The sequence below is a fragment of the Kitasatospora sp. NPDC023118 genome, assembly GCF_055560875.1.
Map to the genome: position 1 here is coordinate 156687 of NZ_JBVHHW010000011.1, position 91733 is coordinate 248419.

The following is a 91733-nucleotide window of genomic DNA, read 5'->3' on the forward strand; positions in this document are numbered from 1 at the left end:
GCTCCGCGCCCAGCCGCCGGGCCGCCTCCAGGTACGGGTCCGGGAACGGCTTGGTGCGCGGCACCTCGTCCCCGCCGATGGCGAAGGCGAAGCGCTCGGCGCCCAGCGAGCGCAGCACGATGTCGATCACGTGCCGGTGCGAGGCGGACACCAGGGCGGCCGGGACGCCGTGCGCGGCGAGGGTGTTGAGCAGCCGCTCGGCCCCCGGCATGAGCGGCACGCCGCCGGCCAGCAGGTCGACGAAGCGCTGGTTGACCAGCACGCCCAGGTCGGTCGGGGCGATGTCCACCCCGGTCCGGGCGACCAGGTAGTCCATCACCCGGGTCATCGGGCCGCCGACCACGTGGGCCCGGTCCCGCTCGTCCAGCTGGTGGCCCAGCTCGGCGAAGAGCGTGACCTCGGCCTGCCACCAGAAGTCCTCGGTGTCCACCAGCGTGCCGTCCATGTCCAGCAGCACCGCCTGCAGGCCGCGGCCGTCCCCGTGGTCGAGCGCCAGGGCGGCGGTGGAGCTGGTGGTCATGGCCGGTCCTTCCGTCGGTACCCCGCGGAGCGTCCCTGGACGTCCTTCGGGGATGGCACAGGCCGGCCCGCTGGTGAGCGGACCGGCCCGTTCAGGATCATCAAGGATACGCCCGGTTCGTCGGAAAAGAGCGAACGGAGAAGGACGTGTGGATTACCGCGCGTTGAAGTACTTCGCCTCCGGGTGGTGGATCACGATCGCGTCGGTGGACTGCTCCGGGTGCAGCTGGAACTCCTCGGAGAGCACCACGCCGATCCGCTCGGGCTTCAGCAGCTCGGCGATCTTGGCGCGGTCCTCCAGCTCGGGGCAAGCCCCGTAGCCGAGCGAGAAGCGGGCGCCCCGGTACTTGAGCGCGAACATGTCCTTGACGTCCTGCGGGTCCTCGCCGGAGAAGCCCAGCTCGAAGCGGACCCGGGCGTGCCAGAACTCGGCCAGCGCCTCGGCCAGCTGCACCGAGAGGCCGTGCAGCTCCAGGTAGTCGCGGTAGGAGTTCCCGGCGAACAGCTCGTTGGCCGCCTCCGAGATCCGGTTGCCCATGGTGACCACCTGCAGGCCGACCACGTCCCGCACGCCGGACTCCTCCGGGCGGAAGAAGTCCGCCAGGCAGAGCCGGCGTCCGCGGCGCTGGCGCGGGAAGGTGAAGCGGGTGCGCTCGGTGCCGTCCTCGTGGAAGACGATCAGGTCGTCGCCCTTGGAGTTGGCCGGGTAGTAGCCGTAGACCACGGCCGCCTCCAGCCAGCCCTCGGTCTGCAGCCGGTCCAGCCAGGCCCGCAGCCGCGGCCGGCCCTCGGTCTCCACCAGCTCCTCGTACGACGGCCCCTCACCGGTGCGGGCGGCCTTCAGACCCCACTGGCCCTTGAACAGCGCGTCCTCGTCCAGCCAGGAGGCGTAGTCGGCGAACGGGATGCCCTTGACGATCCGGTCGCCCCAGAACGGCGGGGTGGGCACGGTGTTGTCCACGGCCACGTCCGAGCGGATCTGGCCGAGGTTGACCTCGGGCTCCGGCTCCTCCACCTCGACCCGGGCGTGCCGGCGCTGCTTGAGCTCCGGCAGGGTCGCGCCGGGCACGCCGCGCTTGACCGCGATCAGCGCGTCCATCAGCCGCAAGCCCTCGAAGGCGTCCCGGGCGTAGCGGACCTCGCCCTCGTAGATCTCGTGCAGGTCCTGCTCGACGTAGGCGCGGGTGAGGGCGGCGCCGCCGAGGATCACCGGGTAGGAGGAGGCCAGCTTGCGCTGGTTCAGCTCCTCCAGGTTCTCCTTCATGATCACGGTGGACTTCACCAGCAGGCCGGACATGCCGATCACGTCCGCGTTGTGCTCCCGCGCGGCGTCCAGGATCGCCGAAACCGGCTGCTTGATGCCCAGGTTGACGACGTTGTAGCCGTTGTTGGACAGGATGATGTCGACCAGGTTCTTGCCGATGTCGTGGACGTCGCCCTTGACGGTGGCCAGCACGATGGTGCCCTTGCCCTCGCTGTCGGACTTCTCCATGTGCGGCTCCAGGTGGGCCACCGCGGTCTTCATCACCTCGGCGGACTGGAGCACGAACGGCAGCTGCATCTGACCGGAGCCGAAGAGCTCGCCGACCACCTTCATGCCGGCCAGCAGGGTCTCGTTGATGATCTCCAGCGCCGGGCGCCCGGTCAGCGCCTCGTCGAGGTCGGCCTCCAGACCGTTTCGCTCACCGTCGATGATCCGGCGCTGCAGCCGCTCCTCCAGCGGGAGCGCGGCCAGCTCCTCGGCCTTGGAGGCCTTGACCGAGGCGGTGGAGACGTTCTCGAACAGCTCCAGCAGCCGCTGCAGCGGGTCGTAGCCGTCCCGGCGGCGGTCGTAGACCAGGTCGAGGGCGGCCTCGCGCTGGTCCTCGGGGATCCGGGAGATCGGCAGGATCTTGGAGGCGTGGACGATCGCCGAGTCCAGGCCGGCCTCCACGCACTCGTGCAGGAAGACCGAGTTGAGCACCACGCGGGCGGCCGGGTTGAGGCCGAAGGAGATGTTGGACAGGCCGAGGGTGGTCTGCACGTTCGGGTGGCGGCGCTTGAGCTCGCGGATCGCCTCGATGGTCTCGATGCCGTCCCGGCGGGACTCCTCCTGGCCGGTGGCCAGGGTGAAGGTGAGGCAGTCGACCAGGATCGAGCCCTCGTCGATGCCGTAGTCGGCGGTGAGCTCGGCGATCAGCCGCTCGGCGATCTCCACCTTCTTGTCGGCGGTACGGGCCTGGCCCTGCTCGTCGATGGTCAGCGCGATCAGGCCGGCGCCGTGCTCGCGGGCCAGCGAGGCGATCCTGCCGAAGCGCGAGTCGGGGGCGTTGCCGTCCTCGTAGTTGACCGAGTTGAGAACCGCGCGGCCGCCGAGCGCCTCCAGGCCGGCCCGCAGCACGGGCGGCTCGGTGGAGTCCAGCACGATCGGCAGAGTGGAGGCGGTGGCCAGCCGGCCGGCGATCTCCTTCATGTCGGCGACGCCGTCGCGGCCGACGTAGTCCACGCACAGGTCCAGCAGGTGGGAGCCGTCCCGGATCTGGTCGCGGGCGATCTCCACGCAGGCCTGCCAGTCGCCGGCCAGCATCGACTCGCGGAACTTCTTCGAGCCGTTGGCGTTGGTGCGCTCGCCGATCGCCAGGTAGGAGGTGTCCTGGCGGAACGGCACCGCCTGGTAGAGCGAGGCGGCCGAGGGCTCCGGCCGCGGCTCGCGCGGGGCGATCGGCCGCCCCTGGACCCGCTCGACCACCTGGCGCAGGTGCTCGGGGGTGGTGCCGCAGCAGCCGCCGACCAGCGAGAGGCCGTACTCACGGGTGAACACGTCGTGCGCCTCGGCCAGTTCGGCCGGGGAGAGCGGGTAGTGGGCGCCGTCCTTGCCGAGCACCGGCAGGCCCGCGTTCGGCATGCAGGACAGACCGATCCGGGCGTTCTTGGCCAGGTAGCGCAGGTGCTCGCTCATCTCGGCCGGGCCGGTGGCGCAGTTCAGGCCGATGTGGTCGACGCCGAGCGGCTCCAGCGCGGTGAGCGCGGCGCCGATCTCGGAGCCGAGCAGCATGGTGCCGGTGGTCTCGACGGTCACCTGGACCAGCACCGGCAGGTCGAGTCCGGCCTCGGCCAGGGCGCGCTTGGAGCCGAGGATCGCGGCCTTGGTCTGCAGCAGGTCCTGGCTGGTCTCCACCAGCAGGGCGTCCGCGCCGCCGGCGATCAGGCCGGCCGCGTTCTGCTGGAAGCCGTCGCGCAGCGTCCCGTACGCGGCGTGGCCGAGGGTGGGCAGCTTGGTGCCGGGGCCGATCGAGCCGAGCACCCAGCGGGTGCGGCCGTCGGCGGCGTGGGCGTCGGCCACCTCGCGGGCGATCCGGGCACCGGCCTCGGACAGCTCGAAGATGCGGTCGGCGATCTCGTACTCGCCCAGCGCGGCGAAGTTGGCGCCGAAGGTGTTGGTCTCGACGCAGTCCACGCCCACCCCGAAGTAGGCCTCGTGGACGGAGCGGACGATGTCGGGGCGGGTGATGTTCAGGACCTCGTTGCAGCCTTCGAGGTTCTGGAAGTCCTCCAGCGTCGGGTCCTGTGCCTGGAGCATGGTGCCCATCGCACCGTCGGCGACCACCACCCGGGTGGCGAGTGCTTCACGCAGCGCGTTCGCGCGGCTCTGCTGAGTGATGGACGGTTCGGCTGCAGTGGCCATGGGGCTTCTCCCTGGTGCGACGGCTGTCGGCTTTGCGAGCCCGCTTGGTCGGGCCCGCACGTCGCCAGGGTATCCGGCCGTCGGCCGGACCTGCGGGCCCATTCCGTATCCTGAGCGCTCGACTCAAGGGGGGATCAAGCGCGTGACCAGGTTCCGGACCACGACGAGACGCATCGGCCGGGCCCTGGCGGCCCCGCCGCGGGCACTGCGCGACCGGTGGAGGGGCTGGTCGCGGTGGCGCCGGGCCCTGCTCGCGCTGGGGCTGGCGGTGGCGGTACCGGTCGCCGCCCTCGGCTCGGTGTTCGTCGCGATCCGACTGCACTACACGGGTGAACCGTCCGCCGAGGCCCGCACCCGCGGCCGGGACGCCGTCTGGCTCGGCCACGCCTGGGTGGACGGCCGCAAGACCGAGGCGGACGTCGAGGCGCTGGCCCGGCAGCTGGCCGGCACCGGCGTGCGCGACCTGTACGTGCACACCGGCCCGCTGGAGCACGACGGCTCGCTGCCGGCCTCCGTCCACCCCAAGGCCCGCTGGTTCACCGAGACCACCCACCGGGTGCTGCCCGGCGTCCGGCTGCAGGGCTGGCTGGGCGACGAGGTCAAGCCGGAGAAGGACGCCCTGGATCTGGACGACGCGCCGACCCGGGACCGGATCACCGCCTCGGCGGGCCAGGTGCTGGACCAGGGCTTCGACGGCGTGCACTTCGACATGGAGCCGATCCGCCCCGGCACGGCCGGCTGGCCGGCCCTGCTCGACCAGGTCCACCCGGTGACGGCGGCGCGCGGCGCCAAGCTCTCGGTGGCGGCCCCGCAGATCGACCCGGTCCCCGGCCTGCACACCGCCGGGATCCTGCTCACCGACCACGGCAAGTGGTGGGACCAGGCGTACTTCCGGGAGACCGCCCGCCGGGTCGACCAGATCGCGGTGATGACCTACGACACCTCGATGCCGACCGAGCCGCTGTTCGGCGGCTACGTCGCGCTGCAGACCGAGCTGGCACTGGAGGCCACCCCGTCCGACGTCGACCTGCTGATGGGCCTGCCGTTCTTCTGGGACGACAGGTGGGGCCACCGGGGTGACGCGGAGACCGTCCCGGCGGCGGTCCGGGGCGTCCGGCTGGGCCTGGGCCGCCAGGACCCGAAGCGGGCCGCCTTCGGCGTCGCGCTGTACGTGGACTTCGCCTCGACGCCGGAGAACTGGGCGGCGTACCGCAGCGGCTGGGTGGACGTCTCCCCCCGGCCCTACGCGTAGTCCTACGCGCTTCTACGCCGCCATCCGGTGAGCCAGGGCGCCCAGGTAGCGGTGGACGGTGGCGTCCTCACCGGTCAGGTAGTGCGCGACGGCGCGGTACGCGGGCGTTCGGACCTCGCCGCGCTCGGTGACGGTCAGCGAGCAGCCCGGCCCGGCCGGGGTCAGCACGTACGTCCAGGTGCCGCCGTAGGGCAGGTCCGGGTCGGCGATGCCGGTCACCAGGCGGTGCGGGGCCTCACTGTCCACCACCTCGTAGGTGGTGTGCCCGTGCCGGTCGTACTCGCGCCAGCGCGGGCGGCCGCCGGCTCCGGCGGGCAGCCGCTCGACGCGGGTGAGGCCCGGGCGCCAGGCGGGGTAGAGGTCGATGTCGGTCAGCACGTCCCAGACCGCGCCGGGCGCCTGGGCCAGCTCCAGGCCGCCCTCGGCGACGTGCTCGGCCGGCAGCCGGCGCCCGGCCCGGTCCGCCGCCAGCAGCGCGGCCCCGGCCAGCGCCGCCGCACCCGCGCCGATCCACAGCCATCGGTTCATCGGTCCGGCCCCTTCCGCACGGCCCCCTCCTCCTCATCATCGCGCCGCCGCGCCCGGCGGGCACTCCGTCACACCGCGTCGCAGGTCGGGCACCGTCCGTCCGGATTCCACGAGCTGACGACCCGTCAGCCCGCGCCGTCCGGATATCGGCTGGATCGCGGCCGCCCGCTCCCCCAGACTGTCCCGGTGCCCGGCCGCCATGCGCATCAAAGCCCGTAGGCTGGGCAGGTAGGGACCATGGAGCGAGGCGTTCCATGGGAGACGAGAGGTTCGACAGGCGGCAGCCGGCCCGTCGGCGCCCCGGCAGGCCAGCCGGGCGGTGCCGGTCCGACCGCCGACCGGAGGGAGACGCTGGGTGATCGAGCTGGAAGATGTTCCCGAATTGATCGACCCGGTGATGGTCTGCGCCTTCGAGGGGTGGAACGACGCGGGCGACGCCGCCTCCGCGGCTCTGGCACATCTGGACGAGACCTGGGACGGCAAGGTGTTCGCCGCCCTGGACGCGGAGGACTACTACGACTTCCAGGTCAACCGGCCCACGATCTGGCTGGACGCCGGCATCCGCCGGATCACCTGGCCGACCACCCGGCTGTCGGTGATCCGGGTGACCGAACCGACCACCCGGGACGTGGTGCTGGTCCGCGGCATCGAGCCGAGCATGCGTTGGCGCTCGTTCTGCAACGAGTTGCTCGGCTTCGCGCACGAGCTGGGCGTCGAGCTGGTGGTGATCCTGGGCGCGCTGCTCGGTGACACCCCGCACAGCCGCCCGGTCCCGGTCAGCGCAGTCACCTCCGACCCGGAGCTGGCCCGCCGACTGGACCTGGAGGAGAGCCGGTACGAGGGCCCGACCGGGATCGTCGGGGTGCTCCAGGAGGCCTGCACGCACGCCGGGGTGCCGGCCGTGACGCTCTGGGCGGCGGTGCCGCACTACGTCGCGCAGCCGCCCAACCCCAAGGCCACCCTGGCGCTGATCAACAAGCTGGAGGACCTGCTGGACCTTCGCATCCCGCCGGGCGAGCTCGGCGAGGACGCCCGGGCCTGGCAGCTGGGCGTGGACCAGCTGGCCTCGGAGGACAGCGAGGTCGCGGAGTACGTCCAGCAGCTGGAGGAGGCGCAGGACACCGCCGAGCTTCCGGAGGCCTCCGGGGACGCCATCGCCCGCGAGTTCGAGCGCTACCTGCGCCGCCGGGAGAACGTCGGGCCGACCGGCGAGAAGCCGGTGGCCGGGCACGCGACGGCCGAGCGGCCGACCGAACCGGAGGCGCCGGGCCCGACCCGGGAGAGCCCGGACGGGGCCGAGGAGGAGTAGCCCTGCTCGCAGCCGAGGAGGAGCAGCCCTCCCGGGCGGGCGGGAACGCCGAAGGGGCGTCAGGACACCTGGTCCTGACGCCCCTTCGTCGTCGTCAGAGCGCGACGCCCAGCAGGGCGTCCACGGTGCGGGTCACCAGGCCGGGCGCGCCGGTGTCGGTGCCGCCCTCGCTCTCCTGCTGCGCGGCCCAGCGGTCCACCGCGGCCAGCGCGGCGGGCGCGTCCAGGTCGTTCGCGAGCGCGGTACGGACCTCGGCGAGCAGCTGCTCGGCCGACGGGCCGTCCGGGCGGGAGACCGCGGCGCGCCAGCGGGCGAGGCGCTCCACGGCCTCGTCCAGGGTGTCCTTGGTCCACTCCCAGTCCGCGCGGTAGTGGTGCGAGAGCAGCGCCAGGCGGATCGCCGCCGGGTCGACACCCTCGCGGCGCAGGGTGGAGACGAAGACCAGGTTGCCGCGGGACTTGGACATCTTCTTGCCGTCCAGGGCGACCATGCCGGCGTGCACGTACGCCTTGGCGTACGGGTGGGAGCCGGTGGCGACCTGGGCGTGCGAGGCGCCCATCTCGTGGTGCGGGAAGGACAGGTCGCTGCCGCCGCCCTGGATGTCGAAGGTCATGCCCAGGTACTTCAGCGCGATCGCCACGCACTCGATGTGCCAGCCGGGGCGGCCGTGGCCGAGCTCGGTGTCCCAGGCGGGCTCGCCCGGGCGGGCGGCCAGCCAGAGCAGGGCGTCGAGCGGGTCGCGCTTGCCGGGGCGGTCCGGGTCGCCGCCGCGCTCGGCGAAGACCGGGCGCATGGCCTCCCGGGTGAGGCCGGAGACCTCGCCGAAGTGGGGGTCGGAGTCGACCGAGTAGTAGATGTCCTCGTCGACCTTGTAGGCGGCACCGGAGGCCAGCAGCTTCTGGACGATCGGGACGATCCACGGGATCGACTCGACGGCGCCGACGTAGTGCGCCGGGGGGAGCAGCCGCAGGGCGGTCATGTCCTCGCGGAACAGGGCCGTCTCGCGCTCGGCCAGGGCCACCCAGTCCTGGCCGGTCTCGACCGCGCGCTGGAGCAGCGGGTCGTCGACGTCGGTCACGTTCTGGATGTACAGGACGTCGTGGCCGGCGTCCTTCCAGACGCGCTGCACCAGGTCGAACGCGTTGTAGGTGGCGGCGTGGCCCATGTGGGTCGCGTCGTAGGGAGTGATGCCGCAGACGTAGATCCGGGCGGTGCCGTCCTGCGGCACGACCTCCCGGACCGCGCCCGCTGCGGTGTCGTGGATACGAAGGGGGAGCCCCTGACCAGGCAGGGCGGGAACCTCGGAGGCGGGCCAGGCATGCATGGGATCGACTTTAACCTTGAGAACATTTGAAAGCCTAACCAGTAACAAAGATCGACTGGATTCGCTTCCTGTCGTTGCCTGTGCATGCGCTGACTGATAATGCACGCTTCGGATCGGGCGCGGGTGACCGCCCCGTCGGCCCTGCCGCCGGCCGGGACCCGTGACGTTACGGATCGTCCGGCGCGACCGCGATGGACATGATCCGGGGATCATGGCGATTTCCGTCGACCCGGGCCCGGAACTCCCCCGGCGTCATCCCGGTCTCCCGGCGGAAGAAGCGGCAGAAGTACGCTGGATCCGCGAAGCCCGCCCCCCTGGGCCGCCTGACGAACAGTCAAGTCGGTGCGGGCCAAAAACCGTTTGGCCTCCAGGGTCCGCTGTCGGCGGATCAGCCCACCCCGGTTCCGGCCGGTGGCCTGCTTGACCAGGGCCTGCAAGTGCCCTGGGGCGACGCCGAGTTCCTGGGCGGTGGAGGCCACCGAGTGGGCACCCCACCCTGCCGGGCGCTCAAGGAGGCGAAGGCTGCGGCCAGTTCGGCCGGCCGCCGGGGGCGCAGGCGCGCAGCGCACGGCCCAGACCACCGGCGGGTAGATCCGCTACGACGGCGCTACGGACGGCCCGGCAGTCGACACTACACGGGCGGCCAGGGTATCGCGGGCCAGTCCCGGGAGGGCAGCGGGTGCGTGCCGGAGCTGCGCAGCCCGGCCACCCGGGTTCGGGTGGCGTCCAGCTCGGCGGCGGTCAGGTGCGGGGCGAGGCGCTCGGCCAGCTCGCCGTCCAACTGCTCGGCCAGCCGGGCCAGCACCTCCAGCGCCTCGGCGGGCAGCGGGTCGCCCGCCCAGCCCCAGAGCAGGGTGCGCAGCTTGCCCTCGGTGCTGAAGGTGACGCCGTGGTCGATGCCGTACACCCGGCCGTCCGCGGCGGGGATCAGGTGGCCGCCCTTGCGGTCGGCGTTGTTGAGCACCGCGTCCAGCACGGCCATCCGGCGCAGCCGCCGGTCGTCGTGGTGCACCAGCAGCGCCAGCCGGCCGTCCTCGACCTCGGCCCGGACGATCGGCAGCCAGCCCTCCTGCGGGCCGTCCGGGTCCTGCAGCGCCAGCAGCGGTTCGGCCTGCGGATCCGGCTCGACCCACAGCTGCACCATGCCGGGCCCGTGCGGCCCCTCGCGCAGCACGGTGGGCGGGATCAGCGCCCAGCCGGTCGCGGCGGACAGCTCGTACGCGGCGACCTCGCGGCCGGCCAGCGTGCCGTCCGGGAAGTCCCAGAGCGGGCGCTCGCCGGCCACCGGCTTGTAGACGGCCTGCGCGCTCAGCGAGCCGTGCTCGACCGTGCAGTACAGCGCGGCGTTGGAGGCCTCGGTGAGGCGGCCGTGCACGGCCAGTTCGCCCTGGCGCAGCAGCGCCAGGGCGGTGGGCACGTCGGCGGCGAGGGCGGCGGCGGCCGCCGGGTCGGCCTGCGGCGGGGTCTCGGTGTTCAGCGCCGATAGCCGTTCGCGCGCGGGCACAGGTGGCCCTCCGGGTCCAGCGGCAGGTTGCAGAACGGGCAGGGCCTGCGGCCGGCCGCGACCAGGTCCAGGGCGCGCTTGGCGAAGACCCGGGCCATCGCGCCGGACAGCCGCACCCGCAGCATGTCCGGGCCGTTCTCGTCGTCCCGGAAGACCGCCTCCTCGCCCTCCTCCTCGTCCTCCTCGACCAGCGCCTGCGCCTCGACCACCAGACAGGCGTCCACGCTGTCCCAGGCCAGGGCCATGGTGCCGACCCGGAACTCCTGCTCCAGCGGCAGGTCCAGCGGAGCGGTGTCGAGCAGGTCCTTGGGCGCGGTGGCCGGAATCGAGGCGTCGCCGCCACTGCGCCGCAGCGCCTCGTCGAGGACCTCCTCGATCCGCTCGGCGAGCGCGGCGACCTGGGTCTTCTCCAGCAGCACGCTGGTGATCCGGCCCCGGGCGCTGGCCTGCAGGTAGAACGCCCGGGCGCCGGGCTGGCCGACGGTGCCGGCCACGAACCGTTCGGGCTGGTCGTAGAAGAAGACCTGACGGGGCACGCTCTCGCTCCGGATCGTGTCGGTCGGTGCGGATCCGCCATGGGGGATCGCGGGGTTGTCGGACTGGGCAGGTGGTCAGACGGGTCGGTCACTCATCAGTCACCCTACGACCTCCGGGCCCCGGCCGGGGAGCCGAGCGGGAGGCCGGGGCGGGGTGGCACCCGCGGGTTCGGGCGGCGCCGTCGCTGGTGGGACGCCGTTCGGGCGTCCGGGCGGGCCGCCGCTCAGGCCGTGCCGCCGACCACCGCGTCGCCGGCCGGGGTGGCCGGTGCGGCGTGGGGCTTCGGGGCCAGCGAGGACAGGTCGCCGGTGTCGCCCGTCCTCAGTACGAAGGGGCGCTGCGGGGTGTACCGGATCGCGGTGACCGAGCAGGGCTCGACGCTGATCCGCTGAAAGTGGTCCAGGTGCAGGCCGAGCGCGTCGGCCACCACCGCCTTGATCACGTCCCCGTGCGAGCAGGCGATCCAGACCGCGTCCTCGCCGTGCTCGGCGGCGATCTTCGCGTTCCACTCGCGGACCGCGCCGACCGTGCGGTGGCTCAGCTCGCGCAGCGACTCGCCACCGGGGAAGGCCGCGGCGGCGGCGTGGTCCTGCACGGTGCGCCAGAGCGGCTCCTTGGCCAGCTCGGCCAGCGGACGGCCGGTCCACTCGCCGTAGTGGCACTCCCCCAGCCGGTCGTCCTCGGCCGGCGGGGCCAGCTCGGGCCGGGCGGCCAGCAGCGGCTCCAGGGTCTGCCGACAGCGCTCCAGCGGGCTGCTGACGGCCTGCGCCAGCGGGATCCCGGCCAGCCGCCCGGCGAGCGCGGCGGCCTGCGCGCGCCCGGTGTCGTCCAGGTCCACGCCGGGCGTCCAACCGGCCAGGATTCCGGCGGTGTTCGCGGTCGAGCGGCCGTGGCGGACGAGCAACAGGGTGGGCATGGGGCTTAGCCTACGGCCTCCGGACGCCGTCCGTGGGGCCCGGTCGCACACCCCGAGAAGGCGACGCGGCACGGCTGGTTGCCGTGCCGCCCGACCCCGTCGACCGTTACGCCAGGCCGGCCCGCTCCAGCGCCTCGACGCCGGTGCGCAGCGCCCGGACCCGCTCGTCCAGGGTGAAGCCGGACGGCGCCAGGGTGAGCGTGGTGACGCCCGCGTCGGCGTAGGCCTGCATCCGGTCCGCGATCCGGGCGGTGTCGCCGACCAGCGAGGTGGCGTCGATCAGGTCGTGCGGGACGGCGGCCGCGGCGCCCGCGTAGTCCTTGGCCAGGTACTTCTCCTGGATCTCGTCGGCCTCCTGCTCGTAGCCCATCCGCCGGGCGAGCTGGTTGTAGAAGTTCTTCTCCTTGCTGCCCATGCCACCGATGTAGAGCGCGGCGTAGGAGCGCTGGGAGTCGACGCCGGCCTTGATGTCCTCGCCGACCGCGATGGTGACGGTCGGGCAGAGGTCGAAGCCGTCCAGGGACTTGCCGGCCTTGGCGCGCCCGGCCTTCAGCGGGTCCAGGGAGAGCGCGGCGTGCTCGGGGGCGAAGAAGATGCCGAGCCAGCCGTCGGCGATCTCGCCGGTCTGCTCCAGGTTCTTCGGGCCGATCGCGGCGATGTACAGCGGGATGTGCTCGCGCACCGGGTGCACGGTGAGCTTGATCGGCTTGCCCGGGCCGCCCGGCAGCGGCAGGGTCCAGTGCGCGCCCTCGTGCACCAGGCGCTCGCGGGACATCGCCTTGCGGATGATCTCCACGTACTCGCGGGTGCGGGCGAGCGGCTTGTCGAACTTCACGCCGTACCAGCCCTCCGAGACCTGCGGGCCGGAGACGCCGAGGCCGAGGCGGAAGCGGCCGCCGGAGAGGGTGTCCAGGGTCGCGGCGGTCATCGCGCTCATGGCCGGGGTCCGGGCCGGGATCTGGAAGATGGCCGAGCCGACGTCGATCCGCTCGGTCTTCGCGGCGACGAAACTCAGCACCGTCGCGGCGTCCGAGCCGTACGCCTCCGCGGCCCAGCAGACCGAGTAGCCGAGCCGGTCCGCCTCCTGGGCCACCGCGATGTTGTCGGCGTCCATGCCGAGTCCCCAGTAGCCGAGGTTGATGCCGAGTCGCATGTGCCGAACCTTCCAGTCGGTTGGCTTGGTGGCCAGTCGGGTGAGATCGAGGCGAGCGTAACCGCGCGCTCGCGGGACATGCTACTGACGGGTAGCGGTGGCCTGGGTCACATCCGCGGTGTTGATCGTTCTGCGGGTCTACCCCCCTGCCCGCACACCGGCCGCTACGCTCAGCCGACGTGGGGAGTGCTCTCCCCACCTGCGCGTTTACAGGGCTTCCGGGGCTCCCGGGGCCATCGGCCAGTGGAGGGCCCGTCCGATGGAAATGCGTCACCTCGGCCGTACCGGCCTACAGGTCTCCCGCCTCGGCCTCGGCACCATGACCTGGGGCCGCGACACCGACGAGCACGAGGCCGCCGAGCAGCTCAAGGAGTTCGTCGACGCGGGCGGCAACCTCGTCGACACCGCCGACGTGTACGCGGACGGCGGGGCCGAGTACCTGATCTCCCGTCTCACCGACAGCCTGGTCCCCCGCCCCGAACTCGTCATCGCCACCAAGGCCGGCAGCGTCCCCGAGTCCACCCGCCGCTTCGACGGCTCCCGCGGCCACCTGCTCGCCGCCCTGGACGCCTCGCTGCGCCGGCTCGGCACCGACTACGTCGACCTGTGGCAGGTGCACGCCTTCGACCCGATGACCCCGGTCGAGGAGACCCTCAGCGCCCTCGACATCGCCGTCTCCACCGGCCGCGCCCGCTACGTCGGGGTCTGCGACTTCAGCGGCTGGCAGCTCGGCAAGGCCGCCACCTGGCAGCGCGCCCACCACGGGCGGGTGCCGCTGGCCGGGGCGCAGCTGGAGTACTCGCTGCTGCAGCGCGGCCTCGAACGGGAGGCGCTGCCCGCCGCGCTGGACGCCGGGGTCGGGGTCCTGGCCGGCTCGCCGCTCGGGCGCGGGGTGCTCACCGGCAAATACCGGCACGGCGTCCCGCAGGACTCGCGCGGCGGCTCGGCGTTCCTGTCCGGGTTCGTCCAGCCGTACCTCGGGGAGCGCTCGCGGCGGATCGTGGACGCCGTCGCCACCGCCGCCGACGGGCTGGCCAGCAGCCCGCTCGCGGTCGCGCTGGCCTGGGTCCGGGACCGCCCCGGGGTGGCGAGCGCGCTGGTCGGGGCACGGACGGTGGCACAGCTGCAGGCGGCACTGTCAGTGGAGGCGCTTACGCTTCCGGGTGAGATCCGCGGCGCGCTGGACGACATCTCGTCCCCGGTGCACCGCTACCCGGACCAGGGGTGGACCGAGCTGTGACCACCGGACCGGGTCGTCGAGCAGAACGTGCAGTGGAGTGACCTTTGGAGCGGACGACGATGAGTGACACGGGGAACGGCGCTCCGGAGGAGACCTCGGCCTCGCCGGCCGACAAGGCGGCGGCGATCGCGGAGCTGGCGGAGCGGATCCGCAGCATCGGGCCGCAGGCTTCGGGGGCGGGGGCTTCCGGGTCGGGGGCTTCCCCGGCTTCCGGGGCTTCCCCGGCTTCGAGGCCCGCGCCGGCTTCGGCGGCCTCGGAGGCTCCGGAGGCCACCGGCGGGGGCGCCCCGGCCGCTCCGGCCGTCCCGACCGCGGTGGAGCCCGACGGGCCGCGCGGCGACGCGCTCCAGGAAGCCGCCCGGGTCCTGACCTCCGGCGGCGCCCCGGCCGAGCTGGCGGCCGCCGCCGTGGCCGAGTTCGGCGACGGCGCCGCCGAGCGGCTGCGCACGGACCCGTGGGCGGTGCTGGGCCTGCCCGGCGTCCGGCCCGAACACGCGGACGGCTTCGCCCGCGAGCTGCTCGGCCCGAAGGCCGAGCCGGGCGACCCGCGCCGCGCCCAGGCGTTGGTGCTGTGGCTGCTGGAGCAGGCGGCGCTGCGCGGGCACTCGGCGCTGGAGCTGGCCGAGGTGACGGTCGGGCTCGACCGGCTCCGGATGCCGGACCCTGCCGCCGCGATCCAGGCCGCCGTCGCGGACGGACGGGTGCTGCCCTTCCAGGAGGAGCTGAGCGGACCCGAGGCACTCGCGGCGGGCGGCGAGGACGACGAGGCGCCGACCCGGACGCTGCTCGCGCTGGAGCGGCTGGCGATGGCGGAGGACAGCCTCGCCGAGGGGCTGCTGCAGCTGATGGCCACCTTCGTGCCGGGCGAGGACGTCGAGGCACAGGACGCCCAGGCAGAGGACGCCCAGGCCGCGGAGGTTCAGGCCGCGGAGGTTCAGGCCGCGGACGCCGAAGCCGAGGAGGCCGGAGCGCGGAAGGGCGAGGTGGAGGCCGCCGCCGATACGGCTTCGGCGGACACCGAGGCTCCCGCCGAGTCCGCCCCGGCCGCCCCCGGCCCCACCGCCTGGGCCGCGGCCGCCGAAGCCGCGCCGTCCTCCTCGGCCACCGCCCTGATCGAGGCCGTCGCCGACAGCGCGCTGGTACTGCACACCGGCGGCGAGGCCGCCCGCGCCGAGCCCGCCGCGCTGCTCGCCGCCGCCCGGGGGCTCGGGCTGCGGGCCTGGGCCGCCACCTGGACCGACCAGGGCCGGGAGTCCTTCGCCGCGCTCGCCGGCGCGGACACCGCGGTGACCACCCTCGCCGAGCTGCTGTCCGGTGCGGCCGGCCCCGGCCGCTCCCCCGACGGCTCGCTCGCCCTGGACCTCCTGGTGGTCCTGGACGCGCCGCTGCTGGACGTCGAACTGGCCGCCACCCTGCTGGAGTCGCTGGCCGACGGCACCCGGCTGGTGCTCAGCGGCGACCCGGGCCAGCTCTGGTCGGCCGGCCCCGGCCGGTTCTTCGCCGACCTGCTGGCCGCCAAGGTCTGCCCGGCGATCGCCTCCCGCACCCCGGACTTCGGCCCGATCGGCGAGCTGGTCTCCGGTGTCGGCATCGGCGAGCTGCAGCCGGTCGAAGCACCGGACAAGGAGGTGGTCATCCTGACCGCCAAGGACGGCGGCGAGGCCGTCCACCGCGCCGTCCAGCTGCTCACCGACTCCATCCCGCGCGCGCTCGGCATCCCCGCCGAGCAGGTCGTGCTGCTCACCCCCGGCCACGGCGGCCCGGCCGGTACGCGTTCGCTGAACGCCGCCGCCAAGGCCCGGCTGAACCCCGGCCCCGGGCGCTTCGGCGGTTTCGACCCGGGTGACCGGGTGGTGGAGTCCCCCGCGCCCGGGATCACCCGCCCGGCCCGGGTGCTGGACGGCGACGCCACCGGACTGCACCTGGAGTACCCGGACGGCTCGCGCCGGACCGTCCCGCCCGCGCAGGCCGGTCGGCTGCGGCACGGCTGGGCGCTGACGGTCCACCAGGCGCTCGGCCGCCGCTGGCCCGGGGCCGTGGTGGTGCTCCCGGAGGACGCCGGACCGGCGCTCACCCGGCAGTGGGTCTACACCGCCTTCGGGCGCGGCGAGCGGCACCTGTCGGTCGTGCACGCGGCGGGCCCGGCGCTCGCCCAGGCCGTCGCCGAGCGCCCGGCGCAGCCGCGCACCACCCGGCTGCGGGCGATCCTGGCGGAGAACGCGGCGTCGGCGTACTGATCAACCGACGTGCGAAGGGCGGGCCCGGTGCTCCCGGGCCCGCCCTTCAGGTCTTCACGCGTACGGGACCGCGTCAGTCCTCGAGGTCCTCGTCGTCGTAGACCTCGCTCACGTCGAACCGGCAGATCAGCAGCTGCGGGTCGGCGTGCTCGAAGGGCTCCGGCAGCCACTCCCCCGGCTCGGTGGGTTCGGCCGCCGCGACCCAGAGCGTCGAGTCCGCCTCCTCCAGGCCGAACTCCTCGCTGCGGGCGGCGATCTCGTCCGGCTCGTACTCACCGAACAGCACGCCGATCGCGGCGTTCACCCCGCCCGCCCCGCCCGGGGTCAGCGTCTCGTCGAGCCGCTCGGCCTGGGCGCGCAGCCGCTTGGGGTCGACCACGTGGTAGTCGCGGCGGATCAGCACGCTGATCGCCTCGGGCTGTTCCGGGCCGTGGTAGCCGCCCGGTCCCTCGTCCCCGGGGATCTCGAAGGGGGTGACCTCGTCGTAGACCTCGTACAGGAGTTGGTCGTAGGCGATGGCCGCCGTCGCGAGCTGCTCGTAAGCGGCGGGCACGGCGGGATCATCAGCTGCGTTGGGGCTTGACACCGCTTCCAGATGACGGTCGATGGCGGCCTTGACCGCCTCAGCGGCGGCGCGTACCTCGGCAATGGTGGGCTGCGCGGCATCAGACATGGTGCAGACGCTATCTCCCCTCGGTGTCGCTACGCACAGCGGTTGTCACCTACACCCGCGATTTCACCGCAACTTCCCCCCTGATGTCCGATCCGGTCCCTTCTGTCCCCCGCCGGACCGGCGCGGGTCGGGCGCAGAGGGCGCGCGGCCGGCCCGGCGGGGCCGTTCGGGTGCCGCTTCGCGCGCCGGTATCGGGGTATCCACTCCACAGGAGCAACAGGACTGATGCACTGTCAGCCGAGCGCCCGGGCCGCAGGCCGTCGAACCGCCGCTTCCGCACGGGAGGTCGGCCGGAAATACCCGGGCCGAGTGTCCGGGGCAGGCCGTAGGCTTGCGTGCAGATGATCCCCAGGAGGAGCGTTTTGACCCCACCGAAGCCGGTCCGGCAGCCGGAGTACGAGTACCAGTCGCTGCGCATGCCGCGCGGCACCACGCGCAACGCGGCGCGCCAACTGCTCACCGAGCACGCCGAGTACGGGCACTGGGAGCTCGACCGGCTGAGACTGTTCCCCGACGGCAGCCGGACGGTCCGGCTGAAGCGGCGGATCATCCGGCAGGTCCGGAGCTGGTGACGGGCGAGGTCTCCCGCCCTGCCAGGTCCGCGGAGGGTTCACGCCGAGCATTCACGCACCTGCGGCCGCCCGTTCATCGGGCGGCCGCAGGTGTTTCGTTCCGTCTACCGCTGTAGCCCAGCGGTCGGGGCGCTCAGCGGGCGCCGGCGCGGGCGCGGCGGTAGAGCACGCCGCCGCCGAGCAGCAGCGCGAGCCCCGCGGCGCCGAGCACCTCGACGCCGCCGGCACCGGTGGAGGCCAGCTGGCTGCCCGCGGCGGCGCTCTGCGCGACGGGGGCGGCCGGGGCCGGGACGGCCTGGGTGCCGGTGTTGCTGCTCACCGGGGCGACGGCCGGGGTGCTGCTGGCGGACGAGCCGCCACCCCGCCCGCCGCCCGAGCTGGTCCCGCCGCCGGTCGACGGCGGAGTGGAGGGGGTGGAGGGGGTGCTGCCCTCGGGGGGGCAGTCGTCGGTCGGCTTCGGGGCGGGCTGCGCCACGTTGCCGCAGGAGTTGCCGAAGGCCGGGTTGCCGACGCCGGCCACGTTCACCGAGTTGCCGCAGGCGTTGACCGGGACGTGCACCGGGGCCTGGACGCTGTTGCCGGAGATCACCCCGGGCGAGTTGGCTGCGGCACCGCTGGCGGAGGCACCCGAGGCGGAGGGGCCCCGGCTGCCGCCGGTGCTGGAGCTGTCACCACCACCGGGCTGACCGGTCTGGCCGGGCTGCGGTGCCGCGTGGCGAACGGTGCTGACGTTGGCGCAGCGGTTGCCGAACGACGGATTCAGCGCGCCGATCACGGCGACGGTGTTGCCGCAGGCGTTGATCGGCACCTCGACCGGCACCTGCACCGAGTTCCCCGAGGCGACGCCCGGCGAGCCCGCCGCACCTCCCTGCGCCTCGGCGCCCGCGTAGGCGTAGCCGGCTGTCGAGGCCAGCACGCTGCCGGTGGCCACGGCGGTGAGGATCCCCTTCTTGGCTACATTCCTCATGTTTTCCCCTGACGTATCGAGACGGCGTGGCGACCTTGACGTGCACCTTATAAAAGTCGGAATTTCCGTATATCCGGAAATCACGCAAGGTCTTCGACTGCATAGGCTTAACGAGAGGCAAACGGCAAGGTTGGGCCAAACGAACAGGCTTCACCCGAACGAGCGATCACAGCCCCAATCCGTTGCCAAGCCGCCCGACCGGGCACGCGTCGGGCACCCGCTGGGCACCCGAAGGCCCCCGGTACGGCGCGTCCGCCGTCCGGGGGCCGGAGTGAGTCGGCTCAACGGGCCTCAGCGGCCCGGAGGTTGACTCAGAAGTTGGCGCAGTGGTTGCCGAACGACGGGTTCAGCACGCCGATCACACTGACGGTGTTGCCGCACACGTTCACCGGGACGTGGACCGGAATCTGGACCTGGTTGCCCGCGACGACGCCCGGGGAGCCCACGGCCGTACCCTCGGCACTGGCACCGCCGTGAGCGGACGCCACACCGGCGGCGGCGAGCACCAGGCCACCGGTGGCGGCGGCGACGGCGGCGATCTTCTTGACCTTCATCATTCCTCCTGTACGGACAACGCAACCCGTTCGGCGGGCTGCACAGGAATGAACGACGCTGCGGCAAACGGGGTACGGAACGGATTTGCCATTCACTCGCAACGGTGAGCTTCGCACAGACAAGCGGTGAGGAATTACCTAGGAGAACCGTTTCTGTTGATCTCCCTCAACCCATCCCACAATCATGCGCTCGGACAATGCTGTCGGCCCGCCCCCGGCACTCCGGGAGCGGACCGGCCCAGTCGCCTGATCAGCAGGCGTCGATGAAGCGGTCCAGCACCCGGACGCCGAACTTCAGCCCGTCCACCGGCACCCGCTCGTCCACGCCGTGGAACATCCCGGCGAAGTCCAGCTCCGGCGGCAGCTGCAGCGGCGCGAAGCCGAAGCAGCGGATGCCGAGGTCCTGGAAGGACTTGGCGTCCGTACCGCCCGACAGGCAGTACGGCACCGCGCGGGCGATCGGGTCCTCCGCGCGCAGGGCGGCCTGCATCGCCTCGACCAGCGAGCCGTCGAAGCCGGTCTCGATCGCCCGGTCCGTGTGCAGGCTCTCCCGCTTCACACGCGGACCGAGCACGCTGTCCAGCTCGGCCAGGAACTCCTCCTCGTAGCCGGGCAGGAAGCGCCCGTCCACATGCGCGGTGGCCTGACCGGGGATCACGTTCACCTTGTAGCCGGCACCGAGCATGGTCGGCTGGGCGGTGTTGCGCAGCGTGGTGCCGATCATCTTGGCGATACCGCCGAGGACGCGCAGCGTCTCGTCCATGTTCTCCGGGTCCAGCTCGACCCCGAGGGCGTCGGACAGCTCGTCCAGGAAGGCCCGGACGGTCTTGGTGATCCGCAGCGGGAACTTGTGCCGGCCGAGCCGGGCGACCGCCTCGCACAGCTCGGTGATCGCGTTGTCGTCGTTCTCCATCGAGCCGTGCCCGGCCCGGCCCTCGACCGTCAGGCGCATCCAGTGCATGCCCTTCTCGGCCGTCTCCACCAGGTACAGCCGCACCTGGTCGTTGACCGTGAAGGAGAAGCCGCCGACCTCGCCGATGCCCTCGGTCACGCCCTCGAACAGCTCCGGGTGCTTGTCCACCAGGAAGCGCGCACCGTAGGTGCCGCCCGCCTCCTCGTCGGCGAGGAAGGCCAGCACGATGTCGCGCGGGGGCTTGCGGCCGGTGCGCAGCCGGTCGCGGATGACCGCGAGGGTCATCGCGTCCATGTCCTTCATGTCGACCGCGCCGCGGCCCCAGACGCAGCCGTCCGCGATCTCGCCGCCGAAGGGGTCGTACGTCCAGTCCGCGGCGTTGGCCGGCACCACGTCGGTGTGGCCGTGGATCAGCAGGCCGGGACGGGACCGGTCCTCGCCCTCGATCCGGACCATGGTCGAGGCCCGCCCCTTGGCCGACTCGAAGATCTGCGGCTCGATCCCGAACTCGGCGAGCTGCTCGGCCACGTACTCGGCCGCCTTGCGCTCCCCCGGCCCGGACCCGTCCCCGTAGTTGCTGGTGTCGATCCGGATCAGATCGCGACAGATCTCGGCGACCTCCGACTCAGCCGTCACCTTCGGCGCCGCCGACTCGCTCCGCTCGCTCACGGTCACTCCTCGTCTTGGGCCCGCACCGACGCACCAGCGCGCCACCCCCAGGACCTGCACCCGGGCCGTACGAGCACGTCCGCCCATCCTCCCCCAGCCCTCGATCCCGATCCACCCCCCGCAGGGCCCCGAAACCCCCTGGTCACGCCACCGCCACACACCGGCCCTTGCTCCCGCCACCGGCCCCGCTCCCCCGCCCGGAGCCGTTTTGGGAGCCCAAGCCGATCTTTGCTACAGTTACATCTGTCAGCGCGACGGACGAGAGATCGGAAGCCGCGAGGACGACACCCGGTCCGGGTGGCGGAATGGCAGACGCGCTAGCTTGAGGTGCTAGTGCCCTTTATCGGGCGTGGGGGTTCAAGTCCCCCCTCGGACACAGATCAAATCCCCACGGGAGCTCGAAAGAGACCCGTGGGGATTTGTCGTTTCGAGCGCTGGGTGAGGCGAACGCTGGGTGCCAGGTCGGGCCTCCACGCGGATTTCGGCTTTCGCCGGGTCATACGTCAGATGAAGCCCCAGGCTCCGGTAGATGGCGCTCTTCTCTGCCGGTTCGGCGTCTGCAATGAGGCCGGCGAGCTGTGAGCACTGGCGCACCAGGGCAGCGATCTCGTCGATGGTCGGCTGCGCGTCGGTGAACATCGCAGTGCGGACTCGGGCTTCGGCGGCGGCTTGACGGGCCTGGGTCTCGGCCATCCAGCCGGCGACGATCTTGGGGTCTGCGCCGGCTTCGAGAGCGGCACGGTGGGTGGCGAGTTTGGCCGCACAGTCGGTGATCTCCTCGCGGGCGCGCCCGGCAAGAGCCAGGTCTCGGCAGGAGTCACCGGGCACGGCGTTGGCCATGGCTTCGATGGTGGCAGAGAGCCGGTGCGGGGCGAAGACGGTGCCGATCCACCGGTCGAGCGGCGCGATGATCCAGGACTCGCGGAGGTAGACGTTGCGGGGGTGCTGGACGTGGTTGGCCAGTCCGTACTCGGTGGGGAAGCGGCAGCGGTAGTAGGCGTCCTCGCGGGAGTGCTGGCCCTGCATCCGCCGCTCGCAGATTCCGCAGTGCAGGGCGCCACGGAGCAAGTACGGGTGGCGGGTGCGGTGCTGGACGTGGGCTGTTCCGGTCCCGGCTCGGGCGGCGAAAACGTCCTGGACCTGGGCGAAGGTCTCGTCGTCGACCAGCGGCTGGTGAACGATCTTGTCGGAGACGATCCACTTGTCCCGAGTGTTCCACCGCAGGGTGGTGGCGTAGCCGAGGGTGACGTCCTCGATATCAATGAGGGTCTCGTCCTTGCGCTGCTTGTTCCAGACCTGGTGACCCGTGTAGCGCGGGTTGGTGAGGATGACCCGGACCGCCTGCTTGGACCAGGCGATGCCGCTGCGGTGAGAGTTGCGGGCCGGGTCGTGGGCGGAGGGGCAGGGGATTCCGTCGGAGGTGAGCCCTTCGGCGATCGAGAAGATCCCCAGGCCCAGGAGGTATTCCCGGTAGATGCGCTGCACGACGGGCGCGGTGGTGGGGTCGGGGTCGAGTCCACGCAGCATGCGGCCGTCGGCAGCCTTGGCGGGGTTGGGGTGCGGGCCGAGGTCGACGAGGCGGTAGCCGTACGGGGGGCGTCCGCCGAGGAAGCGGCCCTCATGCCGGGCCTGTGCACCCATGGAGGAACGGACGCGGACGCGAATGCGGTTGCGCTCACCCTTGGACATGCCGCCGAAGACCGACATGATCAGGTCATGGGCCTCGTTGTCCGGATCGATCGGCCCGCCCACCTCGGGGACCCACAACTGCACGCCGTAGTGGGTGAACAGCGGGAAAGTGTTACCGAACTGGTTGCCGTAGAAGGCCCGTTGCGGCTCACCGATGACGACGGCGTCGAAGCCTCGGTCGGGGTCGGCGAGGGCTGCCAGCAGGCTGGCGGACTGGGGTCGGCGCTTCCAGGGCAGGGAGCGGCTGTGGCCGACGTCGAAGTACTCGGCGGTGATCCGACCGCCAGTGGGTTCGATGAGGTTCCTGGCCCGGGTGAGCTGCCAAGCGCGGGAGGCTTCCGGGTCCTGCTGGTCTTCGGTTGACACCCGCCCACAGAAGGCGAACCTGAGTCCGTCCCTCGGCAGTCGGCGGACCGGGACTGCTCGGGCAAGGCCGAGCTTCCACCGGGGGACGGGAATGCAGTCAGACGGGTTCTCCATCAACGCGGGTGCTCCTTCGCGGGTCGTCGCTACCGTGGCACGCCACCGCTCGCCAGGGGATTGCTGCTGCGGCGTGCGCGTCCATCCGTAACTCGGACGAGGGAGGAGATCCAGCGTGTCGAGAAGCGGGTCCGGCCGGCATCGCGAAGGGCGGTGCGTGCTCGGCGGCGTACCGGCGGAGCAGACGGAGAAGTAGCGCGGCAGCCTCGGGTGTGAGCGATGGCCCGTCGGCAGGCAGCAGCACTCTCAGGTTCGGCGGCTTCTCAGAGGGCCGGTCGTGTCGCTCGGGTTGAGTCATACATGCACACCTTGGTCTGATCGAGGAGCGGTCGCTGCATGGGCCCGCCAAGAGGCCTCCGGGCCGCCAGACCTCAGCCTGGTCACGCGGGGAAGCCAGTTCGGTCCGCCACACGGGGCGCGACGGGCCGGGCAACCCGGCCCGTCGATGACGTCCAGGATGGTTACGCAGGCTGCCAGTGAGCCGCGTCCGGCCAATCCTCACGGCGCGTCATCTGTGCCTTCTCCTTGCGGAAGACGAGGACGTCTTCGTGGACGATCAGGTGCATCGGCACCCCGGCCTCGCGGGCGGCGCGGATGTTCTTGAGCTGGAAGAAGGACGGGCGGGCCACCAGCTGTCCGTCGCGGACGCCGGCGAGGAGGGCGACGCAGCGCTCGACGGGGGTGAGGCCTGCGGCCTGGCCGGCGGCGATGACGGCGGCGGGCAGGTCGACGAGTTCGCCGTGGTGGCGCCAAGGGCGGGCGGTGACGGCGACGTACGCGCCGTTGGCAAGCAGCGGCAGGCAGCTGGTGAGGATAGTGGTGAACGCATCCAGGAGATCGTCGGTGGCGGCGTGGGCGAGGTTGGCGGGGTTGTTGCCGTAGGTGCCGTCGAACTTGGCGATTCCGGGCTGGCCGCTCTCTCGGCTGGAGACGACCTGGCCGTGCAGGGAGGCACCGTAGGGCGGCGAGGTGAGCAGGAGCTGCACCCGGCCGTACTGGTCGGGGCCGAGGAGGGCATGGGTACGACGGGCGTCGCCGGTCTTGACGCGGGCGTGGCCAACGGCACCCTGGGCGCGGGCGTGGTTGAGGTTTCCGCGGGCGACGGCGGCCCAGCGGGCTTCGAGTTCGACGCCGAGGCCGTTTCGGCCGAGGTGCACGGCCTCAACGAGGGTGGTACCGATGCCGCACATCGGGTCGAGGACGAGCTGGCCGGGGGCGGTGTAGGTGGCGACGGCATGGGCGGCGATGGCCGGGAGCATCTTGGCGGGGTGGGCGGCGGAGGCGGGGCTGTAGCGGCCACGGCGCTGGTTGCGGGCGTCCTTCTGTGCGGTGACCCAGACCGAGGTGGGCAGCTGAGCCAGCGTCACCGCGCCGGGCACGGCGGACGGGGACTGGGGCGGGGTGACGGCGGGCTTCGTGTCGGGGCTGGTGGTCATACGGGCACTCCTCGTGGGCTTCGGGCGGGCGGCGGGCTGGCCGGTTTTCACGGCTTGGTGAAGACCAGGAGGTCGCTGTGGATCAGGGCGTGGCGGCCCGATCCGGGCCGGGGGTGGTGGCAGGCGCAGCCCGGGCGATGCTGCGTGACGGGTGCCAAGGGCACGAGGCTGGCCTCGTCGGCGGTGGCTTCGACGGCGGCGATGTGCTGTAGGTAGACGAGGCCTGCGGCACGGGCGTGGGCGACGACGTGGCCGGCGGTCTCCTGGCCGATGGTCTGCCGCGTGCAGATGACGAGGACGCCGTCCGGCCGGAGTGCGCGCGTGCAGGTCTCGGCGAGTGCGGTGAGCTGTACGGGGGTGGCGGAGTCGTGGGGTGCGGCGATCGCGAGGCGGGCGCGCCCCTGATGGCTGTCCGCCCTGTCCGAGGGATGCCCCGGGGTGCCGCGTCGAAGAACGGCGAGGGACGCCACGGCTGGGGTGCTGTGCAGGGTGTCGTAGGCGAGGTTCGCGCTCTGGTGGCTGGGGGCGAGGGCGCGGACCCTTCGGCCTGCCTGGATGGCGGCGACGAGGGCGGCAGCGTTGCCGACATCGGGGATGAAGACCAGATCGCCGCGGGCTGAGAAGGCCACGACGATCTGCCTGGCCAGGCCGGACGGGATCCGCTGGGCACACGCCGCGTTGGCGGGGTTCTCGCAGGTCGGGCAGCAGCCGACGGGCGGTTCGGTGAGCCAGACCGACAGCGGAACGGCCTTGTTCGCGTTGCTGGAGGTGATCTTGGGCTGCTGGGAGTTGGTGGCAGCTTCAGGTGCGGGATGGTTCATGGGTCTCGGCCTGATGGCCGCCGCAGAACGCTGACATCCAGAGAAACGCGGCAGAGGGCGGCTTTCTAACGCCCGCCCGAGCTTTTCGGTGACCTGGCGCTTCCCGGCATTGAGTCCGTCTCCCTGCCGCAAGCGTCTTGGGAAGAGGCCTGGAGAGATTTCTTTGAGGAATTTCCTGGGGCGTCCCCTCGGGGCTTTCGACGCGGTCACGAACAGCGTTTTCGCAGGTCACCGCAGTAATGGAGGTGAGGCGGAGGCCTGTCGCCTCCGCCTCTCCTCCATCCGAGCTCCGGGCTGGCGCCTTGCCGTCTCTGGACCGTCTGGAGATCTGCTCCGGAGCGGCTCCACGGGCCTTGGCGCACTCGGTCCACTCGGCGATCACCGCCGACGACAACGGACCGAAGGAGCACCAGCATGAACTTCCGTACGATCTCGGACCGGCCGGTCGAGCCGTTGCAGCTCGTCGAGCTGGAGATGCAGCGCCTGGTGGAGCGGCCGGTGCCGCTGGCCTTGTACGTCGGCGACCTGGGCGAGGGCCTGTCGGACAGCTGGCTGGACATGGCAGCGCTGCGGGCGCTGCTGCTGCACCCGTCCGTCGGGTTCCAGGCGCGCGGGGCGGTGTGGGTGCGGCTGCTGCACCTGACCCGCGCCGGCGGTCAGGCCGGTGAGGACTGGCGGGTGGCGACGTGCGCGATGGCCCTGCCGGGGCTGTGGCGGATCGCCGGCCGGATGCGCCGGGAGGTGCCGGAGCTGGCGGTGGAGGTGCAGCAGGTGATGCTGGCCGGGTTCTGGGAGGCTCTCATCTCGCTGCGGGAGCGGGCGCACGCAATGACGGCGCCGGGCACGATCCCGGCTTCCCTGTGCTGGGCTGCGGACCGGGCAGCGCGCACGTTCCGGAACCAGGAGTCGGGCCACAGCCGCAGGACGGCTGAGCTTGGCGAGCAGGAGACGCAGCAGGCCTCTGCTCCGAATCCGGAGGCCGTGCTGGAGCTGGCGGTCGGCCAGGGTGTGCTGTCGCAGGACGCGGCTGAGTTGATCGCCCGCACCCGTCTGGAGGGCATGCCGGTCCGGGTGCTGGCCGAGCAGCGGGGGTGCACGCCGGAGTCGCTGGGGATGAAGCGGCGCCGGGCGGAGGTGAAGCTCGCCGAGGCCATCCGCAGCGGCAGGCTCGACTGCACGGCCACGGTCGATCTGATGACCGAGCGTTAGAAAACGCCAGTTGATGGCGTTTTGACCAGGTGAGAAGGGGATGCGGCCCCGCCAGTCCACAGGCGGGGCCGGCATCCGTCAGTCCCGAGGACTCCGCCGCAGACGCTGACACCGCTGCCACCCGCCACCCGACCCGCGAGGGGAGGTGACGGCCTGATGGAGCCCCCGGCCAGGTGCCCGACCGACCGCATCCCCTCTCTCCGCGGCCCAGCCGATTCTCCTTTCTGCCCGATGTTCGTACCCATGCGGGAGTCCCCGTGTCCGCTCGTCCGCCCCAACCGCGCCGTCCACCCGCCTCGCCCTACGCTCTGCCCGCCGTACTCGCCCTCGTCGCGCTGCTGGTGATCCTGGTCGCCGGATCAGCCTTCGCCGAACCGCCGGCCAAGCCACCAACGCTCGACCAGGTGCTCGGCAACATCACCACGTGGATCACCGGGATCATCGCGGCGGTCGCCACCACCTTCCTGACCATCGGGGGCCTGCGATATCTGCTGGCCGGAGGCGATCCGGGTGAGGTCCAGAAGGCGAAGACTGCCCTGCAGTCCGCCGGGATCGGCTACATGATCGCCATCCTGGCCCCGGTGATCCTCGACATCCTCAAGGGCCTGGTCGGGGCGACGTGACATCGCTTCAGACACCGGGCTGGCGGTGGTGGCCATGGATCGGGATGTCCGTCGCCACAATCGGGATGCTCGCTGTCGTCCTGGTCATTTCGCCGCAGGCGCACGCCGACCCGAGTCCCGCTCCCGGCACCGGGCCGTCCGCGCCTTCTCCCTCGCCGCCGAAGGCGGACCCGGAGACGTCGGGCCAGGACGCCGGTCTCATGCCTTCTCCCCCGGCCAAGGCGCCGCCTCGGCCGATGCCGACACCGGCTCCGTCGCCAGGGCCCTCGCCCACGCCTCCGCCCGAGCACGGCAGCGGGGACGGGGAATCGGTGTCGTTCTGGGACATCCCTGGCCAGATCCGCCAGGCGATCACGCACTGGCTGGCCGACCTGATCCGGCCGTTCGTCACCCCGCTGATCAACTCCCTGGTCCGAGCCCTGCTCACCACGCCAAACCCGGCCGAGCAACCAAGGGTGCGCGAGCTGTGGGAGACCATGCGGCTGATCTCGCTCAGCGTGTACGGACTGTTCGTCCTCGCCGCCGGGATCACCACCATGACCCACGGCAGTGTCCAGCAGCGCTGGGGAGCGCAGGACCTCATCCCCCGACTGCTGCTGGGCATCGCTGCCTCAAACCTGTCACTGACGATCTGCTCCACCACCCTCAGCGTGGCGAACGCGGTCGCGGCGGCCATCTTCGGCGAAGGCGTCACAGCCGAGGACCTCGCAGGCACCCTCATCGGGCTGCTCCTCGCCCAGATCTCTTCTCCGGCCGCGCCGCTGTACATGCTGGTGTTCACACTCGCCGTCGCCGTACTCGGCTCAGCGCTGCTGATCACCGCCCTGGTGCGCACCGCCGCCACGATTGTGCTGACGGTCGCGGCCCCATTGATGCTCGCCTGCCACGCGCACCCGCTCAGCGACGGCATCGCCCGGCTGTGGTGGCGTGCCTACCTTGGCTGCCTCGGCACCGAGATCGCGCAGGCGATCGTCTTCCTCGTCTGCGTCAAGGCCCTCCTGGACCCGGGCAACTATGGGCTCGTCCCCGTCCCGGACTCCGCCGCGCTGATCAACCTGATGCTGCTGTGCTGCACGCTCTACCTCCTGATCAAGATCCCCAGTTGGATCCGTCGCATCGTCGCCACGCCGGCGCGAACGGTCACGGGCGGAGGCGGTCTGAGGATCGGGGGCCTGCGTACGGTGCGCAAGATCGCTCTTGGCGCCCTCGGGATGCCCATGGGTCCGTACGCGTTCGGCGCCCAGCTCGCCGGCAAGCTCCGGACTGCTCGAAGCGCCACCAGGACAGCCTCTTCCACGGCCCGCAGCGTCCCCCGCACGGGCCGCTCCCGGACAGGAGGCCCGGGCGGAGGCCCGGCCGGAGGACGGCCGCCCGACGGTCCGACGGGACCCACCGGTCCTCGTCGCCCTGGCGGACCGGGAGGTGGACCTCCCGGGGCAGGACCTGGTGGTCGCACCGCCGGACATGCCCCGGGCGGGGGCGCTCCTTCGTCGCCAGGATCGGGCTCCGGGCCCTCTACTCCCGGCTCCTCGCCGACCGGCGGAGCCAGCGGCGGCTCGGGCTCGGTCCCTCAGTACCAGTGGGGCACCCCGTACAAGACGGCCTCCCGCCCGCCGAACACCGCGCAGTCCGGCACGACAGGGGCCGCGATCGGGCCAGCTCAGGGCCCCCAGGCGCCTGGCAGCGGGACCGGCGGAACGGGTGGGGGCAGCGCGCCAAAGGGACCAGGCGGTTCGCACGGCAAACCGTCCGGCCCTTCACCCAGTACTCCGCCGCCGGGCCCCAGCGCCCCGCCACCCACTCACCGGTCCTCGTCGGCGGCCAACCTGCGGCCCGCCCGAGCCGATCTCCCGCCGCCGATCCCCCGCCCGGCACCGCTTCGCCCACCGCTCGACGACAACGGCGGCAGCGGCCGCCGCCCGGGAAGGAGCTGAACCTCAAGAGTGAGCAAGTACTCCCGTGACGAGAGCGATTGGCCCTGGCTCGTCAAGATCCCTGCCGACGTGGACAGAAAGGACACCGTCCTCGGCCCGCTCACCGCGCGCCAGGCCCTTCAGCTGGCCACAGTCGCGATCGTGCTGTGGCTCGGCTACCGAACGTTCAGGCACGTGCTGCCGCCCGTCTTCTACCTCGCCGGTGCCCTGCCTATCGCCACAGCCGCAACGCTCGCCGTCCTCACGCGGCGCGACCATCTTCCGCTGGACCGGTGGCTGCTGGCCGCGTGGCGCCACCTCCGAACGCCTCACCGGCTCGCCCCGCACTCCGCTCCGGACGCCGCGTCGATGCCCTGGCAGGACCTCGTATTGGGCGAGCAGGCTCCGGCACGCGCCGCCAGGCTCGCCCTGCCGGTCGCTGCAGTCGGCGAGAACGGGGTGCTGGACGTTGCCGGTGCCGGGCATGTTGCGCTCAGCCGGGCAGGCACCGTCAACTTCGCTCTGCGCACGGGCGGCGAGCAGCAGATGCTCCTGTCCGCGTTCGCCCGCTGGCTGAACGCGCTCACCGGACCGGTTCAGATCCTGGTCCGTACCCAGCGGCTGGAAACCGGAGCAGCCGTGGCGGCTCTGGAACGTTCCGCCCTGGAACTTCCGCACCCCCTCCTGGAGGTTGCGTGCCTTGAGCACGCTGCCTTCCTCGCAGACCTGGCCACCGAGCAGGATCTGCTGTCCCGTCAGGTGCTGCTCGCACATCGCGAGACGGGCCTCGACCGCGCAGCAGCCCTGCGGTCCTTGCGACGCGCCGAGGAGACAGCCGGCCTGCTGGCCGCAGCGGAGATCCCGGTACGGGTGCTGACCGGGAACGAGGCGTTCGCGCAGCTGGCTGCCGCCACTGCGCCGGACACCCCGCTCCACCCGAACCCCGCACTCCCTGACGGGCCCATCACCTATGCCGAGGAAGGTAGTGCCTGGTGAAGCGCCGACATGACCTCCGCGCCGACGAGCCGACCGGACTCGGCCTGGGGCCGGACAGCATCCAGATTGAGCCCCGCGTCCTGGCGGTCGGCGACCTGCTCGCCACCACGCTGATCGTCACCGGCTACCCGGCCGAGGTCGGACCGGGCTGGCTGGAGCCCCTGCTGACCTACCCGGGCCGGCTTGACGTCAGCCTGCACATCGAACCCTTGCCTCCGGCGATCGCGGGCCAGCGGCTGCGCAAGCAGCGTGCTCGGCTGGAGGCCGAGCGCCGGACCAGCTACCAGCGGGGACGCTTGGAGGACCCGGAGACGGAGGCCGCTGCGCAGGATGCCGCCGAGCTCGCCTGGCGCATTGCGCGGGGCGAGGGCAAGCTCTTCCGCCTCGGCCTCTACCTCACGATCTACGCCACCACACGGGAGCAGCTCGCGGACGAGTTGTCCGCGGTGCGGGCAATCGCCGAGTCAATGCTGCTGCGCTGCCACACCGCGACCTGGCGAGCGCTTGAGGGCTGGACGACCTGTCTGCCGCTCTGCGTGGACCAGCTGGACGCGAAGCGCACATTCGACACGGCTGCCCTCGCGGCGTGTTTCCCCTTCGCCTCACCCGATCTGCCCTCCGGCGGGACCAGCTCGGCTGCGGGGCCGGGGGTCGGACCGGTTCTGTTCGGGCTGAACGCCGCCGCGTCCGGTCTGGTGCTGTGGGACCGGTTCGCGCAGGACAACCACAACTCGGTGACGCTCGCGCGGTCCGGGGCCGGCAAGTCCTATCTCGCCAAGCTCGAAGCACTGCGCCTGCTCTACCAAGGCGTACAGGTCTTCGTCATCGACCCGGAGGACGAGTACACCGCCCTTGCCGAAGCCGTCGGCGGCACCACAGTCCGCCTCGGTGCCGACAGCGTGCGGATCAACCCGCTCGACCTCGCCGACGGGGATCCCGGCACGGGTGACGGTCTGACGCGCCGAGCACTGTTCCTGCACAGCTTCCTCGCCGTCCTGTTTGGCGAGGCACTCGACAGCACAGACAAAGCGCTGATGGACACGGCGATCCTCGCGACGTACCGCCGCGCCGGGATCACCTCGGATCCGCGGACGCGCACACGCCCGGCACCGCTGCTGTCCGACCTCGCCCAGACCCTCGCCGACACGGAGGATCCGGCGGCGAAGCGGCTCGCCGAGCGCCTCGCGCCGTACGCGACGGGCAGCCATCGTCGGCTCTTCGACGGCCCCACCACGCACACCGGTCGCAGCCATCTGACCGTGTACTCGCTGCGGGACGTTCCCGACGAGCTGAAAGCCGCAGCCACCATGCTGGCGCTCGACGCCATCTGGCGGGTCGTGACGGATCCGGGCGATCGGCGTCCGAGGCTGATCATCGTCGACGAGGCCTGGCTGCTGATGCGCGACGAGCATGGCGCCCAGTTCCTCTACCGCATGGCCAAGTCCTCGCGCAAGCGCTGGGCGGGCCTGTCCGTCATCACCCAGGACACCGCCGATCTGCTGGCCACAGACCTGGGCAAGGCGATCGTGGCGAACGCCGCCACCCAGATCCTGCTCCGCCAAGCACCGCAGGCCATCGACGCGGTCGCCGAAGCCTTCCGCCTGTCCGCCGGCGAGGCCGCCTACCTCCTCGCCGCACTCCAAGGCCAAGCCCTGCTCTGCGCCGGCCCCGGCCAGCGCGCCGCCTTCACCACCACGGCATCCTCAACCGAGCACAGGCTGATCACCACCAACCCCGCCGAGATCCCCGACCCTCACCAGGCCCACGGCACTCAGGAACAGCGATGAGCGGCCAGCAACCGGGCGGCCCGCTGGCCCCGTTTCTCATCGATCCGTCCAGCTGGTGGCACGACGCCACCGAGGCGCTCTGGTCCGCCTTCGCTACCAGCTGGCCACTGCTCGCCGTAACGGCGGCAGCGGCAGCCGCGACCTGGCAGACGACCAGAGTGCGGGCCCACCGTGCGCGGCAGAGCCGGCTGACCGCCGGGGGCACCGTGCTGGCGATCCTGGTCCCGCCCACCGTCGAGCCGACTTCGGCCGAGGCGCTGTGGAGCCACCTCGTCGGCCTGCTGCAGCCGTGGTGGCGCAGAGTCGGCAAGGGCCAGCCACACCTCGCCTTCGAATACCGGTTCACCACCGACGGCCTGCGCATCCGCCTCTGGGCACCGGCCTCAGTGCCGCAGGTCCTGCTGCGGCGCGCGGTCGAAGCCGCCTGGCCCGGCGCCCACACCAGACTCGAATACCCCGGCCCCCGCCTCGCCAAGCGCACCCAGTACTCCACCGGCGGCCGGCTGCGACTCGCCCGGCCGGAGATCCTCCCGCTGAAGACGGACCACGCCGCCGACCCCCTGCGCGCCCTGCTCGGCGCAGGCCTTGGCTCGGAGACCGGCGAGGAGATCACCGTCAGCGTTCTCGCCCGCCCCGCCACTGGTGCCCGCATCCGCCGAGCCAAGCGCCGACTCCAGCGCCTGCGCACCGGATCCGGACACCCCAGCCGCGCGGGACGGCTTTTCGACCTGCTCACCCATCAGCCGTCGCGCACCACACCCGCTCCCCGGGACCCGGAGCAGAGCGGCGAGCTGCGCACCGCGCTCGCCAAGGCGGCGGGTCCGCAGTGGGAGACCTGCGTCAGCTACTGCGTCACGGTGCCCATCACCGACACCCCGGACGGCGACAAGGCGGCACAGCGCTCAGCCCTGAACACCGCCCGCACGCGGGCTCGCAGCCGGGCGCACGCTGTGGCGTCGGCGTTCGCGGTGTACTCCGGCCGCAACTGGTACACCCGTCACCGCCTCCGCCGGCCCGCCGAGACGACGGACGAGCGGCACTTCCCTCTGCGGGGCGACCTCCTGTCCGTCACCGAACTAGCCGCAGTCGCCCACCTGCCCACCGACCCCGCGGCCCCCGGCGTCGAGCGCGCCGGCGCGCACTCGGTGCAGCCCACCACCGCGATCCCCTTGCCCGGTCCGTCTGTCAAGCCACTCGGCACTGCCGACACCGGCCCCTCCCGGCCGGTCGGCCTGTCGGTGGCAGACGGCCGCCACCACGTCCACATCATCGGCGCGACGGGCTCCGGCAAGTCCACCCTGATGGCGAACATGATCCTCGACGACGCACGGGCCGGGCGCGGCGCGCTGGTGATCGACCCGAAGGGCGACCTCGTCCTCGACCTGCTCGACCGCCTGCCGGAGTCGGCGCTCGGCCGCACCGTGCTCATCGACCCCGACGATCACGGCCTGCCGCCCCGCCTCAACGTCCTGGAGGGGCCGGACACGGATGTCGTCGTTGACAACCTCGTCGGTATCTTCCGGCGGATCTTCGCTGCCTTCTGGGGTCCTCGTACCGACGACGTCATGCGCGCCGCCTGCCTCACCCTCATGACCAGCACGACCACCCGGGGCCCGGTCACGCTCGCCGACATCCCGCCCTTGCTCACCGACACGGTCTATCGCCGCCGCGTCACCCACGGCATCAACGACAAGGTGCTGCGCGGCTTCTGGCAGTGGTACGAGCAGCTGTCCGAGCCCTCACGGGCAGCCGCCATCGGACCGCTCATGAACAAGCTCCGTGCGTTCCTGCTCCGCCCGTTCGTCCAGAACACCATCGCCGGCGGGCCCTCCACCTTCGACCTCGACAGCGTGCTCGACGGCGGCATTGCCCTCGTCCGGCTGCCCAAAGGCGTCCTCGGCGAGGAAACCGCCCGCCTCCTCGGCTCCTTCACCGTCGCCAAGACCTGGCAGGCCGCGACCAGCCGCGCCGGCCGTCCCGAGGACAGCCGCCGCGACGCCGCCCTCTACGTGGACGAGTGCCATAACTTCCTCACCCTGCCCTACCCGCTGGAGGACATGCTCGCCGAGGCCCGCGGCTACCGCCTCGGCTTCGTCCTCGCCCACCAGCATCTCGCCCAGCTCCCGCACGACCTGCGCGAAGGCATCTCCGCCAACGCCCGCTCCAAGGTCGTCTTCAACGCCTCCCCCGAGGACGCCCGGGACCTGGAGCGCCACATGCGCCCCAACCTCACCGCCCACGACCTCTCCCACCTCGGCGCCTACCAGGCCGCGGCCCGCCTTGTCGCCCGCTCTGCCGACGCCCCCGCCTTCACCCTCCGCACGATTCCGCTGCCGTCCCGTATCCCCGGCCGCGCTACCGAAGTCCGCCGCTCCTCCCGCGCCACGTACGGCCCCGCCGCCCGAAAGTGAGGCCCCATGCCCAGCCCCCTCGTGCCCAGCGCCCGTCCCCGCACCACCCGGCGTCAGCCGCCCCTCTACGCCCTCGCGTCCCGCCTGACAGCCCGCGACCTGTGGCTGCTGGAGATGCTGCTGGAGCACTCCGTCCTGACCACCACCCACATCACCGACCTCTCCTACACCTCCCGCCGCTCGGCCAACCGGCGTCTAGCCACCCTCACAAGCCTCGGCCTGCTCACCTCCTTCCGGCCCCAGCTGCCCATCGGTTCCTCCCCCGCGCACCACACCCTCGGCTCCACCGGCGCCGCCCTGCTCGCCGCCCGCTACGCGACCACCCCGGCCGCCCTCGGCTGGCATCCCGAGCACTGCACCCGCACCGCCTTCTCCCCCACCCTCACCCACGACCTCGGGGTGACCACGTTCCTCACCCAGCTCGTCCAGGGATCCGCCCCCACCGGGTACTTGAGCGCCTGGTGGTCCGAGCGCCGCTGCCGCGAGCAGTGGGGCGACCTCGCCCAGCCCGACGCCTTCGCCATGTGGACGGCCCCCGGCGGCGAGGTCTCCTTCTTCCTGGAACACGACACTGGCACGGAGTCCCTCACCCGCCTCGCCGCGAAGCTCGACGACTACGCCGAACTCGCCTTCGCGACCCGCAGCCGGCCGCTCGTCCTGTTCACCCTCCACAGCCAGCGCCGTGAGGCCAACCTTCACAAGCGCCTCGCCGGCCACGCCGCCCTCGACTACCTGGCCGCCGCCACCTACAGCCGCGACCAGCCCACCACCCCGGCCGAGCCGGTCTGGCTGCCGGTCAGCGCCCTCTCGCGCCGCCTGCATCTCGCCGAACTTCCCGACGGCTGGCCTGCCGACCGCCGCCCCGCTATGTCCGCGCTCGCCGCCACCGGCACCGTCCACATGGGCAACCGCCCAGTCGTCCCGCCGCCCCACCCGCTCCCGCCCGGCCGCCCGGCCCGCGCCTGAACGGACGGCACCGATGGAGTCTGCGGCGGCCCGCGCCGCCGCTGTAGCTGCCGCGGGCTGCCTTGCCGCCTTCCTGGTCCTCATCGCCGCCGCCGGAGCTGCCCTGTCCGCCGCCACCGGCGGCCTCCTCGGTCTCCTCACCGACGACGGATCACCCAACAGCACTGCCATGGCCGACGTCCCGCCCCGCATGGCATCTCTCTACCAGCAAGCCGCACTCACGTGCCCCGGTCTGCCCTGGACCGTCCTCGCTGCCATCGGCAAGATCGAGACCGACCACGGCCGCGCGGCGGACCAGACCTCCAGCGCCGGGGCCGTCGGCCCGATGCAGTTCCTCCCCAGCACCTTCGCCCAGTACGCCGAGCCCGTACCGTCCGAAGGCGCTGTCCCGCCCACCCCCTGGGACGCGGTCGATTCGGTGCACGCCGCGGCCCGCCTGCTCTGTGCCAACGGCGCCCGCAACGGCGGCGACATCCGGGCTGCCGTCTTCGCCTACAACCACGCCGACTGGTACGTCGACAAGGTCCTCATCCAGGCCCGCGAGTACGCCGGCGCTGACCCGCTCGCCCTCACAGCCCCCAACCGCGCCGCAGCGACGGCCGTCCTCTTCGCCCGCTCCAAGATCGGAACCCCGTACGAATGGGGCGGTACCGGAACCGAGGGCCACGGCTACGACTGCTCCGGCCTCACCCAGGCCGCCTACGCCGCCGCCGGCATCCCCATCCCCCGCGTCGCCCAGGACCAGTACAACGCCACCACCAAGCTCCCACCCGGAAGCGCCCTGCTCCCCGGCGACCTCGTCTTCTACGGCACCTCCACCACGGACATCACCCACGTTGGCCTCTACCTCGGAGGCGGCCAGATGATCGAAGCACCCCGCGCAGGCATCCCCGTCCGCCAAGCCTCCTACCGGCCACCTGGCCTCAGCTTCGTCGGCGCAACAAGGCCGGCCTGGTGAACACCACGGTGCACACCCGCGTTACCGCGCCCAGCCGCAGCCCCCATCTGTGATCGGGCCATAGACGGTGGGCGCCCGTGGTGCGCACCCGGACGAGACCGACCCGCTCAGCCTGCGACCGAACTCCCAGGAGTACAGGACTCGTGCCCAGCACCCTCCCGACCACCCCGCCCACCCACGCCGAACTTCGTCGCACCGGCAGAGTACTCACCACAGGTACCTGGGTGCTCGTCGGTGCGGTGTGCACCTTCTCCGCCATGACCGGCGCCCACTTCATCGGTGCGCACACCCCTCGGCCCTGGTCGGGCTGGACGCTTGCGGGTGCCATCGATGCTGCCTTCGTCATGGCTCTCCAGGCCGACGCCACGCTCGCCCGCTTCGGCTCCGACGGAGGCGCCTGGCCCACCGCCTTCCGCTGGCTCACCGGCGCGTTCTCCGTCTTCGCCAACATCGGCGATGCCGCCCTCGCCGGAGACCCGGTCGGCGTCCTGGTCCACCTCATCGCCCCTGTCCTACTCCTGGTGCTCGGGGAAGCCGGCCCTGCCTGGCGCCGTCAGCTCGTCAGCCTCAGCCGAACTCCTCCGAATCTTTCTGACAGTTGCTCAGTCCTGTCTGGCGGACACCCGCACACCTCCGACCTGACCGATTCCGTTACCGATACCGTCGGCCAGCCTGAAATGCACACCAGGAGCCGAGTGCACACCTGCACCCCGAACCTCCTTACCGATACCGTTCCTCCGAGCGATGCGCAGGAAGCCCGGGCCCGCATTGTCCAAGGCCGCCTCGACGGCCTCAGTCAGCGGAAGACTGCCCGGCGGGCCCACCGCAGCCCCGCATTCGTCCGCAAGGTCTGGACTGCAATGGACAAAGGTTCAGATTCCTCTGGACACCCGAGAGACGCCCAGGGGGTCAGGCACTGACCTGGTGATCGACATCCGCTGAACACCCTCTGACTGCAACTGTCAGGCCCCGGCGCTACTTTACGATTGGGATCGAAGACAGCACTTCACAGCCGGCACCGGGGACATCCGAGCCTGCCGGGCGCAGGCGCAACGGCTGTCCTTCGAAGCGTGGTCAACAGCCCCATTACGATGGATCTTCAGAGGTCCTGACGACCGTTACTGAACGAGCGAAGGGGGATGACGTGGGGGACAGCTCCGAAGATACGTGGGACGACCTGCGCCGGCACTGGGAAGCCATCATGGCGCTGGGCAAGACAGATCCCGGCGGTGTGTTCGGGATGATGGCGGATGACATGCGTTCGGCCTCCTGGCCGGAGGATCTTCGCAACGCGCCGCTCATCATCGACACCGACATCGGCGGGGATGCCGACGACGCCCTGGCCGTCGCTGCTGCCGCACGGTACACGTCGGACCTGAGGCTCGTCATCACCGGGGACGAGTCCAAGGGCCGTCGCGCACGCTTCGCGCGTCATCTGCTGGACCTGATGGGTCGCTCCGACGTGGTGACGGTGGCTGGTGCCGAGCTTTCCGACACGCCGTACTTCGTGGTGGAGCACCTCATCCCACAGGACGTGCCGGCCCAGCGCTCCGACGTCGTCGCCGCCGTCCGCGAGGTCCTGGCCTCCACCGACGGGCCGGTGAGGTGGGTCGGCATGGCCCCGCTGTCGAACCTCGCCCACGTCCTCGCCGCGGCACCTGAGGCGGCCTCACGCCTGAGGGTGACCCAGATGGGCGGAGCCTTGCGCTACCGCAACCCCGAACGCGCCGAGCACAACGTCCGGCTGGACGTGCCGGCTGCCCACGATGTGCTTGCGGCAGTCGCCGTCGGACACCTGACCACGCCGGAGTTCATCGCATCCGAGGTCACGTTCACGCCCCGGATCGAGGTCACGCAGCAGAGCCCCCTGTACGCGTGGCTGGCCTCTTCCGATGCGCCGCGATGGGCCGGGCTCCTCGCGGCACACCTGGACGCGTGGTTCAGCCGTTTCCACCCCGGCAGCATGCAGCACGACGCGCTCACCCTCTCGGCCGCCCTCAACCTCCCCTTCGTCGACTCCGACGACATCGGCATCGCGATGGACGACATCGGACGGACCACCGCCAGCGACGACGGCGTCCGGCTGCGGTGGAGCTTCGAGGCTGACTATGACGCCTTCATGGCATGGCTGACCAGGACCCTGACAAGCCAGCCGACGTCGGCAGCCGCTCGTCCGGAAAGTGAGCGGAGTTGATAGAGCAGGAGTATCCGACCCTCTCCGCCCTCCTCGACGAATATCGGTTAACGCCTGCTGGACGAGAGGCCGTCGCGGAGTCGTATGACGCCTTCCGCCGTTTTCACGGGCCGTTCATTACGTCCATCGCAGCCGAGATGCTTCCCGATCTCAGGGCGGACGCCGACCAGGGCCGGGTCATCGTCTTTCTGGGACGGGATGGACACAGCTTCGCCGCCGCAACACGGGCCCTGGACCCGGACTTCTTCGCCAAAAGCTGCCGTGAGGTCGTGCTCTCGCGCATCGTTGCGGAGGCCGCGCTCCAGGATCTCGAGCACAACAGCGGAAGAAGCTTCCCCGAGATCGAAGGATTCCGGGGAACACGGGACCGGGTCGCGTCGGAGAGCATCTCGGGAGCTCACCGCGACCTGACCACGTACCTCCGGCGCCAGGGCGTCCCCGTGGGCAAGCCCGGCAGCCGACTGACCCTGGTCGACAGCAGCTTCAAAGGGACGGTGCAGGAGCTTCTGTCTGCTGCCTACCCGAAAACGGACTTCGAGGGCCGCTACGCCTTCTTCGGGGCCGCACCGGACGATCCACGCCCCGATCGGAAGATCGGATATGTCGTCCATCTGAGGGCCGAGCAGACCGGCGAGGGCAAGGGGTATCCCTTTGACGACCTCCACCCCACCCCGGGATGGACCTTCGCCAGCAAGGAGCCCGTCAACGTCATCGAGCACACGCTGAACAGCCCGATGGACACCCCGCGGAGTATGGCGGCCGACGGTCCTCAGCAGCGGCGTCAGCGGGACGTTCCGGACGTCCTCCGTGGCTTCAACCCGATGTTGGTCCCGGAACGGTTCAGGGATCCGTTGACACGCGAGGCGATCAAGGCTGCGGCGCTGCTGGCCGTGTACGACGCCGCCGCCGAACGCGCCGCCCTCGGCCCGGCGGATGTAGGCTGGCTGGCCGAGCGGATGCGGGAGAGGTTTCAGTTCACCGAAGCCGTCCGGCAGTGGGTCGAGCGAAGCCCTGACGTCGACCCGCAGCTGAAGACCGTGCTCGACAGCGTGGTGCGCCGAGTCGATCACCCGGTCTACAGCAAGTTGCAGGACCATCTCGCCGAGCAGGGGATTTCGGAGGAGCAGGCCGCCCGCACCTGGTTCCAGATGGAACAGTTCCCCGACCGGGCGAGCCGAGCCGAGTTCGTCCACGCGACCACCCAACCGTCGGCCGACAGCAGGTCGGCTGTGGGCCCGGCGGTACAGGCGGAGGCGGGTGACACGCAGCGGCTTCGCTACGGGGACGTGCCGGACGCCGACCTCGCCGCGCTGCTCGCCCACACCGCCCGGGAAGCGGAGACCGCCCGAAGCCAGGCAGCGAACGCCGAAGGACGGGCCGACGAGATCGCGACCTCCCTTGCGCCAGGCGGCGAGGTCGAGCAGCGTGTAGCTGCCCGGGCCGAGCGGGTGGATGCCATCCTGCAGAGCCGGGCGGATGGCGCCCTCGTGGAACAGCTGGCTGGTGACGTCGAACGGACTCGCCAGCAGGCTGACGTGATGGAGGGGCGATTGGCGGAGCGGGGCGGGTTCGGGAGGCCCGCTGTTCGTGGTGCCGAGCGTGAGGTCCTCGAGCAGCAGTTGGCGGACCTTCGCGTGGCCACACAGAGCGGTGAGCAGCACCTCGACGCTGCCCGGGAGCAGCTGAAGGTGAGTGCCCGGGCGGCTGGAGATCCCGCCGAGCATGACGTGGTACTGGCGACTTGGCAGCAGTCCGGCGGTCATCCGGCGGAGGTGCTGGCGCGTGCCACCTCGGCGCGCGAACGGGGCCTGGAGGCGGCAAAGTCGGAGGCGCAGGCCGCGCACGAGCGAGCCGCCGGCCTGGACATCGCGACGGGTCAGATCCGGCAGGAGCTGGGCAGGCGCGCTGCCCAACCTCCAGCTCAGCGCCTCGCCGAGGACGCCCAGCGGGTGCAGGCGGCCCAGCGGGCGGCGGTTCCGCAGCAGCAGGTCCAGCAGTCCGGGCCAGTGCAGGACCGCGGCCAGGGCCGGAGCGGGCCGTCGCGATAGGACGGTTGCGCGAACACGGATGCGCCTCGCCCCCACCGGAAGCACCGGCGAGGCGCATCTGTCGAACTCAGGAGGGCCAGCCGCCTGCCTTCATCGCGTTCACGGCGTGCGCGGCGGCCAGGCGGTTGGCCTCGGCCTCGGCCGGGTGGTACGGGGCGGCGGCGATCCGGCTCGGGTCGTCGTCGAGCCAGTCGGACAGTGCCCCGCCGGTCGGCTTCTTCCGCGGCGGCGGATCCTGGTGCCCCTCCTCACAGGCCGGGGCGGCGAGGTACGGGGTGACGGAGTGGAGCTCCTTGATCCAGGCGAGTTCGCCGAAGGTGCCCGTCCGGGTGGGGTCGCCGCAGTAGGTGCGGACCCAGCCGAGGTAGAGGGCCGTCAGGATCTCCAGGACGGGCTCGTGGCCGTCGCGGTACCAGCAGCGGGGGATCTTGCGGTGCAGGTGGTGGTGGGTGATCAGCCAGTCCACCCACGGGGCCAGTTCGACGAGGCGCTGCTGCCGGTCCGCGGGCGTCATCGCGGACCACACCCACCGCCTCGGCGGCGGCGGCGCGGTGCTTCCGGTGGCGGGGTCATACATCGGTGGCCTCCCGGGCCCGGTACGGCGACGCGTCGACAGGCGGCACCGCGGGGGGCCGGGCCAGCCACGCCTTGACGTCCGGGTCGCGCCAGGTCAGGCGCATGCGGACGCGGATCGGCGGCCGGTTGAAGTACAGCGCGATCGCGGTGTGTTCGGGGATCTCGCGCAGCTGGTGGACGGGCAACAGGTCCGACTCGACGACGTTGGTCGAGGTGGAGTCGCGGCCGGTGCCGGTGGTGTGGCTGGTCCTCTCCACGAGTTCCCGGCCGAACAGGAACGACATGTAACGCATCGTCTCGTCGTCGGCCATGCCTGGCAGCAGCAGCCGCAGCGTGCTCGCCGAGATGATGGTCTTGGCGCCTTCTCGGCCCATCCGGCCGGCGAGCTGCGAGTAGTCGTGCCAGATGCTCAGAACGGTGATGCCCATGCCGCGGCCGGTGGTGAGCACGTTGGGCAGCTTCGGGTAGCGCAGGAAGTTGCCGGCCTCGTCGACGAACAGGCCGAGCGAGCGGTCGGGGTGTCGGCCGAGCTTCTCGTACCGGACCTCGGCGGCGTGGAGGACCGCGGCGATCAGCGAGGTGAAGTACGGCGCGAACCGGTCGGCCTGCGAGGGGGCCGCGATCAGTACGAGCGTGCCGTTGCGCTCCAGCAGTTCCTCGGCGCTGAAGTCGGTCCGTTCGGCGGCCTCGCGGATGCCCGTACTGCGGTACGTCGCCGCCAGGACGTTCAGGGTGAACTGCACGGACCCCTTGCCGTCGTCGTGCAGTGTCGTCCAGGGCTGGGCGTAGTCCAGTGCCGCTTCCGGGTGGTCCTCCTCCAGGATCGCGCGGACGTGGTCGACCGCCGCCTCGCCCTGGGTGAGCCAGCGCCGGAACGACTTGATGCCGCCCTTGGACGTCCGGGAGGCCAGCAGCAGTCCGGCCACGATGGCGCGGGCCTGGATCAGCCACGGCTCGGCCTTCGGGTCGTACGTCTTCTGGCTCGCGTCGGCCATCCACTCGGCCATGCGCTCCGCGGCCTCGTCGTCGACGGCGTAGTCCACCGGCGACCAGTGCGCGGTCAGCCACGGCCCGGCCGGCAGCCCCGCGGGGGCGATCACCCACACCGGGCCGATGTGGCTGCGGGCCGCGTAGATCTCCTCCAGGTCGGAGGCCTTGGTCGTCGTCACCAGCGCCGGGCCCTGCCACTCTGCCGCGTTCGGGGACAGCAGGCCGGAGGTCTTCGCGGATCCGGGCGGACCGAACGCGATCGCGCTCGCGCTGCGCTCGATGACGCCGACGATCTTCCGGGTCTCCCGCCCCCGCCCGGCGGTGATGCGGTCCGCGCGCTCGGCCGGGGATTCGGGCAGGGCCATCTCCTTCTCGACCTTGGCCCCGCCCCACGTCGCCCCGCCCGCGAGCGAACGGCGACGGCGACGGCCGAGGCGCCGCACGACCACCACGGCAAGGACGGCCAGCAGCACGACCAGAAGGCCGAAGACGGTGTAGAACAGCCAGGCGGGCGGGGCCGGCTGGTAGACGGAGGCCGGCCCCTGCGCGACGGACAGCAGCAACGTCTCGGGCACGGACGCGGTCATCTTCGGCAGGCCGCCCCCGGACAGCAGGCCCGCCAGGGCGCCGGCTGCGAGCGACACCGCGCCCAGCGAGATGACCGCCCCGGCAGCGAGTCCGAACAGGAACGTGCTGTCGTCCACCCGGTTGTCGGAGGCCACCTCAGATCACCATCTTCTCGTCGGTCTCGAACAACTCCCGCTCGGTGCGCGACAGCAGTAGCTGCACGGCGTGCGAGCCGCCGCCCCTGCCGACCTTCCACAGCGCGCGCCCGCGCTGCCCGGCGCCCCAGGACCCGATCAGGTCACACTCGGCGTCGGTCAGACCGATCGCCTCCCGGGTGAGGTTCAACGGCTTGGTGTCCTGGGCGAGTTGGATCCGGGTCTCGCACGAGGCGATCAGGTCCTTGGCGATCGCCACCGCCTCGCTGCCCGCTGCGCCGACCGCCTCGAAGTCCGAAAGTCGGTGGGTGGCGAGGAGCTGGATCGTGCCGGTTGCCCGGGACAGACGCAGGTCGGCGTCGATCTTGCGCACCATCGACGACCCGCCGGACTGCATCTGCCGCCACAGCTCGTCGCGCACGATGATCCACGGACGTCCCGGCCGGTCGATGGCCGACTGCGCCCACGAGGACACACAGGTCAGCACCATCGCGACCACCTCGTCCCCGTACTGCTGCAGCGCGGAGATATCCACACTCTGGATCGGCGCGTCCCAGTCCAGCGACACCGAGGTCTTCTCATCGAACAGGCCACCCAGGTGGCCGGAGATCATGCTGCCGAGGGCGGAGCGGATGCTGGCCATCTGCTCGCGTGCGGTCTGCACGTCGCCTCCGCGCACCCGCAGCTCCCGGGCCATGGCCTCGGTCGGGTCCTTGAGGACCTGGTAGACCAGTGGCAGGGTCGGGGTGTCAAGGCGGGTGTGTCCCGCGCCGGCCAGCGCACCGGTGACCTCACGCACGGCGACGTCCAGGCACTCCTCCTCCTGCGGTTGCAGCACCCGCTTGAGCTGGAGCTCCAGCAGGGCCTTGCACAGCGTCAGGCGACGCCGGTGGATCTCGGTCAGCCGCGCCGTCAGCTCGGCGCCGTCCTTGATGAGGTGCAGGTCCTGGCCGAGCGGCCCGGCGTCCAGCGGGTTGAGGCGACCAGAGAGTCCGGGGCCCAGGCGCACGGGTTCGGTGCCGAGGTGCCGGCACAGGGCCGCGTACTCGCCCTTGACGTCGCCGGCGATGAGCGTGCGGTGCCCGAACGCCATCAGCCGGAAGCACAGCGCCTTGACGTGCGCCGACTTCCCGGAGCCCGGGATGCCGGTGAGGATCACGTTGGGGTTGGTCGCCAGCCCCTCCTTCACCCACACGCTCGGATGCGCGCTGAACGCCTGCATCGTGAGCGTGTTGAACCCGATATAGGCGCCGACCGGCGGCAACGACGCGGCGTGCAGGAACGGATAGATCCCCGACGCCCGCCCGGTGTCCGCACGGAACACCTCCGCCTTGGCGTGCGAGGCGGCCCGGCCCGCGTACGGCTGGTGCCACCCCTTCTTCGGGGCGATCCGCATCGCCGTCGCAGGGTCCTCCAACAGGCGGGCCCGCCGCAGCTCCCGGGCACTGGGCTGACGCTGCGCGGGCAGTGACTCGGAGGGGTCGAACAGGTCGGCGACCCGCGTGGACTCGAGCGAGGTGTCGCTGCGCTCGCGGCGCAGGAAGGGGAAGCCCATCAGATGGCCATCCTTCGCGGCGGCAGGCCCATGCCGAGCGGCAGCGCGGCCGCCGCGAACGCCTCGTCCTGAGCGCCCCAGCAGCGCCGCAGCTCCAGCCCGGCGTCACTCGCGTCCGCCTGCAGCTCGGCGCAGGCCGTCTCCAGCTCCTCCAGGTCGGTGACCGTGACGGCGATCAGCGCGACCATGCGGACGACGCCCTGCCCGGAGGCGCGCGCGATGTCCTGCGCCCGGGCGATCTCGGACTCGCGCCGCTCGTCCTCAGACTCAGACCGCCCCGTCTTGGCCCGCAGCGACCGCGCCGCCTGACGCTTCGTCTTCTCCTTGGACAACTCCTTGCGCGCCCGCGCCGGACCGATCGGCTCGTACACCAGCGACATCGAGCGCCGCGCGTTCGTCCTGGGCCGCAGCAACGGCTGCAGGAACGTCGCATACACCTCGGACTGCGGGAAGTTCCGCACCTGGTACGTCACCGTCCACGCCCCGTCGTGCCGATACAGCCCCCACGTGTACTCCGCGGCGGCGGGACCGGCCAACGCCGGGTCGACGCCGGGCAGCGCGCCTTTGTACGAGGGGTCGTCGGCGGCCGCACCGCGCGCCGCCAGCATCTGCTGCGCCTCCGGGTCGTACGCAGTGCGGATGGCCGCGGCCACCCGGCGCGGGTCGAGGAGCTCCACCACCTGCAAGCCCGCGGAGGACAGCGAGCCATGCATCGCGTGGAACTCGCGCACCAGCACGGCGGCCGCGCCGACCTGCCCACCGCCGGCCCCGCGCACGGCCAGGCGGGCCCGCGTCGACGACAGCGTCACCGACAGGTACGTCTCGCGGATCGTGGCGGCGGGGCCCGCGGAGACCATCAGCTCGCCGAGCGCCTGCACGGCGGCCGATGGGGCGTCCTGGGCGGTGTGCCGCACGGTCCACGAGCGCAGCGCCTCACCGTCGTCGGGGAGGCTGCGCTGGTGCACCTGGATGCGGACGATCGCCCCGTCCTCCTTGCACTGGCCGCGCAGGAACGCCGCCCACTGGCGCACCCGGGCGTTCTGGCGCTCGGTGTCGACCAGGGCCAGGCCCGGGAAGGTGACCCTCGCGATGAGGGTGTAGGTGTTGTCGACCGGGTTGTGGACGACGCCGAGCGTGCCGCCCTGGCCGTCCGGAGCGGTCAGGATTCGCAGGCGCGCCAGCACCCCGGGCAGGTCCATCGGCTGGTTCCCCTCCTTGTCGGCGGGGGCGAACACCCCGCTGTAGAAAACGTTCCGCTTGGTCGCGACCGCGACCTGGTGCCGGACGGCCAGCAGCACCCATTCCTCTGCGGCCAGGCCCATCACCCGGCCGTAGGCGAGCAGCAGCAGGACGCCCGCTAGCGGTAGGGCCACCAGGGCGGCGGTCCAACTGTGCCGGTAGACGGGGACAAGGGCGACGACGGAGGCCGCGGCCATCAGGGCGAAGCCCACACCGGACAGCTCGCCGATGAAGCCGGACTTCTCGCGCTGCCAGCCGGTGTAGGTGTCCGGCCGGCTGTGGGACAGGGACATGCGTCAGCTCCCCTCGGATGTCGGCGGCGCCGGTGCGGCGGGCGGTGGTGTTATGGGCTTCGTGGGCATGGCGGCGGCCGCCTCCGGCGGTATGGGGGTTCCGAGCGCGGGGGTGGCGGTGTCACCGGCCTTCGGCGACAGCGTGAGCGTGGCGCCATCGGGCACCGGGCCACCCGATACCACCGTCGTCGGCACCTTCGCCTCCGGCGGGCCCCCGGCCGGGCTCTGTGGCTCGGCGGCTGCATCGGCGCCGCTGTCCTGCGCACCGGCGCTCGGCGCGACTGCCCCGCCGCCCTTGCGGGGCGGAATCACGGTGGCGTGGCCACTGCCCGGGGCACCGAGGCCCGCGTTCGCGGCCGTGTTGGCCGCAGCGCCCTCCAGCGTGCCGGCCCCGGCAGCGGCGACCTGTGCACCGAGTCCGACGGCGCTGCCGAGCCTCTCCTTGAAGGAGCGGTCCGAGTCGCCCTTCCAGAACTTCTTACCGGCGCCCGCGCCGATCGGGGTGACCTCGCCTGAGGAGCTGTCGGACGCCGCCGAGCTGGTCTCCTCCTCCAGCGCCTTGGTGTAGCCCGACCCGCCGCCGACGGCCCCGGCCCCGGCCGCGCCGAGCTGGCCGCCAGCGAAGCCGCCGAACGCGGCGCCGACGCTGGAGCCGACCGACGAGATCATCCCGGCGGCCACGCTGTTGCCGCCGCCCGCCTCCACCATGGTCAGGAACCTGGCCAGCGTCGGCCAGGCGAAGATCGCGAGCAGGAAGACGATCAGTCCGACGATCACGTTCTGGATGCCGTCGGCGTGGCCCATAGCGTTGAAGCCGATGCCGAAGCACACCACGATCGCCAGCTTCGAGAACGCCATGGCCGTGAACGCGCGGCGGGCCTTCGGCCACCACTCCTGGGTCTCGTCACTCAGCTGGCCGGCCACCGCCACCGGCATGGCGACCATCAGCACCATGATCCCGGCCTGGCGGATCAGCATCTCGATCCACAGCGCCCCGACGACCAGGATCGACAGGATGCCGAGCACGATGACCACACCGACGGCCTGGGTCGCCACGCCGCTACCGGTGACCAGCGCGCCCCCGGCGGCGGCTCCTCCGCCGCCGCCCGCCACCAGGCTGGAGAACAGCTTGCCGAGCTGCACCTTCATCGCGGCCGCAGCACCCGCCTTGTCCGCACCGCCGCCCTCGAACGAGTAATTGGTGATCCAGATCGACACCTCGTCGATCCAGCTCAGGATCACCTGCGCGGCACCCGCGTACACCCCCAGCACCAGCGCGTACTTGCCGATGCCCTTGAGCACGGTCGCGAGCGGCGCGCCCTGCTGGCTTACGGCCACTTTCCCGAACTGCACCAACATCAGGAAGGTGGCGATCACCACGGACAGGACCGTCATGATCCCGGTCATCTGCCCGATGCCGACCTGGGCGAGATTGATGGTCGAAAAGTCGTTGAAGGCCTCGGCGAACTGCTGCAGCAGCCAGACGACGCCCTCTCCGATCGCCCCGGCGGCCTCGCGCATCGCGTCGGCAGCCATCTTGCTGATCTTGCCCGCAACCCAGTCCAACGGACCGTTGACCGGCGGCGGGTACTTGCCCGCGTTCTGGTCCATGCAGTCCTTGAACTTCTGGCCACCTTCGATGCACTTGTGCAGGGCGTCATCGAGCGGCTTGTAGTTGGAAAGGCTTTTGTCGTAGCCGTCCTCCCACTGCTTGAGGAGCTTGAGCTCCCGGTCCTTGCGCTTCTGGATGACGCTGGGGTCGTCGCAGCCGACCTGGTGCTCGTCGCAGTCGTCCAGAACCTCAGGGTCCTTGAGAAGTCGGCAGTTGTCGGCCTGCGCCAGGATGCAGTACTTGCCGTTCTGGTCGACGCCGACGTTCTCCTCGCTGATCTGGTTGTCCTTGAGCCAGCCCGACGGGATATCGGCTGGGGGGCCGACGCTGGCGTGCGAGCTCGGGCTATCGGCTATCGCCGTTGGGGCGGCCACGACTCCTAGGGCCAGCAGAGCGACCAGGAGCGGGGTGAGAAGCCGGCAGATGCTACGGCTAGTCACGCACCACCATCCACCAGCGGTCATGCCAGGCCTCGGTTGAGTCAGGGCTGTACGGCACGGGGTTCTTCCTCAGGGCGAGGTACTGCGGATCGGTGGTGATCTTCCAGTCGTTGTCCTCCCACTTCATGACGACATCGCTCAGTTGGTTCTTGAGCGGGCTGTCGTCGGGGCCGCCTTTAGGAAGGGTGGCGGTGCGGCTGTAGTGCATCCATACCTGGACCACGCTGCCGTCGTCGTTGAGCGACCTCGCGCGGACGGCGTCGACATTGGTGGTGATCGTCAGGCCCGCCGGGGTGCCGCCGGAGGGCGGCAGGCCGACACCCTCGCGCAGTTTGCGGACCTCGCTGACAGCTTTGTCGATCGAATCCTCGCTGCCTTTGGCGGTGATGACGGTCAGCTGGCGGCGGACCATATCGTCGTCGAGCATCGACAGCTCGTCCATGTGGTAGACCGCAGCGGAGATGGAGCCGTAGCCCCAGCGGGGAAACCCGACGCTCGCGCCGTCCTTCTGCCCGGTCGGCTTGACCAGGTGAACCGGCTTGGCCGTGCCCGGGGTTAGCGACTGCGTCGCGCTGGGGCTCACGGACACGCTCGGCCCCGGGCTCGCCGGAGCAGTGGAGGTCGCGGTCGGGGCAGGGTTGGGCTTCGCGTCCTTGCCGTCGTCGGACAGGCCATTGAGAAGTGCGACGCTGCCGCCGGCGACGACGGCCACGGTCACCACCCCGATCCCGATCAGGCGCAGGCGCGCCCCGCGCGCGGCGCGGTCGTGGCGATCCAGCATCACGCGGCCATCTGGTACGCGGCGAAGATCAGCCCCGAGGTGCAGGCGATGCCCACCCCGGCGATCAGGCTCATCACGATCGCCTTCTTGCCGCGCGCGGCCATGCCGCCGCGCTCGCTGTTCTCCCCGATGGCGACGGCCGCCCAGCCCAGCAGTCCGCCGAGGACGGCGAGCGCCAGCCCGCCGCCGGCCACCCAGCCCAGGATCGTGCCGGTCGGCTTGGAAACGTTCGAGGGCAGGGTCGGCTTGAACGCCGGGATCGGATTGTCGACCGGCGGCGACGCAGGCGGGTCCCCGGCGAGGATGTGCGTGTGCGGGTCGGACAGCAACGTGTTGACGGCGTGCAGGATCTGGCTCACAGCAGCGCTCCTTCTACGGCTTCTACGGAATGGGTCTGTGCGGGTGCTGCCGCCGGATGCGCGGCGGGTGGCAGCGAGTCGCCCCAGCTCGTACGGGCGGAGGTGACGACGGCCTGGGCAAGCTGTTCGGCGGCCTGTACGGAGCGGGCGCCCAGCCGCGAGGCCTCACGCAGGCCACGCGCTCGGATGTCGGCGTCATAGGGCACCCGGACGACGGCGGAGACGCGAGGGGCCAGCATCGTCTCTCCGGCCCGTACCGATGCCGGGGCGCGGCCGTCCCCAGTGGCGACCAGGGCGACCACGATGCGCTCGAGCGGCAGACCCTCGGCGGCCGCCGCCGACAGCGCGGTCTGCAGGGCCGCTATCCCAGCTGCGGTGGTGGCCGCGCAGACCACCGGCACGCTCACCGGCAGCGCGCACCAGGCCGCGGTCAGCCCGGACCGTCCTGCAGTGCGGGAGGCCACGAGGTCGTGCGCCATCGGGTGGCAGGTATCCGCGACCACCGCCGGCCAGCCGCCGATCGCGGCCAACTGATACCAGGCGGCCGGGGCCTCGGGCAGCGGCAGTGGCGGCGCGCTCCACTCCCGGTGGTCCGTCAGCACCTGCCAGGACGAGCCGCCCACGCCGGGAATACGGGCTGCCGCAGCCTGGGCCTGGCGACGGCTGAGTGGCTGGTCGGGCGGGACCGACGCCAGACCGGCGCCGGCCTCCGGCGTCCAGCCCGGCCACGGTGAGGCCAGGCGGGGGGCGAGGTCCAGCACCACGCTGGGAGCGGCCCGGGCGAGGGCGGCGCCCAGCAGTCCTGCCACCGTGGACCGCCCGCTGCCGCCCGTAGCGGCCAGGACAGGGGCGACGAGCCGGCTGTGGAGGGGCAGTTCCACCGCCGGGACAGTAGTTCTGCGTGCCACACCATTCCCCCGAGTTTCGCCATGTCGAGTGACCAGGTTCCCGAGCCGCCACCTGGGCTGTCATGAGTACGTGTACTCATGACAGCCCAGGTGGCCACCCCCTTGGATAGGGGCCGCAGGTCCGGTCATCCCCCCGTCACCGTCCGTGTCGGGCGCAGTCTAATGTCGACGCCGAACAGATGCCCCGAGGGACTATCACCTGATCATGCGTCACGTGTGTGACATCCGGCTCGGGCAGTGGGAGGGTGCATCCGTTTGACGCCGGAATGCGCCGGTTGGCACGACCCCTATGGGCGACAGGGTTCCCACCAGCAGTGATGCGTGCCACAGGCGTGTCGCACGGCAATGTGAGAATGGCGAGTCCGGCTTTGCGGCCGGGCTGTTGGCGGGCATTCATGCCGCGCCGCGCAGAGTTCTGACCTGAGGGGGGTCTGAGTGCGCATCAAAGCTGGGCTGGTGGCCGTCGTGGCGGCGGTCGCGGTGAGCCCGCTCGCGCTGGGGGTCGGGCTGGTCATGTTCATCTCGATCGCTGAGGACGATAAGGGCACCACGACTGTCGGAGGCGGGGTCGCGCCGGTGGTGTCGTCCGGCACCCTGCGCGTCGGCCCGGGCGGAGTGCCGGAACAGTACGCGGGGTTCATCAAGGACGCGGCCGCGAACTGCGACCAAGGGCTGAGCGCGGGCGTACTGGCCGCCCAGATCAACGCTGAGTCCGCGTTCGACCCCCGCGCGAACAGCGGCCAGGCGCAGGGGATTGCTCAGTTCACCCCGGAGACCTGGGCTTCGTGGGGCAACGGCGGGAGCGTCTGGGAGCCGAAAGATGCCATCGCGGCCCAGGGGCGCTTCATGTGCAGCCTGCTCAAGACCGCCAAGCAGCACCCGGACTACAACGGCAGCGCGGTCGAACTCGCGCTGGCGGGCTACAACGCCGGCTGGGGAAGGGTCGACGAGTTCCGAGGGGTGCCGCCGGCGTCGTTTGCGAAGGGCCAGACGTACGACTACGTCAAAAAGATCATGGCGGACGTCCGCCGGTTTACCCAGGCCGACGACACCGTGCCCGTCGAGCTGCCCCCGGACTACCAGCTGCCCGCCGACACCCCCCAGCAGGTCAAGACCGCCGTGGCCTGGGCCCTCGCCCAACGCGGAGGCTGGTATCAGTGGGGCGGCGACTGCACCGATCCGCTCGGCAACAACACTCAGGGCCGCTGCGACTGCTCGAGCCTGATGCAGCAGGCCTACGCACACGCCGGAGTGACCATCCCCCGGACGACGTTCGAGCAGGTCAAGATCGGCACCAGGGTGGGCGTCGACGAGGTCAAACCGGGCGATCTGGTGTTCAACGCCGGCGTCGACGGCAGCGACGACTCCCCCGGCCACGTCGCCATGTACGTCGGCAATGGCTGGATCGTCGAGGCGCCCCGAACCGGCGTCCAGACCCGCACGGTCGCCTACAGCGGCTGGCGCAACAGCACATCGGCGATCACACGGATCACCCATGTTGTACGCGTGGTGCAGTGGTGAGCCAGGAGGTATTGATGCTGCACGAGGACCAGCCGGCCCGCCCGTGGGGCACCGTGACGCCTGACTTCTGGGCCGTCGCGGACGAGAGCGGTTGGGCGGACGACGAGGAGGCCCTGGGCTACGAGGAGCCGGCGGTGTTCGCGGCAGCCCGGGCGAGCCTGCCGGGCAAGTCGTCGGCGGACGACTTCGCCCGCCGCTTCGCCGAGCTGGCCACGTACCTCAACCGCCCGTGCACCGATGCCGAACTCGCGCTTGCGGCCCAGCACGCCGGGCTGCTCGACCAGGACGTCACTGCCGCACTCGGTCCCGCCGACTCCAATATTGCCAGCGTGCGCGAGCTGCGCGGCCTGATCGCCCGCCGCCAGGGCCGCCATACGGAGGCCGCCCGCTGGCACCTCCACACGGCAGGCCTCCACGTCGTCGCCTCATGCGCGAGCGACCCCCGAGCCCGAGCCAGCGCCAAGCACGCGCTGGCCGACTGGCGGAACATTCCGGATCCGGCCGAACGCGCAGCAGTTGCCCGCGAGATACTGCCCATGCTCACCGCCATTGCCGGGCCCAGGGCCAAACCCACCATCGAGGTTCAGGCGTACCTCGGCGGCCGGTAGGCAGTGAGCAGCGTGCCGCCCGCTGCGTGACGACTCAGAAGTTCCTGAGTCGCCACCAGTCCTACCTGAACGCTGACCTCGCACCTCCGCCCTCGCCACACCTGGACGGCCAGAGCTAGAAGCACGGAGAAGAAATCCTCAACTGAACTGCCGCCGTGCCGATTAACCATCAGTTCTCATATGGAAGCGGGGCAGTCTTGACCCTCGTCATCACTGGCAGCGCAGGCGCCGTCGGCACCGCCCTCATCCATGCACTGGCATCCGACCGGCATCCGATCCGGGCCCTGGACCTGCAAGTCCCGGAGCAGACCCCTCCTTCCGTTGAAAGTCTCCAGGTCGACATCCGCGACCTCGCGGCAGTCACTACCGCGCTCGCCGGCGCGACAGCCGTCATCCACCTCGCCGGCACTACCCAGGAGGCGCCGTTCCCCGACCTCTGCGAGAACAACATCCTCGGCACCTACCACGTCCTCGAAGCCGCACGCCGGAGCGGAGTCCCCCGCGTGGTCCTGGCCAGCAGCCACCACGTCGTAGGCTTCCACCCTGTCGACCGCACGCTCGGCCCGGACGACAGCCCTGCTCCGGACACCTTCTACGCCGTCAGCAAGCTCGCCGGGGAGCACCTCGGCTACCTGTACGCCCACAAGCACGACCTCGAAGTCGTCGCCGTCCGCATCGGTTCCTTCCGCGAACAGCCCACAGAACCCCGCCACCGCCACACCTGGCTCAGTCCGCGCGACGGCGCCGCCCTCCTGTACTCCGCGGCCACCGCGCCTCTGGCCAATGCATACACCCTCGTGTACGGCACATCTGCCAACAGCGCCCGCTGGTGGCCCGACGCCGGCTGGGCCGACATCGGATATCAACCACGCGACAACGCAAGCAATCACCCAGACCTCGGCTCTCTGACTGACCGCTGGCATGGCGGTGAGTTTGCAGAGCACCCAGGTCCCTAGCAATGGCCGCCGCTTTCACGCGATTCAGGCCAGCGCCGTGGTCACCGCGGTGAAAGCAGATCGCCTCATATCCAGCTTTTCCATGGGCGGCGGGCATGCTGAGCATCTTTCAGACGCCGGGTCTACCCCCCCCTGAGCGCTCATGAACATCCTCACTGTCAGCTGTCGAGCGCGGGAATCAACTGTCCAGCGGCGGCCTCTGCCAGGAGGCTATGCGTGCTGGGATGCCGCTGATAGACAGCATTGATTTCCCGGGATGCGGCCGCATCGTCATAGGGCAGCGCGAGCTGTCGGGCAACCGCGTTCCTGAGCGCGTCTGCAAGGTCCTCGTCCAGGTTGACGAAACGCAGTCCCTCCACGATGCCCGTTTCCGAATCAACGAGCACCATGGATACCGGAAAGGGCTTTCCTGCCCGACCCGGCACTCCGACGGTGCGGTCACGCTGCCGGTGGGCCTCCCAAGGCGAGTCTCCCCAGCCGAGGGACGCCAGCTGGTCTCCCGGCCTCGGCGACGCTTCGAAGTGATAGCACCACATGAGATGCCTATCACCGGGGACGAGGGCGAACGCCGCTGCCCCTGTATTGAAAGCATCCCGCTCACCGGGCGTGAGGCCGTCGAAAGCGTAGATGATCTCTACGTACGCCTCACTGAGTACGAGATTGGCTGCGGATTTCGGCCAGTTGATCTGCTTCGGGTAGGGAGCGCCTACCACAAGTGAGTACGCCATGGCTGTCCCTCCCCAGCCTGGAGCACCAGGCTGGCTGATCGGCTCTCTGGATGGTGCCGAATCGCCGTGTGGCAGGCGGCACATGGTCGTCACCGCTTCGGGCAGCGGTCGACCGCTCTGACGTCGTCTCGCAGGTCACTCCCCGCCGGACGCGGTCTTGGTCCCTCCACCGTGCTTGGTAACACGGGGGCGGCATCGGATACGGACGGCGCCGTGGGTGAATGCCGGGTCGGTGGCCTTGCTCGACCAGACGTACGCCTCGCCCGGGCCGAGCCGGGCCAGCTGCTCGGCGGTGAGTCCGGAAAGGGCTGCGTTCGCCTTCTGCAAGTGCTTCAGCCAGGCTGGGGAGGTGAACTTGTGCAGGATCACATGATTTGACAGCTCAATCAGCTGGACGGGCACGGAGGGTGGATCCTGACTCGCTACAAGGACGCTCATACCCTTGTGCCTCATCTCACGGACCGTCTCGACGAGACCGGCTACAAGGTCGGGGCTGTCGATGTACTTGTGCGCTTCGTCGAAGACGACCAGCTTGTTGAAGCGGCGGTCGCCGTCCCGAGCGTCGGCAAAGAGCTGCATGAGAACGACGAACAGGCCGAGAGCGTCGTCCTTCTCGATTAGATCGTCACGCAGGTCGACGATGATGAGTCGACCGGGGCGAATCTGGCTGGTGAGCCGGACGCTGTCGTCGATGTACTCCTCGGCAAGCCCGAGCCGGTCCTCGGCGAGGTCCTTGATGTGGTCCGGCATCCGTGAGTCGGCAAGTTCCTGACGAATCGCGTCAAGGCTCAGATCGTTGCGCCGCTTACGGATGGCCTTGGCGATCTGTTTGATGTAGGTGGACCGGTTCCCGACCGCGCCGAGGAGGAATTTCCAGTGTTCCGCCTTAAGTTCGGCCGAGGAAAAGGCAAGGGGTTGTACCTCGATCCCGGGGTATTCCGCACGACGCTCGTCTACCTGAGCCTCCGGCGCGAGAAGCAGGACGTCGGACAGGGCACGCGGTTCTGCCCCGTACCGTTGCTTGAGGGTAGCGAGCTGGGCGCTGTCATCGTTCGGATGCACCATGGAAGTGAACTCAGGCGCATAGTCCTGGGTCTTGCTGTAGTGGAACACCACGGTAGCCAGCGGGTGTGGAAGGTTATTGACTGGCGGGGCCGACAAGCAGGCCGCCTCGATGATGCTGCCCAAGGTGTAACTTTTGCCGCCTCCCTGGACGCCGAAGAGGCTGATCGTATGGGTCTCGTCGAGGTCGAGGGCGACCGTGCGGCCGGCGACCTCACCCAGCACGCCGTGCTGGGGTGAGGTCCGGGTGACTCCAAGGAAAATCTCGGGCAACACGTCTCCGGTAACGCGTGGTGCAGTGGGGCCCGGGGTATCGGCAGTGAGCGCGTTGTGGAAGCTCCGCGGGTCGAGCGCCGCACCCGGGTGGGAGGGCTCATCAACGGATTCACGTGTCGAGGCGACCGGCAGACCGGGAACTGCCCCCTCTCGTTCACTCTGGTCTGCCGCCGTGTTTACCGGCTCCTGAGCTGCGACGGCGTCCGGCACGAAGAGACTGGGTGACTCCGGCCGGGCTTCAGATGGCTGTGCGTGCCGCACAGCTGCGGGCTGCGGGGTGACAGCCTGGGCCGGCTCGAACTCGGCGTCCACTGCCAGTTCCGTGACTGCTCGACCCGCGCCCTCTCCCTCCTCCTCGTCCACCTTCACAGAGTCTTCCGCCCGAAAGACCGCGTCGGTGAGGCGCGGGACTGACAGCCGCAACAGCGCCAGGGTGGGCGCGGTTGCCTCTCCGTCCGACTCCGGCACCGCATCGGCCCTGTCTCCCGTGCTGCCGCCTTCCGAGGAGACCGGAATGCCGGGACGCACCGTGGGGATCGCCTGGACCAGTTCATCGATCAGGTCGCTGCCGATCCGGTGGAACTCCACTCCGTCGTCGGCTTCCCGGTCCGTCCCGCTCCGGGCAAGGTCGAAGATCAGGCCGCTCCGGGTGAACCGCAGCCGGTAGCCCTCGTCGAGGCTGTCGAGCAGTTGGTGTGCGGCCGTGCGGGCGGTCTGATTCATGGTTCCGTGGCGGGCGGCTCGCTCGAGGTAGAAGCGGAGCATGGAGCCAAGGACGAGGTTCTTGACCGGGCGGTCGACACGGTCGGGTGTTCGGAGGGCAGGATCGAAGGACTCGGAGAGTACGGCCTGGCTTCGTTCCAGCTGTCGGCCAACCTTGGTCTTGAGTCGCTGATACGCGCCAATGTCGTCGAGCGCGGTGTAGCACTTCACTTCGACGAGCCGGCAGGTGATGGTCCGCTCCCGCTCGTCGAGGTGGAAGAGGGCGAGGTCGCTGCGCTGGAAGGAGAGGGCGTCGCCGAGTTCACGGGCCTGGCGGCGGGCCTCCGCGTACAGCTCGGGGTGCGCGTCGAGGGGGACGACGACCTGGTTGTGCAGGACGTCCTGGTAGTCCAGGTACAGGCGGGCCAGGGACAGTCCGAGGACCTCGGTCCGCTGGTTGGGTGCGGTGGAGGCCAGTTTGAAGGCGAGGTTGCCGGACAGCAGCCGGAGTTGGTCGAAGAAGGTGTTGAGGTGGCGTTCCTCGACGTCCAGGCCGTGCTGCCGGGCGGTGGGGCCCAGCAGGGTACGCAGTTCTTCGACCGAGTTGGAGCTCACCATGATCTGGTGTCCGAGTCCGCCGCTCGGGGAGGGCGAGTAGTCGATGACGTACTCGGGCCTGCCGTGCTGTCCGGCGTGGTCGAAGTATTCCAGGCCCAAGGTCCGGTCGATGGTGACGACCCAGTCGGCGGTCTGGTGTGCCTGATAGAGCAGGGCGCGGTCGGCGGTGTCGAGGGAGAGGACGGTGCACGGCACGTTCCGCGGGGCGTGTCCTGCGGTGGCCACGCATGCCGCGGCGGTGGCGAGCAGTGCGGGCAGGCGGCTCAGCAGGGTGGCCAGGTCCTCGCCTTCCTCCATGGGCTTGGCCGCGCCGTGCCGGGGGGCGGTGTGCCAAACGATCTGCTGGTCGCTGTCCGTGTAGCTGGAGGCGGTCGCCTGCACCAGGCCATGGACCGGGGCGTGGGCGATGTCCAGGCCGGCGGTGGACGAGTGTTGTTCTCCGCCGAAGGCGTCGATGAGGACGGTGAGGTGGGCGTGGAACTCAGCCGGTTGCCGGGTGAACTCCGCCACGGAGCGAACGGAGTGCACCAGCTTCGCGGTACGGGTTGGTCCGGCCGTGTGCAGGAACGCCTCAGCTTCGGCGGAGGCGATCTGGCTCTGCGCGCTCTGCAGTTCCGTCAGGGCGGCCCCGGCCTCCGGTGCCTCGGGGTCGGTTACGCACAGCCGGATGTCGTAGGTGAGGTCGCGGGTCGGTGTGCGGCGCTGCAGTTCGAGGAGGGCGTCGGCGACGATCTCCGCACGGCCCGCGTTGACGACGTTCAGCACGAGGGTGCGGACATACGGGTGCAGGCGGACGTACCGCTCGATCCGGTCGGCCAGGACCGTCCCGGACAGTGCGCCGGTGCCGCCGGCGGTGCGTGCGCCGGAGGTCGGAAGGTGCAGGGCGGCGGAGAGCCGGCCGAGCAGGCCGCGGGGGTCGGCGGTCTCGCTGGGCAGGTAGGCGCCCCAGTAGGGGGTGAGGTTGTCGGCGGCGGCCATCAGGCGGCCGTCCTGGCGCGGGATCGCGAACGGGAAGCCGAGCGGTGCCAGGGATTCCAGCAGGGAGTCCTTGGCGTCGAGGGCCGCCTTCTTGCCCGCTCCGACAAGGCGCCCGGCCCAGTCCAGGCCCAGTGCGGACCAGGTCGCCAGCCAGAGCGCGCGTAGCGGGTGCGTGGGCGACACGAGCAGGACGGTGTCCCTTCGGCCGAGGCCGTCGAGCAAGGTCACCGCCAGGCAGTCGATCTGCTGGATCCGGGCCAGCGCCGCCAGGGCACTGCCGCGCCCGGCGTCGGCGGCCCGTTCGACCTGGAGCGACTGGGCGTCAATGAGCTCGGCGAACGCCTCGACGTAGGTGGTGAGTTCGTCCTGGACCCGCTCGAAGTCGACGGCCTCGCTGACCAGCAGGCCGGTCGGCTCCACCGGACCGCTCTGCTCATCGCCCCGCCCGCTGAGGCCGCTGATCGCGGTGAAGTAGGTGTGGCGAGCCGTCAGGAAGGTATCGTACGCGTCGGCTGCCCTCCCGCTGAGGGCGGATCCGAGGTCCTCATCGCCGCCGGCGGGCGTCTCGGCGGTGCCGTCGGGGTGCAGGACCAGGCGGCGCAGCGCGGTGTCGCCGGGCCGGGCGAGGAAGTCCTGCTGGGTCTGGACGAGTAGGGGTGCGAGCCGAATCTCGGCAGTGCCTGCAGGGTGGACCTTCGTGGTGAGGATCCGTTGCGGACTGCGCACCGCGGCCGCTCGCCAGCGGATGTCGGTGGTGGCGACGCGGCTCGGGTCCTCGCCCGCAGCCAGCGCATCGAACTGCAAGGACCGCAATGCCTGAGCGACTCCGGGGAAGCGTCCGGCACTACGGTCCGGCGGCTCCTCGGTTTCGCCGCCGGGGATGACGTAGAAGCGCTCGCTCTCGCCACCGGACAGATCGTGCGCGCCGGGTGCGACGTCGAGGGGTTCGTCCGCTTCGTCCAGCGGGAGGATCCGGACGTAGTGCCACCCCTCCTCCCAGTCGATCTTGTCGAGGCGGCGCAGCGGCACCCGGTACTCGGCCTTCGCCGTCTTCCCCTTGGCGACGTAGGCAGTCCGCCCAGTCGGGCCGCCGTTCTCGGAGACGATCTCCGCCCGGAACCGCTCGAGCCCGTCGACCCGGCGCGGGTCCGGCTGTACCGCGAAGCGCGCAACGATCTCGCGGACGCCCTTCTCCCCGGCAAGCAGGTAGGGCTGGCCCGCCACGGCCGCGAGTACGGGGTGGGCGCGCAGGTGCTCGGCATTGTCGCCCGCCACGGTTAGGCCGAGTTCGCGCACCGTGATGGAGACAGTGGCGCGCCTGCGCTCGTCGATCCGCCAATTGCCGAAGGAGAGACCCCAATTGTCCCGTTCGACCACGATGCGGCGGGTCCACGCCACCGGGTCCTCCAGGCCGCAGCGGGCCGCGAAGCCGGCGAGGCGGGCGGCGAAGTCGCGATCGCTCAGTCCGAGGTCCAGGACACGCTGCCGTTCTGACCGGGGCGAGGTGGTCAGCTTCTCCACCAGACCGTGGTTCTTCCCCACCCGCTCGCGTACCAGGGAAGGGTCGGCGAACAGTTGGAAGTCCGGTACGAGTCCGAAGTGGTAGACGGCCGCTCCGGCGACCTGTTCGCGGTAGTCGTTGGCCTGAAGAGCGAGCAGGTACTGGGCGACGGCGCGGTCGCCCGCCCGTGCCGCCGGGCGGTCCCGGAGGGCGGCGAGCAGTTCGTCGACGCCTGGGCGCAGCCGCTGCGGCACCTGGTCCAGCAGGTGGTCGGCGAGGTGCGTGTAGGCGTCCGAGAGAGGCACTTCTTCGAAGGTCGCGATGCCGAAGGAGTCCTCAGCGCTCACCCTGGTGCCGGGCGGCACGAAGGCGAGAAGCGGGCCGGGCAAGGCGCCATCGTCCTGCGTGCGGTTGCGAAGTTCGACCAGCTTGGTACTGGTGACACCGACGTCCTGGAACGGCCGGCCCGGAGTGAGGTCCTCGGCTGTGGTGAGCAGGCAGACGGTGGTGTTGGGGCCGAGTGCCCCGCGCAGGCGGCGCACCAGCGACGCAGCGAGTTCGGCGTCCACCTCGGTGACCCGCATGCAGTGCCCGGCGCTCCGCTGTCCGACAAGCTTGGCCAGCCGGGGTACGAGAACGCCTTCGAGTGCCTCGCGCAGTTCCTTGGGGGTGGGCTCGGACAGTCCGGTCGTACTCATCGCTGGTCGGCTCCCGTCCGTGCAGTGGTGCCGATGGCGTACCGGGGGGTGATGGTCTGCGTCAGATAGGCGTCGGACATGTCCTGGTAGTAGCCGATCTCGCGAAGCCGGTTGAGGAGTGCGGCGGAGTTGGCGCGCAGCGCCGCCTGGTCGTCAAGGTGTGCACCGCTGAAGCCGTCGCCGTCCGGCAACCGGTCGATGTAGAGCCCGTAGCGGTCCCGCAGCAGGGCCAGGAACTCATCGATCCGCATCGGCGAGGTCGCGAGGTTCCCGGAGCCGTCGTCGCGGGCCCGGAGCAGCGACACCTGGAGGAGCACTTCGAGAAGTCGTGCGTCCAGTACGAACCTGCGGGCAGCTGCCTCGCCGCCGCCCCCGCCGCGGGGCTGGGCGAGCAGCGCGCCGGGCCGGTGCTTCAGCAGCATCGAGTCCAGGCACTTCACGAATTGGCCCCGGTAGTAACGGCCCCGGTAGTGCATCAGCATCTCGGTGTACTCGTCGAAGGGGTCGAGCCCGAGCTGGGTGATCCGCCTGAGTTCCGGGGGAAGCTCGTCCTCTTCGTCCCGTACCCGGGTGATCCGCTGCAGGAAGAAGGCGTCGCGGTCCTTGCGGTAGGACTTGCCGAGCAGTCGCAGTGCTTCTTCGGGCGTGAAGTAGTTCCGGCCGGCGGTGCGGCTCAGGGCACCGGTCTTGGTAGCGAGGTGTTCAGCGAAGTCGTCGAGCTTCTTCACCTGGTACGTCGCCTGGATGAACCGGGGAATGCGCCGGTACCAGATGTCGGCGCTGTGCTCGGCGAGGGCGGCGGCCGGGGTACCCGGGGTGCCCTCGGCGTCGAGGAACAGCCGCACCCGGTACGGGCAGCGGTCTGCGGCTGCTGTTCCGGTGTGCCCCTTGCGGCAGGAGGCCGGGACCAGACCATCCTCGACGACTGCCGGGAGCAGTTTCGCCATCCGCAGGTGGTAGAGCGCAAGGTGGAAGGCGAACAGTGTCTTCAGGTGGTCGACCAGAACCGTCCGCGGTATGTGGTCCTGATGATAGAGCAGCCGCATGACGTCCTGGCAGAGCAGCCGCGCAGGCTCCTCGCATAGCGGCGGGTACGGGGTCCGGGGTTTTCTGGTATCCGCGCGGTCCTGCATCTGGCCTCCGGCCAGCCCCACCAAGTGCAGCAACGCCTGGGTTTCGACGTCGGTGCCCGCACCGGGAGTGATCGAGCCGGTGACACGGTCCACGTCGGAGAAGAAGAATTCGCGGAGCCCCTTGAGGGCTCCCTCATCGACGGTGAGCATCTCGTACAGCTGCTCGTCGGCCCCGTACGGGCGGGACTTGCGACTGTTGCGGAAGCGGTAGGTGAAGCCGTGCAGCGGCCGGGGGCCGGCCACCGCCTCGTCCGCTCTGCCGCGGTTGACCAGGTCCAGAAGATGGGTGGCGGTCCAGCGGGCGGTGGTCTCGCGGTCAAAACCGTCGAACACCTCGGGGTTGTCGAGGAACAGCTTGACGAATACCTCGACGTCGAGCATCCCTGACCGGGTGACATAGCTGGGCATCCCTCGGTGCCACAGTCGTGCGAGCAGCGCGGTGAGGACCCGGTCCATGTCGAGCGGCTTGTAGTCGATCCGGCTGACCCCGGGGTGGTGGAAGGTACCGAGCGATCCGGTCAGCGCCATGCCGTCTCCTCCTCGCTGCCGGTTCCCGGCTGCTCGGCGTCCTGGTCGAGTGGTTCGTGCTCGGCCGGGCCAGCCGCCAAGTCTTCCATGTGCAGGACGGAGTCCGCAGCGCGGTGGATCCGGCGCAGGTCGTGCCCATAGGTAGTCAGGAGCACCTCCTGGTACGGGACGGCGGACAGCCGGTTCTTGAACACGGCGAGGGCCAGTTGCTGCCCCTGGAGGTCGGCCACTGACGGCCGGTAGCCCTGTTCGAACCGTTGCAGCAGCTCGAAGAGGTCGAGCCGGATGTCCAGTTCGGCGGTGCCGCCCTGGCTGCCGGCGGGGTCCTGGTAGCTGAGGCGCAGCGCGGTGCGGGCGGACTCCACGTACGGGGATGCGGGTGCGCTGCCTGGTTCGAGCTGGAATCCTTCGGCGGGGAAACGTCGGAAGCTGCGGACGGTGCCGCCTGGTACGTCGCGGATCTTCAGGGCGAGGGCGTTCCCGATCCGCTCCGGTGCCATCAGTCCTTCGCCCCGGTTGAGGGAGTGCAGGACGGCATCGCGTTCCTGTGTGAGCGGGCCCTCGGCGGTCAGCAGGTGCAGGAAGCGCAGCACCGAGGGGTGGGGCAGCATCCGCTGGGCCCTTTCCTCGTCGTGGAGTTCGAAGTAGAGCAGGCGGCGGGCGGCGTCCAGGTAGCGGCGGTGCTCCACCGTCTGGGTGCCGTGGCCCGTGCCCGGCCTGCCGAGTTCCTCGAATTGCCGGCCGAGCAGGACGCGGTCGCGGTCGCCGCGGCCGTCCACGGTGACCAGTGCCCCGGCTTCCAGGAGCCCGGTGTAGTCCAGGCGCCGGTCGAGCCGGGGTTGGGGCGTGGCGGCCACGTCGGCCTCGCGGAGCAGGGAGAGCAGCCGGTCGCGTTCCTGCGGGGTGCCGTCGTCGGTCGGGGGCGTGCCCAGGTGGGCGGAGAAGTAGAAGCTGTCGATGATGCTCTGGGCGTCACCAGCCGCGTACAGCTGGTGGATCTCGTCGCAGTCGCGGCCAGAGGTGAGCGTGAAGGCGAGCGCGGAGCGCAGGTCTCGCAGGGTGATGTGCAGTTTGCCGCGGAGCTGGGTGAGTTCATAGATCCGACGGAGGCGTCGTTTGGCCTGCGGCCCGGCCGACGGGTGCTGGAACGTCTGGGCATTGTGTCGCGCGTAGCAGGTGGCGGCGAGGTCGCAGCCTGCGCAGTCGTCCCAGAACCGCTCGTGGGTCATCCGGTCGACCATCCGCTCGAGGAGCGATTCGCCGTCCTGGGGATTGCCGTCCGCGGTTCCGGGCCGGACGGTCACGTCGCGCGCGTTGAGGTTGACGACGGCGATGGCCTGCCCGGTGTCCCGGCCGGCCAGGCCCAGGTTGACGAGCCTGGCGAGGTGCGGGTAACGGTCGTGGTGATGGCTAAGGAAGTCGATCAGCCGGCCCTCGTTGACGGCGATCAGCCGGGTCTCGCCCGGGAGGCCCGCGCAGCCGGTCTCGGCCGAGCCAGCGAAGGGCGCGAAGAACTCTTCGAGGACCTCGTCGCCTTCGGTGTCGCCCTCGTCCTGGCTCCCGTCGTGGTTGGTGCGGAAGCGGTGACCCTCCAGGGTGAAGTCGCTGCCGTTGGGCCGCGGCGGGCCGAAGTCGGCGCCCAGTTCTCGGGCCTCGCGTTCGAAACGCTCCAGAAAGGCGGTCTTGCCGTCGCCCGCGTTACCGGTGACGACGACGAGGGCGTGCTTGCCCTGGCGGAGTGCGGGCACGAGTTCGCGGTCCAGGGCGGTCTCAACGTAGACGGACATAGTGTGCGGGTCGAGGCCGCGGGTGCCGCGGTTGCTGCGGCGGCTCTGGCTGTACAGCGTCTGCAGGTGCGCGACGAACGGGTTGCTGTTCGGCTCGGGGGGCGCGGCCGCGGCGCCGGCCTCACCAGTCGGCGGTACTGGAGGCAGTTCGGAACGCTCCGGCAGCGGCACGGGCCCACGGGTGTCGCGGGCGGACTCCAGGGCCTCCAGTGCCCGCAGCAACTCTTCGGCCGTGCTGAACCGTTCGCCCCGGTGGGGGGAGATCGCCCGCAGCATGATCTCCGCGAAGCCGGGCGCGAGATCGCCGAAGCCGCTGTACGCGGTTCGCGGGTCGGTGGGCGCGACCCCGGGCAGCGGCCAGTTGGCGTCCCACGGGTACTGCCCGCCGGTGAGCGCCTCGTACAGGGTGACGCCGAGCCCGAACAGGTCGCGGTCGGTGTACCCGGTGGCGTCGGCGGGCACCTCGTCGAGGTCAGGCGGGCTGTAGCGCGGGCTGGTGTAGTTGTGCCCCTCTGAGGAGTCCGAGGTTTTCGCGATCCCGAAGTCGATCAGTTTGACGCCGTCGTCGGTCCACAGAAGGTTGCTCGGCTTGATGTCGCAGTGCCACACTCCGAGTTCGTGGATGTGGCGCAGCCCGCGGGCAGTGTCGATGGCGAGACGCAGCACGTCCGCCGCGCCCATCCGCCCGCCGCGGATCACCTCGGCAACGTCCTTGCCATCGACGAACTCGAATACCAGGTAAGGGTATTCGTCCGGGGATGGCAGCCGGTCCGCGTCCACCATCGAGACCACGTTGCGGTGCGGCGCGCCCTGCAACCTCTGCAGAACGTCGGCCTCGCGGCGCAGCCGCTCCAGGACGGACTCCCGGTCCCGGAGGACCAGTTTCACCGCCCGGTCCGTGCTTCTTATCGTGTCGTACACCCGGTAGGCCACCCCGAAGGACCCCGGGCGGCCCAAGCGCCCCCGTACCAGGTACTTCGTGCCGAGTTGGAAGTCGGCCGGCAGGTCCCGGTAGAACTCCGGGCCGCGTGGCCCGTCCTGGCCGGTCGGGACCGCCCCGGGCGGTACTGCAGGACCCCCGGCGGACATGCCGATCCGCCTGGCCGGGGCCCGGCCGGCGCCGACGGCCAGGTCGAACCGACGCAGCGCCTCGAGGGCGGTGGGGCGTGCGGCCGGGTCCGTCGCGCACAGCAGTTGGAGCCAGTGCGCCAGTTCCACCCCGACGCCGGCACTCGCCAGACCTGCGGCGGGCAGCCGCCCGGCCGCGGTGGCCTGATCGGTGGCCGAGCTGAACGGGAGCTCACCGGTGAGCAGTTGGTAGCCGAGGACGCCGACCGCGTAGATGTCGGACGGCAGGCCCATGGCGGCGGGGTCAGCGTGGCACTCCGGGGCCAGATAGGACAGGTCGGCGGCCCGACGCGCCTCCAGCATCACGGTGTGGCTGCGGCGCTGCGCGGTCTTGGCGTACTCGAAGCCGGTCAGCATCGCCCGGCCGTTCTGGGCGATCAGCACGGTCGATGGGCTCAGCTCGCGGTGCGCGATCCGGCGGCTGTGCGCATGGGCGAGCCCCTGCAGGACATGGCGGATCGTGCGCAGCTTGGCGTCGGCGGTCAGCGGGTCGGCGGCACCGGTCAAGTGCAGCTTCAGTGCGTGTCCGGGCACGTCATCGAAGACAGTGACGTAGGCGTCCTGGCCCTCGTCGGCGAAGAAGTCCCGCACCCCGACGATGTTCGGGTGCGAGGGCAGTTTGCCGAGCGCCTCGTACGCGATGCCGATCCGCTTGCGCCGCAGTACCCGGTCGGCCTCCGGCGCGTACGGGTCCGCCTTGCGGACCTGGAGCCGTACCGTGCCCGAGCCCTGCACCGCCAGGGCGTTCTTCGCCCGGTACTCGTCGAGGACGTCGATGCCCTCGGCGTGCTGGGACTCGCTGAGCCTCTCGATCACCTCCCAACTGCCGAACCGCAGCGGCCCGGACGGCGGACGCGAGGCGCCCCGCACGGTCCGCACGATCACCTCGTGGTGCGCGGAGACGTCCGCGTCGAACCGCCCGCCCGACACCGGCACCCGGCCCGTGCCGGCCAGCCGACCGATCAGTTCGGGCAGGGCGACCGTGGCCTTCGCGTCCCGCTGCTGGGGCGTACCGTCCAGCAGGACCGCGTCCGCCGTCGGCAGAACGACCAGGGCGTCCGTGTACAGGCGGGACAGCGGCCGGTGGGCGGTCTCCAGGATCGCCTTGAGTTGCTTGGCGTGGCTTTGGAGCTTGGGCACCGGGCTGCGGAACGGCGCCCGCTGCGCCGGGTACCAGTGGCTGCCGTCGGCCTCGATCCGGCCTCGGGTGCCCTTCACGTCGATGACGTACACCGCGTGACCGGTGACCACCACGAGGTCGACCTCGAACAGCCGGTCGCGGTGCGGGATTTCAACGGAGTGCAGGACCGTCCAGTCGTCGGGGGCGTGATCACGCAGGTACGCGATCACCCTCCGCTCGGCATCGTTGACGGCCTCCCCAACAGCAACGATCCTGGCACCCATCAGCCAGCGGCCTCCTCAATGGCGGCGGTGATCAGCGCGAGCGCCTTGTCCTCCAGGAGGTCTGCGCGGTCGCGGCATTGGTAGGCGTAGCGAACGGTGGCGGCGATGCGGGCACGGTCGGCGGGAGGCGCGAGGGGGACGGCAAGCTCCCGAAGGAAGCTCGGGTGATATTCCTGCTGTTTCCCTCCGACACTCAGGGATCGCAGTGCACGAAAGGCAGCATCGGACCTGAAGAAGGCGAAGAGGTAAGCGCCGGACACTTCAGAGTTGCCGCTCACAACGCGAACATAGTCCTGGCTGTAAGCATGCTGCAGCCAAGATCCGGTGACGAAAATAGAACGGCTGTAGACCTCGTTCTCGCCGAGAGTGCCACGAGCGGCCACCAGGATCGTCTCATCCTGCAGCCGAATATCGTCCGGGGCCTCTGCTTCGTTGATCCATCGCCCTTCGGGACGGTTCCAGAACGACTGGCGCTGCCCAATAAGGCGGACGCCATGCTCTGGGTCACTATCGAGCCGTTTGAAGCGGGCTCCTGTACGCAGGCTGCCGCCCTCGCAGATCGCCCCCAGTGTGGAGCCCGGAACCGAGCCGAGCTTCTCCATCAGCCTCCGCGCCCTGGGCGCGAAGTTCAGTGCCCGGAGCGAGACCGGCCCCACGCTCTGCACCTCAAACCCGAGATCCCGTTCCTGCTGGTGCCACCGGATCTCGTTCAGCTCGGGGAGCCCGTTGCTGTCGAAGAAGTCCTTTGTCGCGGCCACCAGTTCCGCCTGGTGCCGTGCGCGCAGCCACGCGCTCCGCTCCATCAGCTGGTGGATCCGCGTCTCGAACCGCGCATCGAACCGGGGCACGGGAAGACCCGCGATGTGGTGCGGCTCGATGTGCTTCACGGCCGATCCGTAGACCGATCCCCGCACGAGGGACTCGCCGAACCGGCTGAGCAGGAAGGCGTACAGGTACCCGGACTTGATCTTCCTCGGGTCGGGCTCGACCTTGAGCGTGTCCTGCGAGGACCAGCAGTCACCCATGTCGGGGCGGACGTACGCCCTCCTGCCGGCGTTGAACCCCGAGCACGAGATCAGGGTCATTCCGGGCTTGAGTTGCAAGTAGGACAAGGCGGCTGACTTGGCGTCGGACTTCCGCAGCCGGGGCAGCCCGGTGAGGTCGGCCGCCATCATATCCTTTGTGCCGAGGAACGGCACACTGTGCTCGGGGTCGGTGAGGTAGACCCTACGGAACATGGGGCCGTTGAAGATGCCCCCGTTGTGCCCGGTGGTCAGACTCGCCAGCGGTGCCGTGTTCGGCAGCCGCTCCAGCATCTTCTTCGCGTCCAGCGAGCCCGAAATGTACGGCGAGGCGTCCAGCCTGAGCCCCTGGTCCGCGAACCAGCCGGACATCACCGGGTTGGAAAGGCCGGCGATCTTCACGCGCCCGCCTCCCCACCCTTGCGCGGGTCCACGCCGGGAATCGGGTACTTGGCGCGGAACTCCCGGTACTTCTCCGCGATCACTGGCAGGTCGTTGTCGATGACCGGCTGGACGCGCGTCAGCGGACGGGTCACTTCCTTGCCCCGGATCCGGAGCCGCTCCATCTCGGTCTTCGTCTCCAGCACCCGGGCCCCGTTGGGATGGCGTTTGTAGAGCTCGTTCCCGCGCCGGTCGAAGCCGACCTTCTCGGCCACCGCCATGAAGACCGGGTACGAATTCTCCGTCCCCATCCGGTGGTTCCAGACCTCCTGGTCGGTCTTCCGCTTCAGGAACAGGAGCGTGGTGAGGATGTTGACGTTTGCGTCGACGATGAACGTCTCCACCGGCAGCTCGATGCTGGCGAGCACCCAGCAGTGCTCCAGGATGTACCGGCGGATCGCCTCGTCGGTCGGTCCCGGGTTCGACAGGACGCCGTTGGGCAGGACGATGCCAATCCGGCCGCCGGGCTTGACCCACTCGATCGCCCGCTGGATGAACAGCTGCTCGGGCGCCATGCTCGTCGGCCCGGTGGTCGTGCTCGCCTCGACCTCTCCGGTCTCCTTGTTCCGACCCCACGACTTGGCGATGCCGTCACGGAACGGCCCAAGGACCGACTCGTCGCTGACCGGGATGTCCGCACCGAACGGTGGGTTGGTCAGCAGCACGTCGACGACTTCGCCGAGCGGGATCTGCTTGTTCGCCAGCTCGACGCCCGAAAGGTGCCCGCGCGGGAAGCCGAGCGAGTCCATGTGAAAGACGTTCCCCGTGGTCTGCGCGAGCGTCATAATCGCCATGGTCGTCGCGCGCACCAGGAACGGGTCGAAGTCCGCGCCGAACAGGTGCTCGTCCGCGAAGGCCTTGAGCTTGTCGCCGTACCGCACCCGTTCCTCGTCGGTGTCGGGGAAACCGAGGGTGCCGGCGTCCGCCTTCCAACTGCGGTGCAGGTGCTTGAGCGTGGCCTGGAGGAAGCCGCCGGTGCCGCAGGTGGGGTCGAGGACGGTTTCATCCTCCTGAGGGTCGAGGATCTCCACCATCAGGTTGACGGCGCCGCGCGGTGTGAAGTACTGGCCCCGGTCGCCCCGCAGGTTGGTGCCGACGAGTTCCTGGTAGGCGATGCCCTTGGCGTCGACGTCCGTGCCGGTCAGGTCGTACGGGGCGAGCTCGCTGACGATGAAGGCGAGCGCCCGGTCGGACAGGGTGATCTGGTCGGTGGGCTTGAAGACGTCTCCGTACTCATGCCTGACGTCCTCGAAGAGCTCCTTGACGCGGGCGCTGATGGCGGCGCGCCCGTCCGGCTCGAACATCTCCCGCAGGCCGGTGCGGAACCGACCGCGCCCGGTGCCCCGGGTGACCCGCTCGTCGTACATCTTCGCGAACAGCAGGTAGAGGAACTGCCAGAAGGCGGCGTCCTTCGGCATGCCCTCGTTGCCGTGGATGTAGTTGTGGCAACGCCGGAAGGCGATCTTGAGCATGTCCGGGTCAGCCTGGCGCAGCCGCTGGTGCGAGGCGACAGTCCGGCTGCCGAGGGTCCCGTCGGCGACCTCCCAGTCGCTGCGGTCCTCAAAGTCTGCGCCGAAGTCGCTGACCACCTTCTTCAGGAAGAAGAAATCGACCCCGTCCGTCCACATACCGTCCGCGCACAGCGGACGGTCCTCGTTGCCCATCAGCTCCTGGAGCTCCTCCAGGTCCTTCCTCGCCTGCTCGGGCTCGCGGAGCTTGACGACGTTCTTTCCGCGCTTGGGCTCAGGCTTGCAGATCACCACGCGGCGCAGGTTCGCCATGGTGTGCTCGGCGCCGAAGTCGAAGATCGCGATGTCGGCCTTCTTCGTCCGCTTCCGCTTCGCCCCCTCCTCACTGACGGTCACCGCGAAGTCACGCTGCATGTCGTCCGGGTCGATCCCGTGCTCGTGGACGAGCGCGCGGGCGATGCGTTGGCGGACCTTCTCCTTCGGGGTCTCCTTGATCGTCTCGTTGGAGATGAAGTCGACGATCCAACCCTCTTCGAGGACCGTGACCTGGGGCTTGGCCTCCTCCGCCGCCGGGCCGGCACCGTCTCCGGGCTGCCGCGGAATGTCCAGGTCCAAGGTCAGTTTCTCCATCGGTGTGCTGCTTCTTCCCCTGTGCTCGGTCTTACGATTGGCGCCTGCCGCGCCAGGGCGGCCCGAACCTGCTCTCTCACGACCGCCATCTGTGATCCTACGGCCATGGAGACGACCCGGACCGCGCTTCCCGCCGGGCCGCCGACCGTGTAGCCCGGCGCTGCGCGACCCTACAGCGGGACACCGACGATCCCGGCCCGATTTCGCCCAGGTCCGACTATTGCGACCGGGCCGCCGTCACTCGCCCACGGACGGCTCCTCCCCCACCTCTAGCCCTTGCTCCAGCCGAACAGCCAACGCAAGCTCGTCCAGCGAACCCTCTCCTGAGACAAACCACCTGAGCGTGCCCTGGACCGAAGTGTCGACCCCCGAAGCGGCCTCGCGCATACGCCGCGCCAGGCCGCTGGGCGAGTACCACGCCTGGTCCACATGCCACTGCAACGGATTGCGGCCGCCTTCGTTACTCCAGGTCGCGAGCGCTCGCCGGGGGTCCTCCGCGAGCCACTCCGCCATTTCGCGCCGCTCCGGCTTGCTGTACGGGCGGAACTCGAGAACAGTTCCGGTCTGGATCCGGCCCGCCGCGATGAGCGTGGGGACGGCATTGGTCTTCCTGCCCCGCGACTCGGCTTGGGCCACCTGGTAGTCCGCGATCACATCGGGGGCCTGGCCATCCGAATCCAGCCCACGCAGGGCCGCCCGTACCACCCGCTCGATCCGCTCAGTGTTCCGGACGGCGGCGATGATGTGGCTTGTGGTGCCGTACTCCTTGTCGATCGAGGCGAGGACCCAGGCCAGGGTGGCCTTCACCAGATCCGGCACCTTCGCGAGCTGCGCCGCCCAGTCGAATTCCGGGTCCTCGATGGAGCGAGTGTCCAGGCGGCGGAAGACGATATGGGTGACCAGAAGGTCACCGTAGAAGGCAGCCGCATCCGCGCGCCAGACCAGTCCCTCGCGCATCCTCTGCAACTCTGCACGGACATCGCGGAGCAGCTCTACACAGCGCCAGACACGAAAGGCATTCGGCTTGGGACCGAACAACTCCTGGTAGTTCCCGTCCTCCCACAGCTCGGAGGCGTGCTGGTCGCGCTTGGCCACTGCGGCGAGCTGGGCGTTCGGGCTGGCGGCGGCCAGCGCCTCGGCCGCCTCCGTTATGGAGCAGCCATGGGCCGGGTCGGGAACAGTCTCGCCACGCTTGGTGACGTAGACACGGTTGAGGAGCAGGGTGAAGTCGTCCCGGAGCTGGACCTGCCCAGGGTCGAGCGACTTGAAGTCGCGCTCCTCGATCGGGTTCTGGGTGTTCGTGGTGGTGGTCACCTGGTCGCCGAAGCCCGGCGGGCAGTTCTCCAGGGAGATCAGCCGCACCATCACCCGTCCGTCCTGAGCCTTGTCAGGATCCTTTGTAAATGCCCGGTGGATGGCGCTCACCGTCTGCGCCCCGTTGACCACGCTGATACCCGTGAGGTGGAAGTTCCCCACCTTGCCGGGAAGCGCGCGGCCGATCGGCTTGATCGTCTCGCACAGCATGGTGATGCCATTGCTGAAGTACCAGAAGTGCTCCGGCTCATCCAACAGGGTGTTCCTGATCTTGATGTTGACATCGGTCAGGTCCAGGGAGTCGCGGATGTTCCGGGCAAAGAGCCCCCGGCGGTGCTCCTCATAGAGATCGGCAAGGTCGGGAGCGGTCATCGTGCCGTACATGGCCTTGTACGGGGTCGACTCCTGGACGAAGCCGTCGAGCTGGACCTGCGCGTCGATCTTCGGTGCCGCGGCGTCGCCAAGGATAGCGCGATGGAAGTCTCGGAGAGTGAGGATCTTGACCTCGACCATCTCCTCAACCTCGTTCTGTGCGTCGACCTTCATCTGGATCAGGTCACGGACGCCGTCGCTGAGTGGCGCCTCCCGCATCAGGGCCAGAATCATCGTGATCTTCGGCGCTCCGGACTCGTACGCCCTCTCGATGTCCTCGACGAAGGGCTGAAAGCGCCGGTTGAATCGGCTGAAGCGACGGTCGAGCATCAGGTCGAGGCCGTGGAACATCTTGTGGACCTCGTCCTCACCGAACCGCCCCTTGTTCTCGTCGCTCCACTTCGCCTGCACGAGGCATATCCGCGACTGAGCGGCATTGACCTCCACCGCGATGGCGTCCAGCCCCTGGTCGTCCTGGCCGTCGAAGACTCGCAGGGCGGCCACACGGTCGCTACACGGCTGCTCCATCTGCACGGCGAGCGCGGCCAGCCCTCGGCTGAGCAGCGCCTGATGCCGGCTCTGCTCGGAGAGCCGGCCCAGATCCGACCTATCGACGAGATCGATAAACCGCTCCTCGATGGCCTTGCGGACGTACCCTACGTGCAGCTTGCTCATGCCCCGCTCCCGTCAACACTCACTCTGGCGAAAACACTAGCGGCTGAAGATCGTTGCTGTCCTTCGTTCTTCCTACTGCCGCCTCAGCATGGGGTGTTCCGATGGATGCGTCCTGAAGTCATGACAGAGATGCTTGGTCTCCGTGACGACCCCGCACGGGGGGTCAGAACTCCTCTGCGAGGACAACCGCGAAGCAGCTCACAGGATCAGTTGACCCGCCGTAACTCAGCGGCGACGTCAATCGGCGCCGCCAGCATCGCCAGAACAACGGCGGCTGCGACGTCCGACCCGCCCAGGGTGGGCAGCAAGACCACAACGCAGGCTCTCGGTTACACGTCCCTCACGATATCCAGGACGGACAGGTACTCGGAGACCAGAGCTCCAACCTCACCTCGATGCTCCGCCACAAATCCACCGAGCCCAACGATGCGGCGGTCATCGTTCACCTCGCTCAACGCCGCGAGGAACCCCGCAGAGTCATCCGAGGAGAACCGGCGTGGCTCGTCGTCCTGCAGAAGCCACAGCCCGCGCTCGTCCTCGGGACTCGGCGCACCGGGGCCCGAACTGGTGATCTCCGTCAGTGTGTACCTAAGGCCCAGGCTCCGCAGCAGCTCCAGATCGGATGCCCAGGCGCTCCCGCCGTACCGGACTATCTGCCACGCGAGGGGGTCCTCATACACGCGCCGCACCCGCTCGATGAGGTCGCCACGGTACTTACCGTCCCAGCAGAGGCCGCCGCGCATCACGCAGCGCTGCCCGTTGCCGCGTTCGATCACGCCGAGGACCATGGGCTCGTATTCGCCCAGTCGCTCCGGCGTGCCGTACACCAGGGTCTGCACCAAGTCGCAAGGGTTGTAGACGTGGAGCATCACGTCGCTGGCGTCCGGGCACCTCGCCGCCCGCTCCAGCCATGCCCTGACGAGAGGTGCCCAGTCGTTCCCGGCCAGACTGCGCTCGGCCTCACCTACGAACGACCGCCAGCGGGCGGCTGTCCGCGGGCTGGCAGAACCGGTGAACTTAACTTGCCCATCGCCGCGTTCGTTGCCGCAGAGGGCCCGGAAGAAGTCGTCCTCCTCGTATGCACTCCTTCCCCTGGAGGAGGCGCTTCGATTGCGGGCGCTCGCCTCGTGGAAGGCACCAGAGCCGCGGTAACCGACGAGTTCCCAGTGACTGTTGTTGGAGATCTCGGTCAACACACCCGGCACGGCCGACTCGATAGCCACACCCCGCACTCGGTTGGTGATGCGGCAGAGCACCTCATACTCGGCCGGATACTCCTCGTACAGGTCCTCGGGTTCCTCCTCTGACTCCAGGCTTCCCAGCCCCTCCTCGATCGGGTCGACCCTGCCGACTGCCAGGTACAGGCCGAACTCGGCCACCACGCGGTCGAACTTCCCACACCTGTCGAAGTAGGCGGCCAGCAGATCGGTCGCTCCCGCCTCCGCGGCCGCCAGCACCATCTGCTGCCAGCCGGCCTCCCGCTCCTCCGACGTCGCAAAGAAGTAGATGACATGGATTGGAGTGACGTGCCGGTCAGGGGACGGCGCGAGCAGCTCAACCGGATGAACACCGGAGATGGTGCCGTCCGCCTTGAGGTCAAGCCGGTAGCCGCGAAGATCGTGACTCCAGCCCCGAGCCACGTTACTTACCGGGGCCAGAAGTTCCGTCCAGTCAGTCGAAACGATGACAGCCCTGATCCGATCGGCCGGCACATGGCGCTCCCGGCGGAGCAACTCAACGTACTTCGCGACCTCGTGCACCGCCTGACGCGATGCCGTTTTCTCCCGCTTGAGCTCAATCACGAGGTGCATGCCGTGCCGATCACGCGCAAGAATGTCAATACTGCCACGGGTGCCAGCGGCATTTTGCAACGGAAACTCGGTCCCGACCAGACGAAGGCCAGGCTCCAGTAGGCCGAGGCTTCTGGAGAGGGCATCGCGCAGATCGCGCTCGCGGGGAGGCTGCATGAACCTCACTCTAGGACGCGACACTGATACGCACTGATGGACCGTCACTCAACAGGGACGCAACAGGACATCAGCTGGCCAACTCCTGTTGGCTCAGCGGATTCCCCATGGGGCAGCGATCTGGGACTGCCACGAGGCCCACCCGTAGCACGGACAAGGATTGCACCGGAACCCTGCTTCCCCATTCCCTTGTGCTGGAGGCCACGTCCATAAACGATGTCAGTACCAGCCTGAACGGCGGCTCTCGGGCCCGTGGGGACTCCATCCCTCGAGGAAGGGCTTGAGGTCTTCCGGTTCGATCTTGCCAGGCTCAGGCATGGTCGGCAGGGTGTCGAGCGGGTCGACCACATGCGCGTAGTCGCGCGCCCAGGCCAGCCACGTCCTCGCGGAGGCTCGGTCGGCCGCCGTGTCGGATGGCTGCGCAAAGGCCAGTCGTTCTTCAAGGGCGTCGCAGTAAGCACTGAGAGCGGAGACCTCTCGCCATTGCCGGGCCTGTTCGCGCAGGTGCTTGACGTACTGCTCCTGGACAGCCCGTTCCTTCGCCACCGCCATCGCCGCTTCCCAGCGGGCTTGGCGCTCCGCCCGCTCGCGCTCCTCGTCAATGGCATGCTGGCGGTCGTCAACAGCGCGTTGGCGGAGTTCGTCGAGGATGACCGGCAGGAGTTCTTCCAGGGTCCAGCTCTTGCGATCACGCCAGATGCATTGCCTTCGCGCACGGTGGTAGCAGAGTTCCAGGGTGAGGAGTTCGGCCTTCTCCTGCTCGGTTGACTGTGGAGACTCCTGTTGGATGGTGAGCGTGTAGGCGAAACCGTCAACCACGATGTCGAGTTCGCCCTCGCGGCGGGAGTAGCGCGACGGGTGGTGACGCCCGTCGTAGTAGTAAGGACGACTCCGATGGCGCTCGGCTACCGGCCTCTCACGCACTTGGTGGCCACGCCGAACGGCTTCTGTGGCAAGGGCCTCGAACAGCAGCAGAGCCCGACGGCGTTGCACCGCCGGCATCACCAGCCGATCGGTGTCGTCGCGCAGGCCCACGACCACGTGATGCGGCGAGCGGAGCTGGGCGGGCACCGGAACCGGTGGCAGATCAGGTCGGGGCCCTCGGCGAGGGCTCTCCAGGACGCCGTCCACCAGGCGGATCTCGAAGTCCCGGTTCACATTCCAGTGCCGTTGGGTCTCGATGCGTTTGCCTGCAGGAAGGAGTCCGTGCCGCTTGGCGTACTCGATACGGCGCCGCCACGTAGCGATCACCTCGTCGGACGGTGCACGGACGATGACCTTGTTCTCAGCGACGAGCCGCTCCACCAGCTGCGTCGCGTCCCGCGCACGCCGTGCGGGCTGCTCGATGGCCCCGCTGGTGCGCGTGGGTGGCTTGGGCTTCACTGCCGAAGCCTCGGAGACGGCCGCCACCTTGCCGCGTGCTGGCACAGTGGCTCCACGAGGAGCCTGAGGCGTGGGATCCGCTCGCTGGTCCGGATGGTCCGGATGCTGGCCATGCTCCAGGTAGTAGCGACCGACATCGGTGATCTGGGCTTCCCACCGGCCACCGCGACGGTCAATGGTGACAAGCCCGCGGTTACGCAGGGCGTACCCAGTGATCCGCGACTTCGAGTCACCTGGGGAGTCAAGGAGATCCCCTGAGCCAATCCTTTGGAGCAACATGAGCTGAACTGAGTTCAGCGGATCCCAACGATGCACGGCAACCCATCAGAGACCTTGGGGCGGCGGCCGTCAAAGCGGAAGCATCCGCCGGTGTCGATCGGCCCGGACAGTACAACATCGTCTCGATCAGCGGCAACCGGTACTGGCCCTGCCGCCGCTCGGGCGGTAGGCGTCCTTCACGATCTGCTCGAGGTCTTCCTCGCTGAACATTCGATGGCTCCCAGTCAGCCTATAAGGAACTCAACCTCGGCCGGACTCGGTGCGCAGCCATGACACTGTGACGCCCAACCGCTCTGCGGCTTCCGCAATCGAGCAGAGCAGAGGTCCCGACCGCTTGCCCGGCGCAACGGAGCTGGTGCTCCTGGCGGGTCTCGTCATAGGTACCCCGAGTACAGCGGCATTGGCCGCCGCGAGCAGCACACCAAGTCCGCGCAGTCGGGCCAGGTCTCCGATGCCGTCGTTGGGCTGGGGAGCCCCAGAGCCCGTCGTCTTTGCGTCGCCGGGTCGGGCGACGGAAGGAGCAGCGCGACGAGACGGTGGTTCTCCTCGGTGAGCGACGCTCCGGCGGCGAGTTCGCGGCCCCGGCGCAGCCGCTCGATCTGCAGGGCTCGTTTGTCCATCTTTCAGAACTGCTCACACAGTTCCTCCCAGCTCGGGTGAACTTGCGCCCGCGCTATCGCTTCACCAGCGATGACCCCGCCCAGGAACGCACGTGGTTCCAGGAGGCGGACGCCGACCTGCGCCACGTCCTCGACGTCCTGGAGCAAATCGGCGTCATTACTCGCGCACAGGGCATCGCCGATCCGGTCTTCCTCGACCTGTCGACCCCGCCGCCCGCCTTGGTACTGCCTGCGGGAATGCCGCCGGCGCTGGCCGCCCTGCTTGGCCCCCCGGCCCCCGACCGCGACGCCCAATGCCGCGCCAAGGAGCTACGCAAGGAGCTCACCGACGGCCCGGTCGAACTGATCCGCCTCACCGACCTCGGCACCCACGCCGCACGGCTGCGGCTGCTTACCGAGGGCCACGAGCGCCGCTGGTCGGCGAACTCGCTCATGCCCCGGCCGCCGGGCTGCTCGGCGTCCTGGCCGAGCACTACGACCCCGACTCCGCCCGCACCGAACTCGCCGTCTGGACCCGGACACACGGCGGACCCGAGGCCGCGCTGGCCGAACTCGTCCAAGCCGTACGCGACGCCCCGTGGCGCACCCGTGCTGCCGCCCTGCTCGACGTCCTCACCGTTGCCCTGCCGGATGGCGGAGGCGAGCGGCTTCTGCGGAGTCCGCGCGGCGACTCGCAGCTCGCCCCCTCAGCGTCCTCACCCACCGCGAGATCCTCCACCCCGACGACCTCACCGGCCCCGAGTCATTGCTCGTGCTCGCCGAGAGCCTCCTCCAGCTGCTCGAGACCGGAGGGGAGGATCCCACCGTCGACTCGTTGCTCTCCCAAGGCCGCAGCAAGGCCAGCGAAGGCATCGCCGCCGTCGCCTCCGGGCATCCGGACCAGGCCGGCCTCGCCGATCCGCTCCCTGGCCGACGGCCCACTGCGCGAGCGCTCGGCACAGCTCGGCCGCCTGAACGCTGCCCGCGCCCGCCGGAGTACCGCACGATCCAAGGGCAAACGGCGGCGCTGACCCACCTGGTCAATGCGCCTCCGCTGCCGACCTTGTCACTCGACCGGGTGAGGTTGAACCCGGCCCCCTTTCACGTCGTCTTCCGTGCGGCCAGGCTCTCTCCACGAGCCGCCTCACCTGGGCCCATCGAGGGCCAGGACCGCCGTGATCGCTGGGTTAATGGTCTGTGTCCCCCCAGCGGGAGCCGTCGATTATCTACGGGTTACTTCCGGGGCCGTCCCGCATCTGGGGCAGCTGGCCGGTCTCGCGAAGTGGGCCGGGAAGGACGGGCGTGAGCTGACGAAGCTCGGGCGGCTCAAACTCGCCGATGCCCGGGAGCTCGGCACCTGCGACCGGCCCGGTTTCCCGCGCGCCAGCGCCGACCTGCCGCGCCTCAGCCTGGTCTTCGAGTGGGCGAAGAAGGTCCGCCTCATCCGCCCCGGCCAAGGGCCGCCTGTACCAGGTGGCCAAGGCCCGACCACTGCTCACGGACCCGCTCGCACTGTGGCAGCGCGCCTTCGAGACGGTCTTCGAGCTGCGCGAGGCGCTGATCGGCGACGCGGACGACTACCCGGCCCACCTCGATGCTGTTCGCGGCGTACGAGGACGTCCTGCCGGACGTCCTCAACACCCTCTACAGCCTCCCGCCCACTCGACCGGGTGAAGTTGAACCCGGCCCCCTTTCGCGTCGTCTTCCGTGCTCCCGGGCTCTCTCCACGAGCCGGGCCTCACCTGGACCCGTCGAGGGCCAGGACACCCGCGATCGCTGGGCTAATGGTCTGCCCCCGCCCGCCGCGACAAGGAGAACCTCGTCCCGATGCGAGCCGAACACTTCGAGACCACCGGAAGCACGACCTGGCCGAGGAGGTCCTCGCCGAGGAGCTTCCCTGGCTGCACTGACTGCCGGAGAACGAGCGCGCCGAGTGCGTTGGCGAGCTGCTCGCCGACCTGGTCGTCGGGCGCTGACACCAGCCTCCTACCCTCCTTCGCTCGCAACCTCGCCGCCTGGCGCGCGACGGCAGAGGTGTGGTCCGACCCGCAACTGGCCCACGAGATGCAGGGTCCGTTTCCGGGCGACGGGCCCGAGCTAAATCGCCCAGGGCGCCAGGACGCGGTATGACCGGGCGAGGGGAGGAGCTCGCACGGCCCCGTCCCTGGACGGTGCAAGCCGCTGACCCCCAGGCCTACGTGAGGCAAACCGAAAGCCGAGGGCATCGCTGACCACGACCACGCTGCGGCGGCCTAGCGTTGAAGTATGAGCGCAGACCCGGTCAGGTTGTTTCTCTGCGGCGACGTGATGCTCGGCTGCGGGGTCGACCAGATCCTGCCGCACCCCGGCGATCCGACCCTGCGGGAGCCGTACGTCCTGGATGCGCGGACCTACGTCGAGCTGGCGGAGGCGGTGAACGGCCCGATTCCTCGTCCGGTCGACTTCGCCTGGCCCTGGGGGGAGGCCCTGCAGCTGCTCGACCAGGCCGCACCCGAGGTACGGGTGCTGAATCTGGAGACGAGTATCACTCGCAGTGACGACTTCGCGGCGGGGAAGGACGTGCATTACCGCATGCACCCAGCCCACCTTCCCTGTCTGGCCGCCGCCCGGCCCGACGTCTGCGTGCTGGCCAACAACCACGTGATGAACTTCGGCCCCCTCGGGCTCGCGGAGACGCTCGACACCTTAGCGAGTGCGGACCTGACGGCAGTGGGAGCGGGATGGGACGCGGGCGCGGCGCGAGAGCCCGCGATCGTCACGGTCGACGACGACAGACGCGTCCTGGTCTTCGCGTTCGGAACGGCCTCCAACGGGATCCCGTGGAGGTGGGCCGCGGCCGAGGACCGTCCCGGCGTCGACTTCGTGTCCGAGGCTTCGGACGTCGACGCGGCCGATGTGGTCGATCGAGTCCGGCAGGTGAGACGACCGGGCGACGCCGTCGTCGCCTCCGTCCGCTGGGGGTCCAACTGGGGCTACCAGGTCTCCCGGGACCATACCCTCTTCGCGCACGCCCTGATCGACGGCGGTGTCGATGTCGTGTACGGACACTCCTCGCACCACCCCCGCCCCATCGAAGTCAACCAGGGGAAGCTCATCCTCTACGGCTGCGGCGACTTCATCGACGACTACGAGGGCATCACCGGCCAGGAGCAATACCGGGACGACCTGCGGCTGCTGTACTTCATCTCGGTGGAAACGAGCACCGGAAGACTGGTCGATGCCCGCATGGCGCCCGTACAGGCACGGCAGATGCGGCTTGAACACACCTGTGCCGAGGACGCGCAGTGGCTACGGGAGGTCCTCGAAAGGGTCAGCCGCGGATTCGACGTGCGAATCGATCTCGGTCCGGACGGCATGCTTACTCTTCGGAGCACGTGAGGGATGCCGGCGTGGCCGGGACCGTGGCAGGCGTGGCATTCCGGTCGGCGGCTGTCGATCCCGCTGCTCGGTCACGCGCGACCGCCCGGGTCCACTATTCTCACGGGGACAAGCCGGTTCGGACCCGCTGGAAAGCAGCAATCGCATCGTGGCAATCGTGCACCAACTTGTCGGGACACCCGGGCGCGATGCGCCCGCCGATGCTTCGATCCCGCTGACCTCAACCGAGCTCTCCGCGCTCGGCACCTGCGCCGCCGTCTTCCTGCCCGCCGATCCGCCCCGGCTCGGCCAGGTGGCCTTCTGGCGCCCCGACGGATCCACCCCACCCGTCCACCCGGACGGCGTCACCCAACTCGTCGTCGTCCGCCCGCACGGTTCTTCTGCGCGCCGTCGCACCGTGCCGGCCACCGTGCTGAGCGTCGCTCAGGCGCTGCCTGCCCTCACCCGGGCCCGGACCGGTACCGGGGCCGACCCGGCCGCCGCCTTCTGGGGAGCGGCCGGCCTGCTCGCCCTTCAACTGGTCGCACGGGGAAAGTTGTTGCCCGGCGTCAGCCCGGGTGGCCTGGACGCCTGGCGGGTCGGCCCGCTCGATCAGGAAGACTTCCGGCGGATCCGCGAACTCGCCGCCGCGATGCCACCGGAAGCCCGCGCTGTGCCGCTCCCGGACCGTACGCCCCTGCAACTGCCCGAAGCCGAGCCGCTCCTGCGCGCCTTCCTGGACGCGGTCGCCGACGGGCTGCCCCGCACCCCCGCCGCCCATCTCTCGGCCGGCGGCCCGGTGTGGGCCTCCCCCGCCCCGCAGCAGGCGAGCGCGCAGCGCGGGTGGGCGGCCGAGATCGCCGCCGGGCTGGACGCCGGGGTGCGGGTGTCACTCCGCCTGGAGCTGCCCGGGATGGCCGCCATCAGCCCGGAGGAACCCGACGATTTCCAGGACTGGGACGACTGGTACGACAGTTGGGAGGACGGTGACACGGGCCAACCCTTCCGCGCCGTCGTCCAGCTGCACAGCCTCGGTGACGCCACCCTGGTCACCGATGCCGCCGACCTGTGGGCGGGCCGCACGGCCGCCCCGGACGCCTTCGGCCCCCGCACCAAGGTCGACACGCTGCTGACGCTGCGCCGCGCCGCCCGGGTATGGCCGCCGCTGGAGCGGCTGCTGACGGCAGCCGCTCCGGCCGAACTGGAGCTGTCCGACGAGGAGGTCCAGGAACTTCTCGGCGACGCCGCGGTGCGCCTCGCGGCAGCCGGGATCCAGCTCCACTGGCCCAAGGAGCTGGCCCGCGAGCTCACCGCACGTGCGGTGGTCGAGCCGCCGGAGCGGCCCGGATCCGACCTGCCGTCCCTGCTCTCTGCCGAGAAGCTGCTCGCCTTCCGCTGGCAGCTCACCGTCGGCGGCCGGGAGCTGACCAGAGCCGAGCTGGACCGCCTCGCCGAGGCACAGCGTCCGATGGTCCGGCTGCGCGACCAGTGGGTTCTGCTCGACCCAGAGGCGGTGCGGCGTGCCCGCGAGCGCGAGGACAGACGCCTCACCTCGCTGGAGGCCCTCTCCGCCGCTCTCACCGGCACCGCCGAGGTCGGCGGGGAACTGGTCGAGGTCCGCTCTTCGGGGTGGCTCGCCGAGCTGCGCGAGCGCCTCAACGACCCCGAGGCCGCTGCCCGCCGCGAACCCCTCCCCCAGCCCGCCGCTCTAAGGGCCACCCTGCGCGACTACCAACTGCGCGGCCTGGCCTGGCTGCACCGGATGACCTCGCTCGGTCTCGGTGGCTGCCTCGCCGACGACATGGGTCTCGGCAAGACCATCACCCTGATCGCCCTCCACCTGCACCGCCAGGCCGATCCCGCCACCACCGGCCCCACCCTGGTCGTCTGCCCCACCTCCCTGCTCGGCAACTGGCAGCGCGAGATCGAGCGGTTCGCCCCCGGCACCGCCGTACGCCGCTTCCACGGCACCGCCCGCGAGCTGAACGGCCTGGCCGCCGGCGAGTTCGTGCTCACCACGTACGGCACCATGCGCAGGGACGCCGCCCGGCTGGACACGGCCGGGCCGTGGGGACTGGTGGTCGCCGACGAGGCCCAGCACGTCAAGAACCCGTTCTCCGCCACCGCCAAGGCTCTGCGCACCCTCACCTCCAAGGCTCGGGTCGCCCTCACCGGCACGCCCGTCGAGAACAACCTCTCCGAGCTGTGGGCGCTGCTCGACTGGACCACCCCGGGACTGCTCGGCCCGCTCAAGGCCTTCCGGGACCGCTACGCCCGAGGTGTGGAACGCGGCGACGATCCCGGGGCTGCCGAACGCCTCGCCTCCCTCGTCCGTCCCTTCCTGCTGCGCCGCAGGAAGTCGGACCCGGGTATCGCCCCGGAGCTGCCACCCAAGACCGAGACCGACCGCGTAGTCGCCCTGACGAAGGAGCAGATCGCGCTCTACGAGGCCGTGGTGCGTGAGACCCTGACCGAGATCCGCGACAGCACGGGCATCACGCGGCGCGGACTGGTCGTCAAGCTGCTCACCGGGCTCAAGCAGATCTGCAACCACCCGGCGCAGTACCTGAAGGAGGACGGCCCCGCCCGGGCCGTCGAACGCTCGGGCAAGCTCGAACTCCTGGACGAGCTCCTCGACACCATCCTCGCCGAGGACAACGCCGTGCTGGTGTTCACCCAGTACGTCGCCATGGCCCGGATCATCGAAGGCCACCTCGCGCAACGTGGCATCCCGGCGCTGTTCCTGCACGGCGGCACCTCGGTCAAACGGCGCGAGGAGATGGTGCGGCGCTTCCAGGACGGTGAAGTCCCGGTCCTCCTGCTGTCGTTGAAGGCCGCCGGTACCGGCCTCAACCTCACCCGGGCCGCCCATGTCATCCACTACGACCGCTGGTGGAACCCGGCCGTCGAGGACCAGGCGACCGACCGCGCCTACCGGATCGGCCAGACCCAGCCGGTCCAGGTCCATCGCCTGATCGCCGAGGGCACCGTGGAGGACCGCATCGCCGAGCTGCTGAAACGCAAGAAGGATCTCGCCGAGGCCGTCCTGGGCGGCGGCGAGGCCGCGTTGACCGAACTGACGGATGTCGAGCTGGCCGAACTGGTGGAACTGCGGACGGCCGGCGGGCGCGTGCCCGCCGCCCGCCGGCCTCGCAAGGCGGCCCGCTCATGAACGCCCGCCGCACCGCTCGCAAGGCCGACACCGCGCGCAGCCGGACGTTCCCCCCGCTGCCGCCCGCCCGGGGCCGCCGTTCGTTCGCCGAGTCCTGGTGGGGCAACGCCTGGGTCGAGGCGTTGGAGGGCAGGCAGCGCTCCGCCACCGGGCGCCTCGCCCGCGGCCGTACCTACGCCCGGGCGGGGAACGTCGGCGAGATCACCGTGACCCGCGGCCGGGTCGCCGCCCGGGTCCAGGGCAGCCGCAGTACGCCCTACCGCACCTCGATGGAGATCCCGGTGCTCGGCGAGCGCGACTGGGAGCTGCTGCTGGACGCCGCCGCCGGGCAGGCCGGGCACATCGCGGCCCTGCTGGACCGGGACATGCCCGCCGAACTGGTGGAGGACGCCGCACGCGCCGGGGTGCGGCTGCTTCCGCGGCAGGGCGAGCTCACCCCGTCCTGCTCCTGCCCCGACTGGGGCGACCCCTGCAAGCACGCGGCCGCCGTCTACTACCAGGTCGCCCGGCTGCTCGACGAGGATCCCTTCGTCCTCCTACTCCTCCGAGGCCGCGGCGAGCAGGAACTCATGGACGAACTCCAGCGACGCAACGCCGCGCAGGCAGCGCTGGAGTCCACAAGCGCCCATGCCGGATCGTCAGCAGCCGGATCAGTGCCCGCCAAGGACGTGTTCGCCGCCGCCAAGGCCGGGCTGCCGCCACTGCCCGGCCCACCTCCCGAGATCGCCCGCCCGGGGCCCACCGCCGTGTTCACCGGTTCGAGTACCCCCGACACCGGGATCGACCCCGCGGCACTGGAGTTCCTCGCCGCCGATGCCGCCGCCCGCGCCGTACGACTGCTCACCGAGGCACTCACCCCCGCGCACCCGGGCACGACACCCGCAGACCCACTGCACGTCGACCAGGACGCCATCCGCCTCGCGGCAGCCGAAGCGCCGCCCACCGTCGTCGCGCGCCTCGCGGACGCCGCCGGACCGGGCCCCGCGGACCTGGCCCGCTCCGTACGCGCCTGGCAGTTCGGCGGCCCCGAGGGACTGCGGGTCCTGAACGAGCCCTGGGACCCGGAGCCGTACGAACTCGCCGCCGCCCGTGACGCGGTCAGGCACGCCTGGGAGGGCGAACGCGCCCCCGCCCTGCGGGCCACCCGCAACCGCCTCACCGCCACCGGGGGCTCCGCACAGCTGCGCCTGGGCACCGACCGGCGCTGGTACCCCTACCGCAAGGAATCCGGCACCTGGTGGCCCGCCGGCCCCGCGGACCGCGACCCGGCAGCGGCCCTCGCCGCCGCCCTGGGCACGGAAACGTCCTGAGTCCGCCCCTTTGTTGACGGTATGACGGCGGGCGCCAGGTCCGTCACGCATTCGATGACCCCGCTGTCCGGTGCCGATGCCTACAGGATTCCGTCACCCGATGGTGCGACGCTCCCCAACCAGAGGCCGTCTCGCGCACGGGTCATGGCGACAAAGAGCTGGCTCCGGGCGAGTTCCGCGTGCTCCGCCGCTACTTCTCCCCCATCATCCGCGCCGTGGAGCGCCTCGTCGTGGCGTGGCAAGTAGACGTGCTTGAACTCCAAGCCCTTGGCCCTGCGGTAGGTCCCGATCTTCACAGCCTCGACCGGGCGGCCCTCGTACTGCTCCAGCGACACGACGGGCACTCCCGATTCAGTGAGAAGCCGCTGGTAGTGCTGGAGCTGCTGCCAGTTCGAACAGAGGACGGCAGCATCGCCCCAGCTTCCGCGCGAGTCGGCGTGCCTCTCCGGCGCGCCCGGGGCTGGCTCACCAAGGTCTCGGTGCAGCGCCGCCAGCAGTGCTGCGTCGTGCTCGTCGAGGGTCCGGACCTCCGTGCGGATGACCCGGCCGGCTCGGTACGACTGTTCGACATCGCGCTTCCCTGGTGTGCGCTCTCCGTCGAGATCCTCGAACTCGTCACCCTGGACGACGGCCAGAGCAGCGTCCAAGATCTCCTTCGCATTGCGGTAGTTGGTGCGCAACACCTGCCCTCGGTCGCCGCGAATGTCGATGCCGGCATCGCTGAGACGGAATCCCCCGGGGTAGACCGCTTGCTGGCCGTCGCCGATCAGCAGGAGGCCGTTGGGGACATCGCCGGCGAGGCACCGGAGGACGCGCAAGCCGGTGAGGGACAGGTCCTGGATCTCGTCGGTGATCACAGCGGTGTACGGGGGCGGGGCGGTCGTGGTGCGCAGTTGCTCGGCAGCCAGCGTGAGAACGTCGTTGAAGTCGTGGATCCCACGCTCGACGCGCAGACGTTCGTACTCCTCGTACAGGGCCCATACGGCTTCACGGTGGTTCCGGCGCAGTGTGGTACGTCGGCGGCGGCGAGGCAGGACCGCGTACTCGTCAAAGCTTGTGATTCCACGACCTTTGATGACGTAGTCGATCTCTTCGCGCCAGTAGTGGGACGTCGCATCGAGAGTGGCCAGGATGGTGTCGCGGCCGGACCGGAGCCACGCGAGGTTGAAGGCCGAGCGAGCGCGATCCCCATGGAGGCGGGTCGCGATGCCGTGTTGGCGCAAGTATGCCTGGACCCAGCCGTGCAGGCTGCTGAACTCGACCCGGTCGGCGATTGCCGGGGCCATCGCTTGCAGGAAGGTGCGTTGCACTCGGGGAAGGTTGTTGGCGAAGGTGACGTAGAGGATGCGGCCGGAGGTGCGCTGAGCGAGGTACACGGCGCGGTGCAGGCCGACAACGGTTTTGCCGGTGCCCGCTGGGCCGGTGATGCGGGCCGGACCGCCCCAGTTGCGGCGGACCAGTGCCGCCTGGTCCGGATGGAGGAAGGTCATCCACTGCTTGATGGGGGCTTGCCGCGCAGCGGTGATCTCCGCCTCCTGCAGGGCCTCGACGTCGAAGAGCGTTTCCGAATCGGGCGGGGCCTGCAGGTCGGCTGTGTGAGCGGTCGGAATCTCCGCGGGCTCGTACGCGGGAAAGACACGCGACAGGTGATCCGAGATCGCGCGGACTGCGGCGGGTCTCAGCCGAGTTGGCTCAGAGGAGAGCGCCGGAGCCACCTCCTGCTCTCCGAGCATATGTACGACCCCGAGCCGGCGGTCCACTCGATGCCCGGCAAAGACCATCAGCGGCCGAACCGCTACCGGGGACAGGCCCAGCTCCCCCACCGCACGTTCAGCCACCTGCGTGACGGCGAGAAGCTTGGCCACCTCGCTGTCCCGGTTCTGCCCAGCCGCGGACAACTGGCCATCCACCAGATCGGGTTCGGCTCGCCAGTTCTTGACGTCGACGACGTAGACGCCACCAGGTCCGACCAGCAGCATGTCCACATTCGCCGAGCGTGTCCCGGGCCAACGGCGGTCCACGAGCAACCGCCACCCGCACTCGGTGAGGAACAGGAGCCGTGCCGCGACCCGTTGCTCGCCCTCGCTCGCGGCGGCCCACCGGCCGGCCTCACGCCGTGCGGCCTGCCACTGTTCGCGCAGTTCTCGTTCCCTCCGCCGAGCATCCTGCGCCCGCCGTCCCGCCGAACCGCCCGCAGCCATGGACATCCCCCCAATCGACACACAGCGTGACGATCATAGTGCGAAGTGCGAGATCTCACAGGTGAGTCGGCGAACGAATCCCCTCTCTGGGGCCGCCGCCTCGATGGCAGCGCCAACAGGCCGTGACTCCAGAACCACCACGCGCGTGGTCGAACGCGCCGTGCTGCGCGACTGCGGCCATGCAGTCACCGTCCGCCAAACTGGTGGACCGGCCATGCATTTCACCGGCAATCAGATACGGCGCACTGCTAGTGTCGCAACCATGGCAGATCCTTTACGTATTGGTATTGCATCCTTCGGAGCTCGCGAGTTCCGGGCCCTTCATGCCGTCTGCCAGCAGAAAGGGCACGAACCGCTGGTTCATGTGTACTGCCGTTCGATGCGGCCCAAGCGACCCACTGACGCCTTTGCCACAGAGACGGTGGGATCCCTTCTTGAGGCGGTCCCCGCAGGTGTGGACCTCCTCGCGCCCGGCAGCTCCGAAGGACTGGCCAAAGCCCTAGCCGGATACGACCTGGATCTCCTCGTCGTCTACGGATTCTCCTGGAAGCTGCCACCGTCGGTCCTGGAGACGCCTCGCCTCGGTGTCCTGAACATCCACTGCTCGATGCTGCCCGAGTACCGTGGGCCCGCGCCCGTCCTCTGGGCCATCCGCAACGGTGACGCGCACCTCGGTGTGACGGTCCACCGCATGGACGAGGACTTCGACACTGGTCCGGTGCTGGCTCAACAGGACGGAATCCCCATCGATAACGACGTCACCCCGGACACCCTCTGGCCACGACTCGAACCGGTCATTCGGCGGCTTCTCGTCGATTCTCTGGACCGCGTATCACAGGGATATCCGGGAACACCGCAGGATGGCGCCCGCGCTACCTACGCAGGGCTGATGGGACCGGAGTTCTCCCTGGTCAATCGCTCACAAACCGCCCGCGAGATCCACAACCAGGTCCGCACGTTCCGATTCATGGGACCAGACCTCGGCCCAACCGTCGAGATCGACGGGCGCCTCCTACGGGTGCTGCGGACCAGGCTGACACCGGCCGACGGGATTCGCCTGGAATGCGCCGACGGCCCGATCTGGATCACGGAGTCGGCGCCCGTGGAATCCGCTAGGGGCTTGTCAGCTGCCGGCTGATCCTCTGACGCCGTGCGACCGCCTGCGGATCGTCGAAGCTCGCGAGCAAGGCGAGCGCCTCGGACCGGTGCGCGCGGGCCTGATCCGCGCGGCCTGCCTGGTGAAGGGCCCGTGCGAGATTGTCGAGCGTGCCGGACAGCTGCCACGCGTCGTTGCACTCCCGATGGATCGCGACGGCGGCCTCGTGGAGACGGATGGCATCATCGGTCCTCCCGAGATCGCGGCAGGCCTCCCCGGCCCGGTCCAGCGCCGTAGCCTCCCGGCTTCGATCACCCAGCCTTCGCTGGATGGAGGCTGCCTGCTCGCACGACCGCAGGGCATCCTCGGGTCGCCCAGCCGCGCGATCGACGTTCGCCAGCTCGACGAGCCAGTGCGCCTCCCACACGCCGTTGCCTTCCCCGGCGGCGATCTCCAGAGCAACACTGATCGAGGCGTGGGCGTCGGCCAGCAGGCCCAGTTCGCGCTGGGCCCAGCTCAGGAAGAACAGCGCGTTGCCCTCACCGCTTCGGTCTCCGAGATCGCGGAACACCGTCAAAGCTCGCTCCAGGGCCTCGACCCCCGCGTGAAAGTCACCGAGTTCGCACTGCGTCTCGGCAAGATTCGACAGGAGCAGCGCCGCCCATCGCTGGTCGCCCAACTCGCCGAAGATGGCGGCCCCGGCCTCGAACCAGCTCCGGGCTTCGTCAAGCCGTCGCCGACGCAGGCCCAGCAGGCCCAGCGCGTTGACCGACACGGCCTCGCCGAACCGCTCTCCGATTTCGCGACGGATCTCAAGGGCGGCGCGATGGCACTCCTCGGCCTCGTCGAGACGTCGCGACTGGAAGTACGCCTTTCCCAGACTCTCGTACGCTTCGGCCTCGCCTGCGCGGCTGCCAGCCCGGGCAGCCGAGCGGATGCCGATCTCGGCTGTCGCTTCCCAATCGTCGAAGGCGTTCTGGTGCATGTAGACGGCTCGCAGGACCACGGCCAGTCGCCAGGCGAGATCGTGGAATCCGGCCTCCGCGGCGGCTCGCGTGGCGGCGACCAGGTTGCCGGCCTCGGCCAGGTACCACTGGAACGCCGACTGGTAGTCGTCGAAGGCCAGCGGAGCGACGTCCGGTGGCACTGGAACGTCGAGCGGATAGCGGTCGAATGGAGCCATCATCAACTGCGCGTTGTCTGCGGTGTGCAGGTACCACGCCAGGATGCGCCGTTGGACGTCACGGCGGGTCTCGGCCGGCTCCTCCTGCTGCACCTGTGTGACGGCATAGGCGCGCAGGAGGTCGTGGAGTTGATAGCGGGTGGAGGCGTGTTGCTCGACCAGGTGGGCGCCGACCAGGACGTCGAGCTGGCGACGCGCCTCGGCTAGCGTGCTCCCGGCGAGCGCGGCTGCAGCGGGCAGGCCGAACTCGTCACCCGGATGCAGGCCGATCAGCCGGAACTGCCGGGCCGCCGCCTCGGGCAGGGCCCGGTAGGACCAGGCGAACACGCTGTGCATCGCGTCCGTCTCCTCTTCGGTCTCCGCCGTCAGTACGTCCCAGAGCGCCGAGCGGTCCTTGAGATCCGCGATCAGCTCCCGCAGGAGCATCAACGGCCTGCCTGCCGCGCGTTCGGCGGCGATCCGCAGCGCGAGCGGCAGACCTGCGCAGAGCCGGGCCAGTTCGGCCAGCTCGTCGGGCTGGTCGGACGAACGAGAGGCAGCAGTCACCGCGCGAAGCAGCAGGACGGCTTCCTCGTCCGGGAAACGGCCCAGGTCGAGCCGGTACGCCCCCTCCCGGGCCACCAGGCCCGGAAGACTGTTGCGGCTGGTCACCAGGGTCAGGGAGCCTGAGGAGGCGGGCAGCAGGGGCCGGACTTGCGCGGCTGTCGAGGCGTTGTCGAGCATGACCAGGAGCCGGTGATCGGCGGTGATCGACCGGAACAGCGAGGCCCGGTCCTCCAGATCGACCGGCACGGAAGCGGCAGGAAACCCCAAGGCCTGCAGGAATCGATCCAGTGCCTGGCTCGACGAGACCGGTGCACTCGCGTCATGGCCGCGGAGGTTGACGTACAGGGCCCCTGCTGGGAAGCGATCGCGGACGCGATGCGCCCAGTGCAGGACCAGAGACGTCTTGCCGACTCCCGCCGTGCCCGTCACCACCACGACAGCCGACGAGGCGAGCGCCTCGTGGCCGTCGGCGACTATCTGGTCCAGATTCCCCAGCTCACCACTCCGGTTGACAAATCGACCTCCGGCGTAAGGGAGTTGGTGTGGCGTTACACGGAAGGAGCGCTCCGCCGACTGATGAAAGTGGATGTCGCCGTGGACGTCACGGGCTTGCAGAACGTCCCCGACGGTGGCGGATCCGTGGATTCGGTTGGCCTGCCAGGAACCGTGCGGGGAGGCGTCCTTCCGATCGAAGCCATCCATCAGGGACGGTGTCCCGATATCCGGCTGGCGACCATCATCGCTGCCCTGCGGGCGGCGGCAGGGCAGCCACGTTGCGGTTGAAGTAGCTGTCCAGTGGCTCGCCGACTTCGTAGAGGTCGACGATGAACTGCCTGCACCGCAGGATCAGATCCCGGTCGGCGAATCTCCGCACGGATTCGAGGACGCCGTGCTCGTCGTAGACCGCCTCGTACATGACCTCGGAGCCGAGCGTGTAGATCTCCGGGAGAGGGCCGTCCGCTTCGAAGGCCGCCACCCGCTCCGGGCTCACGACGCGGATGGGACCGCCGCTCTGGTCCCGGACGCGGAGTGCATGGAGCTCCCATTGGAGGTAGGCGCTGATCGGCTCCTCCACCACACGCACTCGACGCGCCGAGAAACCGTGCTCGGCGATTTTCCGATGGTAGGCCTCCATGTCCCGGCGGCCAGCCTCAAGAATTCTCAGGGAATTTTCCCAGTCGCCGGCGGCGAAACTCTCCCAGCTGTCGTAGCCCGGCTCTTTGAAAGTTTGCTGGCGCTCCAGCTTCCAGAAACCGAGGTCGGTAATTCTCCAGAAAAATAATTCAAATTCGGCATAGTAGGCGCCGAGTTCCATGCGCTCGCCGACAGCGCCGGCAAGGAGATCACGCATCCGGAATGTCCGCCTTCGCCGCGATGATGGTCGCGCGCGGGATGACAACGAGCCGCTCACCCGGGTCGACGCTCACGCCTTCAGGAAGTCTTCCCTGGTAGGAGTCAGTGAGCTCGCGTCCGATGACCGCGACGTCTCCGTTGTCCAGCTCCCAGATGTCCGGGCAGCTGGCGTTGCCGGAGGTCTGGCCGAGCTCGTGCGACGACTTGCCCAGGCGGCGGGCGAAGGACGCTGTGGGGTCCGGTTCCCAGCGAACAGCCATGTATTCCCCGTCAATACGAGAAGAATCAGGGTGACAAAATGTAGCGCAGAGCGCACGGAGGGTCAAGGGAGTTTGCCGGCGGGATCGCTTTGCAGTTTCTCATCTGATGTGCTCAATCGGAGTTCCCAAATCCGCATTCGGTCGGGTGAATTCCACGAAATCGCGTCATGTCCGACTCACGGCCGGGCGACGATGCCGCCGTGGCGGCATCGTCGCCCTCCCCAGCCGGTAGGCTGACACCTTCCACCGTTGCCCGGCGAGCCACCTGCGGACGGCCCTGGCGCGCTTCGCGCCCTGCTGCGCACCGGCCCTGGTGCTGCCGGCGGGAATGCCGGCGGAGCTGGCCGCCCTGCTCGGCATCCCGACCCCCGACCGCGACGCCCCACGCCGCGCCAAGGAGCTCACCGCCGGCCGGGTCGAACTGATCCGCCTAACCGACCTCGGCATCCACGCCGTACGGCTGCGGCTGCTTACCTGACTCTCTCCACGAACCGGGCCTCACCTGGGCCCGTCAAGGGCCAAGACACCTGTGATCGCTGGGCTAATGGTCTGTGTCCCCCCTCGGACACCAGTCGAAGGGCCCCTGTTCATCAGGGGCCCTTCGCTTTGCATCAGGAGCGGGCCCTCGCCGGGGAGGCGGGGGCCCGCTTTCTCGGTGTCGGTGGACTCGCGGAGCACGAGTTCGCGGTTGAGGCGGGGGGCCGATCGGCCCGCCGCGATTCAGACAGCCCTGCCCCGCGTCCCCTCGCAACCGGCGCCGCACCCGGCCCGGCCTCACGATCCGTCAGAATCGCCGCGCGCGGCGGCCAGCAGGAAGGCGAGTCGACCCCAGGCGCCGGCCGTCGGTCGTCGGTCGTCGGTCGTCGGTCGTCGAGGAGTGTGCCGTGCGGCCGGTTCAGACCCGGTGGGTGTCGCCCAGGGCGCTCTCGATGCCCTGGACCATCCGCCACAGCGGGGCGCGGCGACTGGCGACCAGGACCACCACGTCGTCGGCCGCGTCCTCGCCGTCCGGGGCGGAGTCGGTCGGGCGGTCGCTCCAGGTGGTGGTGACGAAGGCCATCGCCGCGTCCACCTCGGCCACCCAGTCGCTCTCGCCGCCCGAGCGCAGCCAGGTGCGCAGGGCGTGGTTGTGCGCGGAGACCACGGCGGCTGCGATCACGTCGGCGCGCAGCGGGCCGTCCGGGCGGTCGGCGAAGCGGCCGCGCAGGTAGGCGGCGAGGGTGTGCTCGTAGCGCCAGACCACCGAGAGCTCGTACGCCCGCAGGCCGGGCACCTTGCGGGTGAGGCGGTAGCGCTGGACGGAGAAGGAGGGCTGCTCGGCGTACATCCGCAGGACCAGCCGGGCGGCGGCGCAGGCGTGCTTGACCGGGTCCTCCTCGCCGGTGCCGGAGTCGAGGAACTCCGTCATCTCGGCGAGGCTGCGCTCGTGGTCGGGGAAGACCACGTCCTCCTTGGCCGGGAAGTAGCGGAAGAAGGAGCGCCGGCCGACGCCCGCGAGCGAGACGATGTCGTCGATCGTCGTCTGCTCGAAGCCGCGGTCCAGGAAGAGCTCGAAGGCCGCGGCCACCAGCGCCTCGCGCATGGCCGGCTTCGAGGGCCCGTCATTCATCGGCAGGTCCTGCTCTTCCTTCTCGCTCATTCTCCGGAACTTAGCATCGGCGCGACGTCTCGGCCCCGACGGCCGGGCGGCTGACCCGTCCGGCCGTCGGGGCACGTCAGAGCGCCGTTACGGGAGGTTGCGGGCCATCACGATGCGCTGGACCTGGTTGGTGCCCTCGTAGATCTGGGTGATCTTCGCGTCACGCATCATCCGCTCCACCGGGTAGTCCCGGGTGTAGCCGTAACCACCCAGCAACTGCACCGCGTCCGTGGTCACCTCCATCGCCACGTCCGACGCGAAGCACTTCGCCGCCGCACCGAAGAACGTCAGATCCGCGTC

The 91733-nt window shown here is 70.3% G+C and carries 64 protein-coding genes, 1 tRNA gene and 1 pseudogene (1 of these 66 only partly in view); 26 read left to right on the top strand and 40 right to left on the bottom strand.

The window, feature by feature from the left end; genetic code table 11:
* Window positions 1-520: the 5' portion of an HAD family hydrolase gene (locus tag ACZ3UD_RS16825; protein WP_465587332.1), read on the bottom strand. Its footprint begins 185 nt before the window's first position; 520 of the gene's 705 nt are visible here — the first part of the coding sequence; the start codon lies at window positions 518-520; its stop codon lies off the left edge, out of view.
* Window positions 521-673: 153 nt separating this feature from the next.
* Entirely contained in the window at window positions 674-4183 is a 3510-nt protein-coding gene (gene metH / locus ACZ3UD_RS16830) for a methionine synthase (RefSeq protein ID WP_465587335.1), read from the bottom strand.
* Between the two features lie 142 nt (window positions 4184-4325).
* On the opposite strand from metH, the gene ACZ3UD_RS16835 reads away from it, so the two are divergent.
* Window positions 4326-5435: a glycoside hydrolase family 18 protein gene (locus tag ACZ3UD_RS16835; protein ID WP_465587337.1), complete on the top strand. Its 1110-nt coding sequence runs from the start codon at window positions 4326-4328 to the stop codon at window positions 5433-5435.
* Window positions 5436-5447: 12 nt separating this feature from the next.
* Here ACZ3UD_RS16835 and ACZ3UD_RS16840 read toward each other — a convergent pair whose 3' ends face one another.
* Window positions 5448-5963 (bottom strand): SRPBCC family protein, encoded by a 516-nt coding sequence (locus ACZ3UD_RS16840; RefSeq protein ID WP_465587340.1) that lies wholly within the window; start codon window positions 5961-5963, stop codon window positions 5448-5450.
* A 355-nt stretch (window positions 5964-6318) separates the two neighbouring features.
* Here ACZ3UD_RS16840 and ACZ3UD_RS16845 point away from each other — a divergent pair, with 355 nt between their 5' ends.
* The gene (locus ACZ3UD_RS16845; RefSeq protein WP_465587343.1) at window positions 6319-7272 is read left to right on the top strand and encodes a PAC2 family protein; all 954 of its coding nucleotides are present in this window, start codon (window positions 6319-6321) and stop codon (window positions 7270-7272) included.
* Window positions 7273-7366: 94 nt separating this feature from the next.
* Here ACZ3UD_RS16845 and mshC read toward each other — a convergent pair whose 3' ends face one another.
* From mshC to ACZ3UD_RS16875, 6 genes are all read right to left on the bottom strand, one after another.
* Window positions 7367-8596 carry a cysteine--1-D-myo-inosityl 2-amino-2-deoxy-alpha-D-glucopyranoside ligase gene (mshC, locus tag ACZ3UD_RS16850; protein ID WP_465587348.1) on the bottom strand — a complete coding sequence of 410 codons (1230 nt, stop codon included), beginning with the start codon at window positions 8594-8596 and terminating at the stop codon, window positions 7367-7369.
* Window positions 8597-8762: 166 nt separating this feature from the next.
* Complete coding sequence (locus tag ACZ3UD_RS16855; RefSeq protein ID WP_465587528.1) at window positions 8763-8930, bottom strand: AraC family transcriptional regulator; 168 nt, start codon at window positions 8928-8930, stop codon at window positions 8763-8765.
* Between the two features lie 297 nt (window positions 8931-9227).
* Entirely contained in the window at window positions 9228-9995 is a 768-nt protein-coding gene (locus ACZ3UD_RS16860) for an SCO1664 family protein (RefSeq protein WP_465587531.1), read from the bottom strand.
* 74 nt (window positions 9996-10069) lie between these two features.
* Entirely contained in the window at window positions 10070-10636 is a 567-nt protein-coding gene (locus ACZ3UD_RS16865) for a DUF3090 domain-containing protein (RefSeq protein ID WP_465587351.1), read from the bottom strand.
* Between the two features lie 224 nt (window positions 10637-10860).
* Window positions 10861-11553 carry an MSMEG_4193 family putative phosphomutase gene (locus ACZ3UD_RS16870; protein ID WP_465587354.1) on the bottom strand — a complete coding sequence of 231 codons (693 nt, stop codon included), beginning with the start codon at window positions 11551-11553 and terminating at the stop codon, window positions 10861-10863.
* Between the two features lie 106 nt (window positions 11554-11659).
* Complete coding sequence (locus ACZ3UD_RS16875; RefSeq protein WP_465587357.1) at window positions 11660-12706, bottom strand: LLM class F420-dependent oxidoreductase; 1047 nt, start codon at window positions 12704-12706, stop codon at window positions 11660-11662.
* Between the two features lie 259 nt (window positions 12707-12965).
* On the opposite strand from ACZ3UD_RS16875, the gene ACZ3UD_RS16880 reads away from it, so the two are divergent.
* Together ACZ3UD_RS16880 and ACZ3UD_RS16885 are read left to right on the top strand one after the other, a co-directional pair.
* Window positions 12966-13946 (top strand): aldo/keto reductase, encoded by a 981-nt coding sequence (locus ACZ3UD_RS16880; protein WP_465587360.1) that lies wholly within the window; start codon window positions 12966-12968, stop codon window positions 13944-13946.
* A gap of 59 nt (window positions 13947-14005) precedes the next feature.
* On the top strand, window positions 14006-16183 hold the full coding sequence (locus ACZ3UD_RS16885; RefSeq protein ID WP_465587363.1) for a helix-hairpin-helix domain-containing protein: 2178 nt from the start codon (window positions 14006-14008) through the stop codon (window positions 16181-16183).
* 73 nt (window positions 16184-16256) lie between these two features.
* Here the strand turns inward: ACZ3UD_RS16885 and ACZ3UD_RS16890 are convergent, their stop codons facing one another.
* Window positions 16257-16856 (bottom strand): hypothetical protein, encoded by a 600-nt coding sequence (locus tag ACZ3UD_RS16890; protein ID WP_465587366.1) that lies wholly within the window; start codon window positions 16854-16856, stop codon window positions 16257-16259.
* A gap of 362 nt (window positions 16857-17218) precedes the next feature.
* Between ACZ3UD_RS16890 and ACZ3UD_RS16895 the strand changes: the two genes are divergently transcribed.
* Complete coding sequence (locus ACZ3UD_RS16895; protein WP_033350848.1) at window positions 17219-17428, top strand: DUF5703 family protein; 210 nt, start codon at window positions 17219-17221, stop codon at window positions 17426-17428.
* A 133-nt stretch (window positions 17429-17561) separates the two neighbouring features.
* Here the strand turns inward: ACZ3UD_RS16895 and ACZ3UD_RS16900 are convergent, their stop codons facing one another.
* The 3 genes from ACZ3UD_RS16900 to ACZ3UD_RS16910 all read right to left on the bottom strand — a co-directional run bounded on the left by ACZ3UD_RS16900 (window position 17562) and on the right by ACZ3UD_RS16910 (window position 20531).
* Window positions 17562-18395 carry a chaplin gene (locus ACZ3UD_RS16900; protein ID WP_465587369.1) on the bottom strand — a complete coding sequence of 278 codons (834 nt, stop codon included), beginning with the start codon at window positions 18393-18395 and terminating at the stop codon, window positions 17562-17564.
* A 311-nt stretch (window positions 18396-18706) separates the two neighbouring features.
* A complete protein-coding gene (locus ACZ3UD_RS16905) occupies window positions 18707-18949 on the bottom strand; it encodes a chaplin (RefSeq protein ID WP_465587372.1) in 243 nt (80 codons plus the stop codon).
* Window positions 18950-19199: 250 nt separating this feature from the next.
* The gene (locus ACZ3UD_RS16910) at window positions 19200-20531 is read right to left on the bottom strand and encodes a M20/M25/M40 family metallo-hydrolase (RefSeq protein ID WP_465587375.1); all 1332 of its coding nucleotides are present in this window, start codon (window positions 20529-20531) and stop codon (window positions 19200-19202) included.
* A gap of 291 nt (window positions 20532-20822) precedes the next feature.
* Here ACZ3UD_RS16910 and ACZ3UD_RS16915 point away from each other — a divergent pair.
* Window positions 20823-20907 (top strand) — tRNA-Leu (locus tag ACZ3UD_RS16915).
* Here ACZ3UD_RS16915 and ACZ3UD_RS16920 read toward each other — a convergent pair.
* From ACZ3UD_RS16920 to ACZ3UD_RS16930, 3 genes are all read right to left on the bottom strand, one after another.
* Complete coding sequence (locus ACZ3UD_RS16920; RefSeq protein ID WP_465587378.1) at window positions 20889-22586, bottom strand: recombinase family protein; 1698 nt, start codon at window positions 22584-22586, stop codon at window positions 20889-20891. The two genes, ACZ3UD_RS16915 and ACZ3UD_RS16920, sit on opposite strands and share 19 nt — an antisense overlap.
* Before the next feature lie 575 nt (window positions 22587-23161).
* Window positions 23162-24136 (bottom strand): TRM11 family SAM-dependent methyltransferase, encoded by a 975-nt coding sequence (locus ACZ3UD_RS16925; RefSeq protein ID WP_465587381.1) that lies wholly within the window; start codon window positions 24134-24136, stop codon window positions 23162-23164.
* Between the two features lie 47 nt (window positions 24137-24183).
* On the bottom strand, window positions 24184-24957 hold the full coding sequence (locus ACZ3UD_RS16930; RefSeq protein WP_465587384.1) for a hypothetical protein: 774 nt from the start codon (window positions 24955-24957) through the stop codon (window positions 24184-24186).
* 414 nt (window positions 24958-25371) lie between these two features.
* Here ACZ3UD_RS16930 and ACZ3UD_RS16935 point away from each other — a divergent pair, with 414 nt between their 5' ends.
* From ACZ3UD_RS16935 to ACZ3UD_RS16985, 11 genes are all read left to right on the top strand, one after another.
* Window positions 25372-26166, top strand: coding sequence for a sigma-70 RNA polymerase sigma factor region 4 domain-containing protein (locus ACZ3UD_RS16935; RefSeq protein ID WP_465587387.1), 795 nt, complete (start codon window positions 25372-25374; stop codon window positions 26164-26166).
* 257 nt (window positions 26167-26423) lie between these two features.
* A complete protein-coding gene (locus ACZ3UD_RS16940; protein WP_465587390.1) occupies window positions 26424-26789 on the top strand; it encodes a pilin in 366 nt (121 codons plus the stop codon).
* Between the two features lie 311 nt (window positions 26790-27100).
* Entirely contained in the window at window positions 27101-28723 is a 1623-nt protein-coding gene (locus tag ACZ3UD_RS16945; protein ID WP_465587393.1) for a hypothetical protein, read from the top strand.
* A 9-nt stretch (window positions 28724-28732) separates the two neighbouring features.
* Window positions 28733-29698, top strand: a complete 966-nt coding sequence (locus ACZ3UD_RS16950; RefSeq protein ID WP_465587396.1) for a PrgI family protein — start codon at window positions 28733-28735, stop codon at window positions 29696-29698.
* On the top strand, window positions 29695-31485 hold the full coding sequence (locus ACZ3UD_RS16955) for a VirB4 family type IV secretion system protein (protein ID WP_465587399.1): 1791 nt from the start codon (window positions 29695-29697) through the stop codon (window positions 31483-31485). The genes ACZ3UD_RS16950 and ACZ3UD_RS16955 overlap by 4 nt, the downstream gene beginning before the upstream one ends.
* Window positions 31482-33896, top strand: coding sequence for a type IV secretory system conjugative DNA transfer family protein (locus ACZ3UD_RS16960; RefSeq protein WP_465587402.1), 2415 nt, complete (start codon window positions 31482-31484; stop codon window positions 33894-33896). The genes ACZ3UD_RS16955 and ACZ3UD_RS16960 overlap by 4 nt, the downstream gene beginning before the upstream one ends.
* A gap of 6 nt (window positions 33897-33902) precedes the next feature.
* Window positions 33903-34862: a replication-relaxation family protein gene (locus ACZ3UD_RS16965; protein ID WP_465587405.1), complete on the top strand. Its 960-nt coding sequence runs from the start codon at window positions 33903-33905 to the stop codon at window positions 34860-34862.
* Between the two features lie 13 nt (window positions 34863-34875).
* A complete protein-coding gene (locus tag ACZ3UD_RS16970; RefSeq protein ID WP_465587408.1) occupies window positions 34876-35820 on the top strand; it encodes a C40 family peptidase in 945 nt (314 codons plus the stop codon).
* 143 nt (window positions 35821-35963) lie between these two features.
* Window positions 35964-36740, top strand: a complete 777-nt coding sequence (locus ACZ3UD_RS16975) for a hypothetical protein (RefSeq protein WP_465587411.1) — start codon at window positions 35964-35966, stop codon at window positions 36738-36740.
* A gap of 224 nt (window positions 36741-36964) precedes the next feature.
* Window positions 36965-38014, top strand: coding sequence for a nucleoside hydrolase (locus ACZ3UD_RS16980; protein WP_465587413.1), 1050 nt, complete (start codon window positions 36965-36967; stop codon window positions 38012-38014).
* Window positions 38011-40062: a hypothetical protein gene (locus tag ACZ3UD_RS16985; RefSeq protein WP_465587416.1), complete on the top strand. Its 2052-nt coding sequence runs from the start codon at window positions 38011-38013 to the stop codon at window positions 40060-40062. Before ACZ3UD_RS16980 ends, ACZ3UD_RS16985 begins: the two co-directional genes overlap by 4 nt.
* Window positions 40063-40129: 67 nt before the next feature.
* Here ACZ3UD_RS16985 and ACZ3UD_RS16990 read toward each other — a convergent pair whose 3' ends face one another.
* Genes ACZ3UD_RS16990 through ACZ3UD_RS17025 form a run of 8 tightly spaced genes read right to left on the bottom strand, consistent with a single transcriptional unit; the run spans window position 40130 to window position 49510 of the window.
* A complete protein-coding gene (locus ACZ3UD_RS16990; RefSeq protein WP_465587419.1) occupies window positions 40130-40576 on the bottom strand; it encodes a hypothetical protein in 447 nt (148 codons plus the stop codon).
* 55 nt (window positions 40577-40631) lie between these two features.
* Window positions 40632-42350 carry a type IV secretory system conjugative DNA transfer family protein gene (locus ACZ3UD_RS16995; RefSeq protein WP_465587421.1) on the bottom strand — a complete coding sequence of 573 codons (1719 nt, stop codon included), beginning with the start codon at window positions 42348-42350 and terminating at the stop codon, window positions 40632-40634.
* 1 nt (window position 42351) lies between these two features.
* Complete coding sequence (locus ACZ3UD_RS17000; protein ID WP_465587424.1) at window positions 42352-43905, bottom strand: type VI secretion protein; 1554 nt, start codon at window positions 43903-43905, stop codon at window positions 42352-42354.
* Window positions 43905-45437, bottom strand: coding sequence for an SCO6880 family protein (locus tag ACZ3UD_RS17005; protein WP_465587427.1), 1533 nt, complete (start codon window positions 45435-45437; stop codon window positions 43905-43907). Before ACZ3UD_RS17005 ends, ACZ3UD_RS17000 begins: the two co-directional genes overlap by 1 nt.
* 3 nt (window positions 45438-45440) lie before the next feature.
* The gene (locus ACZ3UD_RS17010; protein WP_465587430.1) at window positions 45441-47423 is read right to left on the bottom strand and encodes a hypothetical protein; all 1983 of its coding nucleotides are present in this window, start codon (window positions 47421-47423) and stop codon (window positions 45441-45443) included.
* Window positions 47424-47481: 58 nt separating this feature from the next.
* Window positions 47482-48270 (bottom strand): hypothetical protein, encoded by a 789-nt coding sequence (locus ACZ3UD_RS17015; protein ID WP_465587433.1) that lies wholly within the window; start codon window positions 48268-48270, stop codon window positions 47482-47484.
* Window positions 48270-48629: a hypothetical protein gene (locus tag ACZ3UD_RS17020; protein ID WP_465587436.1), complete on the bottom strand. Its 360-nt coding sequence runs from the start codon at window positions 48627-48629 to the stop codon at window positions 48270-48272. Before ACZ3UD_RS17020 ends, ACZ3UD_RS17015 begins: the two co-directional genes overlap by 1 nt.
* Window positions 48626-49510 (bottom strand): hypothetical protein, encoded by an 885-nt coding sequence (locus ACZ3UD_RS17025; protein ID WP_465587439.1) that lies wholly within the window; start codon window positions 49508-49510, stop codon window positions 48626-48628. The genes ACZ3UD_RS17020 and ACZ3UD_RS17025 overlap by 4 nt, the downstream gene beginning before the upstream one ends.
* 462 nt (window positions 49511-49972) lie before the next feature.
* Here ACZ3UD_RS17025 and ACZ3UD_RS17030 point away from each other — a divergent pair, with 462 nt between their 5' ends.
* The 3 genes from ACZ3UD_RS17030 (at window position 49973) to ACZ3UD_RS17040 (ending at window position 52622) form a co-directional block, all read left to right on the top strand.
* A complete protein-coding gene (locus ACZ3UD_RS17030; RefSeq protein ID WP_465587442.1) occupies window positions 49973-51058 on the top strand; it encodes an NlpC/P60 family protein in 1086 nt (361 codons plus the stop codon).
* 14 nt (window positions 51059-51072) lie between these two features.
* On the top strand, window positions 51073-51666 hold the full coding sequence (locus ACZ3UD_RS17035) for a hypothetical protein (RefSeq protein ID WP_465587445.1): 594 nt from the start codon (window positions 51073-51075) through the stop codon (window positions 51664-51666).
* A gap of 197 nt (window positions 51667-51863) precedes the next feature.
* Window positions 51864-52622 carry an NAD-dependent epimerase/dehydratase family protein gene (locus ACZ3UD_RS17040; protein WP_465587448.1) on the top strand — a complete coding sequence of 253 codons (759 nt, stop codon included), beginning with the start codon at window positions 51864-51866 and terminating at the stop codon, window positions 52620-52622.
* Window positions 52623-52780: 158 nt separating this feature from the next.
* On the opposite strand, the gene ACZ3UD_RS17045 is transcribed toward ACZ3UD_RS17040, so the two are convergent.
* The 10 genes and pseudogenes from ACZ3UD_RS17045 to ACZ3UD_RS17090 all read right to left on the bottom strand — a co-directional run bounded on the left by ACZ3UD_RS17045 (window position 52781) and on the right by ACZ3UD_RS17090 (window position 74483).
* Window positions 52781-53350, bottom strand: coding sequence for a hypothetical protein (locus tag ACZ3UD_RS17045; RefSeq protein ID WP_465587451.1), 570 nt, complete (start codon window positions 53348-53350; stop codon window positions 52781-52783).
* Between the two features lie 135 nt (window positions 53351-53485).
* Complete coding sequence (locus ACZ3UD_RS17050) at window positions 53486-58507, bottom strand: ATP-binding protein (protein WP_465587539.1); 5022 nt, start codon at window positions 58505-58507, stop codon at window positions 53486-53488.
* Window positions 58508-59185, bottom strand: a pseudogene (mads8, locus tag ACZ3UD_RS17055) (methylation-associated defense system ATP-binding protein MAD8); the annotation flags it as partial.
* Entirely contained in the window at window positions 59182-60846 is a 1665-nt protein-coding gene (gene mads7, locus ACZ3UD_RS17060) for a methylation-associated defense system protein MAD7 (RefSeq protein ID WP_465587454.1), read from the bottom strand. The gene mads7 and the pseudogene mads8, both read right to left, overlap by 4 nt.
* Window positions 60837-65165, bottom strand: coding sequence for a methylation-associated defense system protein kinase MAD6 (mads6, locus tag ACZ3UD_RS17065; protein ID WP_465587457.1), 4329 nt, complete (start codon window positions 65163-65165; stop codon window positions 60837-60839). Before mads6 ends, mads7 begins: the two co-directional genes overlap by 10 nt.
* Window positions 65165-66589, bottom strand: coding sequence for a methylation-associated defense system restriction endonuclease subunit S MAD5 (gene mads5 / locus ACZ3UD_RS17070; RefSeq protein ID WP_465587459.1), 1425 nt, complete (start codon window positions 66587-66589; stop codon window positions 65165-65167). Before mads5 ends, mads6 begins: the two co-directional genes overlap by 1 nt.
* Window positions 66586-68727: a methylation-associated defense system DNA methyltransferase MAD2 gene (gene mads2 / locus ACZ3UD_RS17075; protein WP_465587462.1), complete on the bottom strand. Its 2142-nt coding sequence runs from the start codon at window positions 68725-68727 to the stop codon at window positions 66586-66588. Before mads2 ends, mads5 begins: the two co-directional genes overlap by 4 nt.
* Window positions 68728-68964: 237 nt before the next feature.
* Complete coding sequence (locus ACZ3UD_RS17080; protein ID WP_465587465.1) at window positions 68965-71088, bottom strand: AIPR family protein; 2124 nt, start codon at window positions 71086-71088, stop codon at window positions 68965-68967.
* Between the two features lie 329 nt (window positions 71089-71417).
* Complete coding sequence (locus ACZ3UD_RS17085) at window positions 71418-73055, bottom strand: endonuclease NucS domain-containing protein (protein WP_465587468.1); 1638 nt, start codon at window positions 73053-73055, stop codon at window positions 71418-71420.
* 219 nt (window positions 73056-73274) lie between these two features.
* Window positions 73275-74483: a hypothetical protein gene (locus tag ACZ3UD_RS17090; RefSeq protein ID WP_465587471.1), complete on the bottom strand. Its 1209-nt coding sequence runs from the start codon at window positions 74481-74483 to the stop codon at window positions 73275-73277.
* Between the two features lie 2306 nt (window positions 74484-76789).
* Between ACZ3UD_RS17090 and ACZ3UD_RS17095 the strand changes: the two genes are divergently transcribed.
* The 4 genes from ACZ3UD_RS17095 (at window position 76790) to ACZ3UD_RS17110 (ending at window position 83155) form a co-directional block, all read left to right on the top strand.
* Window positions 76790-76990 (top strand): hypothetical protein, encoded by a 201-nt coding sequence (locus ACZ3UD_RS17095; RefSeq protein ID WP_465587474.1) that lies wholly within the window; start codon window positions 76790-76792, stop codon window positions 76988-76990.
* 591 nt (window positions 76991-77581) lie between these two features.
* Window positions 77582-78694 (top strand): CapA family protein, encoded by a 1113-nt coding sequence (locus tag ACZ3UD_RS17100; RefSeq protein ID WP_465587477.1) that lies wholly within the window; start codon window positions 77582-77584, stop codon window positions 78692-78694.
* 157 nt (window positions 78695-78851) lie between these two features.
* Entirely contained in the window at window positions 78852-81845 is a 2994-nt protein-coding gene (locus ACZ3UD_RS17105; RefSeq protein ID WP_465587480.1) for a DEAD/DEAH box helicase, read from the top strand.
* The gene (locus ACZ3UD_RS17110) at window positions 81842-83155 is read left to right on the top strand and encodes an SWIM zinc finger family protein (RefSeq protein ID WP_465587483.1); all 1314 of its coding nucleotides are present in this window, start codon (window positions 81842-81844) and stop codon (window positions 83153-83155) included. The genes ACZ3UD_RS17105 and ACZ3UD_RS17110 overlap by 4 nt, the downstream gene beginning before the upstream one ends.
* A gap of 80 nt (window positions 83156-83235) precedes the next feature.
* Here the strand turns inward: ACZ3UD_RS17110 and ACZ3UD_RS17115 are convergent, their stop codons facing one another.
* Window positions 83236-85362, bottom strand: coding sequence for a nuclease-related domain-containing DEAD/DEAH box helicase (locus ACZ3UD_RS17115; protein ID WP_465587486.1), 2127 nt, complete (start codon window positions 85360-85362; stop codon window positions 83236-83238).
* 139 nt (window positions 85363-85501) lie between these two features.
* Here ACZ3UD_RS17115 and ACZ3UD_RS17120 point away from each other — a divergent pair, with 139 nt between their 5' ends.
* Window positions 85502-86494 carry a methionyl-tRNA formyltransferase gene (locus tag ACZ3UD_RS17120; protein WP_465587489.1) on the top strand — a complete coding sequence of 331 codons (993 nt, stop codon included), beginning with the start codon at window positions 85502-85504 and terminating at the stop codon, window positions 86492-86494.
* On the opposite strand, the gene ACZ3UD_RS17125 is transcribed toward ACZ3UD_RS17120, so the two are convergent.
* The 3 genes from ACZ3UD_RS17125 to ACZ3UD_RS17135 are packed head-to-tail and all read right to left on the bottom strand — an operon-like array spanning window position 86469 to window position 89794.
* Window positions 86469-88883: an ATP-binding protein gene (locus tag ACZ3UD_RS17125; protein WP_465587492.1), complete on the bottom strand. Its 2415-nt coding sequence runs from the start codon at window positions 88881-88883 to the stop codon at window positions 86469-86471. The two genes, ACZ3UD_RS17120 and ACZ3UD_RS17125, sit on opposite strands and share 26 nt — an antisense overlap.
* 34 nt (window positions 88884-88917) lie before the next feature.
* A complete protein-coding gene (locus tag ACZ3UD_RS17130; RefSeq protein ID WP_465587495.1) occupies window positions 88918-89532 on the bottom strand; it encodes a DUF6879 family protein in 615 nt (204 codons plus the stop codon).
* Window positions 89525-89794 (bottom strand): hypothetical protein, encoded by a 270-nt coding sequence (locus ACZ3UD_RS17135; RefSeq protein WP_393030675.1) that lies wholly within the window; start codon window positions 89792-89794, stop codon window positions 89525-89527. The genes ACZ3UD_RS17130 and ACZ3UD_RS17135 overlap by 8 nt, the downstream gene beginning before the upstream one ends.
* Before the next feature lie 328 nt (window positions 89795-90122).
* Between ACZ3UD_RS17135 and ACZ3UD_RS17140 the strand changes: the two genes are divergently transcribed.
* Window positions 90123-90272, top strand: a complete 150-nt coding sequence (locus ACZ3UD_RS17140; RefSeq protein WP_465587499.1) for a hypothetical protein — start codon at window positions 90123-90125, stop codon at window positions 90270-90272.
* A 417-nt stretch (window positions 90273-90689) separates the two neighbouring features.
* On the opposite strand, the gene ACZ3UD_RS17145 is transcribed toward ACZ3UD_RS17140, so the two are convergent.
* Window positions 90690-91376, bottom strand: a complete 687-nt coding sequence (locus ACZ3UD_RS17145; RefSeq protein ID WP_465587534.1) for a TetR family transcriptional regulator — start codon at window positions 91374-91376, stop codon at window positions 90690-90692.
* A gap of 144 nt (window positions 91377-91520) precedes the next feature.
* A partial coding sequence (locus ACZ3UD_RS17150; protein WP_402946062.1) for an acyl-CoA dehydrogenase family protein occupies window positions 91521-91733 on the bottom strand: 213 nt, incomplete at its 5' end.

Coding starts and splice junctions, on each gene's coding strand:
- ACZ3UD_RS16905 (WP_465587372.1), bottom strand. CDS start 18,949: ATGAAGGTCAAGAAGATCGCCGCCGTCGCCGCCGCCACCGGTGGCCTG.
- ACZ3UD_RS17140 (WP_465587499.1), top strand. CDS start 90,123: ATGCCGGCGGAGCTGGCCGCCCTGCTCGGCATCCCGACCCCCGACCGC.
- ACZ3UD_RS17145 (WP_465587534.1), bottom strand. CDS start 91,376: ATGCGCGAGGCGCTGGTGGCCGCGGCCTTCGAGCTCTTCCTGGACCGC.
- mads6 (WP_465587457.1), bottom strand. CDS start 65,165: ATGGGTGCCAGGATCGTTGCTGTTGGGGAGGCCGTCAACGATGCCGAG.
- ACZ3UD_RS17125 (WP_465587492.1), bottom strand. CDS start 88,883: ATGGATGGCTTCGATCGGAAGGACGCCTCCCCGCACGGTTCCTGGCAG.
- ACZ3UD_RS17100 (WP_465587477.1), top strand. CDS start 77,582: ATGAGCGCAGACCCGGTCAGGTTGTTTCTCTGCGGCGACGTGATGCTC.
- ACZ3UD_RS17110 (WP_465587483.1), top strand. CDS start 81,842: ATGAACGCCCGCCGCACCGCTCGCAAGGCCGACACCGCGCGCAGCCGG.
- ACZ3UD_RS17130 (WP_465587495.1), bottom strand. CDS start 89,532: ATGCGTGATCTCCTTGCCGGCGCTGTCGGCGAGCGCATGGAACTCGGC.
- ACZ3UD_RS17000 (WP_465587424.1), bottom strand. CDS start 43,905: ATGGGCTTCCCCTTCCTGCGCCGCGAGCGCAGCGACACCTCGCTCGAG.
- ACZ3UD_RS16890 (WP_465587366.1), bottom strand. CDS start 16,856: ATGTCTGATGCCGCGCAGCCCACCATTGCCGAGGTACGCGCCGCCGCT.
- mads2 (WP_465587462.1), bottom strand. CDS start 68,727: ATGGAGAAACTGACCTTGGACCTGGACATTCCGCGGCAGCCCGGAGAC.
- ACZ3UD_RS16885 (WP_465587363.1), top strand. CDS start 14,006: ATGAGTGACACGGGGAACGGCGCTCCGGAGGAGACCTCGGCCTCGCCG.
- ACZ3UD_RS16965 (WP_465587405.1), top strand. CDS start 33,903: ATGCCCAGCCCCCTCGTGCCCAGCGCCCGTCCCCGCACCACCCGGCGT.
- ACZ3UD_RS16970 (WP_465587408.1), top strand. CDS start 34,876: ATGGAGTCTGCGGCGGCCCGCGCCGCCGCTGTAGCTGCCGCGGGCTGC.
- ACZ3UD_RS17080 (WP_465587465.1), bottom strand. CDS start 71,088: ATGAGCAAGCTGCACGTAGGGTACGTCCGCAAGGCCATCGAGGAGCGG.
- ACZ3UD_RS17035 (WP_465587445.1), top strand. CDS start 51,073: ATGCTGCACGAGGACCAGCCGGCCCGCCCGTGGGGCACCGTGACGCCT.
- mads7 (WP_465587454.1), bottom strand. CDS start 60,846: ATGGCGCTGACCGGATCGCTCGGTACCTTCCACCACCCCGGGGTCAGC.
- ACZ3UD_RS17085 (WP_465587468.1), bottom strand. CDS start 73,055: ATGCAGCCTCCCCGCGAGCGCGATCTGCGCGATGCCCTCTCCAGAAGC.
- ACZ3UD_RS16990 (WP_465587419.1), bottom strand. CDS start 40,576: ATGACGCCCGCGGACCGGCAGCAGCGCCTCGTCGAACTGGCCCCGTGG.
- ACZ3UD_RS16840 (WP_465587340.1), bottom strand. CDS start 5,963: ATGAACCGATGGCTGTGGATCGGCGCGGGTGCGGCGGCGCTGGCCGGG.
- ACZ3UD_RS16880 (WP_465587360.1), top strand. CDS start 12,966: ATGGAAATGCGTCACCTCGGCCGTACCGGCCTACAGGTCTCCCGCCTC.
- ACZ3UD_RS16900 (WP_465587369.1), bottom strand. CDS start 18,395: ATGAGGAATGTAGCCAAGAAGGGGATCCTCACCGCCGTGGCCACCGGC.
- ACZ3UD_RS16875 (WP_465587357.1), bottom strand. CDS start 12,706: ATGCGACTCGGCATCAACCTCGGCTACTGGGGACTCGGCATGGACGCC.
- ACZ3UD_RS16925 (WP_465587381.1), bottom strand. CDS start 24,136: ATGACCACCAGCCCCGACACGAAGCCCGCCGTCACCCCGCCCCAGTCC.
- mshC (WP_465587348.1), bottom strand. CDS start 8,596: ATGCATGCCTGGCCCGCCTCCGAGGTTCCCGCCCTGCCTGGTCAGGGG.
- ACZ3UD_RS17045 (WP_465587451.1), bottom strand. CDS start 53,350: ATGGCGTACTCACTTGTGGTAGGCGCTCCCTACCCGAAGCAGATCAAC.
- ACZ3UD_RS17015 (WP_465587433.1), bottom strand. CDS start 48,270: ATGCTGGATCGCCACGACCGCGCCGCGCGCGGGGCGCGCCTGCGCCTG.
- ACZ3UD_RS16870 (WP_465587354.1), bottom strand. CDS start 11,553: ATGCCCACCCTGTTGCTCGTCCGCCACGGCCGCTCGACCGCGAACACC.
- metH (WP_465587335.1), bottom strand. CDS start 4,183: ATGGCCACTGCAGCCGAACCGTCCATCACTCAGCAGAGCCGCGCGAAC.
- ACZ3UD_RS16935 (WP_465587387.1), top strand. CDS start 25,372: ATGAACTTCCGTACGATCTCGGACCGGCCGGTCGAGCCGTTGCAGCTC.
- ACZ3UD_RS16930 (WP_465587384.1), bottom strand. CDS start 24,957: ATGAACCATCCCGCACCTGAAGCTGCCACCAACTCCCAGCAGCCCAAG.
- ACZ3UD_RS16960 (WP_465587402.1), top strand. CDS start 31,482: ATGAGCGGCCAGCAACCGGGCGGCCCGCTGGCCCCGTTTCTCATCGAT.
- ACZ3UD_RS17005 (WP_465587427.1), bottom strand. CDS start 45,437: ATGTCCCTGTCCCACAGCCGGCCGGACACCTACACCGGCTGGCAGCGC.
- ACZ3UD_RS17115 (WP_465587486.1), bottom strand. CDS start 85,362: ATGTCCATGGCTGCGGGCGGTTCGGCGGGACGGCGGGCGCAGGATGCT.
- ACZ3UD_RS17135 (WP_393030675.1), bottom strand. CDS start 89,794: ATGGCTGTTCGCTGGGAACCGGACCCCACAGCGTCCTTCGCCCGCCGC.